Below are 115,343 nucleotides of genomic sequence, written 5' to 3'. Positions count from 1 at the left end.
TATGTTTGATACAAGTATTAAAAACAATATAACTCTTTTTAAGGAGTACGATGAAAAAGTTATTGAAAGGGCAATTTCCTTATCTGGGTTAAAGGAATTTATAGAGAAATTACCGGATAAAGAAAATACAGAAGTGGGAGAAAAGGGCAGTAATTTATCAGGAGGGGAAAGGCAGAGGATAAGCATTGCACGGGCATTAATCAAAGGTACACCTATATTGGTTTCAGATGAGCCTACCTCATCACTGGATAAAAAAACAGCTTTGAGCATAGAAAATTCCATTTTAAGCATAGAAGGATTGACAGCACTGGTAATAACTCATAATACTTCTGAAGAAGTTCTTAAAAAATATGACAAGATAATTTTTGTAGAGGACGGGGAAGTAGTAAAAGTAGGGACTTTCGATGAAATTTTTACTCCAGCAAGTGTAGTTTTATCTGTAGTAGGTTAATGAGTATAAACTAAAAAGAGTTGAGAATCATGGCTATTACGCATTTTTAAACTTAAAAAATCGTTTTAATATGTAATACAATTCTTCAGATAAGGTGTATTATGGAGATTATAACAAAAATAATTTATTTTTTAAGAAAGGATGTTGGAATTGAGAGATAGTGAATTTAATTTATGGGCGAAAGATTATGATATGGATGTAAAAAAATCAGAAAGGGAGAATAGATATCCCTTTGCAGCTTATAGGGATGTTTTGAATACAATTTATAAAAAAATCCCAATAAATGAGAAAAAAGTAATCTTAGACATTGGTTTTGGAACAGGGGTATTGACAAAAAGATTATATGATGATGGGCATAAAATATATGGAGTAGATTTTTCAGAGGAAATGCTAAAGATATCAAAAAGCAAAATGCCAGATGCAGTATTGGTACAATTTGATTTTTCAAAAGGACTTCCTGAAGAGTTTAGTAATATAATTTTTGATTATGTTATAAGTACCTATGCAATTCATCATTTGACAGATGAGCAGAAAATAGAATTAATAACTAAAATGTTAAAAAATTTAAAAGACGATGGTGCTATAATATTTGGAGACGTATCTTTTAAAAATACTGAAGAAATGCTGCAGGCAAAAGAAAAAGACAAAGACATATGGGATGATGAGGAACATTATATTATAGCTGATAAAATGGCTAAGTTATTGCCATATTTAAAAGTAAATTTTGAAAAGCTTTCTTATTGTTCAGGAGTTTTGACTATAAGAAAAAGTGATTGATAAATTATTGAACGTTGATAATAACTATACCTGGTGAAAAATGGTATTTTAATAATTAGGGATTGAAACAATGAATAATAGAGAGGACTTACTAAAAAAATACAAACATAAAATTACGCCTGGTGAAAAAAGTATTGAAGAATTAATTGATTTCTTGAAACAGAAAGTGGATATTAAAGAAATTTCCACAACAGATTTGCCAGAGTCTATTATGAAGCACATTATATTAAATGCCGTTCATTGTTTGCGAAATCAGCGATTAAATCTTACTGCTAGAGAATTTAATTTCATTGCATACAAGCTTTTCAAAAATGATAAAAGTAATTTGTACTATCAGTCAAATTATGCACACATATCCAATAATGAAAAGGAAGATATCATTTATGTTGTTTTTGAAACAAAAACAGGATGCATCCATTCAAATTGTAACAGATTGCTTTTAGAATTATTCATTGAACAAGGAATTAGTGAGTTTGATTATAAAAATGAAACACCTATGTTTTATGCTTACCTGGGTTATTTGGATGCCTATAATAATGGAGAATATTGATTAAAAAGTTTTTCAAATTCTTTCATTCTCAAAATTCAAACAAAAAGAACCGTCCCTCTTGTTTGCTCTTGTTTGAGAATACCAGCTATTCATTAAAGCACCTGCTAAGGCTGAACAAAATTGTAATTTAGGTATTCACGTAATATATCCATATGTAATATCAACAAGAACTCTCTATTGAGATATCTATATTGTAAAACTTCTTACAACTTTCTATGGCCATCTCTTTTAATTTTTCCTGTCCCAATATATCGAACAAATGCATTGCCTTAACAAGAGAATCTTTGTAATTTTCTCTTTTAAGGTGATATTCCGCAATTCCTTTTCTAAAGTATAAAAGGCTCAAGCCATTTAAAGTTTTGGCTTCTATACAGGTTTTTATACCCAAGTCAGCGTAGTACAGTGCTTTTTCATGGTTAGAAAGCAAATGATAAGAATATGAAAGGTTATAATAAAGCCTTATCTTCTCCTTTATATCTTTCGGCTCTAATTGGGACAGACAAAAAAGGAGAATTTCTATAGATTTTTCTACAGATTCCTGTTTTTCTAATATAAAGGCTATGTTTATTAGGATTCTAATTTCAATGCTATTGTATACAAAAGCGGTGTAATCAGAGAGAGAAAACTCTGGTATGGTTATTTTCATAGCTTCTATTAATTTTTCTAAAGATATTTCATAATTATTATTGATAGTTTTTTCAATAACAGACTCAACTAGATATAAAAGTTGTTTTAATAATCGTTCATAATAAAGGCTCATTTTACCTTCTTGAATTATTTTTTTAAGCTTTAAAGCTTCTTTTTTCAGATCTTTAAATTCGCCGTTTTCAAGCTTAGTTTCAATAGAATTTTTTATTTTATAAAAAGCAGGGTAATCTTTTAATCTATATTTAAGCAATATGTCATTTAAGTTTCTTTTAAAGACAACAGACAACAAATCAAGAGTTTCCTGTTTAGGGATAACCTTGCCATTTTCAATTTTTTGACACCTCACCCCGATTCAAATCGGGTTGAAATTATTTACTTTACCATATATTATATAGTTAAGGAAAAGATATGTAAAGGGGCGATGTAGAAGAAAATTTAATAAGATGGCACTCTGTAATGCCTGGGAGGTGATGCTGTTATATTAAGAAAAATGTTTAAATTATTTTTTGTGGAGGTGGTGATAAGGGAACCTTAATTTAGCAAAAGGTAAAATTTTAAAACTTGGATGAGTCAAATTGTAGAATATATTGTAAAAAATATTATGATAGGGGGAGAGAAAATGAAAAAATTAACACCTGTTGTATTTCTTTTACTATTTTTATTTACGACAATTTCTTATGCCTCCTATAAACATCCCTTTGATGCTAGTGCTCAAGGTGGTAGCATTGTACCTAACTATTATATAGATTGTTATTGTAAGGAAATATTAATACCGGATATTGATGGGGTTGTCACCATGCATTGTGAATGCTGTGATAAATATGACCCATACGGGAATTATATAACAACAGAATGTTCCACATGTAGTTGGGGTTCATGTTCTTACTAAAAAGAAACAAAAAATCTTGGACATAAGGAGGTAGCATTTTGAGTAATTTTAATTTGCTACCAGCTGTTAAAATCAAAGATGTCACAAAAATATATAAAAATCAAAAAGAAGAGGAAGCTGCTTTAAAAAGCGTATATCTTGAGATATGGCCTGGAGAATTTGTGACAGTACAGGGGCCTTCGGGGGCTGGTAAAACGACACTTCTTAATATAATTGCAGGTTTTGAAAGGCCTACAAGAGGAGAAGTTGAAGTATTTGGAATAAATGTTTCTTCACTTAAAGGTAAGAAGTTAGCTGATTTTAGATATTCATATATCGGTTTTGTCTTCCAACAGTTTCACTTGATTCCTTCGCTTACCGTTATAGAAAATGTAATCATACCTGTACTGCCAAGGCGGACAGAGTTTAATAAATATGAAAAAGCACGGCTTCTTTTAAAAGAAGTGGGGCTTTTAAGCAAAGAGAATAGTTTGCCAGGGGAGCTTTCAGGAGGAGAGCAGCAAAGAGTGGCGATAGCAAGGGCTTTAATTTCTAATCCGCGCATAATTTTAGCAGATGAACCAACAGGCAACCTTGATACATCGACAGGTGAAAAAATAATAGAAATTTTAAAATTTATAAATAGGGAGTACAAAACCACCATTATAATCGTTACTCACAATGAGGAAATAGCCAAAAAGTCTCCTACCAAAGTCTTTATGAAAGACGGACGCATTTTGGAGGTTTTGAGAAATGCTTAAGTATATATACAGAAATTTTATCTACAGGAGAAATCGTTTGATTGTAATGCTTTTAGGAGCAGCGATTTTAGCTAGTGGTTTGTCGTACTTGGTAGGTATAAGTCATGATTCAAGAATAACGGTACAAGAAGAATTAGAAAAAAGGTGGAAAAGCTCCTATGACATTTTAGTGCTTCCAAAAGATAAAAGTTTCCCTCTGGAAAATCTCAACATAATGGAATCCAATCAGATTTCTAATTTTTCTGGAGGGATAAGCATAAAGGACTGGGAAGAGATAAAAAAAATTGAAGGGATAGAAGTAGCAGCACCAGTTTCTATAATAGGATGGAAACCTATATGGTTGTCTTTTACATCTTTTGATTTTGAAGACCCTGGTATATACAGAGTGATTTTAAAGACTAAAACTACGGATGGACTTAAAAACTATAGATCTACTTTTGTTTATTATCTGATGCAACCCTCTTCTTTAGAGACAGTAAAGAGTCTTTATCCTTTGTTACCTGATGAACTTGATAAGTTTAAAGAAAAATATGGCATTAACTTTCCACTTAAAAGTGTTCTTAAAGCTTACGATATTTCATTTCCCAATGTAGATTTTTACAAACAAGTTTTTCTTATTGGAGCTATAGATCCGGAAGAAGAAGCTAAACTTGTGGGACTTGATAAAAGCGTAATAAAGGGGAGGTATTTTTCATCAGGAGATGTTCCTAAAATAAAAGAAACGCAAAGTGGCATTAAAGAAGTAAAAGTTCCAGTGTTGGTTATGAATTGGCCTTTTACAGATATATTTTTTGAACAGCAAATTGAAAAATTAAAAATTCCAAAAATTGACGATACAGAATTGTTAGATATTTTAAAAGAAAATGGTGGGAAAAAGTATTTAGATAAAATTCCATCAGAAAAGACTGTGTTTAATATCAAGTTAAATCCAGAAGAAATACACGAAATGTTAAAAGAACAACTTCTTCAGGGGACACAGGGACAAGAACTTGTCCCTGCGGGTAATTATTATTTTTTGCCTACAAGAGTAACATATAGTCAAATAGAATCTCCTTACAAAGACAGATGGCCCATAGCTCTAGAAGCCAAGCCTGAAGAGGTAAAAATTGATGAAAAAGATGAATGGGTAAATTTGTATTTATCAGGTGTTCCCTCTTTCAGACCTTTGAAGGTAGTTTCGGGGAAAGAGGTTTATTTAAAACCCATAGGTTTTTACGACGTACAAAAACTTAAAATTTCAAAAGACCCATTATCTGAACTGCCAATGGAGCAGTATAGGCCTGCTCAGGCACAGGTGGTGCTTGACGACAATAAAGCGCCAAAAAATCCAGTGGTTACTTTAAAGCCGACAGGGAGCCCTTTAGAGATTATAACAAGTCCGCCTACTATACTTACAACGATTGAATCGGCAGAAGCTATAATAGGGGATAAGCCTATTTCAGCAATCAGAATAAAAATAAAAGGGGCAGAGCATCTTTCTTTAGAAGCTCAAAAAAAAGCTGAAGAAATAGCAAGAGAGATAACTTTCCGCACTGGGCACAAAGCTTACATAACACTTGGATCTTCTCCCCGTAACATACTTATTCATGCAAGGGATATAGGTTATTTGCAGGAGTTATGGATTCAACTGGGTGCTGCTATGACAATTGTAAGAGAGAGTACAGTAGCCTTTTGGGTTTTTATATTGATTTTGGTTATTGAAGCATTGCTTTTTGTGCTGGCAACCTCAATTGTGAGTATTTTATCTCGCATGGAGGAGTTTGCTATTTTATCTGCTGTAGGCTGGAGAAATAGCCACATAAGAGGTCTAATTGTAAAAGAAGGAATTTTCATAGGAACAATTGTTGGCATAATAGCTTCCATTCTCACAATAATAGGTGGAGATATTTTAAATAAGCCGGTTGAAATCTCAAGGCTTTTGTCTATATTTTTTATCTCTTTATTTGCTTATGTCTCCGGAACAGGGCTCTCTGCCTTCATTCAAAAAGAAGAAAACCTGACTTCCATTTTAAAATCAGGTGAGGTACAAAAGCAAAGGGTTTCAAGGTATAGTCAAAATCCAATTTTCAATTTAATTTTGAGCAATGTATTTAACAGGCCATGGAGAGCGCTTTTATCTATATCTTCAGCATCTGTACCAGTGTTTTTGCTAAGTATACTATTTTATATAAAAGTGCACTTTGAAAGTGTACTAAACTTAACTTTGTTAGGAGAATACATTTCACTAAAAATTGAGCCGCAGCATTACTTAATAGGCATAATCTCGGCAATTTTAGCTTTTGTAACTATTTCTGACCTAATAAGCCTTAATATATTGGACAGAAAATTTGAACTTTCACTTCTTTTGGCTTTGGGCTGGAGGAAAAGCTGGGTAAGAAATTTAGTAATAGCTGAGGGAGCTATATATGGGTTTATAGCAGGGATGTTGGGCTTAATAGGGGCGAATGGGCTCTTACTTTTGATTTATAAAGGTGTAAACTTGGATGTGAAATTAGCATTTTTAGTGATAATTATTTCTACCGTTATAGGTGGATTAAGCGCTTTGGTGCCTTTTGAGATAAAAATAAAACAAGGTCGTATTGTTTTAAACTGAAAGGCAAGTTGCTGCTATTTTGCAAATTTAACCTAATTATAATTTAAAGGTGTAAAATTAAAAATCTTTATTAGTGATATACAAAAAAGAAAAAGGAAGGAAAATAGAGAAAAAGAAAGAAAAAAGCAGGTAATTTCGCTAAAACGAAAATGAATAGAGTTTATTGATGTTTTTTTCTATTTTAATGGTAAAAATAATAATGGTAAAATGAAATTAAAAGAAAATTTTGGATAAGGATTTGAGGAAACGTTATATTTATAAGCAATTATTTTACCTTAAAATATTTGCACAAAAAATGAATTTCGCATTTAGAAATTTTATTTTAATTTTTAATTTGCAACTAGTGATTTTGGTGTTGTTTATAGTAGAAGTATAACTTAAAATGGTACTAATTAAAAGATAAACGGAGAAGCCACTAATTATAAAACATAAGGAGGTATTTAATATCATGAAGGTAAGTAAAATAATAGTTATTGCATTTGTTTTCTTGTTGTTTGCTACATTTATCTTATCTACTATTGCATTTGCGTTTGACAATATAAAACCTGACAATGTATGTGGTTATTGGAGAGAATGTAACCATTATTATATATGTGTTAATGGAGACACTTATTTGGTTATTCAATATTGCCGACCATGTTGGGACGAAATAGGAAGATTGACCTGGGAAATGAGAGAGGTCCGTATGCTTTATGAACGAGGAATTTGTTCCTATAGTGTTCCTGTTCTTTCTTATTAGTTAACTTTATGATAATTTGATAACAGGACAAGACAGTGGCTTCTCCGCCTTTTTAGATAAACATACCAAGGGGGGGATAGGCTATATTTACATATCTAAAAATATCTATTAGGCAAAGATGGCCAGTATTTCTATTTATTTTAATAACCTTGTTTATTTTAAGTTTAGGATATTCTGGAATTAAGAAACTAACAGAGACTGTGAGCATTAAAGCGAGGGAGGACTTACAGCATCACTGGCGCTGGCAGTATGACATACTGGTTTATCCTAAGGACAGCCAGACCTATCAGGCACTGGGAGATGGTTGGGTTGCGCCTCAGACTCCACTGGCAAGCTATGGAGGGATATCTTTTGAAGATTTAGAGACTATACGCAGTATCCCTGGGGTTGAAGTGGCTGCTCCTATTTCTATTTTGGGATATTTTAGATATGACTTTGTTCCTGTATCTTACGAAGATGCCAAAAAAGGGGAAATTTATGAGGTTAAATATCAGATGAAAGCCTTTGATGGACTTAAAAAAGTTTTGCTGAAAAATTACTTGGGATATGACCAATATGAGTCCATGGAAGGTGTAAAAGATTCAAGAGAAATTCTTTCAAATATTAAAACGATAATGAAGGATTATATAATCTTTCAGAATATCTTTGTTCCGCCATCTATGGAGTTTAGAAGTGACAATGAATTACTTCTTGTAGCTGTAGACCCAGAAAGTGAAGACAAGCTTTATAACTTGTCTCAAGCGGTTGTCGAAGGGGATGACTTGCGCTTTGCAGATTTAAAAATTGATAAAGGAATAGGGGAGCCCGTGTTACCTATATTAGTCTTAAAAGATCAGGGATTGGATGTGGAGGAGTCTATGGAAGTATCTTTAGTATCTGTTCCTAGTAGTATTAATTTATGGGACATGGGTAGTAATGCAATTGATTATTTAAAGGAAAGTTCCAAAAAAATTGTCTCAAGTTATAAGTTAAATGCCTATTCTCCTGAATGGAGGTACAAACTGGCTCATATTGAGCTTAAAAATGATAAAGTAGAAGTTAAATCGTATATTATGGGAGCTTTTGGGTCACGCGATTTGGTTAGATATTCGCCCCTTCATTTTAAATTTTTAGGATATGAAGAAGGTGGCATACCTCTTCTTTATGTGGAAGGTCACCCGAGAGAAAAGAACCCCTTTTTTGGCAATGCAGATGAGACACAGGTTTACAGAGAAACACTTGAAAAAGATGAAAAGATAGTTTTTGCTGTTGATGTAATTGGGGTTTACGATGCCCGTAAGATTAAGCCTAATTACGCCTCAAGCTGGAAGGAAGGTGATCCTGTAGATATATACACACCCCACCACAGTATGATTATTGCAGATGGAGAAGGTAATCCTGTAAAGCCGCGTCCACAAATACCTTTGCCCATGAAAGACTCTTATTATACTGGCGGACCAGAAGCAATAACTGTACTTACTAAAGATGTGGCAAAGCTTTTTTACAAAGATAACCCACCTATTTCTGCGGTAAGAGTCGTTGTAAAAGGGGTGGAAGAAAGAAGTCCAATAAGTCAGAAAAAGATTGAGCAAGTAGCCAAGGAGATCATGGATAAAACTGGTCATAAGGTTGAAATTATGCTAGGGGCTTCTCCTACAAAGGTTCACGTGAAATTAGGAGGGGCGCAAAAAGACGATATAGGAATGGTGGAAGAAGGTTGGATCAAAGAAGGTGTCAGCTGGGCTATAGAAGAGAAAGTTTCTAATGCAAACAAGTGGCTTTTTACCTATTTACTTGTTGTAGTATTCTTTTTGCTGTATACGGTAATAACTCACAGTTTGATAAATAGGTCAATGGAATTTGCACAGCTTCGCACTATTGGTTGGTCCAGGAAAAGGATAATTTATGGGTTGTCTTCAGAAGTTATCAGCTTAACTATTTTTTCACTTATTCCAGTGTTATTCTTCAAGGCGTCTTATGGCAGTTTTACATGGAAAGACATTGCTTTTATCGGCACATTAAATGGAGCAATTATTGCTACTGGATATTTTTCTGGCAGTTACCGCAGTTTATTGCTTTCGCCGCGAATGGGGCTTTCTGGTGAGGGAACTTCTGATGGTAGAAGGCTTATCTCTGTAAGAGGATTTTTTACCTTCATCTTCCACCAGATGATGCGAAGGCCTTTGCGCTTTGGGCTACTGGTTTTATCAGTGCTACTTAGCACTTTGATGGTAATACTTTTTGTTTCAACTCAGTACAGTCTTTCAGAGTTTTTATATCTCTCGTTTTTAGGAGAGGTAGTTGATTTACATCTTTTGCCTTATCAAAAGGCGTTGTTAGGATTGGGTGTAGGTTTGACAATTGCGGTAGTTGTTGTGCTTTTGTGGCTTAATTTGTGGGAAAGGCAGGAGGAATTTGGACTGCTCTGGGCAATTGGATGGCCTAGGGGAAGGCTTACGCTATATACTCTTATTGAGGCAGGTACTATTGGAAGCTTAGGCGGTATTTTAGGTTCTTTGTCTGCTTTGATCATACTAAAACTTTTTTCTACACTTTGGCTGCCTCCGTGGGTGGTGGTAGTTGCTGTGCTGCTACCTATGGCTTTAATGATGGCGGTTACAGCGATTGTAATGCATTTTATTAGGCTTGCCTCTGGCATTAAGAGAGGAGGGAAATAATGAGAAAGCTTTTAAGACCTATTTTTGTTACGATTTTGACTCTGGTGTTGCTTTTTTTGGCCTCGTGTAATCCAAAGCCTGAAATTGAGAAAAAAGAACAAACTCCAAAAAATTTATATACAATTCCTAAGGCAGAAAAATTAGTAGAAATTACACCTATTTTTAAAGAGGCTGACCCTTTTATTCAAGGGGTAGAACGTTTGAGCGCTTTTTTGGGGCATCCTTTGACAAAAGAGATGGCAGAAAGGGTTTATAGTACTCCAAAGCAGGATTATGTGGCTTTGACTGATATACTTCACTTTCTTTCTGAAGACGGGCTTTTTCTTATTTACAAACCAATTGGAGTTGATGAGTTAAAGGAGGATATTTTAAAAGGAAGCCCTGTTTTAATTGAATTTTCTTTTAGCGGTACAAGTAAAGATGCTGGAATTGTTTATGGTTTAGATGACGACAATCTGCATTACTACCTTCTGCCGGACATGAAAGAAAGAACTTATCCCATTGAAAAAGTGAAAGAGAAGATAGAAGAAGGACAGCCTTTAATTGCTGTGTTTAAAGCAGAGGATAAATCTAAATGGGCAGAAGAAATGGAAAAATCAGATATATACCTTAGGCGCTGGGGACAGGACGTCTATCAAAAGAAAGACCCTGACGCTTATAAAGAGTATATAAAGACTATTGAAAGGCTAAAATGGAGGATAGAAGATGAGGACAGAAATCAAATTTATGCGTATTATTACATCTTTTACGATAGAAAGCCTGAAAAGGTTAAAAATATTATTTTGAAATCCTATGAGGAGAGTGAATATTTGCCCTCATCACAAGAACTTGCTTTTATGTTATACCGCCTGTTAGGGGATAAAGAAAAAGCAGATCATATTGCTTCTCATATGAATATATCTTCCGAACAGCTTTCCTTTTATCAGGATGAGACATTGCTTCAATTGGGATATTATTACTTAGAAGAAGGGGATATTAAAACGGCAAAGTCAATTTTGGAGTTTTTAAAGGAGAGAAATCCAGATTATCCTGGACTTAAAGAGGCTTTGAAAGAAGTTTCTAAAAAAGAAAGGTAGAGTAAAAATTGAATATGGAAAATGTGTAAGGTGGTGAATATTGGTGATTCGGTTAAAAAATGTGGTAAAAATATATAAAGTAGGTGAAGCGGAGATTCGAGCGCTAAATTCAGTTTCTCTGGAGATTAAAAAAGGGGAATACGTTTCAATTGTTGGGCCTTCAGGGTCTGGCAAGACAACCCTTTTTAATGTAATAGGCGGCCTTGAACCTGTTGATGAGGGAGAAATATGGGTAGATGATAAGCCTGTTCACAAACTTAAAGAGGAAGAACTGGCGCGTCTGAGAAGAGAAAAATTAGGGTTTATTTTTCAGGACTTTTATCTTTTGCCTACTGCTACAGCTTTAGAAAATGTCATGATGCCTCAAATAGGCTTTAAGCCGACAAAAGAAATCAGGGAAAGAGCTAAGATGCTTTTAGAAAAAGTAGGGTTAAAGGATAGGCTTCACCATCTCCCTTCCCGCCTTTCAGGGGGAGAGAGGCAGAGAGTAGCCATCGCCCGCGCTTTTGTTACCGAACCGGAAGTTATTTTGGCTGACGAACCAACGGGAAATCTGGATAGTGAAAATAGTATAATGGTGATTGAACTACTGGAAGCCTTTCACCGTGAGAAAGGGACTACAATATTATTTATTACACATAATCTTGATCTTGCAAATAGAGCAAAAAGGCAAATTAATATAAGGGATGGGAAAATAGTGAGGGATGAAGTTAGATAGCGTGTAAAAGGTTTTAAAGGAGTGTAAAAGCTAAGCTTGTAGCTCAGCTTTTACACTCCTTTTATAAAACCTCCATCAATTGGCACGACTATGCCTGTTATGTAGGAGGCTTTTTCTGATGCTAAAAACAAAACAGTTGATGCAAATTCTTCAACAGTACCCAAGCGCTTCATGGGGATGTCTGTAATCATTGATTTTTGCGCTTCTTCAAAGGTTATGCCTTCTTTTTCAACTCTTGCTTTAAGGAGATTTTCTATTCTTTCAGTCATTGTGTAGCCGGGGGCTACGGCATTTGCAGTAATTCCAAATGGTGCTAATGCATTTGATATAGACTTTATAAAAGCGACTACCCCCATTCTTGATACATTTGAAAGGATTAAATTATCAAGGGGCTGCTTTACTGATATCGATGTTGAAGCTATTATCCTTCCCCATTTTTGATTTATCATATAATCCTTTACTGCATATACTGCATATATTGTGCTCATTAAATTTAATTCAACTGCTTTTAAGTAATCTTCAGGCTTTACATCAAAAAACCCACCAGCAGGAGGACCTCCTGCATTTGCAAAGAGGATGTGGATTGTGCCGAACTTACTTACTGTTTCTTTTACAGCCTTTTCAATATCTTCTTTGCGAGCTACATCTCCTTCAACTATAAGTACTTCTTTTCCTGTTATTGATTTAATTTCTTCTTGGGCCTTTTTTAAATTTTCTCTGCTTCTTGAAATAATAGAAACATTGGCTCCCTCTTTTGCAAGTTCTAAAGCGACTGCTTTTCCAAGGCCTTTACTTCCAGCCATTACAAATGCTACCTTATCTTTAAGACCAAGATCCATATAAATCTCTCCTTATAGAAATATTTGTTTAATACATATTTTATCATTTTTTTTAAAAGTTTTAAAGTTTATGCACCCAGAAGATAGTGTCAAGATACTGTAGGATTTTTTTAAGACAACCCCTGAAACTTAGTTAATTTCAGCCTTCAACTTATCATGCTTTTTTATATAACTTGTGCATATTTTAATGCTCTTAAAACCCTATATATTGGCGTTACTTTCCCTATATTCAAAACTGTAATATTGTTTATCTTTTCATTTGTAGACGTTTTAACTCTCCTTACCGCTTCTTTTATTTGCTTCTTCGTTAATTTGTAACTTCCTGCATTTATATTCTTTTTCTTGCCCCATTCTACTTCTCTTAAGTCTCCTCCATTCTTGCTAAATACCCTTAATTTCGCCATTAGTTTTAATCCTTCTCTGCTCCACCCTAATGGATTCCTGCTTAGTCTTGCTGAAAATACATGGCTTATATGTCCTTCTGCACTGCACCCTATTACATCTTCGTCTTCGTTGTATATTTTTATCCCTTCCCAATTGTTTAGTATGTATTTCTTTGCTTCTTTTATCTTCTCTTTCTCTCTCTCTTCCTCTGCTGCCTTTATTAACTCATCAAATACCTTCTTTACTCTTTCTTTATCCCCTTCATTTATTGCTCTCCATATCTTATCCCTATACTTTGGCTCTTTTGATGTAGCTTTTAATACGTATTTGTTTAAATGATATCTGTCTAGTACAAACCTTGATTTTAATATCCATTTTAATCCCTCTTTTATCCACGGTGCCCCATCTCCTGCTATGTATATCTTCTCTATCTTCTCTTCTTTGTAATTGTCTTCTATGTAATTTGCTACATCTATCCATATGTCTTCAGGTTTCTCTCCTACATATGCTTTGTAATAGACATTCTTCAGTACGTTCCTTCCGTTTTTCTCTTCTCTACCTTCATGTATGTATACTAATCGTGGAGTTTCATCTCTCCCGTCCTGTAAAGGTACATGGTCCTCGTCTGCCTCTATGTATAAAACCCTTACTTCTTTCTTTTCTTTTATTTCTCTCTTTACTTCTACTTCCCCTATTTCCCTTATTGCATTTAATACCGTCTGTTTACTTAACTCCTCTGGACATGCTTTTTTACTACTTCTCTCATATGATTCTTCTATTGCGTTTTCTACTAACTTTATCTTTACTCCCTTTTCTATCCTATCGTGCCGTCCTATCTCTAATGCATCATCCACCAAATATGTATATCTCCCATCCTCTTTAGATTTGTAATATGTCCTCTCATATTCAATATCCCCAAGGACTGTCGTTAATCTCTTTTTATCTTTCCTCTCTACTACCCATTTTTCTTTCCTTCTCTTGTCTTCTTTTATTATCCTATCTAACTCTTCAATAATTGCTTCTATTGCCCCTCTACCTAGTTTGTCCGTGAGTTCCTTTATCCTTGCTACAAGCTCTGTAATATTCATTCCTTTGTTTAACAAATCACCAAAAATTTCTACTACTTCCTCAGTGAAATTTAGAGCATTTTGTAGTATAATATCCTCAAAGATATGTTTTTTCACAAGAGACACCCCTTTCTGTGATGTTTTGTTTCCAAGTTCTATTTTATCACAGGGGTTGTCTCTTGTTTTTTTCACTCAAAAAATCCTACGATAATTTTACACTATGCACCCAGAATTAATTCGGGTTGAAATTGTTCTTCATATGGTATATTATCTAAGTGTATGGAAATACTTACTATTTATTATGGGTTGGGGGTGAGAAAATTTGTTAAAAGCCATAGGGGTGGCTATTTTAGGGATTGTGATGGCCATAGGTGCTCTTGCTGTTGGAGGACTTGAGAAAACAGTTGTAAAACCAGAGTCTTTTTCTGATTCTTCAGATATACTGGTGATTACAAAAAAATATGCTTTTTCAAAAGAAAAGGGTGATTGGAAAATATTATATATTGATTTGGGTATATATCCTGGAAATATTTCCTCTGACAAAATAGCCTTTAACACCTTTGAAGGGAAACCTGTCAAATATACTGAAAAATTCAATCCACTAATGGGAAATTAGTTATACGTTTGCAAAATTTTTAAGATAATATTATAATTGTAGTAAAGGGTAAATACCAGAATTTGAAAAGGGGGAATTTTTCTTGAGTACACATCTTTTAGAGAGAAAAGATGTCGATGAGAGGCTGACTTGGGATTTATCAGGAATATTTAAGACAGAAGAAGATTACGAGGAGGCTGTAAAAAAAGCAAAAGATTTGGCTGACGAGATAGAGAAGGAATTTAAAGGGCATTTGAATACGCCGGAGAATATAAACAGGTGTCTTGACAAATATAGAAAGCTTGCTGAGATTCTCACTCTTGCAGGAAATTATGCATTTTTATCTGTGGCTGTCGACCAGACAAATACCTATTATTTAGAAAGGCAGTCAAAGTTTAGGAGCATAGCAGCGGAGATTGAGAGCAGGCTAAGTTTTATAGAGTCTGAAATTATACAGCAGGAAGAAGAAGTGATAAATAAGGCTATAGAAGGGTCAAAGGAAAATGCGAATTATTTGAAAGAGATTTTGAGGAAGAAGAAACATGCTCTTCACCCTGAGGTGGAGAAAGCTTTATCTGCTCTGTCGCCAGTACTGGATGTGTTTGATGATATTTACAATATGGCAAAATTGGCGGATATGGACTTTGGAACTTTTAAAGTAGAGGACAAGGAATACCCTTTAAGTTTTTCTCTATTTGAGACTAAGTGGGAGTATGAAAAAGATACAAAAATTAGAAGAGCTGCTTTTGAAGCTTTTTATAAAAAATTAAAGGAATATCAGAATACAATAGCGGCTGTTTATCACGCACAGGTGCAGAAAGAAAAGATTATAGCTAATTTAAGGGGATTTGACTCTGTCTTTGATAGCTTGCTCTTCCCTCAGAAAGTGGAGAGGGAGATGTACGAAAGGCAGATTGACCTCATAATGGAGCATCTGGCCCCTCATATGAGAAAATTTGCCAAACTTCTTCAGAGGATACACGGTTTGGAGGAGATGACTTTTGCAGATTTGAAACTTGAAGTAGACCCTGATTTTGAGCCAGAAGTGACAATTGAAGAGGCAAAAAACTACATACAAGAGGGGCTTTCAGTTCTCGGCGAAGATTACAGAGAAATGCTAAGAAGGGCTTTTGATGAAAGGTGGATAGATTTTGCGGCAAATAAAGGGAAATCTACAGGGGCTTTTTGTGCAACTCCTTATGGTGCCCATCCTTACGTTTTGATAAACTGGGCGGATAAAATGAGAGAAGTTTTTGTGCTGGCTCACGAGCTGGGGCATGCTGGTCATTTTTACTTGGCACATCAGTACCAGAATATTTTTGATTCAAGGCCTTCTCTTTACTTTATAGAAGCTCCTTCTACAATGAATGAACTACTCATGGCGAATTATTTGATGAAGAAAAATAGCAGTGATAAAAGAATGAAGAGATGGGTGCTTTCTACTCTGGTTTCAAGGACTTATTATCACAACTTTGTGACGCACCTTTTAGAGGCAGCTTATCAAAGAGAAGTGTACAGGGTAATTGATAAAGGAGGATCTATTACGGCTCAGACTTTGAACAGGATTAAGAGGGAGGTTCTGGAGAAGTTCTGGGGAGATGTTGTTAAGATAAATGAGGGGGCAGAGCTCACCTGGATGAGGCAGCCTCATTATTACATGGGACTTTACCCATATACTTACAGTGCAGGACTTACTATAGCCACTCAAGTCAATAAGAGATATTTGCAAGAAGGGCAAAAAGCTTTGGAGGATTGGAAAGAAGTATTAAAAGCAGGAGGAACAAAGACTCCTCTTGAGCTTGCTCAAATGGCAGGGGTTGATATGACTACAGAAAAGCCGCTTCTGGATACGATTCAGTATATCGGCGATATGATAGATGAGATTATTCAATTAACGGAGGAATTGGAAGGGTGATTGGGCATTGGCTTATGCCGATGCCTTTTTTAATGGAAAATTGTATTAAAAAGAAAAGCCTTATGGTATAATAAAAGTAAAGATTTAGCAAGGAAAGGCGGGATTTAAGTGGAAAAAGAGACTTTGAAAAGGTATGAGGCGTGGCTAAATGACCCTGCCATATCCTATGAGGATAAAGAGAAATTGAAGAAAATGTCTCCTGAGGAGATAAAAGAGGCCTTTTTTATGGACTTGGAATTTGGGACAGCGGGATTAAGGGGAATTATGGGGCTTGGAGCCAATAGAATGAATTTTTATACGGTAGGCAGGGCAACCCAGGCTCTTGCTAATTACATAAACAAGACGGTAGAGGAAGAAAAAAGTGTGGCAGTTTCTTACGATACCAGGAAATTTTCTAAAGAGTTTGCAGTGGAGTCAGCGCAGATACTGGCCGCAAATGGAATAAAAGTTTATCTTTTTGACGATTTTAGACCCACGCCCCTTTTGTCTTTTGCTGTCAGGTTTTTAAAGGCTACAGCTGGTATAATGATAACAGCGAGTCACAATCCTCCGGAATACAACGGATACAAGGTATATTGGTCAAATGGCGCTCAGATTATTCCACCCCATGATAAAGGCATTATAGAGGAGTACGAGAAACTGTCTTTTGCGGATGTAAAAAGAATGTCCTTTGATGAGGCTAAAGATAAGGGCTTTGTGGTCATGGTGGGGAAAGAGGTGGACTCTGCATATTTTGAAAAAGCCCTTTCTTATTCTTTTGGGATTTCTTCAAAGGATTTAAAGATAGTGTATACTCCTCTCCATGGGACAGGTATTAAAATTGTCCCGCCACTACTTGAGAAAGTTGGGTTTGATGTATATATTCAAAAAGAGCAGCAGATACCGGATGGAAGCTTTCCTACAGTGAGCTATCCTAATCCAGAGTTTGATGAGGCCTTTGAGCTTGCTTTGAAAGATGCAAGAAGTATTGATGCGGATATAGTTGTGGCTTCAGACCCGGACGCAGATAGGATGGGAGTTTTGGTAAAGCATAAAGGGGATTATGTGAGAATAGATGGAAATCAGATGGGCATTTTGCTTTTGAATTTTCTTCTTACGATGTATTTTGAAAAGGGCATGCCAGAAAATCCGGCTGTTATAGAGTCTATTGTGTCTTCTAAGCTTTTTGCTAAAATTGCGAGGGCGCACGGGGTTGAGGTTTCTGAAGTGCTTACAGGTTTTAAGTGGATATGCAATGAAGCTGATAGGTTGAGAAAAGAAGGCAAAACGGTGTTTTTTGCCTATGAAGAAAGCTATGGATACAATGTGGGAGATTTTGTTTACGACAAAGACTCAGGCACTCCTATAATGGTAACCTGTGAAATGGCTGCCTACTACAAAAAGAAGGGCATGACTTTAGTTGATGCTTTAGAAGAGATTTATAAAAAATACGGTTACTACCTTGAAGACCAGCTTTCTCCTGTATATGAAGGGGAAAAAGGGCTTAAGAAAATAAAGGGGATTATGGAAAGGCTAAGAGAAAAGCCAATTGAAAGTTTGGCAGGCCACAGGCTCACGCGTGTTGTAGATTATCTTAAAGGCTATGACAGGATATCGCCTTCAGATGTTTTAAAGATGGAATTTGGGGAGAAGCTCATAGTATACGTTAGGCCCTCAGGCACAGAGCCTAAAATAAAATTCTATTTTATGGCAATGGAGATGGAGAATATAGAGGAGGCTAAAAAGCTTTTAAAAAGAGCTAAGGAAGAGCTTGTAAAAGTGCTGGATTTGGAAGAATAATAACCCGGTTTGCGAGGGGAAAGAATGGGTAAAAGGATATTTATAAAGGCTTTACTTTTCTTTTTTGCGGTAGTATTTGTAATGGTATTTTTTGAAAATTCAGTTGATAATAGTGCCATGAGAAAAGTTACTGTGGAGAAAGAAGAAAGTCTACTACCAGTTAAAGAGGGGCAAGACACGAAAGATGCAGAAAAAGTGTTAGATTACACTGAAATAGTGGTAAATGCTGTAGGGGACTGCACTCTGGGTTCAGATGAGAAATACTCTAAATATGGCACTTTTGATGAGGAACTGAAAAAGCAGAATTACGACTATTCCTATTTTTTTAGAAATGTAAAAGATACATTTAAAAAGGGCGATTTGACTATAGCAAATTTAGAAGGTCCCTTGACTACTTCTACAAAAAGAGCAGAAAAGGAATACGCCTTTAAAGGACATCCTTCGTATGCGAAGATTTTAAAAGAAGGGGGAGTTGATGCAGTAAATTTGGCTAATAACCACTCCTTTGATTATGGGAAAGAAGGCTTTTATGAGACTGTGAATGCTTTAAAGAAAGAGGGTATAGGTTATTTTGGCTACGGGTACAGGTATATCACTGAGGTAAAGGGTGTGAAGATTGGCGTTTTGGGTTATACAGGTTATGATGATACAGAATGGACAAAACAAGAGATAAAAAAAGACATAGAAAAGCTAAGGCCAGAGGTCAATATATTGATTGTGAGCTTTCACTGGGGAGAAGAGAGTAAGTATTATCCTAATAAAATACAAAGGAATCTGGGGCATTTTGCAATCGATGAGGGAGCAGACCTTGTTATAGGACACCATCCCCATGTGCTTCAGGGAATAGAAAAGTACAAAGCTAGATATATTGCATATTCTCTGGGTAATTTTGTGTTTGGAGGAAATAGAAATCCTAAGGACAAGGATTCGATGATTTTCCAGCAAATTTTCTTTGTAGATAAAGAGGGGAAAGTGGCAGAGACTAAGGCGAATATAATACCTGTGTCTATATCTTCTCAAAAGGATAGAAATGACTACAGCCCTCGCCTTTTAGAAGGGGAAGAGAGGGAGAAGGTTTTAGAAAAGATTGAAAAGCTATCTCAATGGGATAAAATTACTCTAGAATGACTTGTTTGAAAAATTAAACAGGAAAAGGTATAATGTAGATGTGGACATAAGTACAAAAAGGAGGAAGAAAAATGCCTAAGCGCTATGTTATTATAGGTGGAGATGCGGCTGGGATGAGCGCAGCTTCCCAAATAAGGAGGATGGATAAAGAGGGGGAAGTTCTGGTCTTTGAAAAGGAGGGAGTAATTTCTTATGCCCAGTGTGGCCTACCCTACTGGGTGGGAGGGGTTGTGTCTGAGAAAAAAAAGCTTATTGCGCGCACAGCGGAAGAGTTCTTAAATCGCTACAATATTGACGTAAAGCTTTATCACGAAGTTGTGAAAATAGATCCTTCCAAAAAAGAAATCAAGGTTTTTCGCAGGGAAGAAAAAGACGAAATCGCTGTCCCTTATGATGTGCTTTTGATTGGGACAGGGAGTACTGCAATAGTACCTCCATGGGAGGGCAGGAATTTGCCGGGAGTGTTTACATTAAAGACCATGGGTGATGCGGAAAAACTTCTTGACTGGTTGAGCTCCCATACTCCCACTAAGGCGGTGGTTATAGGCGGAGGTTATATAGGGCTTGAAACTGCCGAAGCGCTTCACAGCAGGGGCTTTAAGGTTACGGTTTTGGATTTAGCACCGCAGTTAATACCTACTTTTGATAAGGAGATTGCCGAAATAGCTCAGGATGCTCTTACAAGACATGGAGTGGAAGTACATTTAAACGAAGAAGTCGTCGGTTTGGAAGGGGATGAAAAAGGAGTAAAAGCCGTTGTAACGAAAAATGGCAAATTTGAAGCCGATTTAGTTATAATATCTATAGGAGTAAGGCCTGTGAGCGAGCTGGCAAAGGAAGCGGGAATAGAGTTAGGGCCGAAGAATGCTATTTTAGTAAATGAAAGGCTTGAAACGAGTATTCCTGACATATACGCTGCTGGGGATTGCGCTACGCACTTTAACAGGATAAAAAATGCACCGGATTACATACCACTGGGGACCACTGCTAATAAACAGGGAAGAATTGCAGGAATAAATATGGCAGGCGGAGATGCGAAATTTGCAGGAGTGGTAGGAACGGCTATTGTCAAGGTTTTTGACAGGACTATAGCGAGAAGTGGTCTTGGAGAAAGAGACTGCGAAGCTTTAGGCATACCTTATCAGGTAGTTTTAATAAAAGCAAGGCCTGTAAGCCATTACTATCCATGGGAAGACGAAATTCTTACGATAAAGCTCTGCTACCACAAGGATAACAGAAAACTTCTGGGAGGACAAATAGCAGGGGGACTAGGAGGAGTTGACAAGAGAATAGACGTTTTGGCTACTGCTTTGTTCCATGAAATGACTATTGACGAGTTGCAAGCTTTGGACCTTGCGTATGCTCCTCCATACAATTCTGTGTGGGATCCGTTGCAACAGGCATCAACTGTAGCGCAGAGGGGATAAAAGAAAAGGTCTTACCGCTTTGGTAAGGCCTTTTTTGATAATAGGGTTAATTGAGGAGGTGTAGCTATGAAGTGGATAGAGAAATATGTCTTTTTGACAATCGGAGCTTTTTTAGCTGCTATTGCTCTTGAGATTTTTCTGGTGCCAAACAATATAATAGATGGAGGAATAACAGGGATTTCCATAATGTTGAGTTACTTAACTAAGATCCCTTTGGGAGCTTATATTTTCGTGCTGAATTTGCCCTTTTTGCTTTTTGGCTATAGGCAGATAGGGAAGAGTTTTGTACTATCTACTTTTTACGCTGTTTCTGTATTATCTCTCTCCGTCACAATTTTAGAAAAGCTTCCTCCACTAACATATGACACTCTTTTGGCTTCCGTTTTTGGAGGGATTATTTTAGGCATAGGCGTGGGACTGGTGATAAGGCATGGAGGTTCTATGGATGGCACAGAGATTGTGGCTGTAGTATTTTCAGAAATTTCAGGCTTTTCTGTAGGAGAGATAGTCCTTTTTATTAATGTATTCGTTTTGGGAAGTGCAGGGATAGTATTTACTTGGGACAGGGCTATGTATTCTCTTATTACCTATTTTATAGCTTTTAAGGTGATAGATTTGACTATAGAAGGTTTAGATGAAGAAAAAGCTGTGATGATAATTACAGAAAAGCCAGAAGAAATTGTAGAGACTATAACAGCGAGGTTAGGCAGGAGTGTTACCTTTTGGGAAGGGAAAGGAGGGTATACAAGGGAGAAAAAAGGGATTTTATATGCAGTGGTGAGCCGCCTGGAGATTGCCAAATTAAAGAGCATAGTAAAAGAACACGATGAAGGGGCTTTTGTTACAATTCACGATGTGTATGACATACTGGGAGGGCAGTTTAGGAAAAGGTCTATTCATTAGCTTTCTTCTCTCACTAGAAAGCCGATGAAAAAAGAAGTAAAGAGGGAGCAGAATAGGAATGAGTCCAGAGGCTACTGTTCCGAGGATGCCATAGGACACTTATTCGTTCTTGAGGCAGGCCTTTACAAGTTGTTTAAATATCTCCAGCATTTTTTCATTTCCTTTGTAAGCCATAAGCTCCGGATGCCACTGAACTCCCACCACAAAATAGTCCTCTTTTTCAAGCTCAATTGCTTCTATAACTCCATCTTTGGATTGGGCTACTATTTTGAAGCCCTCTGCCACCTCTTTTACTGCCTGATGGTGAAAGCTGTTCACTGCAATGGTTTTGCCCAAGATATTATACAGCCTGCTTCCTTCTTTTATTTCTACCGTATGGGTGGGTAAATCGGGCTTTGCTCTTTGAGAATGCTTTATGTAAGCTGTAGGGATTTGAGATATGTCTTGATATAAAGTCCCTCCTAAAGCTACGTTCATCACTTGAATGCCTCTGCATATTCCCAGAATGGGTTTTTTAAGTGAATAAGCGTACTTTATGACTTCAATATCGTACCAGTCCCTGTCAGGAGTAATTCCACCCTGTTTTTCAATGGGTTCTTCGTTGTAAAGTAGGGGATTTACATCTTGTCCTCCAGTTATTAAAATTCCATCTACTTTTTCCACCTGTTTTTTTAGTGTGTCTTTGTCCAAGACTATAGGTAAAACTACAGGCACGCCCCCGGCTTTTAGAACTGATTCTACATAAGGTCTCATTACATAAATTCTTTCTTCTCCGATCATCACTCCCTCAGTCTCATAGCTTATGTTTCCCACAATACCTATGATAGGTTTATTCATGTTTCTCCCCCTGTTCTTTATTGGTCAGTTATTATTATACCATATTTTGTACTTTAAAAAATTAATAAGAGATGGTTAGATGTCTGACAACAAGTTAAAATTGTGGTATAATTATATGAGGATTAAAAGGGTTTTATCTGGAAATAATAAAAGTAAAAGAGGGGTGTTAGTGTGAAGGAGACATTGCTCGCTTTAGTTACGGGAATGGCTGTAGGTCTTATATTTTCATTTTTCAGGTTGCCCATTCCGGCTCCCAGTGTTTTGCCGGGAATTGCTGGGGTGATAGGCATTTACCTGGGAGGGCGGTTGATGGAATATATAATCAAATTGATTGGCAGGTGATGATTTGCAATTTAAGGCAGGTTATGAACCTGTCTTTTAGTTTTTTCCAAAATAATCACGAACTTTTATTTGAAATTTCCTATAAAAATTCGCATTTTTAATTGATTTACAGCATAATTTTTGATAATATAGATTACGGGTTTCTTTGAGAATTTGCAAGAAAGAGGTAGATAAGATGAAAAGATACGATGTGATAATTGTAGGAGGCGGACCTGCAGGACTTTTTACTGCACTTGAGCTCGTTAATAAAAAAGAAAATTTAAATATATTGCTGCTTGAGAAAGGGAAAGATATACACAAAAGAGTGTGCCCTATGAATACCTATGGGACAAAATGCCTTGACTGCAAACCCTGCGCTATAACGTCTGGAATAGGAGGAGCGGGGGCTTTTAGTGATGGAAAGCTGACTCTTACTTCTGAATTTGGTGGAGTTTTGGATGAATACATGCCAAAATCGAAGCTTAACGAGCTTATAAACTATGTGGACAGCATATACGTGAGATTTGGTGCTACTACTGAAGTCCACGGCACCGATAGAGAGAAGATAAGAGAGATAGAAAAGAGGGCTCAGGCAGCAGATTTGAAGTTAATTCCTGCTGTGATAAAGCATTTAGGCACAGATAAAAGTTTTGAGATAATAAAGAACATGAGAGACTATCTGGTTGAGAGAATAGATATAATGACAGATACCATAGTAGAAGAGATAATTGTAAAGGACGGCCAGGCTGTTGGGGTTGTGACAGAGAAAGGTGAGGAATACTATGGAGAGTATATAGTGGTGGCGCCTGGGAGAGAAGGAGCTAAATGGTTTAAGAAAGAAGCCGATAGGCTGGGAATCAAGACGAAAAATAATGCAGTGGACATTGGAGTGAGAGTGGAAATCCCGGCTGTGGTGATGGAAGATATAACCGATGTGGTTTACGAATCCAAATTTATTTACCATTCTAAATCTTTTGACGATAGAGTGAGAACTTTTTGCATGAATCCTTACGGGATGGTAGTTGTAGAAAATCACGACGGGATAAAGACAGTGAATGGACATAGCTATAAAGACATAAAAACAGAAAATACTAATTTTGCCATACTTGTAAGCAAAGAATTTACAGAGCCTTTCAACAGGCCCATAGAATACGGAAGGTACATTGCGGAACTTGCCAATATGCTGGGAGATGGAGTTATAATCCAGAGGCTTGGAGATTTGCTGTCAGGAAGGCGTTCTACTCCTAAAAGGATAAAAAGAGGACTCGTGGAACCTACCTTAAAAGATGCTACTCCAGGGGATTTGAGCCTTGTACTTCCTTATAGATTTTTACAGTCAATAATTGAAATGCTTCAAGCCCTTGATAAAGTTTCGCCAGGAGTTTATTCAAAGCATACGCTTTTGTACGGCGTTGAAGTGAAGTTTTATTCTTCCAGAGTAGAGCTTACAGATAAATTAGAGACACAGATACGCAATTTATTCGCTGCAGGGGATGGAGCTGGCATAACGAGAGGCTTAGCTCAGGCTTCAGTTTCAGGGGTTGTTGTGGCAAGGGAAATCTTGGAGAGAGTCAAATAAAGGAAGGTGAAATAAATATGTCTGTTACTGTGATTGTGGGCGCTCAATGGGGCGATGAAGGAAAAGGGAAGATAACGGATTATCTTGCAGAGAGGTCAGAAGTGGTGGTGAGGTACCAAGGAGGCAATAATGCAGGGCATACTGTAGAAAAAGATGGTGTTCAGTATAAGCTTCATCTCATTCCTTCTGGAATACTATACCCTGACAAAATATGTGTAATTGGCAATGGGGTAGTAGTTGATCCTTCGGCTCTTTTGAAGGAGATTGAGGATTTAAAAGCTAAAGGAGTGGAAGTGAAAGAGGATAATTTAAAAATCAGCGATAGAGCCCATGTAGTTTTTCCCTATCACATAAAAGAAGATGAACTAGAAGAAAAAGGAAAGGGCGATGAGGACTTAGGGACTACAAAAAAAGGAATAGGGCCTTGCTATAGGGATAAGACAGAGAGAATAGGCATAAGAATGTGTGACCTTATGAATGCCGAGGTTTTCAGGGAGAAGCTTAAAAAGAATCTAGAGAGAAAAAATAAAATTTTTAAAGATATTTACGGTGAAGATGGATTTGATTTCGAGCAAATCTTTGAAACTTACAGGGAGTATGCAGAAAGGCTGAGACCTTATGTGACTGATACTTCTGTTCTGCTTTACAATTTAGCAAAGGAAGGTAAAAAAATCTTGTTTGAAGGGGCTCAAGGAACTCTTCTAGACTTGGATTTTGGTACTTATCCCTATGTTACGGCTTCTCATCCTGTGGCTGGAGGAGCTACTATAGGAGCGGGTATAGGGCCTACGATGATTGACAATGTGATAGGTGTTGTCAAAGCGTATACTACGAGGGTAGGAAAGGGACCTTTTCCTACAGAACTTAAAGATGAAATTGGAGATTTTTTGAGAGAAAAAGGCTATGAATATGGGACAACTACTGGAAGGCCTAGAAGGTGCGGATGGATAGATATTGTAATGCTAAGATATGCTGTCAGAGTCTCTGGCATAACGAGCCTTGCTCTCACAAAGCTAGATACTCTGACAGGACTTGAAAAAATAAAAATATGCACAGGGTACAAAATTAACGGAAAGATTATTGAGGATTTCCCGGCAAGCCTCGAAGAATTGAAAATGTGTGAACCCATATACGAAGAAATGGAGGGCTGGAGTGAGAATATACAGGATGTGAGAAGCTTTGAAGACTTACCTTTGAATGCGAAAAAATATGTAAAAAGGTTGGAAGAACTCGTAGGAGTGGAATTTAGCATAATTTCTGTAGGTCCCGAAAGAGAAGAGACTATCGTTTTGAGGAATTTTTGATAAAAAGCTTGACATTATACCCTCGGGTAAGTATAATATATAACTGTCAGGAGAATTTAATAGGTAAAAAGGTGCTGGCGTAGCTCAATAGGTAGAGCAGCTGACTTGTAATCAGCAGGTTGAAGGTTCGAGTCCTTTCGCCAGCTCCATTTTTTTATTATTTTCAAAGCTTTTGAAGGCTCAATATTGCAAGACTTAAGGCGGCGGTTGACACTTTGGTTGACAATTTAAGACCGCTGCCTTTTTGTTTTATTTGCAAACATTTTGCAAACGTCATATATTTCCTTAACTTTATTGTTTCACATTTATAAAGCGATATGTTAAAATAAAAATAAATTAAATAGAAAGGATGGGAAAAGTGGCTGTAGTGCGACCTTTTATGGCATTGAGGCCTTTGCCGGAGTTGGCAGAAAGAGTTTCTTCGCCGCCTTATGACGTTTTATCAAGAGAAGAAGCAGAAAAGTTGGCTAAAGATAATCCATATTCTTTCTTGCATGTGGAAAGAGCAGAAATAGACTTAGAAGAAAACATAGACCCTTACAACGAGGCGGTTTATCAGAAAGCTAGAGAAAACTTTATGAAAATGAAAGAGAAGAAAATTTTGATAAAGGACGGAAAAGAGTGCTATTACATATATCGAGAGAGAATGGGTGATAGAGTACAGACAGGACTTGTCGCCCTTGTGTCTATTGACGATTATTTGAATGGAGTTGTGAAAAGGCACGAACACACTCTTTCAGAAAAAGAAGAGGACAGGGTAAAGCATATGGATTATTGCGATGCGCACACAAGTCCTGTGTTTTTGGCATATAAGGCAGATGAAAGATTAAAAAATTTGCTAAAAATGTGGATTGAAAGAAAAACGCCTGTTTATGACTTTACCTCTGAAGATGGTGTGAGTCACTCTGTGTGGGTAATTGAGGATGTGGAAGTGATGAAAGAAATTACAGAAATTTTTAAAGAAATACCCGCTCTCTACATAGCTGATGGGCACCACAGAGCAGCGGCATCTGTTGCACTGGGATTGAGAAGAAGAGAGAGTCTTAAGAATTACTCTGGAAAAGAGGGATTTAACTATTTTCTAGCTGTAATTGTCCCTCACGATGAACTCTACATAATGCCTTATAACAGAGTAGTAAGAGATTTAAACGGGTATTCTGAAGAGGGGTTTATACAAAAAGTTAAAGAAAAATTTACATTAGAAGAAGTAGGGGTAACTCCATTTGAACCAAAAGAAAAGCATACTTTTGGAATGTATTTAAAGGGAAAATGGTATAAGATTAAAGCAAAGGAAGGAACTTTTGACTCTTCAGACCCTATTGGATGTCTAGATGTTTCAATTTTACAGGATAACTTGTTAAAGCCCATTTTAGGGATAGAAAATCCCAGGACAGATAAGAGGATAGAGTTTGTTGGTGGTATAAGAGGGACAAAAGAGTTAGAAGAAAAAGTAAATAAAGGGATGGCAGTAGCTTTTTCTCTGTACCCCACTTCTATTGAAGAAATTTTTGCTGTAGCGGACTTTGGCGGAATAATGCCTCCAAAATCCACCTGGTTTGAACCCAAATTGAGAAGCGGTATTTTTGTCCATGAAATTGACTGAGTGCTTTTTGGCACTTTATTTTTTTATTAAAGTTGTTCTAATGTGGGCTTCCCTTAACTAATATATAATGTGAGGATAATTTAGGGGAGCTGGTATTATGGATGTCAAGAAAAAATTGCTTTTGGGGCTTTTAGCAGTAGTTATAGCTGTTTTATTTGTGTATTTTGCGCTTCCTGATAAGGGAATGACTACATATCTCATTGAGGCAAAATATGACGATGGAAGCAAAACAGTAGAAGCTGTTCAAACAGTCAGATATGTAAACACAACTGGTGCTTCCCTTAAAGAGATTTGCTTTCACCTCTATCCCAACGCTTTCAAGTCTGAAGAAAATCTCCCATTTACAAAGGAAGAACTTCCTTTTGTTTATCCTGAAGGCTTTGCTCCCGGTTTCATTGAGATTGAAAAGGTCACGATAAACGGCCTTCCTGCTGTATACACTCTGGAAGAGCCCAATGATGAGATTTTGAGATTGACATTGCCTAGAGAGATTAAAAAAGGAGAATCTGTCAATATAAAGATGCAGTATAAGGTGAAGCTTCCTCCCGCAAGGAGCAGATTTGGGTACGGCAAAAATACTGTTCAATTGGGAAACTGGTATCCCATTCTCTCAGTTTACGACAAGAACGGATGGAATAACGACCCGTATTATATTTTCGGCGACCCATTTTACAGTGACATAGCCGATTACAAGGTAGAGTTGACTGTTCCAGAAAAGTTTGTAGTTGCTTGTACAGGGGAAGAGAAAGAGCAAAAAGTGGAAAAGGGTTCTAAAAAACTGGTGATTGAGGCTCATAAGGTGAGAGATTTCGCAATTGTCATGAGCGATAAGTTCAAAGTGATAGAGCAAGTGGTGGACGGGATAAAGGTGAAGTCTTACTATTTTACAGAAGGGTATGGAGATAAGGTTTTGAAGTTCGCCTCTGATGCCATTAAGTTTTACAATGACTACATTGGCAAATATCCTTACAAAGAATATTCTGTGGTAGAGACTGATTTTTACATGGGAGGAATGGAATATCCGCAGCTTGTGATGATATCTAAAGATTTGTACAATAAGGCTAATCTTTTCAACCTCGAATATGTTATCGCTCACGAAACAGCTCATCAGTGGTGGTATGCATTAGTTGGAAACAACCAGATAAGGGAATCGTGGCTGGATGAAGGGCTCACAGAATACACCACTCTCCTTTACATAGAGAGATACTACGGAAAGGCTACAGCAGAGGAGATATACAGGCTTGTAATTGAGGGAGGGTTTAATAAGTTTGTAAATAACAGCGCGGATACTTCTTTTGCAAAAACTCTGGCTGATTTTAAAGAATGGAAAGAATATACAAATATAGCTTACAACAAAGGAGCAATGGTTTTTTACAATTTAAGAAAATTAATAGGTGATGAAGACTTCAAGAAAGTGTTACAGACCTACTACGAAAAGTACAAATACAAAATTGCCACTACGCAAGATCTGATTGACGTAGTGGACAGCGTAACAGGAAAAGATACAGGGGGATTTTTCCAGTCATGGTTTTATTAGATTATCATCTTTTTCTTTAACCTTATGTCCTCTCCGTAAAAGTTGAGGAGCTTGAAATGACCAAAGATGCGCGAATAAATTCTTTCCGGGTATATAGCCATTATTTCTGATAAAGGCAGATTAGTAGAGATTATAAATTTTTTTCCTAGCAGAAGTCTTGTGTTTAAGATGTTGAAAAATTCTTGAAGGCTGAAAGCCGTTATTGGCTCTGTTCCCAAATCGTCTATTATTAAAAGGTCACACTCCTTCAGAAGTTCCAGATATTCATTGTAAATTTCACTATCGGGGTTTAATTTGTTTATCCTCAAGCCTTCAATTAAGTCGGGAGCAGTTCTGTAAATTACGCTTTTTCCTCTGTCTAGAAGCTCTTTTGCTATACAGTTGGCGAGAAAAGTTTTGCCCAATCCTGAATTGCCGTAGAAAAAGAGGCTTTCTTCAATGGTGTCAAAGTGTTTGATGAAGTTTAAGGCAAATTCCACTATGGTTCTCATATTGGCGCGGGGAGAGGGCTTGTCCCCGTAGGGTTTATCTGAATAATATTCAAAGTTAAAGTTGGAGAAGTTTTCTTTCTGGAGAATTTCTGCTATGCTGGACTGCTTGTAGTAGATATTTATGAGCTTTTGATTAAAACATTTGCAGCGCTTTCCATTTACATAGCCTGTGTCTTTGCATATGTTGCACTCGTATTTTGGCTCCAAATAGTCTTCAGGATACCCATGAGATTTTAGTATTTCTGTTTTCTTTTTTTTTAAAAAATTTAATTTTTCTCTCAGGGAGTTCAACAATTCTTTGCCTTTTTCTGGTTCTTTGAATATTGCCTGAGTTATTTGAATGCCTATCTCTTTTATCTTGTCATCTATTTTTTCAAGTTCGGGTATTTCTTTGTACAGTCGGTTTCTTCTTAGAAGGGCTTCTCTCTCTGCCTTATCTCTTTTCATTTCATACTCTTTAAGTATCTCATGAATTATATTTTCATTCATTTAATTCACCTCTAGAGTGGGCTAAAAGCTTTTTTTCCAAATCCTCTATGTCATAAGTCCTCTGGGAATAGCTGTTAAAGTAATTCTTTGGGGCTTTAAAGGCAGAAGTAGCAGCTGTTTTCTTTTTAGAAGAAGACTTTTTGCTTTCTAGGTCTTCTACACTTCTTATTCCTTCATTGAACCAGTTTATCAAAATCCTATTTATATATGGAAAGCTTGGCTCATTTAGCTTCGCGATACATTCTTCGCCAGCTTTTATTATCATATCCACATCAAATCCTAGCTCATCCATCCACCTGTCCATCATTTCTCTCTGTACTTCTGTTGGCTCTTCTTCCTTCATGCCCAGTGCTTTTAATATCCTTCTGTAATCCTGCCATCTCCTGCTTTCTGCTTTAAGGTATTCTTCTACATCTAAAGCAGTTTTAAGACCAGCGTCATGCCATGCTATAGCGACTTTTTCCATGTATTTTAAAGAGGTTTTGTTTTTTGAAGCGCAGTAGCTTACAAGCATTGTTATGACTTCCAGTGAAAAGCCGTATTCGTCTACCCAGCTTAAATAAGTTTCCATTTCTGTTGGAGTTAAAGGCCTTCCAAGTGTAAGCTCTATTGCTTCAAAAGCCTGCTTTACTTGAGGGTCGTAAAGGGAGAGAGAATGGCCGTTAGAAGATGGGGGAACTACAGGGAGATACTCTACTGTGTATTCTCCATCTATGTATTTTAACTTCACAAGGCCAGACTTTTCCCAGTATTTTAAAGCTTTATCAATTTCTAAGTCTGACATGAAGAGCTTGTCTGCTAGTTCTTTCAAGGGAATTTGATTGCCGTAGAAGCAATACTTCAAGCCCAATATGTATACCTTCACGTATTCGCCCGGAGCATCCAACATGAAATGGTTTATGAAGTAGTTGCTAAGAGGAGTGCTTCCCCAATCGTCATTTTCACCCAAAAATTTAAAAACGCTCATTCTCCCCACCTCGAATATATTATAGCATAGGGGGATGTCCTCTTCAATTGAAAAGAATTTAACATATTTATCGGCATGTTCGAGAAAGAATATTAGTCTAAACTACAGCATAAAATATAAAGAAGGAAATAAAATTTTGCTTTTTGGAAAAAGTGTGGTATAATTAAAACGATTAGATGAAGAAAGGATGGGGAAAGTGGGGAGCGAAAGCTATAAGTTTTTGCTCTTTTTAAAAGAGTACCAGAAAAACCTTATAGCTTTTTTATTTGCCCTTTTTTTAGGACTGGCTTTTGTGGTATATGAAAATGGATTTGCCTATAACGTGCTGGTAGATGGAGTAAGTATTGGCGTCACAAGAGATGTTGAAGGGGTAAAAAGGGTAGTAGAAGAAATCAAAAAAGAAGAGATGCAAAAATGGGGCGATGTGGTCTTTGACCAAGAGATAAGCTTTGAAAGGATTAGGGTTTCAGGTGAAAGAGTCAAAGATGCTAGGGAAATAGAGGCTAGCTTGAAAAAGATTCTGAGCCTTACCTGCAAGGCTTATGCCATAGAGGTCAATGGAAAGCCGGTTGCATTTTTAAAATCAAAAGAAGAAGCTTACAAAACTCTAGAGGATTTAAAGAGCGAGTATAAAAAAGATGCAGACAAAATCTATTTTAAGGAAGAAATAAAGATAAAAAGTAAGTACATATCTCCTACAAAGTTGGTTGAGGAAAAAGAGGCTTTAGAAATATTGAGAAAGCCTCTGAAAGAGGCAGTTACATATGAGGTAAAAGAAAATGACAGCCTCTGGAGTATAGCGAGAGAGCATGACATGTACATACAGGACATATTGAAGCTGAATCCTGGGCTTACTGAGAATTTAAAGCCTGGGCAGATTATATATCTTTCAAAAGAAGTCCCCTTGGTCACAGTTGTTACAGAAAAAGAGGTAACTTACAAAGAAGAAATTCCTTTTAATACTAAATTTACAAAAGATGATAAACTTTTTGTTAACCAATCAAAGGTTCTAGTGGAAGGGGAAAAGGGGTTAAAAGAGATAAAAGCGGTAGTGATAAGTCACAATGGAGTTGAAGTAAAGAGGGATATAAAAGAAGAAAGAGTGCTAAAAGAGCCCATTTCTAAAATAGTAGCAGTTGGTTCAAGGAGAGTCTCTTACGTAGCTACGGGCTATTTTAGCTATCCAGCGAGGGGTACTATAACCTCGAGATTTGGCCCTAGGTGGGGAGGTTTTCACACAGGGGTTGATATAGCAGCACGATATGGGAGCCCGATTTATGCTTCAGATGGCGGAACAGTGATTTTTGCCGGTTGGGAGAGCGGTTACGGATATCTTGTTAAGATTGACCATCACAATGGGTATGTGACCTATTACGGGCATGCCAGTAAGCTTTTGGTGAAAGTGGGAGACAAAGTTGAAAAAGGGCAAAAAATCGCACTGGTAGGAGCGACAGGCCATGCTACAGGGCCTCATGTGCATTTTGAGGTGAGAAAAAATGGCGTGCCAATTGACCCGATGCGCTTTTTAGGAAGATAAGCCCGAATTGGGCTTTTTTCTTTTTGAATGAACTTGCCCCCTTTGGATATGAATGCTATAATACAAAATGAAAGGTATAAATATGGGCTGTATCACTCACCAAGTGTAGTACATATTTTAATTTTTTGGGGTGATACAGCATGAATAAAAAGATTTTAGTCTCTATAATAGGAATCATTTTTGTTTTTTCAGTGCTATTTTTCAACAGTGTAAATGCTACTTTTTACCCTTATGTGAAGGATGTGGGTAAAGCTAAGCTCGTCAGAAGTGTAAAAGATTTCAAAACTGCAGAGAGTGAGCATTTCATCTTAAAATACACTCCTCAGGATGAAAAATACACTTCTCTTGTGCTTGACATAGCAGAAAGACATTTTAAAGGCGTAACAGAAGACTTGGGCTACGTTCCCCGTGAAAAAGTGCTAATTGTGATGTACAGTGATGCCAATAAAATGAATAGGGATTTTTCGCTGGCAAAGGGCACTAACGCAATGGGGCTTTATCTTAATGGAGTAATAAGCATACAATCTCCCTCTTTATGGATTGGAAATGAAGATAATCTTCCAGAAATTTTTGAAAAAGAAGGACCTATAGTGCACGAATTTGCACATTTTATAGTAGATGAGGTAGCAAAAGGTAACTACCCTGTGTGGTTTACAGAAGGTATTGCTCTTTTGGAGGAGTATCGAGAAAATGGAGTTTCATGGGGGGAAGGGCTTAAAGGGAAGCCTTACTCTTTAGAAGAGTTGAACTATAAATTCAATGAACTAGATGAAGTTTTGGCGTATAAAAGGTCTTTTGAGATTGTAAAAGCCATGTCTTACAAGTATGGTATGGAAAGTATAAGAGAAATTATTAAATATTTGGGGGAAGGCTTAAGCCTTGAGGAAAGTTTTTACAAAGTCACAGGAGATACTCTTAAAAGTTTTGTAGATTCTATAAAATAAAAGCAAGAAGAGTATTCTCTTCTTGCTTTAGCTCTATAAAATAAGGGGGCATAGAAAATGAGCAGCAAGATTTTGATTGTGGACGATGAAAAACCGCTTGTGGACATAATAAAGTATAATTTAGAAAAAGAAGGTTACATAACTTTTGAAGCCTATGACGGCGAAGAAGCCGTAAAGATGGCAAAAGAACAAAACCCTGACCTCATAATATTGGATGTGATGCTTCCTAAAATGGACGGTTTTACCGTTTTAAAGACTTTGCGGCAGTCCATGACAGTTCCAATTTTGATGCTCACTGCAAAAGAGGAGGAAGTAGATAAAGTATTGGGACTGGAATTGGGAGCTGATGATTATATCACAAAGCCTTTTTCAATGAGGGAGCTCGTAGCTCGCGTTAAAGCGAATTTGAGGCGGGTAAGTTTCAATGGCAGCGAGCAGAATCACATTATACGGATAAAGAATTTGAAGATCGACATCTTAAAGTACAAAGTGGAGAAGAACAACAAAGAGATAGAGTTAACCTCCCGAGAATTCGAGCTTTTGAGATTTCTCGTTTTAAACAAAGGGCTGGTCTTTTCAAGAGAGGCTCTTTTAGAAAAAGTGTGGGGTTACGAATATTTTGGCGATATTAGAACGGTGGACGTCACCATAAGGCGATTGAGAGAAAAAATAGAAGATGACCCGAGCAACCCAAAATTCATACACACAAAAAGAGGGGTTGGTTACTATTTTAGCGATGAAAAGCCGATTTAAGAGCATCCAGTGGAAGATAATATTATTATACAGTTTGCTGATCTTGGTTGCAATGGAAATTATATGGATTTATCTCTATAAATCCCTGGAAAACTATCATTTAAACAATTTTGACAACTACCTTGAGGCGCAGGCGAAGGGTATTTCTTTTACTTTAAAGGACAACATGGACATAAAGAGCTTGAAAAGTGTAATAAACATGTACATGGGGCCTAATTCCAACATAAAGTACGTTTACATCTTGGACAGCCACGGGAATATCCTGGCAAGCTCCACAGGAGATACAGGGAAGATGATGACACCCGCTATTGCAAAAGCTCTTTCGGGTGAGATGGGAAGTGAGCTCACAAAGGACTATTACTCTAATAGCACTATTAAAAGCTTTGCTATGCCAATTTACAACAGTGAGGGAAAAGTAAGTGGAGTTGTGTATTTAATCGGCTCTTTAAAAGGCATATATGATACTTTATGGGATGTCAACTTGATTTTAGCAAGTGCTACTTTGTTTGCACTTATAATTACTATGATATTAGGCTATATTCTTTCAAAAACCATAGCAGACCCTATAAAAGAAGTGACAAAGTATGCTCAAAGGATGGCAGAAGGGGATTTTGACATAAAAATAAATGTAAAGTCCGACGATGAAATAGGAAAATTGGGAGAGATGTTTAATTTCCTCTCTTCTCGTTTGAAGGAAACTTTAAATGACATACAAGGGGAAAAGAATAAAATAGAAGCTATCATCAAATTCATGAAAGACGGGGTTGTGGCGGCTGACGCAAATGGCAATATAATCCACTACAATGAAGCAGCTGAGAAGATGCTAAATAAAAAGTTGAGTTTAGGTATGCCTGTAGAAGAAGTGCTTCCTTTAAAAGAAGCAGAAAATCCCATCCCTATGACCTGCGACAACAGGGTGTTAATGATTAATGCGGCTTCTGTTAAAATTAACAATCAAGTAGAAGGCTATGTGTATGTAATGCACGATATTACAGAGCAGCACAAATTAGACCAGATGAGGAAAGAATTTGTAGCGAACGTCTCCCATGAGTTGAGGACTCCTCTTGCTACTATAAAAAGTTATGTAGAAACTCTTCTTTACAACGATGTGGACACGGAATATTCAAAGAAGTTTTTACGAATAATAGAAACAGAGACAGATAGAATGACTCGCCTAGTAAAGGACCTTTTGCTTCTGTCAAAGATGGATTCGGAAGAGAACAGTTTGAAACTGGAACCTTGTGATTTTAACGAAATAGTAAAAAATGTGGTAAACAGCCTATCTATTGAAGCTACCAAAAAAGGACATAATGTCATACTAAATTTGAGCGAGACGCTACAAAAGGTAAATGTGGATAAGGATAAGGTTGAGCAGATGGCAATGAACATAATAAACAATGCTATAAAATATACTCCTGAGGGGGGAGTCATAGAAATCTCTACGGCTTACGATGAAGAAGGAGTTACTTTCACTGTGAAAGATAACGGAATAGGCATTCCAAAAGAGGACCTTCCGCGCATATTCGAGAGATTTTACAGAGTGGACAAAGCGAGGTCTAGAGAATTGGGAGGAACGGGATTGGGGCTTTCAATTGTGAAACAGATAGTAGAGCTTCACAAGGGGAAAGTGAAGATAGAGAGCGAGCTGGGAAAAGGCACAGTAGTGACAGTACAGTTACCTTATTCTAAAAATTCGTAATCGTAATTTAATATTGCTGTAACATTGCTGTAATAATAGTGGTATATAATCGTACATGTAGAGGAAAAGGAGGGATATCCTTGAAAAAAGTAATCGCATTTGCTGTAGCAGTTTTGCTTATGCTTGCCTTATCTGTTTCATCAGCCTATGCAGCAAACCTCATAGTATTAAAGACAGATATTGACAATGTAAAGACGAATAACAAGTACTTTATAGTCTCAGGAAATGGACAACCTAACACCACTGTAGAGCTTATTTTAAATGACAATTTAAATGACAAATGGGTAATAGATGAGTCAGCAGTTTTTGCGAGGCTTGTCATTTTGAATCCGGGGGAAAATACGCTCTTATTAAAGGCTTACAAAGGGGACCAGGTGCAAATAATAAAAGGCAAAGTCATATTGACCAAGAAAGACGGCATATGGCAGATCACCATAACAGCTATTGAAGAACTGATAAAGTCATTATTGAAATAAGAGGGCTTAACTTATGAGGGAGAAAATAAAGTCTATAGTGCTTTTGTGCCTTGTCGGAGTGAGCGTTTATTTGACCTACACCTTATGGATATCCTTCCCTCAGAAAGAAATGTCTCTTGAAAGTAAAAAGTCCACGAATTCAGAAGTGGACCTTTTTCGTATAATAAGGCCTCAATACGCATTTTTAATTGAAGGTGGAAAAACTTATTTAGCCAGTGTAGATAATCTGTGGAGGCAGGTTGTGGAGTTTTTAAACAAAGAGAAGGAAATAAAGTTCACTTTAGAAGGAAAAAAGGATTCTGGAAACTCTTTAACTTTTGAGGGAATTAAATTTGTAATAGAAAAGGGATGGAATAAGGGTGTCCTAAAACAGATTCTCACTAGAGAAAGTGTAATTAGAAAGCTTGATGACAACGCCAGAATAAATCAGGTTTTGGTTGATTTTAAGCAAAATCAGGTAGTTTTTGAAGATGTGTACAGTAACAAAAGGTATGTATTTTCCTATGAAAGCATAAAAGATTTAAAGCCCCTTTCAACTGAGGACGCGACAGTATGTGATTCTGTATATGGCATACCTTTGACTGCGGTTTTTATGCCTAATATACACAATAAAACTATGATTAAAGAACTGGACCAGATTTTGTTGGATAAAATTTTTACTAATATCTCTATAGTGAGAAAAGTTACGGAAGACAATGGCAAGACTGTCTACACGGATGGGATGAAGAGTTTAAAAATTTTTGAAGACGGGTGCATTGAATTTTACAGCACATCTATAGAATCCTCTTCTGATGGTAAACTCGATTTTGTAAAATCTGCGGAGTTTTTAGAAAGACTGGGGCTAAACTGGAGAAATTTTTATTTGGCAGATGTAAAAGAAGACAATGGCCAGGTTTCCTTTTTCTTTGGGTACTCTTTCGACTTTCCTATCTGGTTTGATAAGCGCGATTTCCATCCAATAGAAGTGACTGTCTCAAATGGAAGTGTGAAATCAGCGCGAATTTTATACCTTAACGTGGAAGAGAAAGGCAAGATAACTTTTTCCCCTGAGAAAATGAGGAATCTTTTCAATGCTGGGCTAAAAATTTCTAAAAACAAAGGGGCGTTTCAAGCCTTTAGGATTGGATATATATACATGAATGGCCATTTCATACCTTCAATAAAGATGGAGTTCGAAAAAGGGAGTGTCTTCATAAACATGTTGAACGGAAAATTACTTAGCATTGGGGAATGAATATGAATTGGTCTAAAGCAAAGACGATAATGATAGTGACTTTTATATTTTTAAACCTTCTTCTTTACGCTGTAGTCGTGAAAACCCATGAACCTCAGATGTCAAAGCTTTCTTCTAAAGATTTCGCTGCTATAGAGAGGGTGCTTGAGGAAAATAATATTTTTTTGTCTACATCTCTTCCTAAAGAAGCTCCTCCTATGTCTCTTGTAAAGGTAAAAAGAGAAATTTTTGACGATAAGTTCGTATTGGACCATTTTATAAAAAGTAAGGATTACAGGAAATATGAGGATAATGGAGAGACTGTTTTTGAATTTGATAGTACTACAATAAAAATAGGGCATTTTAGCTTTTTCTTTCAAGAGAAAAGTGATAAATTTTTAAACATGACTTCTTCTGATAAAGAGAGATACATTGAAGATTTTTTAAAACAGCATTTTTTGAAGGAAAAAGACGGACAGATAGTGAAAATAGAGAGGAAAAGCAAAGGAGTCACTATAGAGTACAGGCAGTTTTACAATGGATATTTTGTTGACGACAGTTTCATCAAAGCAGATATTTCTGGTGATGAGTTCACAGTTTATAAAAAATGGTTTGATTCTGTGATTCCTGAGAAGGACAAGAAGGAAATAGTAGATGCAATCTTTGCTGTTTTAAAGCTTGTGGAGATAAAACCAGAAAAAGCTGTTGTCAAAATAGAGGATGTAAAGCTGGGATATTATTTTAACTGGCCTAATGCCTCAAAAGGAGAAGCTGTGCCCGTGTGGAAAATAGTATCTAATGAGGGTATTTACTATATAAACGCCTATACAGGCAATTTGGAAAGAGGGGAATAATCCCCTTTTTTATTTTGAAGATTTTTCTATGGGCTTTTATCACACAAACACTTGTAAAATATTATGAATTGTATTAAAGTATATAGTGTGGCAGTATCTGATTTTTAGATGATTTTTTGGTTGAAAGGAAGATGTGTATGGAAAAGTTTGTTATAAGAGGAGGGAAGCCTCTTCGTGGCACTGTCCAGATAAGCGGTGCTAAAAATTCTGCTGTTGCGGTTTTACCTGCGGCTCTACTGGCAGATAGTCCAAGTGTCATAGACAATCTGCCTGATATAAAGGACATAGAAACTTTGGCAGAAATAATAAAAAGATTAGGGGGCAAGGTAGAAAAAGGCAAACACGAAATAAAAATAGACCCCACAGGGCTTAATTCTTTCCATCCTCCCAGGGAATTGGCGAGCAGGATGAGGGCCTCATATTATCTCATAGGTGCGCTTTTGAGTAAGTTTAACGAAGCCATAATACCGATGCCGGGAGGGTGTAACATAGGAGTAAGGCCAATTGACCAGCACATCAAGGGTTTTGAAGCATTAGGGGCTGAGACTACTATAGAGCACGGTTTTATAAGGATTAAGGCAGAGAAATTAAGAGGAGCTCACATATATTTTGACGTTGTAAGTGTGGGGGCAACAATAAATTTGATGCTGGCAGCTGTCAAAGCAGAAGGGGTTACTATTTTAGAAAACTGTGCGAAAGAGCCTCATGTAGTTGATGTAGCAAACTTTTTAAATGCAATGGGAGCAAATATAAAAGGTGCTGGGACTGACACTATAAAGATTACAGGAGTGGACAAACTAGAGGGCTGCCATTACACAATCATCCCTGACCAGATTGAGGCTGGAACCTATATGGTGGCAGCGGCGGCAACGGGAGGAGACGTATATGTAAAAGGCGTAATTCCGACCCACTTAGAGTCGATAATTGCAAAGCTTGTGGAAATGGGAGTAATTGTGGAAGAGTATGACGATGTCATAAGAGTTAGAAGAGAAGGGCCTTTAAAAAGGGTTGATATAAAGACTTTGCCGTATCCAGGCTTCCCGACGGACATGCAGCAGCCTTTTGCGGTGCTTTTAGCCTTAGCTGATGGGATAAGTGTCATTACAGAAAATATATATGAGAACAGGTTTAGATATTTAGAAGAATTAAAGAAAATGGGAATGAAAGTGAGAGTGGAGGGAAGAAGCGCTATCATAGAAGGAGTGGGCAAACTGACAGGTGCACCAGTTTACGCGACAGATCTAAGAGGTGGAGCTGCAATGGTGATAGCAGGACTTGCAGCAGAGGGCATTACAGAAGTTTTGGACATTTACCACATTGACAGGGGATACGAAGCAATGGAAGTAAAGCTTCAGGCTTTAGGAGCTGACATAATAAGAATAAGAGAATGAGAGTAAAAATTCGTGTATAATGAACTGCATAACATCTAATCCTATTAATGGGGTGATGTTATGCAGTATAATTTTAATAAGTTAGTTGCTACTGCAATAATTTCGTCCTTTATCACTTCTTTAATTTTTATATACATTGCGCCTAATTTTTTATGGGGCAAAATTATTCCTATACCATATCCCCCTGAGTCGGGCTTAAAAAAAGAAATAGTGATTCCCGAGAGAGAGCCTCCTACTGTAGCAGAAGCGGTGGCAAAAAAAGCGACACCGGCTGTAGTTGGCATAACAACGCTGGAATTTGAGAGAAAGTATTATTTTTTAGAAAGGGCTGTTGAAGGAGTCGGTTCGGGATTTATAGTGCACCCCGACGGTTACATAATAACAAATAATCATGTGGTTAACGAAAATTCCAGAAATATAAAGGTTTATTTGAGCAATGGAAATATATTGCCGGGGAAAGTAATGTGGACTGACCCGGTTTTAGACCTCACTATACTTAAGGTAGATGCGAAGAATCTGCCAGTGATTGAGCTGGGGGACTCTGATAGGCTTTCTGTAGGTCAAACGGCTATCGCTATAGGAAATCCTTTGGGGTTAAGATTTCAGAGAACGGTGACTTTAGGAATAATAAGTGCACTCAACAGAAGCCTTCCCATAACTGAAGACAGTAAGCCCAAAATCATGGAAGACCTCATACAGACAGACGCTTCTATAAATCCGGGTAATAGCGGCGGACCTCTGATGGACTCTCAAGGGTACGCCATTGGGATAAATACTGCTAAAGTCACTACTGCAGAGGGTTTAGGCTTTGCAATTCCTATAAACATTGTAAAGCCTATTCTTAAAAAGGTCATTGAAACAGGGACTTTCAAACCGCCTTACTTAGGAATAGTGGCGTATGACAGAGAGATTGCGAGTTACATAACTGCAGATGTGTATATTTACGAAGGGATATACGTGGCGGATATAGACCCTACAGGGCCCGCCTATAAAGCTGGAATAAGGAAAGGTTATATCATACTGGAGGTAGATGGGAAACCAGTAAATACGATGACAGGTCTAAAGTGCATCATATACGAAAAAAAGCCGGGAGAAAGCATAAAAGTTAAGTATAAGACGTTGACTGGGAAGGAAGGTTATGTTACTATTGTCCTTGGAAAGTAAAAAGCTTCTTGTAATCTTAAGGTCAAAGTTGGCGCTACCATGTTTTTTGGAACAGGAGAGAGTTTGATGTATGTAGTGTGTGAAAAGCATTTAGAGGACGCTATTGAGGAGTTTGTGGAAGTGTACGAGCAGCCTCCTGACATCTACAAACTAGATGAGGTTTCTTTTACCGATTGGCTTGCTCCCCACAAATGTGATTTTTGCGATGAACCTCCTAAATATCTGGTGGTCTAAAGTGGGGCAAGAGGATGAAAATACAAATAATAGCTGTTGGAACTATTAAGGAAAATTATATAAAAGATGGAATAAAATTTTATCTGGACAAGCTGAAGAAAATATATGATATTGAAATTGTTGAAATAAAAGAAGAAGAGGACCCTGGTACTCCAGCAAGTAGAGAAAAGGTATTAGAGACAGAAGGAGAAAGGATTTTATACAAAATTGACAGGGAAAGCTTTGTGATAGCTCTTGCCATAGAAGGGAAAGAAGTTTCAACCGAAGAATTTGCAAGCCTTGTAAAAAAAGCTTTTGGTATGGGATACAAAAAAGTAGTCTTTGTAATAGGCGGTTCACTGGGCATATGGGGAAAAGTCAAAGAAAGGGCTGATGTAAACATCTCTTTTTCTAAGATGACTTTTCCTCATCAGCTCACAAGGCTTTTGCTTTTAGAGCAAATTTATTATGCTCTTTTGTAGTTTATTTGTGGTATGGTTCATTCCTCAATATTTTATAAGCGCGGTAGAGCTGTTCTGCGAGGAGCGTAGCAATTAATCCCTTTGACATTTTCATTTGCGAAATTGTAAATATTTCATCAAAAATCTCGATTCCTTCTCCTATTAAAAAAGTTATATCTGTTATGGATTTCATTTCTAGGTCCTTTATCTTTAAAGCAAATTTTTCGGAAGAGATGGTTTTCCCTTGAGGTGTAATCAATATTTTATAAGATTTTTCCAAATCTTTTACAGGAAGTTTTTTTGAATTTTTACAGATTGAAAGAGAAATGCTGCAAAACCTCTGCAATCTCTTAAAATATTCCTCTATGGCTTCTTGGTAAAAGGGTTCTATTTTTTTGGCTATGATAAAAAACTTGTAGTTCATTTTTTCACCTGCTTTTTCATTATATCCTTATTATATCAAAAAAACATTTGAAAATATTTTTTCACTTTGATACAATAATACAAAAACCAACTGATGGGGGTATAAACGTGTCGGTGCTAGAGGTTTTAAAAGAAAGAGGATATATCGCTCAAATGACCCATGAAGAAGAGATAGAGAAGCTTTTAGAAAAAGAAAAGATAACTTTTTACATAGGTTTTGACCCCACTGCTGACAGCCTGCACGTAGGTCATTTGATTCAGATAATGACAATGGCTCACATGCAGAGAGCCGGCCACAGGCCAATTGTGCTTTTGGGAGGCGGAACTGCCCTTATAGGAGATCCGAGCGGTAGAACTGACATGAGAAAAATGCTCACTAAAGAGGAAATAGATAGAAATGCTGAAGCCTTCAAAAAGCAGATGGAGAGATTCATCGATTTTTCTGAGGGCAAAGCTATAATGGAAAACAATGCTAAATGGCTCCTTGGCTTGAATTACATAGAATTTTTGAGAGATATAGGTGTTCACTTTACTGTAAATCGAATGCTTGAGGCGGAAGCTTTTAAGACTCGCATGGAAAGAGGCCTTACTTTCCTTGAGTTTAATTACATGCTAATGCAGGCTTATGACTTTTTAGAGCTTTACAGGCGCTATGGCTGTGTAATGCAGATGGGAGGAAATGATCAGTGGTCTAATATAATCGCTGGAGTAGAGCTTATACGCAAAAAAGAAGGCAAGCAGGCTTATGGAATGACTTTTGTGCTCCTTACAACAAGCGAAGGAAAGAAGATGGGCAAAACTGAAAAAGGCGCTATATGGCTGGATCCTAAAAAGACTTCTCCTTATGAATTTTATCAGTACTGGAGAAATATAGGAGACGCAGATGTGGAAAAGGCTTTGGCTCTTTTGACTTTCCTTCCTATGGACGAAGTGAGAAGGCTTGGGAGACTAAGGGATAAGGAGATAAACGAAGCTAAAAAGGTACTGGCTTTTGAGGTTACAAAGCTTGTACACGGTGAAGAAGAAGCCCTAAAGGCTCAGAAGGCGGCCGAAGCTCTGTTTGAAGGCGGCGGTGAAATGGAACACGTGCCCAGCATTGAAGTCTCTCAGGACATAATCGGAAGGAAAATAGTTGATGTGCTTTTTGAAGCTAAAGTCATACCTTCAAAGAGCGAGGGAAGAAGGCTTATTCAGCAGGGAGGCCTTTACATCAACGACAAGAGGGTAGAAAACGTGGATGAATGCATAAAAGAAGAGATGGTAAAAGAAAATGCCATTCTTGTAAGAAAAGGGAAAAAGGAATATCACAGGTTATTGGTAAAGGAATGAATGCAATATGATTTTCCTTTTTACTGCTCTTTATGCTGAAGCTTACCCTTTTATAAACTATTTTAAACTAAAAAGAGACCTTCAAAACAATTATTTTCAAGTTTTTTCAAATGACGAGGCCCTGCTAACTGTGACAGGAGTTGGCAAGATAAATAGTGCTATAGCAGTAGCCTACACTTTGGGAAGATATGGGATTTACAGGGATAGCTTTGCATTAAATTTTGGAATTGCCGGATCGAAGTTTCCACAAATGAAAGGGCATCTTTATTTAATCAACAAAGTGATAGACAGTGAAACTAAAAAGGTTTTTGTACCTGATGTTTTAGTTGACCATTCCTTTGAGGAAAGCGACCTTGAGACTTTTAACCATCCTGTAAAGGATGCTTATAGAATGGAAGCAAATTTGTGCGACATGGAAGGAAGCGGTTTTTACCAAGCCGCTTCAAAGTTTTTTGATGCCCATCAGATTTACCTTTTGAAGCTGGTGTCTGATTCCTTGGATTTTGAAGGGATTTCTCGAGACTTTGTGATTCAGCTTGTTGAAGAGAAATTAAAAGAAATAGGTGAATTCATCAAAATGATAAAAGAAAGTTTTAAAACCGAGGAAGTTTTTTCAGAAGAAGAAAAGAAGATTATTAAGACTTTGTCAGACAAGTTGAAGTTGACAGCAAGTCAGAGGCAGATTTTGTACAAAGCTTGCCTTCACTATAAAGTGCGGGAAAATAAAGGCGTTGATTTTTTAAAAGGTTTTTTTGGGATGGAGGTTACAAACAAAAAAGAGAGGGAGAAGGCCTTTGAAGAAGTTCTCTCACATTTACGTTGAAGAGGATGTAAAAAACCATCCTTTGACGATAAAAATATTGAATAAGTTTCCTAAGAGCAAAATTGTATATATTAACAGATACAGTGAAGTTTTTAACAGGCCCAATCAAAATTATTTGGTTCAGAAAAAGGGGCAGAACCTGATAATTGCTAAGAAAAGGCATGAGTTTGTGTATAAAGGGTCAGAACTTTGTGAAGATTTTGGAAATATACATTTTTTCCATACATCGAATATATACAATTGCGTCTATGAGTGTGAATACTGCTATCTGCAAGGGTTGTACCCTTCTGCTCACTTGGTGATATTTGTAAATCTGGAAGATTATTTCAGAGAAATAGACAAGCTCATAGAAAGAAAAAAGATATATTTGAGCATTTCCTATGAGACGGATTTGCTGGCATTAGAATATTTAACGGGTTTTACCAGAGAGTGGATTGAATACGCTTCTTCTAGGGACCTCCTTTTGGAGATTAGGACGAAGAGTGCTAACTTTTCTGCTCTAGAAGATTTGGAAATTCCACCAAATGTCATTTTTGCTTGGACTTTATTGCCCCAACCTGTAATTGATAGATATGAGAAATTTACTCCTTCTCTTGAGATGAGATTAAAAAGCATCAAAAAAGCCATTTCAAGAGGGCTTAGAATCAGAATATCCATTGAGCCTGTGATGTACTTGGAAAACTTTGAAGAAGTGTACAGCCAATTTGTTAAAGAAGTTTTCTCCTGCATTCCTGAAAAGAGCGTAAGAGATGTGAATATTGGCGCTTTTAGGCTGCCAAAAGAACAGGCAAAAAGGATAGAAAAGTTAAACGAGGCCTCCCTTATATTTTGCTATGACACTGTTGTGAAAGATGAGGTTTTTACGTACAGGAACGCTTCAGATTATGAGAATTTTGTTGCAGAAGAAGTAAAGAAATATGTCCCTTCAGAGAAAGTGTATGTCTTCAATAAAAAAGAAAAAAGCTCCCTTTTTTGAGGTTTTCCTTTACATCAATAAACTATGTACCTCCTTCGCTTTTTTCCATCTCTATTTCCTGCTTTTTATTATCTTTTAAGAGGCACAAATACACTTTCTCTGCGGAGGGGGGCCAGAGACGGAATTTTGAAGAAGAAAAGGTTCTTGTATAGGCAATTGGGGAAGATTGTTAAAAAATATCTTGATTTCTGCCCTTCTTTTACTTATAATATAAATCGGACCCAATACTTATGGGGGGGTAGGAGTAAGAGAGGTGATTCGATGCTGGAATATGTAAAAAGTTTGGAGCATTTCGAGGAAATAAGAAGTAAAGAAGATGACATTTTTATGCTTATGTTTTACTCAAATTCTTCTCAGAAAAGCTTGGAAGCTTTAGAAGTGATGAAGAAGTTTAGTGAGGACAATCCCAAAGTACCAGTGTACGTCGTCAATGCTTCAGAAGTAAAGGACATTCACCCGCAGTTTGGTATAAAAGTGGTGCCTTCTGTGATTTTGTTTAAAGAAAAAGAGCCGTGGCAGTTTGTGTTTGGACTTCAGAGCAAGGAATATTACGAAAAATTATTGGTAGTATCTCCAACAAAGTCATCAGATGGGAAAGAGCGAAAGCCCCTTAGAGTGACGGTTTATGTAAGTCCTTCTTGCCCGTGGTGCAATGCCACAAAGGCTTACTTGAGGCAGCACAATATACCTTTCAGAGAAATAGACGTGACCAAAAATCCGGCTGCAGCCGCTGAACTGGTAAGGCGAACAGGTCAGAGAGGTGTGCCCCAGACGGATATCAACGGTACAATAGTGGTAGGTTTTGACAAAGCAAAATTAAATCAATTGTTGGGAATTACAGAGCAATAAATTTTGGTATAATAAATATGGCGTTTCAAAAAATATATAGAAAGGGGAAGGTGTATGACAAAGATACAGCCGGTAAACGGGCATGCTCTCATCAAACTTGAAAAAGAGCCGGAGAAAAAAGTGGGCGGAGTTATAATACCCAAGTCTGCAGAAGAAAAATTGAATCAAGGGGTAATTGAAGCTATTGCAGCCGGTGCAACTGAAGAGCTGGCAGTGGGAGACAGAGTGATTTACAAGGAATTTTCTGGGACAAAGATAAAGCATGAGGGAGAGGAATATCTCATAATTCCTGTGGACGATATATTGGCAAAGTTTGTAGAGGTGGATGAGATATAAGAAGTCGGGGAAATTCGTTCCCGGCTTCTTATATTTTTACGTACAGTTTTTGACATATGTTTATTAAAAGAAAATAATTATCAACTTTATCCCTTCTTTTATTGATTTAAGAATTTTTGTGGTGTATAATAATATTGTTCGAGTATTCCTATAAAAATAGTCGGAATTAAAAAGGAGTTGTAAGAGATGAAAGAGGCTTTGCTTGAAATAAAGGATTTACATGTAGAAGTAGAGGATAAACACATTTTAAAAGGGCTTAATTTGACCATAAAAAAGGGAGAGATACATGCAATCATGGGGCCTAATGGCAGTGGCAAGAGCACATTGTGCCATGCCATAATGGGCAACCCTAGATATAGAATCACTGGCGGAGAAATTTTGTTTGAAGGAGAAAATATTACGAATTTAAAAGTAAATGAAAGGGCAAAGAAGGGTATATTTTTGTCATTCCAGTCGCCGGAAGAGATTCCCGGTATTACGGTCGATAACTTTATAAGGACTTCTTCCACTATCGTCACAGGGCAGAACATGTCAATGCTTCAGTTTGCGAAGGAAATGCAAAAAATGCTGGAACTTTTGGACATGAGCGCCGAATACAGGACGAGATATCTCAATGTAGGATTTTCTGGCGGTGAAAAGAAAAAGACAGAAGTGCTTCAGATGGCTTTTTTAAAGCCAAAGCTTGTGATGCTGGATGAAATAGATTCAGGGCTTGATATAGATGCGCTGAAAGTTGTTGCTGAAACTATAAAAAAATTAAAAACCGAGGATATGGCGATTCTGGTAGTCACTCACTATAACAGAATATTAAATTATTTAGAACCTGATGTTATATCTGTCTTGATGGATGGAAAGATTGTCAAAGAGGGAGATAAAGAGCTTGCTAGAATATTAGAAGAAAAGGGCTATGACTTTGTGAGAAATGGCGCATAGCCCTTGAGGAGGAATGAGCATGAGAAAGGAAGAGATTAGGGAGATAGATTTTAGCATATACAATATAAAGGACGAGGTTGAATACGAGTTTCAGACAGGTAAAGGGCTTTCCAAAGAAGTAGTGCTGGAGATATCTGAACAAAAGGGTGAACCTTCATGGATGAGAGAATTTAGGCTTAAAGCCTTAGAAATATATGAAAAAATGCCAATGCCTACATGGGGTGTAGATTTGAGTCAATTGGATATAAATTCTATTGTAGCTTATATAAGGCCAAGTGCAAGGAAAAAGACCTCATGGGAGGAAGTACCGGAAGAGATAAGGCGAACTTTTGAAAGATTGGGTATTCCTGAGGCAGAAAAAAAAGCTCTGGCTGGAGTAGGGGCCCAATACGATTCTGAAGTGATATACCACAACATGAAGGAAAGCCTTGCAAGACAGGGCGTAATCTTTGAAGATATGGACACGGCCTTAAAAAAATACCCTGACATCATAAGGGAATATTTTATGACAAAAAATGTACTTCCGACAGACCACAAATTTGCCGCTCTTCATGCGGCAGTGTGGAGCGGCGGAACATTTGTGTATGTGCCTGAAGGTGTAAAAGTGGAAGTTCCTTTGCAGGCGTATTTCAGGATGAATGCACCTGGTAGCGGACAGTTTGAACACACCCTGATAATTGCCGACAGAGGAAGCGAAGTTCACTTCATAGAAGGTTGTTCAGCGCCTCTTTACTCTGTCTCTAACCTGCACGCCGGATGTGTAGAACTTTTTGTAAAAGAAGGAGCTAGGATTATATACTCCACCATAGAAAACTGGAGTAAAAACACTTATAATTTAAACACAAAAAGAGCGATTGTGGAAAGAGACGGAATGGTAGAGTGGATTTCCGGTTCTTTTGGCAGTAAAAAGACAATGTTATATCCTGCTTCTGTCCTTGTGGGGAAAGGAGCAAAAGCGGAGTATACCAGTATCACTTTTGCAGCAAAAGGCCAGCATTTGGATACAGGGGCAAAAATGATACATTTAGCTCCTTATACTTCCTCAAAAATTTTGGCCAAGAGCATTTCAAAGGATGGAGGAATATCAACCTATAGGGGACTTTTAAAGGTAGGACCTGAGGCAGAAGGGGTAAAAGCTTCTGTCACCTGTGAAGGATTGATGCTGGACGACATTTCTAAATCTGATACTATACCGGTCATTGATATAGAAAATGACAATGTAGACATCGGCCACGAGGCAAAAGTTGGGAGAATAAGCGAAGAGCAGATATACTATCTCATGTCAAGGGGCCTTAATGAGGAAGACGCAAGGGCTATGATTGTGAGAGGTTTTGTAGAGCCCATCGCTAAAGCTCTGCCTTTAGAGTACGCAGTGGAAATGAACAGGTTGATAAAACTTGAGCTGGAAGGTGCAATTGGATAGGAGTGAAGCAAATGTTAAAAAGAATACCATGGGAGGAAATACAAAAACCAGCATACAAAGAGTACAATGCTTCTAAGATAAAAGATGTAGAACAGGAAGGAATATCTGTAGAGAGAATAGATGCGAATATTTTAAAAAATTTTACGACGGATAAAGCTTATGGGATAGATCCAAAGCTTACAGAAGAGGTGGAAAAGCATTATAATGCTGGATTTTACATTAAAATTTCCTCTGGCAAAGAAATTAAAAAGCCAGTGGTCTTTGATTACATTGCAAATTTACAAAATGACCTTTTGCTTGATTACAATGTAATTGAAGTTGAGCCATACTCTAAAGTTACGGTTGTCTTTGATTACAATTCAGGGGAGAAAGGTTTTAAAAATGGCATAACCAGGTTGATTGCAAAAGAGGGTTCAACTGTAAATATTGTAAAGATACAGAGATTGGGAGATGACTTTAGCGATTTTGATAACTGCTTGGTAGAGGTTGGGGAAAAAGCTACAGTCAACTGGTCAAATGTGGTCATAGGAGCTCATATTAGCGCTTTTGACGTATCAGTTTACCTCAGTGAAGAAGGCGGAAGTTTCACGGCAAAGTCTGTTTTTTTGGGTGTGGACAGTCAGAAGTACGACATGTCTTATAAAGTGTATCACTATGCTCCTAAGACTACTAGCAGTGTGGATTTAAAAGGTGCTTTAAAGGGGAGTGCAAAAGCTACTTTTATAGGAAATATTGATATTAAAAAAGGCGCTAAGAAAGCAAAAGCTGAAGAAAATGAGACAGTGCTCTTGCTTGACAAAACTGTCAGGTCAATTGCTATTCCTGCTCTTTACTGTGCAGAAGAGGATGTACAGGCAAATCACTCTGCCAGTGCAGGTCAGCTGGATGAAAACAAGCTCTATTATGTGATGAGCAGAGGTTTTAGCCTTGAAGAAGCAAGACTTCTTATGGTGCAGGCAGTGTTAAATCCTGTCATAGATTTGATTCCGTATGACCCCATAAGAGAGATAATCTTAAGGGGTCATATAGGGAGGAGGATTATAAAGTAATGATGGATGTGAAGAAAATAAGAGAAGATTTTCCGATATTTAATGTAAAGCCTCATGGAAAGAGGCTTGTATACCTTGATAATGCTGCTACCACCCAGAAGCCTGAGTCGGTTATAAAAGCCATGGAAGAATATTATGAGAAAATGAATGCAAATGTGTACAGAAGCCCTCATTATTTAAGCGTTCTATCTACAGAGGCTTATGAAAAGGCGAGAGACAAAGTGAAAAAGTTTGTAAATGCAAAGAGTGAGGAGTCCATTATTTTTACAAGAAATACTACAGAATCAATAAATTTTATTGCCTACACATGGGGAATGAAGCACATAAAAGAGGGGGACGAGATAGTTCTGACAATAGCGGAACATCACAGCAACATTCTTCCATGGCAGATGGTAGCAGAAGCAAAAGGAGCAAAATTAAAATATGTGTATCTTGATGAAAATTTCAGACTTTCAATGAAAGATTTTGAAGAAAAAATGTCTGATAGAGTAAAATTGGTGGCTGTACAGCACATGTCAAATGTCTTAGGGATAATAAATCCTGTGGAAGAAATTACACAAATTGCTCATAAGTATGGGGCAAAAGTGCTGGTGGATGGGGCTCAGAGCGTACCTCATATGAAAGTGGACCTTAAGAAAATAAATTGCGACTTTTTCGCTTTTTCTGGCCACAAGATGTTGGGCCCTATGGGAATTGGAGTTTTGTATATAAAAGAAGACTTATTAGATGAAGTGCCTCCTTTTTTGAGGGGAGGAGAAATGATAGACGAGGTTTATGAAGAATATTCCACCTTTGCACCTCCTCCTTTAAAATTTGAAGCAGGGACTCCCAATGTAGAGGGAGCTTATGTACTAATTTCTGCGATAGATTATCTTGAAAGGATTGGACTTGAGAATATATATGAACATGAAGCTAAACTTTTGGAGTATGGACTTGAAAAAATTAATGCCCTCGAATATGTAAAAACTTATGGGCCTATGGATTCAAAAGACAGAGGAGGAATAATTTCTTTCAATGTGGAAGGAGTTCACCCACACGATGTTGCGACAATACTGGATGAAGAAGGAATTGCAGTAAGAAGCGGTCACCACTGCTGTCAGCCTCTGATGAGATATTTAGGGGTTCCTGCCACTGTGAGAGCCAGCTTTTACCTTTACAATGACTTTGATGACATAGATGCCCTTGTGGAAGCACTTAAAAAAGTCAGGAAGTGGTTTAAATGAGCGATTTAAATCAACTTTATTCAGAGATAATAATGGAACATTATGAAAATTCTCCTCACAGAAGAGAGTTGAAGGAAGCAACCCTCAAGGAAAGGGGACACAATCCCCTTTGTGGAGATGATATTACAATATACCTTAAAATAAATGGGGACGTAATAGAAGATGCCTCTTTTACAGGTCACGGCTGTGCCATAAGTCAGGCTTCTACTTCCATGATGATTGACCTCATAAAAGGGAAGGATAAAAAAGAGGCTTTAAGGCTTGTACAGAAATTTATAGACATGATACACAAAAAAGACGTGGATTTAGAAGAATTGGGAGATGCTCAAGTACTGCAGGGTGTTTCAGACTTTCCTGCCCGTGTAAAATGCGCTTTACTGGCCTGGAAAACTCTTCAAGATACACTTAAGTAAACATTCAGACAGAGGGGACGGTTCCTTTTGTCCGGATTTTCAGACACAGGGAACCGTCCCTTTTGTCTGGTTTTATGGTTTTGCTGGAATAATCGAAGTTTTCAGTACTTTCCACATCTCGTCATTTATCAAACCCAGTCTCCAGAGTGCTATTCCATTTAAGCCGTATCTTTTCGCAAGACCTACCTTTATTGCAAAACTTTCAGGAGTTTCGCTGGGTATAGAAATTCCTAAAATCACTTTTTCTTTTGGTACTTCCTTTAAAGTTTCTTCAATTGCCTGTATCACTAGTTTTTCAGGTTCGGGTTTTTGACCGTAATCATAAGCCATCACAATGATTTTATCAGCTACCTGCCCCAGCAGTTTATAGTCATACCCTTTGTAAGCGCTATTTGGAGCATGAAGAGTTAAAGTAATTGTCTTAGATGAGCCTATTTTTTCACGGAGTAGTTCCACAAACTCTGTAAATTTTTCTTTTATTTTAGCTATATCTTCTTCTTTTTCGGTAAGTCCCAGACCTTCAAAGTCTAGATTTATTCCATCGTATAGCTTTGCCTCTTCAGAAATGGCAGAAATAGCTTTCCTTACGGCTTCATCTGAAAAAAGTAAATTAGAAAGAGTGCCGTCCCCATCTGTTACATGTACTACCATTTCTGATTTTAATTTGTACTTTGATAAAGCTTCTAAAACGTTTTCCCACCCCTCTGGCCTTTGCCATCCTGTAGAACTTTTTGTCAAGAGATTGCCTGAACTGTCTAAGCTGTACCATCCAAGAGCTATGGAGGTAAAATGCTGCGTATTGCCAGTATCGTATTCGGGATATTTCTTCCCAAATAAATTTGTCCAGCTGCTGGTTTTTTCATCGCCTAAGGCGTAAAAGCCTATTACTGACATTTCTCTAGCTGGAGAATTTATTTTTACTGTATAAGTTTCCTGTTCCCACTTAACGTCAAAACCGAAAGCTTCACTGAAAAAGCGAAGAGGTATGAGGACTCTATTGTTCACAATTTTAGGTGCTACAAGGAGCTTAAAAGGGGTATTGTTTTTATAGGCAATTTTATTTCCTACTTGAAGTTTGACGATAGAGTTTTTATAGGTAGCTGTCACTGTCTGGGAAGTATCATTCCAGTCTACGTTTACATTTAAAGCTTCAGCAATAGCGCGGAAAGGAACTAATGTGGTTCCTTCTTCTAATAAGGGCTTTGTGTCAAATTCTATTGGATATCCATCTAGGATTACAGTTATTTCTTTTTCCTGACCATACCCTTCAATAGGGGGTGTAAGTAGGACAAAGAGGATAAAAGAAAAGAAAAATATGAAAAACCTTTTTACATTTTCCATCATTTTCCCTCCCTTAATACTGATTATACGACAAAAAGGATTTAGAGACAAATAAAAAATTTTTAAAAATTAAGAAGGAAAATGGAAATTGGTGTAGAATATTATACATACAAAACCAATATAACCATATCTTCACTGGAAATTGTGCATGAGGTGTTGAAGATGAGAATAACTCTGGAATTTACAGGAGAAAAAAATTTAATACTGCCCATTCATTACAATTACATAGTACAAGGGCTTTTGTACGATTTGATGGGCGATACAGATTTTGCTGCTTTTCTCCACGATGTTGGCTTTCAGTATGAGAAAAGGCGGTTTAAATTGTTTACATTTTCTAGAATTGAAGGGGAATTTCAAATTGTAGAAAAGCCAAACGGACAAAAGAAGATAATAATAAAGCCTCCATTTAAATTCACTGTTGCATCTCCTTTGGAAGAAGTGATAATTGATATTTCAAAAAATATTTTAAAGCGAGAATATTGTCATTTTAATGGACAAAAGTTTACATTAAATTCTTTAAATATAGAAAATCCTCCAATTTTTAAAGAAAAGGCCAGGATAAAGTTTATCTCTCCAGTTGTGATGTATACTACCTTAAGAAATGGAGAGAAGAAATACACTTATTATTATTCGCCCTGGGATGAAAAATTTTCTCCCTTGCTTTTAAATAATCTTGTAAAAAAGTATGAATTGGTGTACAAGATAAAACCTAAAAATCCCCATTTTAAGCTTATACCTTTGACGGAAAAAGAAGACAGAAGATATTCTAAGGTGATTAAATACAAAAATGTCTATGTAAAAGGGTGGATGGGTATATACGATGTAGAAACAACGCCTGAACTTCTGGAGCTTGCCTATTACACGGGCTTAGGGGCTAAAAATTCCCAAGGGTTCGGGTGTTTTGAGATAATAGGGTGAAGGAATTACTATTTAAAATAGTAACATATTACATAGAAAAATTTGAGCAATTTGGATAAAATAATTGACAAGGTGGAAGAGGGCGGAATTATCATGAAAAATCCAAACAAAAAGGAAAGGCTAAAAAAACAAAAAGAAGTTTTAATAGCAACTTTAGGAAGTGAACCACAGGTCGTCACTATTGCTTTAGATGAGTTGTTAAAAAAAGGGTATCCACTTAGTAAGGTAATTGTGATATATACCAAGAGCCCCAAAGTACTTGATGCACTAAGAATTTTAAATGATGAGTTTTTAAAGGAATTCTATAAGATGGAATTTACTAAAGTACCTGTAAAACTTTATTCCCGTGATGAGGTGATAGAGGATTTTCTCACAGAAGAAAGTATAAAGGCTTTGCTAAGTACTATTTATAAAGAGGTTCGAGAACTTAAACAAAATGGTTTCACAATCCATTTTCTTATTTCAGGCGGACGAAAAATAATGGGCATAATAGGAATGCTGGTAGCTCAGCTTTTGTTTGGGGATGAAGATCGTTTATGGTATCTTATTACAGAAGGTTGGGAACCGGGGAATGAGCGCAAACTTCATCTTTCAAGTGAGGAAAAAGTCTGGTTAGTGCAAATACCTGTAATACGTTGGTCAGAAGCTTCTACTTTAATGCGCACAGTAGCGGAGATAGGGGACCCTAGTGAAGTTGAGGCTTGGTATAAAAAATTGACTAAAAAAGCGGAGATGAAGAGGAGGAAGGAGTTTTTAGATCATTGGCTTACCCCTGCAGAAAGAGAGGTCGTTGAGCTTGTGTGTAGAGGTTATGACAATGCATCTATATCTCAAATTCTTCATAAAAAAGAGCAGACAATAGCAAACCAGTTGCAAAGTATTTATGAAAAATTAAAGGAGTGGATGGATTATCCCTCTATGAAAGTAGATCGCAATCTTCTCATTGCAGAATTTGCACCCTATTTTGCCTTAAAAGATCTATAAGAATAACTACATATGGAGGGTTTTTGCAATGTTTCTCATAAATTTTTCACATCCTCTAACAGAGGACCAAATTCAAAAACTAGAAGAAAAATTGGGGCAAAAAATAGAACGCGTTATGGAAATAGATGCTTATATAGACCAGCAGAAACCCTTAATTCCTCAAATTGCTGAATTAGTAGATAGAGTAGGGTTTACATCTCATGAATGGCAAACAGTACCTTTTATACTAAATCCACCATCTCTCAGCATAAGCGCAGTAACTCTTTTAGCAGAGGTACACGGAAGGTGTGGTTATTTTCCTCCAGTATTACGCCTTCGCCCAGTAGAAGGAAGCCTTCCCCTCCAGTTTGAAGTTGCAGAGATTATTAACTTACACCAAGTGAGGGAGGAGGCAAGGAGGAGAAGGTAAAAAAGAATAAATTGATGAAACATTGGAGAGTGGAATCATGCAGCTTATTGTTACTTTTACTGCTTCTGGACCCATATTCCTACCGGTCCATTACGGGCATTTATTGCAAGCCCTTATTTACAATCAGATGGACAACCCCACTATACGCCACTACCTTCATGAACACGGCTTTCCTTTAGGGAAAAGGCATTTTAAACTTTTTACCTTTTCACGCCTTCAAGGGAGAGAGCTTACATACGAAAAAGAAAGTAAAAGGTTAATCTTTACCCCACCTTTGAGGCTAGTAATTTGCTCTCCTCTTGATTTTCTCTTGCAAGAACTGGGGACAGGTTTTTTGCGTCAGGGTAAGGTGCGCATAGGGGAAGCAGTGCTGGAAGTTCAAAATATGTCTGTAGGTGCACAACAGGTTTTATCTACTTCTATAAGAGTGCGTATGTTATCACCTTTGGTAGTTTACAGCACACTAGAAAAGGAGGGAGGGGATAGATACGTCTATTATTATACTCCTTTTGAAGAGCGTTTCAGCCAGTTAGTGGGAGATAATTTGAAGAAAAAATATCTTATAGTTCATGGTAACTTTCCTTATTCATTGAATTTTAATATACGCCCTTTAAGGGTCAGAGAGAAGGACTTCAAAGTTACTTATTTTAAAAACACAATAGTCAAGGGATGGATGGGAGACTATGAGCTAGAAGGTGAACCTAAGCTTCTACAACTAGCTTTGGATGCAGGTTTAGGGTCGAAAAACTCACAGGGGTACGGGTGTTGCAGATTGCTAGAGGAAGGGAAAACATATAAAGGAGGTGAAAAGAGTGGCTAAACAAGAAAATAAAGCTAAAATTTCTATTGAGTTAGATTTGGACCATCCAACAGGTAATTTTTGGATAGACAATGGCTTAGTTTATTTAGTAAACCAGTTTGGCAAGGGAGTTTTCGGTAGTGAGGAAATTCTAAATCATTTGGTTGGCAAACTCCTTCAGGAGACGGGGAATAAGGGAGAATACTACGATGAGGTCACAGGAGAGGTGAAAGAATATGATAAGGTAAATTGGGTTTATCCGACTAATTATTTTATTAAATCCGTAGATAGCCCTCCAAAAGTAAAAATAAAAATTGAAGGAAAGGAAAGGGAATTCCCCACATCCCCTCCCAGGCCCACTTTGAAGTTCGAGCTCACAAAGTCCCAGAATTATTGTCATTTTTGCGGTGAAAAAAGTAGAGTGGCCAAAATAAAAATGTGGATGTTTCCTTTTGTTGTAACCCAGGATAAATTCAGTAATTTTTATTCTCAGGGGAAAGGCGATATTTTCCTTTGTCCTCGTTGTGCTTTAGCTGGATTGGCGGGATATTTAACTTGGTTATGGATAGCTCAAGGTAAAACAGTGCATTTCTTTCTCTTCTACAGTAATTTAAAAGAGTTACAAGTCTTTCATAAAGAGGTCATAGAACCCAGCCAAATAAGTGGAGGAAAAGGGGGGAATGTAAAATTACCTTTCTACGGTCCTTACCTCCATGAGACTACCATAGCTTTACTTTTGAAATTATTCAATTATGTGGAAGGCCAGGAGGAGGAAGACCAAATAAGCCCAGAAGGCAGGGATCTTTTAGCTAGACTTTTGGGTGCAGAAGAAGTAGTGCCTGCTGCTCCTTTAACTTTATATGCAGTAAGTGGTGTTGTAGGACAAGCCTTTGACATGAAATCTTTTCAAGAATTTTCTAGACTGCATTTGCTCTATAGACTTTATAAAGCCTGGAAAGAGAAATTGGTAAAAGCACCCAACCCTCACCAAACTGTTGTAAACATTTTTAGACAATTTCAAGTCAGAGAAGGCAATCAATACAATACCTTGTGGCGGGAGAAGGTATGCTGGGCAGTGCTGGAATTTACCGATCCTTTTCCTCACATTGAGTCTTTTCTTTTCGAAGGCAGGGCTAAGGAAAAATCCCCCTCTCCTTTGGTCTGGGGGACAGAAGAAGTTTTTCAATACTATGCGAAGGAGGTATTAAGTGTGGATGAGAATTTATTAAAAATTTTAAGGGGGTTTGGCTACTCGTTAGGCACAAAAGCAGAAGAAAAGAAAGATATGGGGCTCTTATACGCTTTGCGCAATGCTAAAAACGTGGAGGAATTTCTAAAAATACTCAATGATATCCAGTTTCGTCTGGAGATTACTATACCAGAAAAGCTTTTAGAATTGGGCCAAGGAGAGAGGATTGCCGGTACTCCTTGGCTTAGAGTTAAAACCCTTCTTTCTATATTTGCCATGAATAGTTATCTAAGGGCTTCATCAGGAAATAAAAAAGAAGGAGGAGAAGAATATGAACAATCAGCAGAGTAAAGCCTTGGCTTTGGGTTATCTTATAAAAGTATCTACAGGAAATATAAACGCTTCCCATACTGAAGGGAATGTAGTCATAGCTAAAAAAGTTACCTTGCCCGACGGAAGTTCTGTACCCTATTTTTCAGGTCAAGCCAAGAGGAGAATGCTAAGGGATAGGTTGGAAGATTTGGGCTTTGCCTTATCGGAAGTGGCTGCTAAGGTGAGCGGTCAGGAGGTCACCCCTCCAGTACAGCCTTGGCGGTACATAGATGAAGACTTATTTGGCTATATGGATCCCAGCGGATCCCGCCGTCGCACTTCCCCTGTACGGGTTTCTGCAGGCATAGGGATGTTTCCTTTCCAAGGTGACAGGGACTTAGGTACCCGCTCCTTTGAACGCTTTGGACAGGCTGTGTCTGCTGGCGGCAATATGTTTGAAACAGAGCTTTATGCCAATCTTTTTAAAGGTAATATGCTGGTAGAACTGGATCGTGTAGGTGTGTTTTCTGATCTAGAATTAGGAGATAAACCTAAAGATATACCTGCCCATTTAGAGAAAATAGAGAAAAATGGTAGAGTTTTTTATGTGTTACCTTTAGAAGAGAGAAAAAAGCGGTTGAAAGCTCTTCTTGAAGCTTTGGGGTTACTGTGGGGTGGAGGCCGTACTGCCCGCATGCTCTCAGACCTTTCCCCTCGCTTTGTAGCTTATTCTCGTCTGACTATAAAGCACCCAGTGTTTCTAGAAGCTTTACAGGTTAGTTACTCCGAGGGGAGATACGAACTAATTTTAGAACCCTTAATATCTGCTTTGCAGAAATTCAGTAATTACCGCCAGAACACCCTGTTCGGGTTAGAAAAAGGCTTTTTCTCAAATGAAGAAGAGATAAGGCAGAATCTTGAACCTTACGGAAAAGTAATGGATCTTTACGAAGCCATCCAAGAAGCCCAAAAGGATGTAGAGAGCCTATGAAAGCGTTATGGTTAAAAGTAACAGTACCGGTGGCCTCTTTTAGGAGGCCACTGGACCATAATTATCAGCGGACTCTCCCCCATCCTCCTCCCACAACTTTGCTGGGTTTGGCTGGCGCAGCCCTGGGATTGTCTGATTTTGAAATGTGGTCTTCTTTTTCGCCTTTAAGAGGGATAAAAGTATCAGTAGTGGCTTTAAATAAACCAGGCTTGGCACGGGATATGTGGACTTTGAGGAAAATTAAAGGGAATAAAATCGTGGAACTATCACCTTACTTCCGAGAACTCCTCTTTTACGCTCGTTATATCTTGCTGTACGGGGGTGAAGAAGAGCTACTTCAAAAGCTTAAAAAAGCTTTTATGGATCCTGTCTATCCCCTTTCTTTAGGGAGGGAAGATGAACTCTTACTTTTAGAAGATATGGGAATTAGTGAAATCCTGAATGGAAAGGCGGTTTTTTCAGGGACTATTTTACCTGGCGAATTGAAACGCCTGAATTTCAAGTGGATACCTGTACCTGGAATAGAAGTGGAGCCACCTGTAGTGGAAAATTTACCCTTGGGGTTTAACGTAGATAAAAAAGGTGTCCGTAGTCCTTTAAATATACAGCCATTCACTTTTCTTCCTTACGGGGTAGAAATAGAAACAAAAGATATAGAGGCTTTTACTGCTCCTATTCTAGAAGGGAGGAATTTCACATGGATGCCAGGGGTCTTCTAGCTAAACCTGATGAAACACTGCTGGAACATCTTAAAAAAGTGGTAGAAGAAGGGAGAAAAATAGCCCACTTTTTAGGACTTTCTCCCGAGATGCGTGAAAAAGCCCTTTTAGCCTGCCTATTTCACGATTTGGGTAAAGCAACGGAGAGTTTTCAAGCTAAAATGAGAGGGGAAAGAGGCAGGGCTTATCCCCATCCCCTTGCCTCTTTGCCCTTCATAATAGTAACGGGTAATTTATCCGATCCTTTGAGCCTTGCCGCTGCGGCTGCTGTGCTTACCCATCATTCCCCTTTGAATAAAGATCTTTATAGGGAATTTAAAGATAAATCTGCTGATTATGTGAGCGAAGAGACTTTAAAGGACTTACTTCAGGGGTTATCAGATCTACTTGATAAATACGAGCTGGGGGACCATTTTCCCCTTTATGAATCTCTTAAACTCATCAGATTGTATAACAAAAGGTCGGCTTTACTCTTAGAACAAAACCTCAGGTTTGGAGGAGAAACTAAAACCTTAAGGCTTATTTTCAAAGAATTACCTTCACAAGAATATGCAGCAATAAAGACCGTTCTGATGCTTGCCGATTGGTTGATTTCCTCTAGAAAATTTTCTGCTGAAGATCTATTTCTCTTTGAAGGGGGAAACAAGCTAAAAGCCTATTTAAGTCAGAAAAATTGGGTGCTTAGAGAATTTCAACGTAAGATTTCTCAACTTCCAGAAAAAAGGGTGTGGCTAAGGGCTCCCACAGGCACGGGTAAAACAGAGGCTCTCCTCCTCTGGGCCAACGATGCCGAGCGTATAATCTATCTCCTGCCTACCCAGGCCACAGCCAATGCCATGTGGAAGAGGCTTAGAGCTATTTACGGAGAAGATAAAGTGGGATTGGCCCATGGAAGAGCAGGATACATTTTGAGAAAGGAAATAGAAGAAGAGCCTTTAGACTTTAAACTTTGGGCTTCAGTTTTTGCTAAACCTGTAGTGGTAGCCACCGTGGACCAATATTTATTGGCCCATCTTCAAGGTAGACATTGGGAAATACGCCGGACTCTGGCTAAAAATTCTGCTTTAATAATGGACGAAATTCACAGTTACGACCCCTATACTTTAGGTCTCCTCAAAGCAGCTTTAGAAAAAGAACCTCCCTACAAATTAGCTTTAGCTAGTGCCACTTTACCAGAATTTTTAATTTCTTTGCTGGGGGAAGGTCCTCTGGTGGAAGCGGAAAAAAACCTGTGGAAAAGAAAGAGGCATAAAATTATCTTGCATTCTGATTATTTAGATCATTATATTTCTCAAATTATTGAAGAAGCCCGTAAGGGACATAAGGTTTTAGTCATTGTTAATACAGTGGCCAAGGCCCAAGAAATATATCAGCTTTTATATGGACTTTTAAAAAATAAAATTTCATATTTAGACGAATCACTTCTACAGCTTTTACATGCTCGTTTTGCCTTTAAAGATCGTTGGGAAAAGGAAGAAAAATTGCAAAACCCCCCTCCCGCAACCATATTGATATCCACCCAAATAGTAGAAGTGAGTTTAGATATTTCTTTTGATGTGCTTTTTACAGAAATAGCACCAATTGATGCTTTGGTCCAAAGATTAGGCAGGGTTAACCGAAGAGGAGATAACCCTCCTGCTCCTGTACATGTGTTTTTGGAATGGTATCCCGGGTCAGAAAAGATTTATGGCAAAAATATTTTGGAGATAAGTACGGAAATTTTAAGAGACATACAATCTGAACCTAGTGATGGAGAGTGGGTGCAGGCTACCAATGAACTTTATAGAAAGCTGGTTTTCAGTCCAGCTTATCAAAAAGACCTTCAAGAGGGAGAAAAAACATTGAAGGAAATACAGCACATTTTAGGTTGCTACACTATAGACCTTTCCGATGAAGAACTACAGAAAAAATTTACTACTCGGAAAGGTCAGCTTTCAGTGGAAGTTTTGCCTTACATTTTTAAAGACCAGGTCTATACCTTAAAAGAACAAGGAGAATTGTGGCGTTTGGTGGAATTTTTGGTTCCTGTGCCCTTGTGGTGGCTGGGGACGTATCCTCAGTGGTTTTCTAAAGACGAGGACCTGGCTGTATATTGGACGGATTTACCTTATGATGAAAAAGTGGGTCTGAGATTGCCGGGAGAAGAAGAAAGTCCTTCAGGTGCGGAGATATGTTAAAAAGGATATGCTGGAAAGAAAATCTGCAAGGGAATTTTAAATAATATTAAAAGGTGAATGAAGTTAAATTTAAGGAGTGTCTGTATGAGCATGCCTTTTTTAACTCCCCGTGTTGTAGGGAGCATAGTCAATGCTTACATTATATGTCCTCGTAAAGCTTGGCTCATGTCCAGACAAATTTTTCCTGATGAAGATTATGTTTATCTTCACTTAGGGCGCTTAATCCAAGAACAGAGTTATAGTCGAGAGAAAAAAGAAATTCACTTAGAGCATCTTCGCATAGATTTGGTACGAAAAGAAGGAGAAACATTGGTAATAGCTGAGGTAAAAAAATCTTCACGGGGCAAAGAAGCAGCTAGAATGCAATTAGCCTTTTATCTTTATGAATTAAAAACCATGAGTATAGAGGCAAAAGGAGAACTTCTTTTTCCTGAAGAGAGGAGGCGGGAGGAGATGATTTTAGATGAAAAATGGATGAAAAAGATAGAAGAGACAAAGGAGAAAATAGAAAATTTAATCCAACATGAATTACCTCCTCCTCCCAAATATTCTTCCTATTGTAACAAGTGTGCCTACGGAGAGTTTTGTTGGGCATAAAATGTATAGAATGACAAAGAGAGAGGTGGGAATATTTGCAGAAGACCCTTTACCTTTTTGCTAATGGTAAGTTGTATCGAAAAGATAACACTATCTGTGTAGAGGGAGAAAAAGAGAAAAAATATTTTCCTGTGGAAAGTGTTAGAGATATATATGTTTTTGGAGAAGTAGATTTAAACAAAAAATTTATAGAATTCGCTGAAGAGAAGGAAATAATCTTGCATTTTTTCGGTTATTATGGAAATTACGTAGGTTCTTTTTATCCTAGGGAACATTACAATTCAGGTTATATAATTTTAAAGCAAGCAGAGCATTACTTAGATTCTGCTCGACGCCTGGATTTGGCTCGAAGATTTGTCCAAGGTGCAGTAGCCAATATGACCCAGGTGTTAAAGTATTATCAGAATCGTGGGAGAGATTTAGAAGACTACTTACACGCTATTTCTGCTTTGGAAGCTAGTTTGCTTTCAGTTTCCTCAATAGAAGAACTAATGGCTTTGGAAGGTAACATTCGACGCTATTATTATGAAAGCTTTAACACGATACTTGATGATACGCCTTTTGTTTTGAAAAATAGAAACAAACGACCACCCACAGATCCGCTGAATGCCCTTATCAGTTTTGGCAATTCATTAGTTTATACTAAGATTTTGACTGAAATTTATAAGACACATTTAGATCCGCGAATAGGTTATCTCCATACTACTAATTTCAGACGGTTTACGCTAAATCTAGACGTAGCAGAAATTTTTAAACCTATTTACGCAGATAGAGTACTTTTTACTCTTTTAAAGAAAAATATCATAAAAGAGGATGATTTTGAAACACAAGGAGAAATTTCCTTACTAAAAGAACGAGGCAGACGTCTTTATGTGCAAGAATTTGAGGGAAAACTTCAAACTACATTCTATCATCGCCGTCTCAAGCGTAATGTTAGCTACCAAACTTTAATGCGTTTAGAACTATATAAGCTAGAAAAACATCTTATTGGAGAAGAACTATATGAACCTTTTGTAAGTAGATGGTGAAATTAAAACTATACGAAGTTTTACTCGAATGTTTTTACCTCTTTTATGCAGGAGTGGAAAAATTATGTATGTGATTTTGGTGTATGACGTAAATGTAAATAGAGTGAATAAAGTTTTAAAAACCGCTCGTCGTTATCTCACTTGGGTGCAGAATTCTGTATTGGAAGGAGAACTCACAGAGGCCACTTATCGAGCTTTACGAAATGAACTTGCTCGCATTATTGACCCTGAAGAAGATTCGGTGCTCTTTTATATTTTAGGTAATACTAAATATACTAAAAGAGAGCTTTTAGGGATAAAAAAGGGAGGAGAAGAATGGATATATTAAATACTCCAAGATCTCTTTCGATAAACTATAAAGAATTCTGAAACTGGTGGGTAATTTCAAATTTTTTGATTTTCTCTTGGAGTTGTTTTTACAAAAACTTTAGGAACTTCATCAGGAATATTTTTCAAAAATGAATTCTATAAGTTTTTCTAAATTCACTATTATCTGCCTATAAATCCTGGTACTTTCCCATAGTTATCTTTAAACAATTCTATTTTTTCATAGGGGCAACTTTGATTTGAATGATTTCTCTATTTTGCTGTGCTTTTTTAAATACTTTATTGATACCAAATTTTATTAAGCGTATTTGAATAACAAAATATTTGTCGTCGATCCCTGATAATGCAAAAATCCCTGGAGATCGACGACAATTTTATTTTTTGTTTTCATCAAGGTAATTGATTTTATCGAATAATGTGATATAATAAAGGCAAGATACTTGACAAAGTCATTATTAGAGACAAAATTTTCATCCGCTTTTTATAGGAATTTGAACGTGTTTTTAGCCTACCTAAGAGGGATTGAAACATCTTTACCTTGTATATATCTTAATCGCATAAGTAGCGTTTTTAGCCTACCTAAGAGGGATTGAAACTCTTTAATTCTCTAATTTTTCTCTTTACGTATGTCTTGTTTTTAGCCTACCTAAGAGGGATTGAAACGAACACCGCTGGCTTTTCATTTTCTTTTGCATCTCTTAGTTTTTAGCCTACCTAAGAGGGATTGAAACCTTAAATGGATATGATACTACGCTAATCGGTGCTGTAGTTTTTAGCCTACCTAAGAGGGATTGAAACTTGTATCAGCTACTCAAACAAAACCGTAGGATAAGGGTTTTTAGCCTACCTAAGAGGGATTGAAACTTTTGAAATGGTGCTTGACGAATACATCGGTAAAGAGTGTTTTTAGCCTACCTAAGAGGGATTGAAACCTATTTGTAATAGCTGTGTTTAATATCGGTGTACCAAGTTTTTAGCCTACCTAAGAGGGATTGAAACAATGGTATGAAAAAAATAAAGATAAGGAAGGCTTTCAAGTTTTTAGCCTACCTAAGAGGGATTGAAACGACTTAGAAACTTTGCAAAAGATAGCCGATTTCTTGTTTTTAGCCTACCTAAGAGGGATTGAAACTCGAGCCTCTAGGGTTTTTACTTTACAGTAACGCAACGTTTTTAGCCTACCTAAGAGGGATTGAAACAACACTGAAGAAGGAAGGTTAAAAATTATGTGCAAGTTTTTAGCCTACCTAAGAGGGATTGAAACCATCAGCGATTCTGATTTTTCCTTTTTGCAAGCACCGTTTTTAGCCTACCTAAGAGGGATTGAAACCTTCATTCGCTCATCCTCTCATTTAGAATTTGTGCTATGTTTTTAGCCTACCTAAGAGGGATTGAAACACTAGCTCCTCATATTCTTTTGTTTTACGTGGAGTGTGTTTTTAGCCTACCTAAGAGGGATTGAAACCTTGTAGCTGGAGTTTGCGCTTTGATAAGCAATCTATGTTTTTAGCCTACCTAAGAGGGATTGAAACTAGGAACATTCACAACTGCATTATGCACACCAGAGCTGGTTTTTAGCCTACCTAAGAGGGATTGAAACTGTCCCGTGTGGGCTTTCGGGTTTTTCCAAAACTTGTGTTTTTAGCCTACCTAAGAGGGATTGAAACAGCATGAGAAAAAATGGTGGAGAAAGAATAAAGGGCGTTTTTAGCCTACCTAAGAGGGATTGAAACACGACTATGAAATTTCTTATACCTGCTTTCACTTGCGTTTTTAGCCTACCTAAGAGGGATTGAAACAAAGAACTGCAGGTTGTTACATCTATATCAGAGTTAGTTTTTAGCCTACCTAAGAGGGATTGAAACCTATAAAGGGAGTGATAAAATATGGCAGTTGAAATTGGTTTTTAGCCTACCTAAGAGGGATTGAAACTCTGAGCTTGACCCTATTGTGAAAACTTTCACAATCCCGTTTTTAGCCTACCTAAGAGGGATTGAAACCTCCTATATCATTTGGAGTGATTTGTTCGATAATTTGGTTTTTAGCCTACCTAAGAGGGATTGAAACTTTACAAAACCCCCTTTATCATGAGTTGATATATTACCGTTTTTAGCCTACCTAAGAGGGATTGAAACAATACTGCAAGGAAAATAAGAACGATTATTAATACGTTTTTAGCCTACCTAAGAGGGATTGAAACGAAGCTGGAAAAACGCTTTACAGAAGCTTCCAACAGGTTTTTAGCCTACCTAAGAGGGATTGAAACCTGTTGCCATACTTTGCCAGTATGGTTGGCAGTATGGTTTTTAGCCTACCTAAGAGGGATTGAAACTGTATGACGTGTAGGGTCGGTGTGAGTAATAAATGAAGTTTTTAGCCTACCTAAGAGGGATTGAAACGGTCGATTACACCGGTCGTGTCAGATGTGCTTTCCAGGTTTTTAGCCTACCTAAGAGGGATTGAAACCGTTTTTTGATAATATTTAGCTATTCCCATGATTTTGAGTTTTTAGCCTACCTAAGAGGGATTGAAACGATGTGTCATCATATATTCAATATCTTCTTCAGTTAGTTTTTAGCCTACCTAAGAGGGATTGAAACTTCGGTGTTTCGACTGTTAAAATGTACTCATCGGCAAGTTTTTAGCCTACCTAAGAGGGATTGAAACGATGGCAATATTGCTCGCTGGTAATTGAGGTGTTAGCGTTTTTAGCCTACCTAAGAGGGATTGAAACTTGAAATTAGAATGTATAAGGCTTAGAAGGTGTAAGTTTTTAGCCTACCTAAGAGGGATTGAAACCTTAAACGACTAAAATTGACTCAGAATCGTTTCTGAGTTTTTAGCCTACCTAAGAGGGATTGAAACCCCCTTGACCTTTTTTTGATTTTAATCTTCTATTTCTAGTTTTTAGCCTACCTAAGAGGGATTGAAACACTTTCACGGGCTGTACCTTGCCCTGCTAGCGGTTAGTTTTTAGCCTACCTAAGAGGGATTGAAACGGTTGAGCGTAGCAGCCTTTCGGCTGGCCCGACTTTCACGTTTTTAGCCTACCTAAGAGGGATTGAAACCAGTGGAAGTCAGAAATGGTTATCTCGTACTATATTTGTTTTTAGCCTACCTAAGAGGGATTGAAACCATGGGAGGGGAGAAAAGAGGGCAGGACCCTCAAAAACGTTTTTAGCCTACCTAAGAGGGATTGAAACACCTCTAATCAAGTGGTATCAGGCAAAACAGGTTATTGTTTTTAGCCTACCTAAGAGGGATTGAAACATAGTTATGCGGAATGGCAAGAAAAAGGGTATGTTGAGTTTTTAGCCTACCTAAGAGGGATTGAAACTTTTAAAACTTCATCAGGAAGTAAAAGAGGCCTTCCGTTTTTAGCCTACCTAAGAGGGATTGAAACAATTCTTTCTGAAAAGAAAAAACAGCATCCGGGATGCGTTTTTAGCCTACCTAAGAGGGATTGAAACATGAAATATTCTTCCTGCTCTTCTTTCCCGTTTCTTAGTTTTTAGCCTACCTAAGAGGGATTGAAACCTTAAAGCGCAGTATCTGAGCTACAAACCAGCATGTTTTTAGCCTACCTAAGAGGGATTGAAACCCTGCAAGCTCTACTTTGTGATATTCACCATCTAATGTTTTTAGCCTACCTAAGAGGGATTGAAACTTTTAACTGCTCTGCAGTAATAAGTGGAACCTTCTCAAGTTTTTAGCCTACCTAAGAGGGATTGAAACCTTAAAGCGCAGTATCTGAGCTACAAACCAGCATTGTTTTTAGCCTACCTAAGAGGGATTGAAACTCTAATACGAGAAGTGCAAATTCCACAAAAACACCGTTTTTAGCCTACCTAAGAGGGATTGAAACATTTTAAACATTAGCCATCTCCTCCTCATGTATAAGTTTTTAGCCTACCTAAGAGGGATTGAAACGTTTGTATTTTATAGTACCTTTTGTTATTTTCCTTATGTTTTTAGCCTACCTAAGAGGGATTGAAACCATCTTGAATTTCTTCTTCAACAGCATCCTCAAATGGTTTTTAGCCTACCTAAGAGGGATTGAAACTGGGAGGCAGAAGATAATGTGGATTGAATTTAAACCCAGTTTTTAGCCTACCTAAGAGGGATTGAAACCTGATGACCTTGTCAGGGATGAGCAGGGAAGAACCTGTTTTTAGCCTACCTAAGAGGGATTGAAACGCTCCCACCAGAGCATTCTCAAGAGAGAACGCTCTAGAGTTTTTAGCCTACCTAAGAGGGATTGAAACCACCTTGTCAAGGAGCTGTCCAGCTTTTCCTACAAAGTTTTTAGCCTACCTAAGAGGGATTGAAACCTGGTGGGTGGCGATATTTTCCATGATAACCACACTGGGTTTTTAGCCTACCTAAGAGGGATTGAAACGACTCATTTCATTAGCACTCCAGTACGGCATATCAGCGTTTTTAGCCTACCTAAGAGGGATTGAAACTACTGGCAGTATGACGGCAGTACTGGTAGCCTCTGCGTTTTTAGCCTACCTAAGAGGGATTGAAACACGCAAAGTTGAGGAAATAAGGAAAGGATGGTCAAGGTTTTTAGCCTACCTAAGAGGGATTGAAACACTAAAGTGCAATTTTTCAGACATGTCCCAATTTTCGAAAGTTTTTAGCCTACCTAAGAGGGATTGAAACCGGGGTCTGCCCTATACCAGGAATCCTCGAAGGATGACGTTTTTAGCCTACCTAAGAGGGATTGAAACATCATAACAGGACCCTGTTCAACTATAGCACGCTTGAGTTTTTAGCCTACCTAAGAGGGATTGAAACGTTTTTCTATGATTGACGCAAATTCATCGTTTGCTAGTTTTTAGCCTACCTAAGAGGGATTGCAACATTTTCGAAAAATTTTTAAGATTTTGAAATTGCGAATGTTTTTAGCCTACCTAAGAGGGATTGAAACTTAGGAAATTCATTGAGCAGTTCAGAACAAAGAGAAGCGTTTTTAGCCTACCTAAGAGGGATTGAAACCATATTAAATGATATGACTAAAACAAGTTACTTTATAGTTTTTAGCCTACCTAAGAGGGATTGAAACTTTTGTGAATTTGAAATTCACGAGTTAAGGGATTAGCGTTTTTAGCCTACCTAAGAGGGATTGAAACTCTATTTTGCCCCCTTCTTTTAGTATTTTTAACATTATGTTTTTAGCCTACCTAAGAGGGATTGAAACTTTTCTTTTCTGTTATATGTGGATTTTCCTATTCCTAGTTTTTAGCCTACCTAAGAGGGATTGAAACTCTCAGATAAGCCCACAAGGTGCAGGTTCAGGGCTGGTTTTTAGCCTACCTAAGAGGGATTGAAACGCAGGGAGTCAAGACACAACAGTCAATTTCATAGTGTTTTTAGCCTACCTAAGAGGGATTGAAACTTATTTCTGTTATAAGCGGTATGCGGTATTCACTTTTGGTTTTTAGCCTACCTAAGAGGGATTGAAACTAATATTTTTCTAGTTATCCACAAACTTATCCACAGGTTTTTAGCCTACCTAAGAGGGATTGAAACAACAGAGTGCTATCATTTGTTAGAATCAGTTTTACTTGTTTTTAGCCTACCTAAGAGGGATTGAAACATGTGTTGCATAGAACTTTGTCGTAAAGCCTTCGTCATTCGTTTTTAGCCTACCTAAGAGGGATTGAAACGCGGTAGCCTGCTACTTCTCACTCCTTTTAATCAATAGTTTTTAGCCTACCTAAGAGGGATTGAAACTTTCTAATTTAATAAGTCTTTCTAATTCGTATTTTTGTTTTTAGCCTACCTAAGAGGGATTGAAACCACAAAAGTTTTTAAAGGGAGACGGAATTAATCCGCGTTTTTAGCCTACCTAAGAGGGATTGAAACGATTTGGAAGAGTTCAAAAAAGACGTTGCAGGAGGAGTGTTTTTAGCCTACCTAAGAGGGATTGAAACGGGAATTCGAGGTAGTTATTTTCTGGCCCTATTGCGAGTTTTTAGCCTACCTAAGAGGGATTGAAACCATCCAGCAGTTCGGGGTACTCAAACGGTGTCCTAGTTTTTAGCCTACCTAAGAGGGATTGAAACTAGTAGCTCTGCGGCTTTCACTCTTTCTTTTGCAGCTAGTTTTTAGCCTACCTAAGAGGGATTGAAACATAAATTCTTTATATGCTATGCATTGCCCATTTTCGGTTTTTAGCCTACCTAAGAGGGATTGAAACTCAGCACTGCATAATTCGCTTTTCTCATGCCTCTATGTTTTTAGCCTACCTAAGAGGGATTGAAACTCTATTTTCTTATCTACTTTGTAGATGACTTCGTGACGTGTTTTTAGCCTACCTAAGAGGGATTGAAACAGAGGATATAAATCTTACATTAGAGAGGAGGTTGGGTTTTTAGCCTACCTAAGAGGGATTGAAACTCCTAAGCTTTTTGACTATTTCCTTAAACCATTCTTCAGTTTTTAGCCTACCTAAGAGGGATTGAAACGTGATAAGGGCTGTCGGGATTTGTCGTGGCAAATATTTGTTTTTAGCCTACCTAAGAGGGATTGAAACCTTGTAAAATAGTCCTGTGTAAGTTTTCTTGATGAATGTTTTTAGCCTACCTAAGAGGGATTGAAACGTCTAAAATATCTTTTACTGTCAACATTTTTTACTCCGTTTTTAGCCTACCTAAGAGGGATTGAAACTGAATTTGATGCTTTTCTGGACTTGCCTGACCGGGCAAGTTTTTAGCCTACCTAAGAGGGATTGAAACCATGGTGGAGCCATTATTTTCCAGCAGGGCCACACTGGCAGGTTTTTAGCCTACCTAAGAGGGATTGAAACATTCTTTCTAGTGCTGTATTGTACGCACGTGCAGTACAGTTTTTAGCCTACCTAAGAGGGATTGAAACTGTATTAACTAAATGCCCAAACTCATGTGTTAAAATGTTTTTAGCCTACCTAAGAGGGATTGAAACGGAGGCATGTACTTGCGGAGGTCTTGCTCAAGAGAGTTTTTAGCCTACCTAAGAGGGATTGAAACTTCCCTGGGGAAATCCTTGTTCATGGGGTTATAGCTCGTTTTTAGCCTACCTAAGAGGGATTGAAACCTTATCATGCGGGCGCACGACGGCCCCGACTATGGAAAGTTTTTAGCCTACCTAAGAGGGATTGAAACCTTTATGTCTTCTGGTTTTCTGTAAAAGGGTGTTCCTCCAGTTTTTAGCCTACCTAAGAGGGATTGAAACTATGTTCGACCCATAGTTTGTTCAACAATAACATTAAGTTTTTAGCCTACCTAAGAGGGATTGAAACGGTGTAAAATGGAGGCAGAAAAAGCGAGAAAGGGAGGTTTTTAGCCTACCTAAGAGGGATTGAAACAGATTGGCTGTTTCATATCATCTTTAATCTTTGCAAGAGTTTTTAGCCTACCTAAGAGGGATTGAAACTGCGCAGGCAAAAAGAATGTTTGCAATAGCGCAAGGTGAGTTTTTAGCCTACCTAAGAGGGATTGAAACAGTTCTAACTCTGTTTGCAATATGAGATAAAAGATGGTTTTTAGCCTACCTAAGAGGGATTGAAACTACTTTATACCTCCTCTATTTTTAATACTTGATAAGTGTTTTTAGCCTACCTAAGAGGGATTGAAACCCTGTACAGGTTTTTCCTGAGCTGACATAAATAGTGTTTTTAGCCTACCTAAGAGGGATTGAAACTGTTGCAGCATACTCGATACCTTTGGGCTTAGATACACGTTTTTAGCCTACCTAAGAGGGATTGAAACCTTTTGTCGGAGCTAAAAAGGCTACGCTTTTTAGGGGTTTTTAGCCTACCTAAGAGGGATTGAAACTGGGCAATGGTAGGTATGTCATTTTTACCTGCTTTAGTTTTTAGCCTACCTAAGAGGGATTGAAACCCTGTACAGGTTTTTCCTGAGCTGACATAAATAGTGTTTTTAGCCTACCTAAGAGGGATTGAAACTGTTGCAGCATACTCGATACCTTTGGGCTTAGATACACGTTTTTAGCCTACCTAAGAGGGATTGAAACCTTTTGTCGGAGCTAAAAAGGCTACGCTTTTTAGGGGTTTTTAGCCTACCTAAGAGGGATTGAAACTGGGCAATGGTAGGTATGTCATTTTTACCTGCTTTAGTTTTTAGCCTACCTAAGAGGGATTGAAACCTATTTTGAATTGCGATTGCTATTGCATTAGCTAAGTTTTTAGCCTACCTAAGAGGGATTGAAACTAGAGAGGCCACAAGTTTTGATGTAATAAACTTCGAAGTTTTTAGCCTACCTAAGAGGGATTGAAACTGTAGAAGCAATTGTCTTCTACAGGGATATTGAGGGGCGTTTTTAGCCTACCTAAGAGGGATTGAAACTCCATTATCTTTTCTCCAGAAAAAGCTGTATCAGATGTTTTTAGCCTACCTAAGAGGGATTGAAACATTAAGGCATAGCCTTTTTTTTATTCCTTCTTTATAAAGGTTTTTAGCCTACCTAAGAGGGATTGAAACTGTTCTTTTAAAATACTAATTATCTTCTCATTTACTGTTTTTAGCCTACCTAAGAGGGATTGAAACTGGGAGGAAGAAGAGGATGGCAATTGAGATTATTAAACGGTTTTTAGCCTACCTAAGAGGGATTGAAACAAGTCTAATAGGTGGCGTCTCTTTATCTCTTGCAATGTTTTTAGCCTACCTAAGAGGGATTGAAACCCAGCTTGTACAGGTTGTTCTTGCGCTGATGTTAATGTTTTTAGCCTACCTAAGAGGGATTGAAACCGGTAAATTTTCTGCTGCCCATTCTAGTATAGAAGGTTTTTAGCCTACCTAAGAGGGATTGAAACCTGTTAGATTGATAGGCGTAAGTGTATCCCATGTTACGTTTTTAGCCTACCTAAGAGGGATTGAAACATTTGGGCAAATTTATAATTTCTACAATTGTGAATTTGTTTTTAGCCTACCTAAGAGGGATTGAAACCTCAGTAAGGCATCTCGATTAGTCCTCGCAAGTTGTTGTTTTTAGCCTACCTAAGAGGGATTGAAACGCCCTTTCTTATGGCCTTCACGCAGAAGCCTCCACAAAGTTTTTAGCCTACCTAAGAGGGATTGAAACAACCCCAGAACTCCGCTTATACTAGCTCTGTGGGTGAGTTTTTAGCCTACCTAAGAGGGATTGAAACAACAGAGTGCTATCATTTGTCAGAACGAGCTTTGCTTCGTTTTTAGCCTACCTAAGAGGGATTGAAACTACTTTTTCTTGTATAAGCTTTTAAAGACATTTTCGTTTTTAGCCTACCTAAGAGGGATTGAAACGATCTCTCGCACTTGACTTAAATCGTTCGCTCTGAGGTTTTTAGCCTACCTAAGAGGGATTGAAACGTTCCAATTCGCCTCTTTTGCCTTTCTTTTTACTATTGTTTTTAGCCTACCTAAGAGGGATTGAAACTTGTTGGGAGGCAGGAGCTTGATTTTGAGTGTTACCGTGTTTTTAGCCTACCTAAGAGGGATTGAAACTTTTACACCTGCACACACAGTACATCAACCCGCAAAAAAGGTTTTTAGCCTACCTAAGAGGGATTGAAACTTTCTGAGACCACCAAGTTTTCTGTCAAGTTCATCAAGTTTTTAGCCTACCTAAGAGGGATTGAAACAGCTATGCTTATTCGCAATTGAATTATCCTGACTATGAGTTTTTAGCCTACCTAAGAGGGATTGAAACTGCTGTTGCTTGATTTGTCGCTCGAGGATTTTAAGTGCGTTTTTAGCCTACCTAAGAGGGATTGAAACAATAGACCTAACCGCGTTCCCAATGCGCCAGTTTCGGTTTTTAGCCTACCTAAGAGGGATTGAAACCTAAAATTGCTGCTGTTCTTCTGGGATTGCCCTCTCTAGTTTTTAGCCTACCTAAGAGGGATTGAAACGGTGTTGCAGGGTTTACACCTCCAACAGCACCAGTCGTTTTTAGCCTACCTAAGAGGGATTGAAACGTCCAGAGCTTTATATTTGAGTTGTTTGAATTTTTTGGTTTTTAGCCTACCTAAGAGGGATTGAAACGCTTGGGGAACTGTATTTTAAGCCATTCGGCAGTCTTGTTTTTAGCCTACCTAAGAGGGATTGAAACTGGTATAGGCTTTTTCTTTTCCGGTTTCACAGCACTTCCGTTTTTAGCCTACCTAAGAGGGATTGAAACAAGAGTTTCCACAATGCTATGGAAGTCCTCTTTTTTCGTTTTTAGCCTACCTAAGAGGGATTGAAACGCAGGGATATACTCCCTACTTAAAAGACCCTTGCTCAGTTTTTAGCCTACCTAAGAGGGATTGAAACAGCTATTGACAATATGATAACGCATGCGAGTGAGTCTTGTTTTTAGCCTACCTAAGAGGGATTGAAACTTGTAAACACCAGTTAAACCAGCTTCTTTCAAGAGAAAAGTTTTTAGCCTACCTAAGAGGGATTGAAACTAACTCTGCTCTGAACCTACTGCGTATTGACGCTTCGTTTTTAGCCTACCTAAGAGGGATTGAAACTTTTGTCTGTGCGGTTTTGCGAGCGGGGTACCCGAGGTTTTTAGCCTACCTAAGAGGGATTGAAACAGGCCGATTGTGCCATGCTGCCCCGACCAGTTTTATGTTTTTAGCCTACCTAAGAGGGATTGAAACCATCGTCTGAGTGAACCACCGTCGGCGAGAGTACCAAGTTTTTAGCCTACCTAAGAGGGATTGAAACCTTCATGAATCGGGGATATTCTAACTAACCGCATGTATTGTTTTTAGCCTACCTAAGAGGGATTGAAACTCTAACTTTGGGGATGGGCACCTAACTCCTTACATGGTTTTTAGCCTACCTAAGAGGGATTGAAACCAGAGAATGTTCCTTATCAAAAACATAGGCAGATTGAGTTTTTAGCCTACCTAAGAGGGATTGAAACTAGCAGGAAACTGTTGCCAGTTCCTGCGGGCCTCGCCCGTTTTTAGCCTACCTAAGAGGGATTGAAACTCTCTTTCTGTCTTCATTATATACTTGCACACGCAGGTTTTTAGCCTACCTAAGAGGGATTGAAACGCTCCTTCTAGAGTTTTCTGCTACTTAGCAGAAAGCTGTTTTTAGCCTACCTAAGAGGGATTGAAACGCACACGCAGTGCATCAAGACGCAAAAAACGCGATTACGGTTTTTAGCCTACCTAAGAGGGATTGAAACAGAGCAGTGTGGCTGGACTGCCCCGACCAGTTTTATCGTTTTTAGCCTACCTAAGAGGGATTGAAACTCTTTAAAGACGGCCTTTTTAAAGCTCAGGTTTTGAGTTTTTAGCCTACCTAAGAGGGATTGAAACTGGGGATTGTCAGGGTCTCGGGGGAGCGGGTACCGTGTTTTTAGCCTACCTAAGAGGGATTGAAACCCTCCTTCCTTTGTTTATGCAGTCGCTAATACCAGGGTTTTTAGCCTACCTAAGAGGGATTGAAACATTGCTCTATATTTTTTTTAAGCCAGTAGTATCTTGGTTTTTAGCCTACCTAAGAGGGATTGAAACCTATCAGGAGCAATGGGCGGAAGCTGGAGCGGTGATTTAGTTTTTAGCCTACCTAAGAGGGATTGAAACAAAATTACTAACGCTCTATTTTAACACTTGAAAGTATGGTTTTTAGCCTACCTAAGAGGGATTGAAACCAGTAGACACGACAAAAACAGTGTAAAAATAATTTCGTTTTTAGCCTACCTAAGAGGGATTGAAACATTAAGGTAAATTTAGAAATGGACGGACAATTGCGGTTTTTAGCCTACCTAAGAGGGATTGAAACTTTAGCTAGACTGACCCGACCAGTTTCATCCAGAAACGTTTTTAGCCTACCTAAGAGGGATTGAAACCGCCGGAACCAGATACTCGTCTATCTGGGGGGACAGCTCGTTTTTAGCCTACCTAAGAGGGATTGAAACCGTGGCTAGGGGAATCTATCCTAGTCGTGTGGTTTCAGTTTTTAGCCTACCTAAGAGGGATTGAAACAGGTGGGGGATGTCCTCGACCTTGGTGGGGGGTGGAGTTTTTAGCCTACCTAAGAGGGATTGAAACGTAGCAGTAGGAGAGCGTAAGTACGAGGTAGTATTGGCGTTTTTAGCCTACCTAAGAGGGATTGAAACTTTAGGTGCAGATTTGGTAGGATGTTATGTCAAAAAGTTTTTAGCCTACCTAAGAGGGATTGAAACCCTTTTTCTGTAATCCGAAATATTTTGCTATCCCTTGTTTTTAGCCTACCTAAGAGGGATTGAAACGCCCGAATGGAGCCGCAATCGCCTGCCCAAAAGCCAGTTTTTAGCCTACCTAAGAGGGATTGAAACAGGCAATGGTATGTCTTCGTCTATTACTTCAAAGTCTGTTTTTAGCCTACCTAAGAGGGATTGAAACGATAGTGGAGTGGCATTGATATTGGCCGGGATGTTAGGTTTTTAGCCTACCTAAGAGGGATTGAAACTCGTAAAAATATAGGGGTTGTCGCAACAGGCTGCCAGGTTTTTAGCCTACCTAAGAGGGATTGAAACTTGCACTACACCCCCGGCCCCACCCCTGGCCTTTCGGTTTTTAGCCTACCTAAGAGGGATTGAAACATCTTTCGTGTTGAACTATCGCATACGGCAAGTCATAGTTTTTAGCCTACCTAAGAGGGATTGAAACGTAACACAGGACTTTTTAGAACAGATGAAAGCAACAGAGTTTTTAGCCTACCTAAGAGGGATTGAAACGTCGAACTTATGCCCACACGTGGCACAACGTGTGGCAGTTTTTAGCCTACCTAAGAGGGATTGAAACAGTAATGCTGCTATTGCCATCTCAAGGTCGGCAATACGGTTTTTAGCCTACCTAAGAGGGATTGAAACTGTTTCATCACTTATTTGACCTGTCCTTATTTCTTCACCCGTTTTTAGCCTACCTAAGAGGGATTGAAACCTCGGTGTCAGCGTAAGTTTGTATGCAAAAATAAAAGCACGTTTTTAGCCTACCTAAGAGGGATTGAAACACTGCTGCAGCATCTCCAAAACTTGTTTCATCTGCGTTTTTAGCCTACCTAAGAGGGATTGAAACTTTTCTATTGCTGAATAAGTTACAAAACTAATACCAACGTTTTTAGCCTACCTAAGAGGGATTGAAACGATTATGAGACACTTATAAAGCTAGCTGATATTTTTAAGTTTTTAGCCTACCTAAGAGGGATTGAAACGATCTAATCTCATTCTTATTCTGTTTACTTTTGCTGTTTTTAGCCTACCTAAGAGGGATTGAAACATATTCTGCTAATCTGTGCCACTCTAACTTCAAGCTCTTGTTTTTAGCCTACCTAAGAGGGATTGAAACCTCCGACGGCACTCTCGTTAACACCAACCTCCCACGCTAGTTTTTAGCCTACCTAAGAGGGATTGAAACTCGACATTACCAAAGCTCTTATTCAGCTCTGCCAGCGTTTTTAGCCTACCTAAGAGGGATTGAAACTCCATAATACGTGCGTTAATCATACTATCACCTTTGACAGTTTTTAGCCTACCTAAGAGGGATTGAAACCTCCCCACCAATCTCACCAATTTCTAAATTTTTAAAGTTTTTAGCCTACCTAAGAGGGATTGAAACGTAGAACCCCATGCATAAGGAGCATAATCCTCCTCATCGTTTTTAGCCTACCTAAGAGGGATTGAAACCAGATGTGGAAGAATTCTCCATTACATTCAAAAGCTCGTTTTTAGCCTACCTAAGAGGGATTGAAACTTAAAGAATTTGTTAACTGCTTGCTTAACTGTTAAAAGTTTTTAGCCTACCTAAGAGGGATTGAAACGTTGTTTAATTCGTCCCTTATCCAATCCATGAGAGGCGTTTTTAGCCTACCTAAGAGGGATTGAAACAATCTGTTTTTCTTTATCGACTGGCTTAGCACCTAAGTCGTTTTTAGCCTACCTAAGAGGGATTGAAACTTTCTTTTACACTGCGTTGCTCATGATTTCCCCCAGTGTTTTTAGCCTACCTAAGAGGGATTGAAACATCGCCAACAAAATATTGGCGATTACTGGGGGAAATCATGTTTTTAGCCTACCTAAGAGGGATTGAAACTTGGTGGTCCATACATATTCGGGTCTGCGTGCTTGTCCAGTTTTTAGCCTACCTAAGAGGGATTGAAACTTAAGCTTGTACGAGTATGACTTGGGTGATTATGATGGTTTTTAGCCTACCTAAGAGGGATTGAAACCTTTTGATGAGTATTCCTTTTTCTCTAAGAAGCTCAAGTTTTTAGCCTACCTAAGAGGGATTGAAACTCTCTTACCTCTTTTTCTTACGCCACCACGCATTTTATCGTTTTTAGCCTACCTAAGAGGGATTGAAACTTAATAAATTCCTCAAATGATTCTTCAGGAATTTCTATGGGTTTTTAGCCTACCTAAGAGGGATTGAAACTCTACTCTTATCGGTGCGTGGTTTGCTTTTACGACGTTTTTAGCCTACCTAAGAGGGATTGAAACATTATACCTCGCCATCACCTCACCACCTTCACAACTCCACGTTTTTAGCCTACCTAAGAGGGATTGAAACAGCCTTAATCCCGGCAAAGAAAAAATGTTAAAGGAGGTTTTTAGCCTACCTAAGAGGGATTGAAACATTTCAATTTTTCTGAAAATTCTCTTCAAAATAATTTTGTTTTTAGCCTACCTAAGAGGGATTGAAACCTTCAACTGCTATTTTTTTTGCTATCAGTTCGCCTGTTTTTAGCCTACCTAAGAGGGATTGAAACCTAAAAACCGTCCTGAAAAGCGTTTATTTGCGCTTTTGTTTTTAGCCTACCTAAGAGGGATTGAAACTTTATTGCCCCATTGCTTACAAGTGTGTAACCAAGTCGTTTTTAGCCTACCTAAGAGGGATTGAAACTCCCTAAACACCCCTTTCAAACGCCTATATTTGCCCTGTTTTTAGCCTACCTAAGAGGGATTGAAACTCATGAAGCCTGCATCCCAGGCTTCTTGTTTATCACGGAGTTTTTAGCCTACCTAAGAGGGATTGAAACGTTCTTCAAGCTTCTCTCTTGAAAGAGAAGCTTTCAGACTGTTGACAAAATATCGGGAACCCGTTATTATGAGAAGGGTTCCTTGTTTTTTTAACGGTACAAAGCAAAAGAGGAGAGGAGAAGAAAGATGTTATCAAAGAAAGAGGATGCAAGACATCAAATAGAATTTGTAAGCATAGATCAATTAGTACCACAAGACCACCTTTTAAGAAAGATAGAAAAAGTCATAGACTTTAGCTTCATATACGATTTAGTAAAAGACAAATATTCCGAGGGTCACGGCAGACCAAGCATAGACCCAGTAGTACTCATAAAAATACTTTTCATTCAATATCTTTTTGGCATACCATCGATGAGGAGGACAATAGCAGAAATAAAAACAAATGTAGCGTATAGATGGTTTTTAGGGTATGGGCTGACAGAAGAAATACCTCATTTTTCAACATTTAGTCAGAACTACATAAGAAGATTCAAAGGGACAGACATATTTGAGAAAATATTTACGAAGATTTTAGAAGAAGCAATAAAACATGGGCTAGTAAATGCAGAGGAAGTATTCATAGATTCAACCCATGTAAAAGCAAGTGCCAACAAGAAGAAATACACCAAAGAAATAGTAGAACAAGAAGCCAGGACTTATCAAGAAAAACTAGAAGAAGAAATAAACAAAGATAGAGAAGCTCATGGCAAAAAGCCATTAAAGAAAATCAAGAAGATAAAGACGAAAGAAGTGAAAGTAAGCAAAACAGACCCAGATAGCGGAATGTTAAACAAAAACGGAAAAGAAAAAATCTTTGCATATTCTTTTCATACAGCCTGCGATAAAAATGGATTTGTATTAGGAGTAAAAGTAACAGCAGCAAATGTACACGACAGTGTGATGTTTCAAGAAGTATTAGAAGAAGTTGAAAAGAGGGTAAGAAAACCGAAAGCAATAGCAGTAGATGCAGGCTATAAAAATCCGTACATATTAAAGACAATATTTGATAGACAAATAATACCAGCAGTACCATACACAAGGCCAAAAACAAAAGATGGTTTCATGAAAAAACATGAATTTGTTTATGATGAATACTATGACTGTTACATATGCCCGCAGAATGAAATATTAACATATGTTACAACCAACAGAGAAGGATATAGAGAATACAAATCAAACCCAGAAAAATGTAAAAACTGTCCTCTAAGAGAAAAGTGTACCCAAAGTAAAGACTACACAAAGAGGATATTCAGGCACATATGGGAAGGATATGTAGAAGAAGCAGAACACCTAAGGCATACACCTTACTGTAAAGAAGTATATGAGAGAAGGAAAGAGACAATAGAGAGAGTATTTGCAGATTTAAAGGAGAAGCATGGTTTGCGATGGACGACGTTAAGAGGGAAGGAAAAATTGTCCATGCAAGCGATGCTTGTTTTTGCTGCCATGAATTTAAAGAAAATGGCCTTATGGTTATGGAGGAAGGGCAAAGGGCCCTTTGACATTTCAAAACTTTATCCATTATTTGGAGTTTTAAAGAAAATTTTATCCAGATATATACAGCCCCTGCTTTCGGTACTAAGAAAACAGGGGCTAAAATTTTGCTTTGTCAACAAACTGCAAGCTTCTCTCTTGAAAGAGAAGCTTTTAATGTTTTTAGCCTACCTAAGAGGGATTGAAACGAGGATGGGGTATACGCTGCCACAACCGGTAGAGATAGAGTTTTTAGCCTACCTAAGAGGGATTGAAACAGTACAGATTCTACAACTATATTTCAAGTACAAAAGTGTTTTTAGCCTACCTAAGAGGGATTGAAACTCATTCGAGCCCTCTTTAAAAAAGAGGGTTGGAACGGTTTTTAGCCTACCTAAGAGGGATTGAAACCTTCATTTTTGCTATCATTAGTGTATAGTTTCCCATATGTTTTTAGCCTACCTAAGAGGGATTGAAACTATACTATGTTTTTATCATCAATTTCCAGCCTTCATGTTTTTAGCCTACCTAAGAGGGATTGAAACTTAAGCCCCACAATATTAACTTCTTTACCATAGTGACGTTTTTAGCCTACCTAAGAGGGATTGAAACTCGCAAATACAAAATCTTCCATGTTTATGTTGTACTGTAAGTTTTTAGCCTACCTAAGAGGGATTGAAACGCATGTTGGTCCGGCGCAAAACGTAGTAGTTGGCCGTGTGTTTTTAGCCTACCTAAGAGCGATTGAAACATTTACATCCAAGTAACGTATTGTTAATCTCCCATCGCTGGTTTTTAGCCTACCTAAGAGGGATTGAAACGTAAGTCTTCTCTTTCTACCGCTTGTACTTCTTGTCTGCGCGTTTTTAGCCTACCTAAGAGGGATTGAAACTTTGCGGGCACTTTTTATGTTTCCTTTTCTTCGTTTAAAAGTTTTTAGCCTACCTAAGAGGGATTGAAACTCGTTTGTGCATTGTCTGCCGAAAGAAGTAAGTCATAGTTTTTAGCCTACCTAAGAGGGATTGAAACATTGTTATCACACCTAACATGGACTTTATTATCGTCGGTTTTTAGCCTACCTAAGAGGGATTGAAACCGTGATACAATAGGTGCACACGTGCAGGGACATAATTAGTTTTTAGCCTACCTAAGAGGGATTGAAACTCTTCAGCTGGACTATGAAAACCTAAAAATCTTGCGACAGGTTTTTAGCCTACCTAAGAGGGATTGAAACTGCTTCTAACTGTATACGTCTGGGGCAGGCCCCCGCGTTTTTAGCCTACCTAAGAGGGATTGAAACTTCAAAAACGGTTGGGACATGCCAGAATACAGACTACATTGTTTTTAGCCTACCTAAGAGGGATTGAAACCTTCTTCTTCAAGAAAATCTATATTAAGAATTGTTGACGTTTTTAGCCTACCTAAGAGGGATTGAAACCTGGGAGCCTTAATCCCGGCAAATATGGTGGGAGTGGGTTTTTAGCCTACCTAAAAGGGATTGAAACTCTAATCTCTTTAAGAAGTAAAATTCTTACTAGCTGAGTTTTTAGCCTACCTAAGAGGGATTGAAACGTGATAGGATAGATTTTAATCCTCTGAAGCGTTCTATGTTTTTAGCCTACCTAAGAGGGATTGAAACCTCGTTCGTGCTGGTTTTCTTCTGATTTTTGTTATTGTTTTTAGCCTACCTAAGAGGGATTGAAACTGTACATTGCGGCTTGGCTCGCCGAGGAGGGCTATGATGTGTTTTTAGCCTACCTAAGAGGGATTGAAACTTCCTTTCAGATAGGATTTGGGAGAAGTCTGAAAAGGTTTTTAGCCTACCTAAAAGGGATTGAAACTAACGACTCCAATCCTGACCTGCCTCTACATGTTTCGGTTTTTAGCCTACCTAAGAGGGATTGAAATAGGTTGTGCTAGAGAGTTTCCTGAGCTGTAGTGAAGGTTTTTGTGTTTGCTATATTGACATAAATCCATAAAGTGGTTATAAACTGTTTTAATCTTTCTTTCATATTGAAGAAGCTCACGAAACTTTTTATTTACTTTTTGGTAAAAAGTTGCTTTTTAGAAAGGAGGGATGACTGAGAAGAATTTCTTATCAATAAAAGAAGGAATGGAGATTTTTAGTACGGAGCTAAAAGTGTGAGGGAGGTCTATAGAGTTGAGAAAATTAAATAATGTGATTTTTAAGGTATTAGTCTTATTACTTGTTTTTACTTTACTTATGTCTTTGCCCCCAAAACGTAATGCAAAAGTACTAGGGATTGAAATAGTAGAACTCCCGAATGATCCAAAATTTGAAAATAATAATATAATAAAAATGCCAAAGTAGCATTAAAATATATTGAAGGCGTTATGGTAATGCCTGGGCAGATTTTCTCTTTTAACAAAACAGTAGGAAAACGAACGATAGCAAGGGGGTTTTATGAGGGACTTTCTGGTTCAGGAGGTGATTATTATAAAGACGTAGGAGGAGTATGTGTTACAGCAACAGCAATTCATAGGGCGTAGCGAATAGCAAACTATAAGTAGTAGAAAGGCACAAACATTTATATAAAGCGATATATGCACCGAATGGCGATGATGCTGCGGTAGACTGGAATGCAACTTGGGATTATAAATTTAAGAATACAAGCAAGGATATTACCTTTATAAGAACGATAGAGACAGATACTTTTATTGCAGGGTATTTTGAAACTTTAGGAGAAAAAGATTATAACGTAGAGATTTACATAAACGGAAGCTTGCTCGATATTTCTGAAGAATACGGAAAAGCGTACGTAGAAGATGGAAAAATATTCGTGCCATTATGGGCCATTATAGAAAAATTAAATGGAGAGATATATTGGAATGATTTGAAAAAGAGGATTAATATTAGATATAATAACACAGAAATAGAACTACAACTTGGGAAGAATCTTTATACAAAAAATGAGGAAATTTTTTCAATGGAAGTTTTCCCGAGGGCAGAAAATAATCGCACATATGTGCCTTTAGAGTTTTTGATTGAAGGTTTGGGCGTTAAAGTAAATTATACGATAGGAGAGGGAAAAACAGTACTTTCTATTGAAGAGGATTCAGCTGAACAATTATAGATGGCCTTGTAGAAAAGCAAGGCTATTTTTTATTGTTGTGAACTACTTTAAAGTTGAAATTTTTATAATTTCAAGAAGGAAATTGGCAATTGATGTAGAATTATACATAGTAAAAAGCAGAACTGTTAGATGATAATTATACAAAATTTTCTTTTTTGAAGTTTAGAAAAAGTGAGGGAGAAAAAGATGGAAAAAGTATGGCTTCTGAAACTTAAAGCTTTTCTTCATGACCCTCCTCATAAGCATTGGATAATTTCTATGGACAATGAAGAATGTATAAAAAAGTTCCAGCTTCAGGAAAAAGGTCGATGCCATGAGATTTTAATTAAATCTAAAGTAATTGAACCACTTCTTGGAGAAGATTTAACAGAGGAAGAAGAGAAACTTATTGAAAAAGCAGATACACAAGCTTATCCTGTAAATAGAATACTTCCCCCAGTGGCTGTTAAAATAAGAGGAGAAGATGTGATATTTTTTGACATGTTTAATAAAAAAATATATTACGATATACTGGCAGAAACAGATTATGAAACTGAGAATAAGCGTTTTTTAGAATTAGTAGAGAAGCTTGCAAAGAATTATAACCTTTCTAGGATAAAGGAAGAAGAAAAAAAAGAAAAAGCCAAAATCTTGCTTTTATTTCTATGGAGATTCTACCAAGAAATTTTTCACTGGATGAGAATCCATCCTGCAGATACAAGGGCGCCCAATCACTCCATCTATGATCACCTTGTCCAAACTTCTACTCTGGTTTCAGCACTTCCCAAACCAGCATTTTTGCTCTTTACAATTGGCCCTGTTCAGAGCTTTATTGCTACGGCGAGAAAAACTTCTGATTTATGGGCTGGAAGTTATATGCTTTCTTACTTTATATGGAAAATCATGAAGTTTGTAGTTGAACGTTATGGGGCAGATGTGATTGTGTACCCAAATCTTTTAGGTCAACCTCTTGTAGATTTATGGCTTAGTTCGGAGGTATTTGGTAATTCGCTTACTCATTTATCACAAAAGGAATTTGATGAATGGTTTAAAGAGTGGAATAACATTCCAAGGTCTAAGGGTTTGGAAGAAAAGTTGACTATTGCCAATATGCCCAACAGATTTCTTGCAATTGCGCCAATTAATGAAGGTGAAGCTTTAAAACTGGGCGAAGAGTGCGAGAAAAACTTTAAAGAACAACTAAAGAGCCTAGCAAAAAAGACAGTGAAAAGATTAGAAAGTATTTTAAATCTAGAGGGGGATTTAGAGAAAATTCAATTGCAGATTGAAAATCAGCTATTAAATTATTTCCAGGTTTACTGGGCGGTTATGCCATGGTTTGAAGAGAAAGAGTCTCCAAAAGAGGTTTTGGATGATTACAAAGAAATAATAGGAGAGACAGAGCTTTACAAAACGATAAGTGAGTTTATAGAATCTGTTCCTAAGATATGGAGTAAAAATAAAGAAAAAGATGAGGAATACAGAGATTTTAGCATAGCCTATTCATTACTTCTTGAGCTAACTGAAAAATTGCTTGGAGCGAGGAAGAGCATAAGGGAATTTGAACAGTTAGAACAAAAAGGGCGTAAGTGCAGTTTATGTGGAGAGTTTGAAGTTTTGCCATTAGATTGGGAAAAATTGAGGAGTAAGGAAAAAGGCTTGGTAAAAGAAAAAGAGCAACTCTGTGGAGTGTGTCTTGCAAAGCGATTATTCCCAAAGGTAATGAAGGAAGAGCTAAATCTTTCCGAAGAAATGAAATTTCCCTCAACTTCTGAAATGGCAACTATTGGAGAAAAAAGGAGAATTGCTGACAACAAAGAGTTTATTGCAGAGTTCAAGGAATTATTTGGAGAATTTAAACAGAAGCTTTTGCTTCCCAATACTGTTTCTGTTCCGAAATTAAAAGATAACCAACTTTTTGAAATAGATGGACAGTGGTTGATGAGGGAGAGTTATAGAGAAGAATATATTAAAAGTGAGCATACAGAGAACTTCAAAGTAGAGGAATTTCAGAAGATGTCTCAGAAAATAACAAAGCTTTTAGAAAAACACAGGGTCAACCCTTCCAGATATTATGCTATTCTTCAAATGGATGGGGACCACATGGGGAAGTGGTTAAAAGGAGAGAATAATCCACCTATAATGGAAACTTTACACCCCAAAGTGGGAGAACATATAAAACAACATGCAAAAGATAACCTATCTTCGATACTTTGTAAGAAACACCCTACTACTCCTTCTCTTCACCAGACCTTGAGTAGGAAAATTTCCACGTTTGCTCTTCAAGAAGTGCGAAGAATTGTAGAAGAAACACATTACGGGAAATTGGTTTATGCAGGAGGAGATGACGTTCTAGCATTACTTCCTGTAGAAGAGGTGTTGGAATGTGCTTATGAATTGCAGAACGCTTTTAAAGAAGTTTTAAGTTCTGAAGCCTCCATGAGTGCAGGCATTGTAATAGTTCATCACAAATATCCTCTTTACCTTGCCTTGAAAGAGGTTCAATTGGCTCAGAAGAAAGCAAAAGACGAAAGACAGTATAATAGAAATGCTTTTTGCCTTAAGTTTATAAAAGGAAGTGGAGCACTAAAAGAATGCGGGGGCAAATGGGCGTTGATGGATTTTTTGAGAGAACTCATAGAGCATTTCAAGAAAGGAGAATTTTCATCCACTTTTCCCTATCAATTTTTTGAGGTAGTAGACAGATTGTATGATGACGAAAATAAAGAACAAATTATTGGGATTTTGAGAAATGAATTAAAGAGAATATTTCTTCGTCAGAGTGGAAACAGAGATATTTTAGAAAAATATGCTAGTGAGATATTGCTCCCAAAGTTTGATGAGATAGTTAAAGAAACGCCAGATAGAGTGATAGATTTTGCTAATATGTTGATTATAGCAAGGTCAATTGCAATGGAGCATTCCTGTAATGAATAAAAAATAAGGGAGAATGGACTTTGAAAAAATAAGTACCTCCTGATAAAATACAGAGTGTAAGTTTAAGAACTTACCTCGAATTATCAAAATAAACAGGAGGTACCTAAAATGAAGTATAAACAAAATGAAAAGATTTTGCAAGTAACGGGAGACACATTAATTGCGGGAGTAGACATAGCAAAAGAAAGCCATTATGCCAGAGCATTTGACTACAGAGGAGTAGAATATGGGAAATACCTGAGATTTGAAAACAATAGAGAAGGTATGACAAAATTTCTTAACTGGGCAAAAGACTTGATGGAGAGACATAAGAAAAACAAACTAATAGTAGGGATAGAACCGACAGGGCAATATTGGCTGTGTTTTGCCCAATACCTTAAAGACAATAACATAAAGGTAGTATTGGTTAATCCATTTCATGTAAAGATGAGCAAAGAATTAGATGACAATTCTCCCACAAAAAGCGATAAGAAAGACCCAAAAACAATAGCAATGCTAGTAAAAGACGGGAGATATGTAGAGCCGATAATACCTGAAGGAGTATATGCAGAATTAAGGGTAGCGATGGGCATAAAAGACAGGTTGAACAAACAAATAGGGATGACAAAAAATCAAATAACAAGATGGTTGGACATATACTTTCCAGAGTTTAACACCGTATTTTCAGACTGGGAAGGGAAAGCAGCACTTATCACATTAAGAGAATTTCCAACGCCTGAGAAGATAGCAAAAAAGAGTGCTGAAGAAATAATATCGATATGGAAGAAAGAAGTACAAAGAGGGGTAGGAGAAAAAAGGGCTATAAAGCTGATAGAAACTGCTAAGGAGAGCATAGGGAAGAAGCAGGGCATAAAGATGGCGGAATACGAGATAAAGACTCTCATTGAACAATACGAATTTTTAAAAAAACAAATTGAAGAAATAGAGAAGAAGATGGAAGAATTAATAGTTGAGATACCAGGGGTTAAAGAACTACTAGAAATCAAAGGGATAGGAGTAAACACAGTAGCAGGTTTTATTGCAGAAGTAGGAGATATTGAAAAATATGAACATCCAAAACAGATACAAAAACTAGGGGGATTAAACCTAATAGAAAATAGCTCTGGTAAGCATAAAGGAGAAACGACAATAAGTAAAAGAGGGAGGAAGCGATTGAGGAGTGTGCTATTTAATGCAGTAATGGCCTTGGTCGCAAAAAACGAAGAATTTCGTGAACTACACAAATATTACACCACCAGAGCGCAAAACCCGCTAAAAAAGAAGCAATCACTAATAGTATTGTGCAACAAACTGATAAGGATATTTTATGTCATATTAAAGAAAGGAGTAAAATATGACCCAATCAAGATGATGAAGGACATAAAGAGGCCAGGCTTACAGGAAGCTGCATAAAAAGTGCCAACATACTATCAAATCAATTAAGGGTTAATCATCTTCTCTTCAGCTTTAACTTAGTCACATCTAAAGAGCTGACCCTTAAGAAGAAATTGATTTTTATGAAAAGCGAAAGTGTGAACGATGTGACATAAAAGGTAAAAGAAGGAATAAGACAAAAACAACCAATCAAGAGATGGGATATTGACAACAAGAGCGGGAATTGTCATAAAAATAATCACCATACGGGCAAAGACCCTGCAATGGAGCAGAAATGACATCCACCTCATGGCAGGTAGAACGAAGGAATTAAGGACTAAGATCCAGTGAGACATGGGAGGGTAAACCCCATGAGATAAGTGGAGCTATCCCGCCATAATATGGAAATAGGATATGAGGTTTATTAAGCTTACCCATTTAATGGTTAGATAAGTAAGAAATGGTAATATAAGCCATGAGATGCTCTTGTTGTGATGAGAAAATTAAAGAAAAACTAAGATATTAAGAGAAAATAAAAGATAATGGTAGCGTCAAGTAAGAACATGAGGATTCCCTAAAAAATAGAAATTGTAGGTAGTAGTTAGCAAAGAAATCAGTGATTATTAAATCAATAACTTAAAATGACACCTAGGGAAAAACTATAAGTAAATAAAATCTAAGCTTTTATGGGCAAAGAAGGCAAATATCACCCTATGGTAAGCTAGACTATTTCAAATACAGTCTAACTTACCACATAAAAGTTGTCAAGATTATAGAGTTTAATTAAGCTCAACAAACCATTGAATCAGTTTAGCCCAATTATCCACTTGGTGGCCATGTTTATCTTTAAGGGGTGCAAGTACTTTGCCATCGGAAGCCTCATGAGGTTTCAAGTGATTGTAGTACAGCTGATATAGCAATGCATGAGCGATAGCACCTTCAAAAGAACTAAAAGACTTATGGCGCTTGTAATGAGCCTTGTAAGAGCCAAATAAGCGTTCTAAACGGTTTTTATACGGTCTGTAAGTATGACTGTCACCACCGGGTGGAGGAGAGATTCCCAACACAGGTCGATGACGGATATTGGCTCCAAAGAAAACCGAAGCGAAATGGACTGCCACATCATAAATAGGCGCTTTATCTGTGACTAAAATGAATTCTCGGTTGTTGTAACGGTCAATGACCTCTTTAAGGATTGTCAAAGCAGCTAAAGCATCCCTATGAGGAGAAAGGTGCTGTGAGATAATAAAACCTCTCAAGCCATCACAGGCAGTAAAAAGGTAATGCCACTTACCTTTGACCTTTATGTAAGTCTCATCAATAACAACAAGGCCTGACAAAGGGAGGTTGATAGACTTAACAAGCGGAGCGAGTTTAGAGGCCAAGGAAACCACCCAGTTTTGTATAGTCTGATGAGAGAGTTGAACTTGCCATATATGCTGTAGTGCAGAGACAGTTTGCCTTAAAGAAAGACCGAGACCTACGTATAAATTAACAGTTTGTGCTATCAAGAATGGGCTAAAATGGCTTTTTGCGAGGTTAACAGGGGCAGCATTTGGAGAAGAAGAAGAGAGTTCATCAAAATCAACATCAAAAGCTCTGAAGCGATATCTTTTACGGTGGTTAAGCCACTTAGGGCAATTATCATTGCGACACTTAAACACAGTAAAATTCTTTCTAGTTTTATCCTGAATAAGTGCAGACCCGCAGAAAGGGCAGCGGTAAGTAGGGCGAGACTTTTTAGGAGCAGGTTTACCAGGAGCCCATTGATGTTTACACACTTTACACTGTAGTTTTTGAAAGCCGTCAGGGTCTTTACCAAAACTGTACAAATAATCAGGAGGGGCACCGCAAACAGGGCACTTATCAACATCAACACAAAGGGGTTTAATACGTCTAACATGAGAGATAGGCTTACCTTGAGCTTCAGCTTCGGCAAGGATTTTCTTGTAATCTTTTTTCTCAACAACTTTTTCAACAAGTGGCAAAGGATCCTCTAAAGGTGACAAAACTTTGTAGCCTGAAGGTTGGAGGTCAACAGGCGGCTGAATATCTACTTTAAAGTGTTTGAGAGCGAATAGAGAAATTTTAAGCAAAAAATTTAATAAATGAGTAAGAAGGAAAACGGGTAGTAGTTGTCGAAACATAAATTAGGATTCCCTCCTTTGGGTTGATGGTGTTTGTTTTTGCTACAACTACTACCTACGACACCAAGGGGAGGGAATCCTCCTTTTTCTCGAAAAAATTTTTATTCCAATGTTTTGGAGACTATAGATACGCGAATTTAAGGCTTTAATTTGACGTTACAAAGATAATAGAGGGAGGCGAGGATATGAAAGTTATATATCAAATTGGAAGATTTGATAAGGGTTTTATGAAAACTCAAGAATTTACTTTTCGGCAAGAAAAATATACAGAAGTTCTTACAAGTTTTGTTATGAAAAAATTTTTTCAAAAGAAAAATCCTCAAGAAAAAAGTATGGTAGTGTTGATTTTTCCTGTGAGTTTAATTTTAAATGAAAGTGCTATTAAGGAAGTGATTGAAAGCAACGACGAGGCAATAGAGAAATTTAAAGAAAAACTTGAAAGATTTAAAGATATGGTTCCAAATACACTGCAGGAGTACTCTACCGATCCTTACGCGTTTTATAGTTTTCACCCACACTGCAAAATTGCGGATGATTTCTTTGTTATCCATTCGTTAGGAGGATATAAAATTTTTGGCGAATATATAGAATTTAATTCTGACTACAATGATATAGTTTTACAAATTTTTAGTGACATGGCTATAAGGTATTTAAATGAATACAACAGAGATAATGAAACAATGGAGTTTTACATTGATATTTCTAGCGGACACAATATTTATATTTCAGCTTTGTTGGAAGCAGCAAGATATTTTTCTGTGTTTTCTGGTCTTTTAAATTGGCTTAAAAAAGAAAAGAGGCCAAAAATATTTTTAGCATTTTCAGATCCTATTTTGCCAGGAACGACAGGAATGAAAGAATATGAAATACACATTGAAGAACTACGCTTTAAAACCTTCTTTTCTTCTCCTATAGGGGAAGAAGAACTAGATAATTTCAATTTAGCTCGAAGAATAGCAGGAAAAGAAAAGGAGTTAAAAAATGTTCTCCAAAAGCTATTTGAAAATTTCCTCATCTGTTTTTCTGCTATTAAAAATAATACGCCACTTGTTTTGTATCATTTCAATTTTGATGCTTGGGAAGATGTAATTTCATTTTTAAAAGATTTTTTAGAAATGCTCAAACGAAAACTCTCAGGTACATGGGAAAGTTCACCAGTGCTTTTCAAATCTGATTATTTAAACACTATTTTATCTTTAGGATTTTATGCAGGAATTTTAGAAGTTTTAGAGACTAAGGGTATATCAAAATATGACTATGAAAATGGAATTGCACTCGAAGAGATAAAGCAACTCTTTGCCTCTGAAGAGAATTCTATTTATAAGTTATTCGGACTGGAAACTCATATTCCAATTTTGGGGAGGGAAGTTCATAATTTATGTCATGGAGGGAAAAAGAAAGAAAAATCTATTTTAAATCAAGCTACGGAAGAGTGGAGTAAGGTTTATAACTTTATAGATGAAGGAAAATCCAGCTCTTTTGAGAACAGAAATTTTTTAGCTCATAGTGGTTTTGAGAGAAATGTCACGGAAGTGAGAAAAGAAGAAGGGAAATTGTATTTAAGATATGACAAGAGTTTTGAAAAAAAGATTTTAAAGTGTTTAAAAAAGTATGTGTGAGTTTCAATAAGAAGGTGAGAATAATGAGAAATTACGAGTGTAAATTGCAAATAGTGACTCCAATAATAATGAGTGGTGCAAGAAAAAATTTGCTTGAATTAAGAGAGCAATCTATTAACGGTATTCTGAGATGGTGGTTTAGATTTTATGGAAGTTTGAAATATCAAAGTCTTCAGGAACTGCGAAAAAGAGAAAGTGAAATTTTTGGTTCCACGACCAAAGCCAAAAGATTTTATATAAAGATCCTTCAAGAACCACAAAGTAGAGGAAAAGCATACTTGTGCATGAATGACAGGAGAAAAAAAGGAGAAAAGGGTGCTGCAGTGAATTACAGTGAAAGGGTAAGGACTTCTTACGCACCTAATCAAGAGTTTATTTTAAATTTCAAATTTATGCCTCATTTTCCAAAAGAACATGAAAAAGAGCTTAAAAATTCGCTGATGTGTTTAAGTTTATTTGGTGGTATTGGTGCTAGATGGAGGAGAGGTTTTGGAAGTATAATTGTAAAAGAATTTGCTTTTTATGGTGAGGAATTAGAAGGGATTGGAAAAGAAATAAATAAGAGATTAGAAGAATTAAATATAAAAAACAGCTTAAAAATTAAACCTTTTGAAGAATTTATTAATTTTAGAAATACAAACATATTCTTAATCAAACCTAAAAATAGTTTTTGGGATTCTTATGAAAGTGCGATGAATGATTTGCGTGATAATTTCTATAGAGCTCTAAAACATGAGCTAAAAATTTCAGAGCTTTCTTATTCTCCTAGAGAAAGCAGAAGAAAAGCTTCTCCTTTAATAATACAAATAAAGAAAAATGTAAAAAATCATTACTTTGGAGTGATTTTAATATGGCAAGAGTGGCCTCAAAAAAAAGCAGCTGAAGATTTTTTAACAAAATTAGAAAAGTACGAATTTATAGGGATTAATCTTCCAGGAGAGTGAAAGGTCATGATAAGGTTTAAAATTACCCCTTACGATGTGTTTTTCTTTGGCTCGGGAAGGCCTTTTAATGTAGGTGATGTAGTATATTCCATTTTTCCTCATCCTCACACACTTGCAGGGGCTATTTGTACAAAAATTCATGCGCATACAAAAATTGACACATCGAGGATTTTGAAAAATGTTTATGGCCCTTTTATTGAAAGAAACGGGAAACTTTATTTTCCTAAGCCCAGTAATATTTTGGGGGAGAGAAAAAAAGAAGAAATTGAAAATATATTTCATGCTCGCCATTATGAATTAAATACTAAGCTTTTTAAGAAAGAAAATACTAATGCTGATTCTAACATTAAAACATTTCCGCTGTATATGGGTAAAGAGGATATAGGAACTTTTCCGGCTTTTATTTCTATAGAAGGGCTGAGAAAGTGGCTCAAAGGGGAGAAAATAGAAATACATGAAATACTTCAGTATAAAGAAATTTTCACAAAAGAAGAAAGACTTGGAATTAAAATGGATAGCACAGTGAATGCAGTAGGGGGAGAAGAAGACGCACTTTATAGAATAGAATTTATGAGATTAAAGGAAGATGTAAATCTCATTGTGTGGGTAGAATTTGATTTTGAAGCTGAAGAGATTAAAAAAGCAGGTTTTTCAGATGAAAGCAAATTGAGGGGATTTTTTAATCAACCGCCAAGAGCTTTAAAAATAGGAGGTGAGATGAAAAACGCCTTCTATGAAGTGGAGGAAGAAAATTTTGTGGAATTTTTGAGAGAAAATTTGGGAGTTTCACAAATGGTAGAAGTAAAATGTGGAGATATTGTAAAAGTTTTATTTCTGACCCCTGGAGTTTTTCCTGATTTTAAATTTTCCGTGGAAGGATTTGAAGTGTTTTCACTGGCTCTAGATAAATACACAATTGTAGGGAGGTACTCACCCAAATTAAAAATAACGAAGACTGTGAGGGCTTTTCCAAGTGGCACAGTGATGTGGTTTAAAGCGAAAGAGGACATGCTTTTAATGAATCCGGCTTTCATTGTACCTGAGGGCAATTATCATTCTTTTAAAATTCCAAGTGGTGAGCAAGAATTTATTGGCTCTAATCTAATTCTCATTGGCAAGGAGGAGGTAAAAGATGTATAAAGAAGCTGCTTTGATTACATTTTATGCTGAAACTCCTGTTCATATGGGCGCAGGGCAGAGCGTATCTTATGTGGACCTGCCAATCCAGAGGGAAAGACATACTGCTTTCCCAATTTTCTGGTCTAGCGGAATCAAAGGAGTTATAAGGGATACTTGCTACAGAATTTGGAAAGACAAAGATAAAGTGAATCTTATATTTGGTCCAGAGGAAGATTCTGACTTTGCTAGCTGTATAAGCATTACAGATGCAAAGATTTTGCTGTATCCGGTTCGTTCTGTTAGAGGCGTGTGTGCATGGATTACCTGTCCTTTTGTATTGAAGAGATTTAAAGAAGAATTGGAAAGTGCAGGAATAAATGAAGTTAATAAAAATTTCGAAGTGATTGATAATTTACACTTAAAAGATGGAGAGGCAGTGATTCCAAAAGAAAGTATTTCAGTTTTAGGGATAAATGATAAACAAGTGGCTTTTGAAGAGTTTGTATTTTCTATGAAAAACACGTCGGAGAATATTTCAGAAGTTGTCAAGTTTATAAAAAACTTGCTTCCTGATACTTCCCTTACAACAGATATTGAAAAACATTTTGCCATTGTATCAGATGACACGTTTAGAGATTTTGTAAATTATGCTGTTGAAGTGAGGACAAGAGTGAGAATTGACCAAAAGACAGGGACAGTGAAGGAGGGAGCATTGTTTACTGAGGAACTCATACCCTCTGAGAGCGTATTTTATTCACTTTTATTTATTAGTGACCCTTATTTTGGAATAGATGATGAATTTTATAGCTGCCTTCTTGAAGTGAAAGAAAAGACCCAGGGAAAACTTAACTGGGAAGAAGCAAAGAATAAGATTGAGAAAAAAGAATGGCTGGAAAAGGTAAAAAATAAAGAATTTTATCTTAAAAAAGCTTGGGAAGGGAATTATTTTAACTCTGCAGAAGTTTTAAATAATTTGCATGAAATATTAAATGGAACTATTCTTCAGCTTGGAGGAGATGAAACTACAGGGAAAGGGTTTATGAGGGTGAAAATTTCTCTTTAATCTCTAAAAAGGAGGACGAGAAAGGTGGTTGAAGGTTTAAAAGTTAAAACACTTGAGCAAGAAAGAGCAAGTTTTTGCCTTAAAGAAATAGAAGAATTGCCTAAAGGAAAAGACAAAAGGGACAAATATAAAACAAATGCTAGAAGACTGCCAGCTTTTATTGTTTCAAATGGTTTAATTCCTACCCTGGCTTTTTACAAATCCAAAGAGGAGACCAAGCCGGTATATGACACATTGAACAAATGGTTACAAAAAAGAGGATACATATCAGAGAATAAAGACGCTCTTGATGAACTTGTGGACAAAGATTTTCAAATTCTGCGGTTAGCTACCACAGAAATTTTAGCCCTGGCAAATTGGCTGAAGAGAACGGTTGAAATTGAAATAAAGGAAGAAAAAGATGATTTGTCTGGGGAGAGGGAAGAACAATGATAAAAAATTTTTCAAATTTAATAGAAACAGTGTACAAAAATGATTCAGAGATTACCTGGGAGAAGTGTGAAAATTTTTCTCTAGCATTTTCAAAATTAATAAGGAGAGAATTAATTGAAGGTACAGAAGGGAAGAGAAAAAACATATTCCTAAACAGTCTTACCAGATACTCCATAAAGGGAATAGATATTGTTAATCTTTTTTCTCGAGTTAATCTTCAAATTGAAGACCTTTCTAAGCAAGGCTACCAACCAATTTTAAGACAATACAAGATTACAACTGCTTCCAGATTGGTAATAGGTTTAGGTGCAGAACATCCTCTAGAAACTTCTCTTACAATACACCACATATTTGGAATACCTTATATTCCTGGTACTGCTTTAAAAGGTGTTTGTAGGATGGTAAGTTTTTGGGATATAGCAATAGAAGAAGCGAGGGGTGAAGAGATAGAAGAAGGGGAAATTGAGAATTTACAAAAGGAGCTTTATGAAGGTTTGATTTTTGATAGATCTTCTTCTGATAAAGGGAAAGAAGATTCGCCAAAAAGAGTTTTACATAAATTGCTTTTTGGTACACAGGATTTTAAAGGATTGCTTCTTTTCCTTGATGCCTTTCCGGTTATCAATAACAATGTTTCGCTTTTCGATGTGGATATAATAAATGTACATTATAAAAGTTATTACGGCGATGATACAGGGAAAACGGCACCAGGCGATTGGGAAAACCCTATTCCTATACCTTTTCTGACCGTGAAGGAGAATACTAGTTTTCAGTTTAGTGTGCTTTTTGACAGAGTCCGTTTTGAAGAACTCATAAAAGAAAAAATTCCACCGGAAGTGAAAGGGGCAATAGATTTTTTGAACGATTGCACCCGCTTACAAAAGTTGGTAGAAAACTGGATAAAGAAAGCTCTTACTGAATTTGGTATAGGTGCAAAGACAAGATTAGGATATGGATATTTCAAAATCCTCTGAAATATGCTAAATTATAAATAAAGGTGTCTTGTGTGAAAGGGCATACTAAGCTACTTTCAAACACACCTTTATACGCTGTAAATTATCTTTTAAAAACATAAAATTTCACACAAGGCAGGGAGATCTTTATGCAATCTAACAGAATAATAGTTTTAGAAGATAGGCTAAAAAGATTTTATGAAGTCTTACAGAAAAGGCAAAAAGACCTTGTCGTTTTTGTGGATGATGTGACGAACGAGCACAATTTTTCGGCGATATTAAGGACATGCGATGCTGTTGGAGTGATGAGAGTATACTATTTTTCTGAAGCAAAAAAGGGCATAGAGATAAATGAAGCGGTGTCAATGGCAGCAAATAGGTGGCTCTTTATTGAAAGGGTTTATGACAGAGAAAAGGCGATAAAGGAGATAAAAGAAAGAGAAAATTTGCAGGTTGTTGTCACTTGGCTAGATGAGTCATCAAAAGATTTCCGGGAAATAAATTATACAAAGCCTACTTTATTGGTGGTTGGGAATGAACTAAAAGGCGTGTCGGAGGATATATTAAATCTTGCGGATGAAAGAATTGTTATACCTATGATGGGTATGGTGCAAAGCCTGAATGTATCTGTGGCGACAGGCATAATACTTTATGAGGCTTTAAGGCAGAGGCTTGATAAAGGCATGTATTTAAAGCCAACCCTTTCAGAAAAGGAAATTGAAGAAATTATAATGAAGTGGAATAATGACATAATCGCTAGGAGAAAAGAAAGGAGAAAATAAGAGTGCGAAGAGGGGAAGTGCTTGCTCTTTCCGCAGGTGCCCTGTGGGGAACGACAGGTCTTTTTGTCAGGATGATAGTTAAATTGGGTTTTACTACCGCTGATGTGGCTTTTCTGCGCATGTTTTTTGGGGCCTTACTTGCTTTTTCTATTATTGCAGTATTGAGGCAATCTTTTTCATTACCTCTGTGGTCGTGGAAGTATTTGCTTGGGACGGGCATTTTGAGCCTTACTCTCTTTAACTGGTCTTATTTTCAAGCAATTAAGCTTACTACACTTCCTATAGCTGTAGCTCTTCTTTACACTGCTCCCGCTTTTGTAGTGGTCCTTGCGCGAATTTTTTACGGAGAAAGGATAACTTTAAGAAAAAGTATAGCCCTAATCCTTACTCTTACAGGAGTTTTACTGGTTTCAGGCGCTTTAAGGTCTTTCATTACCGGTGAAGAAATATCGTGGCTTGGCGTTTTGTACGGGCTTTTATCAGCAGTTGGCTATGGTTTGTACACTATTTTTGCAAAGCCACTTTCAGGGCATATACCACCAGAGAGGATTGCAGCCTTTACCTTTTTGATTGCAACTATCGCTCTTGTCCCGATTTCTTCTGTATTAGCAAAGCCTTCCATCTTTTTTAATACCCATGTGATTCTTCTAGGGTTTTTATTTGGTGCCTTTTCTACTGCACTTCCGTATTTTCTTTACACTCGAGCTCTTACTTTTATGGAGGCAGGAAGAGCAGCGATATTTACCACTATGGAGCCTGTTGTGGCAACTTTAATTGGAGTTTTTGTATTAAAAGAGCCTTTTAATTTATTTGAATTTTTAGGGATAACTTGTATTATAAGTGCTGTTATTTTGCTAAGTTTAAGTGATAAAGTCTCTACCCCAAACATTGATAATTAATCGCAAAAAGTAGTTGTTTAATTTTTTTAATATGCTATACTGAAGTCAAAGTAATCAAAACAAGGGGGAAGTGCCGTGAGGATGATAGACCTTTCCCACTTCATCGAAGAGGGTATGCCTCAATACCCTGGTCAGCCGGAAATTAAGGTAGAAAGACTTGTTGAAGTAGAAAAGGACGGGTACCAACTTACAGAGCTGAAATATGTCGTACATTTAGGAACTCATTGCGATGCGCCGGCTCACTTCATAGAAAAAGGAGACACAATTGAAAAACTTCCTGTTGACTTTTATTCAGGAGAAGCTGTTATAGTAGATGTGCCTCATTTGCCAGATAGATTGATGAGGCCAGAACTTTTGGAAGGTGTAGATTTAAAAGAGGGAGATATAGTCATTTTCCGCACAGGAATGAGCAAATACTGGAGAGAAGAGGCTTATATAAAAGAATTTCCATACCTCACAGAAGAGCTCGCCCATTTTTTGGTAGACAAAAAGGTAAAGGCAATAGGGCTAGATACTATATCTCCTGACCCTGTGGAAACAGAAGATTTCCCTGTTCACCACGTTCTATTAGGGAACAAAGTGGGAATAATAGAAAATCTGACAAATTTAGAAGCTATAGATAAAAAGAGATTTTTATTCATAGCGCTGCCTCTTAAAATAAAGGGTTCTGACGGTAGCCCTGTAAGGGCTGTAGCTATACTCGAATGAGCATTGGAGGGAATTAAATGGGGAAAGTGAAAGAAGTGATGCCTGTAAAACTTTTTTGCGGCTTTATATACAAAGAAGAGGAAGTAGTAAAGGAAGCGATAAAAAAGTTAAAAGAAAAATGGGGAGAAATAGACCTTGAGGCTGGTCCTTTTCCCTTTGACTTTACGGATTACTATGAAGAAGAGATGGGAAAAGATTTAAAAAAGCGCTTTGTATCCTTTGAAAAGCTTCTTAGTCCAGATGAATCGTATGAATGGAAGCTATTCACAAATTCTGTAGAAGAAATTTTTTCTGAAGGAGGAAAAAGAAAAGTCAATATAGACCCTGGTTACATAGACATGGCGAAAGTGGTATTATTCTCAACCAAGAATTTTTACCACAGGATATACCTTGGGAAAGGCATCTTTGCAGAGGTGACCCTTTACTATACAAAAGGCAAATATGAATTTCTTCCTTGGACCTATCCAGATTACAAGACAAAAGAGTATACAGAATTTTTTGTAAAATTAAGAGAAGTGTATTCCCTCCAAATAGAAAAACTGAGGAGAGATAAAAATGCGCGATAAGGAGCTTTTTGTAAGGTATGAGAAAAACCCCATACTCACAAGGGATGATATTCCCTATGATGCAAATGCAGTGTTTAATCCAGGAGTAATAGAATTTGACGGCTATGTCTATCTTTTATGCCGAGTAGAGGCCAAAGACGGATTTTCTCATCTTACACTTTGCAAAAGCAGGGACGGCCTTACAAATTGGGAGATACCAGATAAGCCCACTCTCTTGCCAGACGTAAATTACAGTGAGGAGATGTGGGGGCTTGAGGACCCTAGGATTGTGTACTTAGAGGACATGGGAAAGTACGCCATAACTTATGTTTCTTTTTCTCCAGGTGGTCCTGTAATATCATTAATGCTTACAGAGGACTTTAAAAGATTTGAAAGGAAAGGAGTTTTGGTGCCGCCAGAAGACAAAGACGGCTGCCTTTTCCCCAAAAAATTTAAAGATGGATATGCCCTTATACATAGGCCAATAATTAGAGGAGAAGGACACATCTGGATTTCCTTTTCACATGACCTCACCTACTGGGGCAAGCACCAGATTTTGCTGCCAGCAAGGCCGGGAATGTGGGACTGCCACAGAGTGGGATTAGGAGCACCTCCTATTGAAACTGAAGAAGGATGGCTTATAATTTATCACGGTATTCGCTACACTGCTTCTACAGCTGTTTACAGAGTGGGACTTGCACTTTTGGACTTAGAAGAGCCACAGAAAGTGATAAGGAGAAGCAGAGAGTGGGTGTTTGCACCGCAGGAAGAATATGAAAGGATTGGCAATGCAGTGAATATAGTGTTTCCAACAGGGGCAATATACAGAAAAGAAGAAGATAAGCTTATAATTTACTATGGTGCTGCAGATACAAGCATTGGAGTAGCTTTTGCAAGCTTAAAAGATATTTTAGATTATCTGAAAAGTGAGAAAAACGCTTAAAAATGTATACCCCTCCCTTTGATAGAGAAAAAAACAAGAAGGAATTGTCTTTTTTGTGTCGAATAAATAAATTATGAACATTATTTTAAAACTCATAGCAGAGAAGGAGTGAGAATATGGAGCTTACAAAACCCATAAAACTCGGGGGGATAGAGCTTAAAAACCGCCTTGTAATGGCTCCTGTTAAAACAGGGTATGCTACAGTAGAGGGGCAGGTTACGGAAGAATTGATAGGATATTATCTTAATAGAGCAAAGGGAGGGGTGGGTTTAATTGTTTTAGAATCCGCATACGTGGATCCATCCGGCAAAGAAATTCCGCGCCAGTTAGGGATTTACGATGATTCGCTGGTAGATGGATTAAAACGCCTTGTTACCCCCCTACAGGAGGCTGGTAGCAAAGTCGCAGTATATATCAACCATGCTGGAAGAGTTGCAAATCCCATGGCGACGAAAATGCCTCTTATTGCGCCTTCTGCTGTAATGTGCCCGAGCATTGGCGTAGAGCCTAAAGCAATAGAAAAAGAAGAAATAAAAAAATGGCAGAAGGCCTATGTGGATGCTGCGATAAGGGCTTATAAAGCAGGGGCAGACTTTTTGGAGATACAGTTTGGACATGGTTATCTTATTCACCAATTTTTATCTCCTCATGCCAACAAAAGGCAGGACGAATACGGTGGGAGTTTTGAGAATAGAATAAGATTTGGGATAGAAATTTTAGAAGAAATTAGAAGTGAATTACCCGGTTTTCCTGTAATTGTTAGAATAAGTGCAGAGGAATTTGTAGAAGATGGATGGAAATTAGAAGATACAATAAAGCTTGTCAAGATATTAGAGGGAAAAGGAGTAGCAGCTATTGATGTATCTTTAGGCACTATGTGTGAGGCTGCACCTATCACCATGCAGACATTGGGCACTAAAAAGGGCCTTTCATGGGATTATGCTGAAAAGATAAAGAGAGAAGTAAATATACCTGTAATAGCTGTTGGAAGGATAAATAGCCCTGATATTGCAGAAGAGATACTTTCAAAAGGTAAGGCTGACCTTGTGGCTTTAGGCAGGCCTTTAGTTGCTGACCCTCTATTCCTTGACAAGGCCGTTTCAGGGAGATTTAAGGAGATACGCCGCTGCCTTGCGTGCCATCAGGGTTGTTTTGACGAGCTAAGAGGAGGAAGAAGGTTTGGCTGCAACATAAACCCGGCTGTTGGAAGGAGCGACGAGATTGAGATACCTAAGGCTGAAAATCCTGGCAAGAAGGTTTTCATAATAGGTGCTGGGCCTGCTGGGCTTGAAGCAGCTTATACTGCTGCTGTAAGAGGGCATAAAGTAACTATTTATGACGAAAATGAAGAATTAGGCGGGCAACTCATCGCAGCTTCAATGCCACCTTATAAGGAAGAACTCATGGGAATTGTAGAGTACTACAAGGAAGTGCTCCCTAAATTAGGAGTTGAGATAAAGCTAAATCACAGAGTGACTGCTGAAGAAGTAGCTCAGTGGGAAGCAGACGCAATAATATTTGCAACAGGAGGAGAGCCTATAGTTCTTTCAATACCTGGGCTTAAAGAGTATGGATACATGACTGCTGCAGAAGTGCTTAAGGAAGGAAAAGAGACGGGGCAGACTGTCGTTATAATCGGTGGCGGCTTGATAGGTATGGAGACAGCGGACTACCTTTCCGAAAAAGGCAAAAAAGTCATGGTGATAGAGCTTTTAGATGAAGTAGCAAGAGATATGGGGGTATTTGAGAAAAATCTTTTGATGAAGAGGTTAAAGGAAAGAGATGTAGAAATTTACGTAAAGACTAAGCTCAAGGAAGTGAACAAGTCACTTGTAACAGAGACACTGGAAGGAGAAAGGAATCTTCCTCTTCCTGATACAATAGTTTTATCAGTCGGTATGAGGCCCAACAGGACTCTTTATGAGGAAGTAAAAAAGTTTGTGCCTGAGGAGAAGCTCTATTTGATAGGGGATGCAAAAGAAGTGAGAAAAATTGTTCACGCTATCTCTGAAGGCCGGAATGTTGCGCTCACAATATGAGGGGATTTTCCCCTCTTTTTCAATTAAGGAGTTATCCACAGGGTGTTGTGAATATGTTAATAACTTGCTGTTAGAAATCTAAAGATTGTAGTAAGTGAGGCATGATTTTGCTGAAACAATTTACACACAAAAGCCATGTGGATAATTTTGTGGTATAATTGAATCGTGATATAGACGAAAGGGGGAGCGCCTCTTTTTTAGGGCAGCTATATGAAGTTTTGTTCGCTGAGGTCGGGAAGCAGTGGCAACGCTATTTACATAGGCTACAAAGATGTTCACCTTCTTGTAGATGCAGGACTTACAGGCAGGACTATAGAAAAGGCTCTTTTAAATATTGGAGTACATCCAGAGCAAATTTCTGCGATACTCATAACTCACGAGCACAAAGACCACATTTTAGGAGCGGGAGTGCTCTCCAGAAGGTATGATATTCCTATTTATGCTAACAAAGCTACTTGGGAAGCAATGGAAAGAGACGTAAAAGAAATTAAGGAAGAAAATAGATTGTATTTTGTTACGGGAGAAGAATTTGAAATAGGGGAGATAAAGATAAAGCCATTTAAAAAACCTCATGACGCTGCAGAACCTGTGGGCTTTTCTTTTAAGGCAGGAGGTAAAAAGATCTCTATCGCTACAGATTTAGGTTACATGACGAGAGGAGTTGCCTATAATCTCATGGAATCGGATCTTATCCTTTTAGAAGCCAATCACGATGTAAAAATGCTGACGACGGGACCTTATCCTTGGCCATTAAAAAAGAGGATTTTATCAGATGTAGGGCATCTTTCCAATGAAGCGGCAGGGGAGACTTTAGTCAAGCTTTTTAAAATGAAAATGATAGGGATGGCTTTTTTGGGTCATTTAAGTCAGGTTAACAATACACCTGAGCTTGCTTTTTTTACTGTAACCAACATGCTAAAGAAATGGGGTATAAAATCTAAAATAGGGATGGCTTTAAGAAATATTGAAAGCGAATTAATTGAAATATAGAAAGCAGAAATAAAAAGGCGGCAAAATCGCCGCCTTTTTATTTCTTTAATGCTGGGTCTGCTGTTTAGCAAGTATGCTGTTGTGTCTACCATATCCAAAGTAGATGAAGAGCCCTATTACGAACCATACAATAAGTCTTACCCATGTCTCCCATGGCAGAGATACCATAAGTGAAAGTACAAAAGCTATTGCCAAAATACCAGTCCATGGCATGCCAGGAGCTCTGAATTTTCTCGGCAAGTCAGGTTGTGTGTATCTTAATACTATTGTAGCGATAGAAGTTAATACAAATGCCAACATAGTTCCTATATTTACAAGTTCTGCGATTACGCCAATTGGGAAAAATCCAGCTACTAAAGTTGTTGCAATCGTTATGAGATATATAGCGAGAGTAGGTGTTCTATATTTTGGATGAACTTTTGAGAAAATAGGTGGGAGTAATCCATCACGAGACATAGCAAAGATAATTCTTGTGGAGCCGTAGAACATAACAAGCAAAACTGTTGTAATACCTACAATGGCACCTAGTGAAACAAGTCCTCTTGCCCAGTTTAGACCTATTAAGTTGAGAGCCTTTGCAACAGGGGCTGGGTCGTTCAACTCGGTGTATGAAACAACACCTGTCAAAATCGCTGAAACAGCGATGTACAAAAGGGTACTAATTCCAAGAGATCCTAAAATTCCTATGGGCATATCTTTTGCTGGATTCTTTGTCTCTTCAGCTGCTGTTGAAACAGCGTCAAATCCTATATATGCAAAGAAGATGATTGCTGCGCCGTGGAATACGCCTGCCCATCCGTATGGCAAGAAAGGAGACCAGTTAGCTGGCTTTACATACCAAACTGCTGTGAATATGAAGAAAAGTACCACAAATACCTTGAAAGCAACACCAATGTTGTTAACAGTAGCAGTTTCTCTTACCCCGATGTAGTTTAAAATTGCGATGGCAAGAAGGATTCCTATTGCTGGAAGATTGATAAGACCGCCAGTACCGGGTGCTTGCCATGCAGAGTTAGCTGCCCATGCAGGAATGTTTATTCCTATACTTCCAAGGAGGTTGGTGAAATAACCAGACCAACCCAATGAAATTGCAGGAAGAGCAAATACGTACTCAAGTATTAAGTCCCATCCAATTATCCAGGCCAAAAATTCACCCATTGCTATATATGCGTAGTTATACGTAGAACCTGCTATGGGGAACATGGATGCAAGTTCTGCGTAAGAAATTGCTGCGAAAGCACAAGCCAATCCTGCCAAAATAAATGAGAGCACGATTGCGGGACCAGCTTTTTCAGCGGCGGCAACACCAGTAATAACAAATATACCAGTACCTATGATTGCGCCTATACCTAATGCAATTAAGTCAATAGCTGTTAATGTTTTCTTTAATTTGAATTGTTCAGCTTCGGTTTCAGAAAGCACCATCTCAAGCGTCTTTTTACGCCACAAATAAGAAGACGTTGAATTTGCCATTAAGATGTAACCCCCTTTTTAAAAAATTGTTTGTATACTTACAAAATTTTAACATATCCCAAATCCAACACATCCCCCCCTCTTTCAAAAATACCACATTCCACAAGTTCATTGCTTGAAAGAAAAGAACGTATTAATGCAAAAACTGAGGGTTTAAAACCTTTTGATATGGTTTTACAAATAATATATTCGACGCATTTTAAAAAAATCCTTCTTTTTTTTAAAAAAATTGCACTATTTTTTGGGTAAAAGTCATACTTATCCGCATATTTATTCGAAAGGTTTTGATTAAAAGCCTCGAATTTTCCAGAATTCTGAGCAAAGTAAGGCATATTTCATATTTTGAAAGAATAAATAAAAATTTTTCACCATAAAAATATCTTTTAATTACAAAAATAAACAGCAAATTTCCTTGTTTAGTAAACGTAAACCGCTCTTGATTTTTTGAATTTAATGTGATAAAATGTATTCCATACATGGATTGATGTCCATAAAACAAAGACATGGAGGTGGGATGATGGGAGAGGACGGGAAGCTCTACATAGTAAGGGAGGAAATTCTTTCTGATTCAATCAAAAAAACCATAAAGGTGAAAGAACTTTTGGAGTCAGGGAAAGCCAAGACAATAAATGAAGCGGTAAAACAGGTGGGCATATCGAGAAGTGCTTTTTACAAGTACAGGGATTATGTATTTCCCTTTTCTAAGTTCAGCAAAGGGAAAATTATAACTTTTTCCATGGTCTTGGAGCACATGCCTGGGGTGCTCTCTTCCATTCTCGATGTGGTTGCCAAAGAAAGGGGAAATGTGGTCACAATAAATCAGAGCATTCCTTCTATGGGAGTGGCGAGTGTCACAATTTCCATTGATACGCAGTATATGGAGATAAGCATTGAAGATTTTATAGAGGAACTTTCGAAACAGCCTGGAGTTAGAAAAATAGAAGTTTTGGGAGAATAAGGAGGAAGAATATGAAAATTGGACTGATGGGACTAGGTACTGTAGGAACAGGTGTAGTTCACTTGATAGATCAGAATGGAAGAAATATTGAAAAAAAGATAGGCGAAAAAATTGAGATAAAGAAAATACTTGTAAAAGACCCCAATAAAAAAAGAACTCCTCTTGCAGAAGGGAAGATAACTTTTAATGCAGAAGATATTTTGGAAGACGAGGAAATAGACGTTGTGGTAGAAGTGATGGGGAAAGAGCATCCCGCTTTAGAATATATAACAAAAGCATTACAAAAAGGCAAACATGTGGTAACTGCCAATAAAGAAGTTATAGCAAAGCACGGAAAAGAACTTATAAAGCTTGCGACAGAAAAGAAGGTACATCTTCTTTATGAAGCCTCAGTAGGGGGCGGTATCCCCATCATAAGGCCTTTGAAGCAGTGCCTTGCTGCGAACAAAATATACGAGATAAAAGGAATTTTAAACGGTACGACTAATTATATCCTTACAGAAATGAAGGAGAAAGGCCTTGACTTCGATGATGTTTTAAAAGATGCGCAGCAAAAAGGGTATGCAGAGGCAGATCCCACAGACGATATAGAAGGCTTTGATGCAGCAAGGAAGCTTGCCATTTTGTGCATGCTGGCTTTTAACAAATTTGTTCTTCCAGAGAAAATCTACACAAAAGGGATAAGTTTTATTTCTAAATCAGATATACAGTATGCAGAAGAGATGGGTTATACCATAAAGCTTCTGGCCTATGCCAGAATTGACGAGAAAGAACGCTTAGAAGCCTGGGTTCATCCCGTCATGATAAGAAAGACCAACCCTTTAAACGGAGTCAATGGCGTTTTTAATGCAATACTTGTGGATGGAAATGCGGTAGGAGAAGTTATGTTTTACGGGCAGGGCGCCGGCATGATGCCTACTGCCAGCGCAGTGGTTGCCGACATAATGGATGTGAAAAATCACATAGTAATACAAAATGGCTGTGAAGAGGTAGACTTAATACCTATTGAAGATACTTTTTCCAAATACTATATAAGGCTTATCGCTTTTGACAGGCCTGGTGTCATGAGCAAAATCACAGGAGTTTTGGGAAATAAAGGAATAAGCCTTCTTTCAGTAGTTCAAAAAGGGTCTTTGGGAGAGACAGCGGAAATTGTATTGGTGACTCACATTGCAAATACAGGTAAGGTTTTGGAAGCTTTAAAGGAGATAGAGGAGCTAAAGGAAGTAGAAAAAATAGAAAGTGTGATAAAAGTGAGGGAAGATTAAAATGGCGTACGAAGGAATTATAAAAGCTTATAGAGAGTTTTTGCCTCCTATAAGAGATGAAAATATTGTCACGTTAAAAGAGGGCAACACACCTTTAATTGAAGCTTTTAACCTCCAAAGAAAATATTTGCCGGGTATAAGGGTGTATCTAAAATACGAAGGGCTAAATCCCACAGGTTCTTTTAAGGACAGGGGGATGACGGTAGCGGTATCTCAAGCAAAGCAAGAAGGGTCTAATGCCGTCGTATGCGCCTCAACAGGCAACACTTCTGCTTCTGCAGCAGCCTATGCAGCAAAAGCAGGCCTTAAAAGTGTGGTATTAATTCCTGGCGGTAAAATTGCTCTGGGGAAACTCGCACAGGCAATTGCTTATGGGGCAGAGGTTATTGCGGTAGATGGCAATTTTGATGACGCTTTAAGGCTTGTGAGAGAAATTTCGCAGAAATTCCCGATTACTTTGGTAAATTCTATAAACCCCTATCGCCTGGAAGGCCAAAAAACGGCAGCTTTTGAAATATGTGATGCTTTGGGAGAAGTACCAGACTATGTCTCTCTTCCTGTGGGCAATGCAGGAAATATAACTGCTTACTGGATGGGATTTAAAGAATACTACCGGAAGGGGAAGATAAAAAAGCTTCCCAAAATGCTTGGCTTTCAGGCGGCAGGAGCGGCTCCTATTGTGGAAGGAAGAGTAATAGAAAATCCCGAGACGATTGCCACGGCTATAAGAATTGGCAACCCTGCCAGCTGGCAGAAGGCAGTGGCTGCAAGAGATGAGTCGGGGGGGATAATTGACAAAGTTACGGATGAGGAAATACTGGAGGCTTATTCAATTTTGGCAAAAACAGAGGGGATTTTTGCAGAGCCAGCCTCTGCAGCCTCCATAGCGGGTGTGATAAAGAAGTACAAAGAAGGATTTTTTAAAGAAGGAGATTCTGTGGTGTGTATCCTTACGGGGAATGGTTTAAAAGACCCTGATACTGCTGTTAAACTAGGGGGAGAGGTAAAGAGAATACAGCCAAATCTAAAGGAATTGGAGGAAGTTTTGTATGGATAGTGACATGTCAGGCGGAATGGTAAAAGTGATGGTGCCGGCATCTACGGCTAATTTGGGCCCGGGTTTTGATGTGCTGGGTGTGGCTTTGAACCTTTATACAGAGATTTCGATGGAGTTCATAAAAGATGGTCTGGAGATTTTTGTAGAAGGGGAAGGGGTAGAAGATATAGAAAATGACCAAAATAATCTGATCTATAAATCGGCAGAAGTGATTTTTAAAAAAATAGGGGTTTTTAATAAAGGGTTGAGGATAAAAATAAAAAATGAAATTCCACTGGGAAGGGGATTAGGGAGCAGTGCAGCAGCCATTGTAGGCGGGCTACTAGCTGCAAACGAATTGACAGGAAGAGTATTGAAAAGAGAAGAAATACTCAATTTGGCGGCTTTAATAGAAGGACATGCGGACAATGTCACAGCCGCTTTAAATGGAGGGTTGAATGTATCTATTTTTGATAAAAATAAAGTTTATTATGCAAGAAAAGCCTTGGAGGATGACATAGATTTTTTAGCCTTTGTACCTCAGGAAATGGTAAGGACAGAAATTGCAAGAAAAGTCTTGCCTGAAAAAGTGGACTTTAATGATGCTGTATTTAACACGGGAAGGACGGCTTTTTTAGTGAGCGTATTGATTGAGAAAAAGTATGAACTTTTAAAAATTGCCACCCAAGACATGCTTCACCAAAAGTATAGAGCTAAGCTCGTTCCTTTCATGGAGGAATGCTTTGAAAAAGCATTGTTGGCAGGTGCTTATGCTGCTTTTTTAAGCGGTGCAGGTCCGACCATTATGGCCATCTCTTCCCCGGAAAACTCTGAGAGGGTTTTAAAGGAAGTTGGAAAAGTATATGAAGAAAGAGGGCTGTCATACAGGGCCTACAGGTTAAAATGTGAAAACAATGGAGCACAAGTTTTAAAAACGCCTTCATTCGTTTGAGGCGCTTATTTTTATATAGTGTGCTATAATAAACTGAGAAGAATTTTGTTGAGAAATGGAGGTTTTGAAGGAATGAGAAAATTTTCTATTAGAATTTTTACACTTCTGCTGGTATTCTTCTTGGCATTTACATCCTACACTTATGCCGAAGTATCTACGCAAGACCAGGACTTGTACAACGAATTAGCAGATATTGGAGCTATAATGAAATACATCACTGATAACTACATTGACAATGTCACATATGAGCAACTAAAAGAGGCCGCCTTAAAGGGGATTTTTAGTAGCCTTGACGAATACAGTACATACTTTACAAAAGAAGAATTTTCTCAATTTGAAAGGGGCACTTCTGGAACTTTTAGCGGCACAGGGATGGTGCTTATTGAAAAAGATGGGAAAATTGTTGTAGATTCAGTGATTGAAGATTCTCCTGCTGCAAAGGCTGGTGTGAAGAGCGGTTACATCATAAAAACAGTTGACGGCAAAAGCGTGGAAGGCATGAAATTGACAGATGTAGTAAACATGATACTGGGAGACCCCGGCACAAAGGTGAAAATCACTTTTGACGTAGGAGGTACTCTTAAAGAAATCGAACTTGTAAGACAGGTCATTCACATAAACCCTGTCTCTTACAAACTCCTTGAAGAGGGAATCGGGTACATAAAAATAACAGAATTTAATGAAAATACTACAGCCAATTTGACAAAAGCCTTACTTTTTATGGATAAAAACAACGTTAAAAAGCTTATTCTCGATTTAAGAAACAATCCTGGAGGGCTTCTCACTGAAGTGGTGAGTGCTGCAAACTTTTTTGTGCCACAGGGCATTGTTGTCACAATAGAAAGAAGAAATGGAGAAAAAGAGGATTATTACTCATACCTGACTAAGCCTAAATATAAACTAGCTGTTCTTGTCAATAAAGGCACTGCCTCTGCTGCGGAAATACTGGCGGGAGCAATACAGGACACAAAAGTAGGATTTTTGGTGGGAGAAAATACGTACGGCAAGGGAACTGTTCAATCTGTAGTGCCTTTGGAGGATGGAAGCGGCTTTAAACTTACAATTGCCCGCTACAAACTTCCATCAGGAAGGTATATTGGAAAAGAAGGTTTAACTCCTGATGTCTATGTGAAAAATGTGCAGTACACTGCTGATATAAAATTTGGCGGAGAATTGAAGATTGGATCAAGGGGAAATGAAGTTAAAATATTGCAAAAATATCTCAATTTGCTCAAATTTAATGCCGGACCGGAAGATGGCATATTTGGACCTAAAACAGCCAATGCTGTAAAAGAACTTCAGAAAAAAGCAGGGCTTTCCCCAACAGGTGTATTTGACAAGAACACGTACAATGCCCTTTTAAAAATGATAGACAGCTTAAATAACAAAGATGCTGTCCTTGAAAAAGCTTTGGAGCTTTTGAGAAACATGTAGGAGTGATGCGCATTTGAAAATACTGCTTGCACCGGATTCTTTCAAAGGAAGTTTATCTTCAAAAGAAGTATGCCATGCTATGGAAAATGGCATAAAAAGAGTTATTGACGCAGAAATAATATCTATTCCAATTGCAGATGGAGGAGAAGGAACAGTTGAAGCATTAGTTTACGCTGTGGGAGGAGAGATAATAAAATCAGATGTCACTGGCCCTTTAGGGGAAAAGGTTGAGGCTTTTTACGGGATTTTGAAAGATGGCACAGCTGTCATTGAAATGGCTGCCTGTGCCGGTTTATACCTTATTCCTGAAGAAAAGAGAAACCCCCTAAAGACGACAACTTACGGAGTGGGAGAGCTTATAAAACTGGCTTTGGACAGAGGGTGTCGCAAGTTCATAATAGGAATAGGCGGGAGTGCCACAAATGACGGCGGAGTTGGGATGGCTCAGGCTCTGGGAGCAAGATTTTTAGATAAAGATGGCAATGAAATAGGCTTTGGAGGAGGAGAGCTATATAAAATTGAAAAGATAGACATAAGCTCTATTGATAAAAGAATATATGAAAGTGAATTTATTGTGGCATCAGATGTTGACAATCCTTTATGCGGTGAAAAAGGGGCATCTTATGTTTATGGTCCTCAAAAAGGCGCAACGCCTGAGATGATAAAAATACTAGATGAAAACTTAAGGCATTTAGCTTATGAGGCTAAAAAAGTTATTGAAAAGGACTACTCAGAAGTGCCCGGAGCAGGAGCTGCAGGAGGGTTAGGTTTTGGTTTAATGGCTTTCTTAGGTGCCAAATTAAAAAGAGGGATTGACATAATAATAGAAACTACTCGATTGGAAGAAAAAATAAAAGAAGTAGACTTAGTCATAACAGGAGAAGGCAATACAGACTTTCAGACAGCCTTTGGGAAGGCTCCAGCAGGCATTGCCAAACTTGCAAAAAAATATAATAAGCCTGTGATTATCCTCTCGGGCGGTTTAGGGAAAGACTATAAAAGTTTGTATGACATAGGTGTAACTGCTCTTTTTAGTATAACTAATAAACCTATGTCTTTAGAAGAAGCTATGAAAAACGCTTATCAGCTTGTGTCAGACAGAATAGAAGACATTATGAGAGTTTTTGCTATCTCAATAAAGAGGTAAATTATTTCACTAAAATTTAATTTTAATTCAATTTCTAAAAAGTCACAGATAATGTCTGTGACTTTTTTAATTTTTGTAAAATGAAGGAAATCCTGCACGCCAAAAAATTAATAAATAAAAAATTTTAATTTTCCAAAGAAGGAAAATCATGATTTGTGTAGAATAATATTGAATATAAGCGCGAGAAATTTTATACTTATATGGCGCATTAACCCATGTAATTCCAAAATAGGCGAGGTAGTTTATTAGTATTTAATTATTGTGCCACATAAAACAATAAATAACAAAATGTTACTTTTTAAAATTAGTCATATTTACTACTATCTTGCATCACTTGAAAAAGACGCTTTTGGGGAAGGGGGGATGTGAAGGAAAAGAGGGGAAGTTTTTGTCGAAAAGTTATAGATATGGTAATACAGGTGAGGGGGTTAAGGGTTTTATGTGGAAAAGGCTGCTGGTATTTTTAGTGGCTTTTACTTTAGTGTTTAGTGTTTTTGGAACTTTTGGGTATTCACAATCTTTTACGACACAGGCTAGTAAAAATGTTTCTGTTGATTCTTTAAAAATAGATGAAGCTGCGTTAAAACAAATTGCTAAAAGTAAATTTGTTGAAAAACTTCAACCCTATCAGCCGAAATCTAAGGCTTCAGATAAAGCAGGGAATCAAATAGAATATTTAGGAGATGGAACTCAACAGGAAATTGAAAAATACAGTCCTGAGCAATATGTCAGAGTTATTATAGAGTTGAAAGAAGACAGCCTTGCGTCTTATGCAGTAAAGGCGGACAAGACATTAAAGACATTAAAAGAGGCTGAAAAACAGGCAGTATTGGCAAAAATAGATGAGACTCAAGCGGCAGTGAAAAACACTTTAATACAAAAATTTGGATTTATTCCACGGCATACCTATAAAACTGTGCTTAATGGGCTAAGTGGTCAGATCAAAGTAAAAGATATTGAAAAAATAAAACTTTTACCGCAAGTGAAGGATGTAAGAATAGCCCACGAGTACTTTTTAGATATGACATCAGCAGTATGGTCCACTAATGCGCCTACTGTATGGGAGGAATTAGGCTATAAGGGAGAGGGAATGGTTGTAGCTATAGTTGACACAGGGATAGACTACAGGCATCAAGACATGAAAATTACAGATCCCTCAAAGGCGAAATTGACTAAAGAAAAAGTTCAAGAGATTGCTTCCAAAATGGGATTACCTTACAAATATTTCACAGATAAAGTACCAGTGGGGTGGAACTGGGCAGACAATAATGATGAAATTTTAGATATAGGTGCAACTGCTTCAATGCACGGTCAACACGTTGCAGGAATTGTTGCTGCAAATGGACAGATTAAAGGTGTTGCTCCAGAGGCACAGCTAATTGCAGAAAAAGTATTTTCAAATAATCCATATTTTGCATCTGCATTTTCTGATGACATAGTGGCAGGCATTGATCATGCTGTAGCTTTTGGCGCAGATGTTATAAATATGAGCTTGGGTGCCACTGCAGGTTTTGTAAGGGAGGATGACCCTGAAAACTTAGCAATTAAAAGAGCCGTAGAAAATGGCGTAATAGTTGTAGTTTCTGCAGGTAACTCAGCTTATTCCACAAAAGCAGAATTTTATCCTTATGCAATCGATCCAGACATAGGGACAGTTGGTTCTCCTGGGCTTTTCCTTGATACAATTCAAGTAGCTGCTTCTGTAAATCCAGGGCTTACAGGAAAAAGCTTCTTGGTTACTCCTGCACCAAAAGACTTTGACAGAGTAGTTTATCTTGTGGGATCGCCTTCAGACCATGCGCCAATTGACCCTGCAGACGTGTTGAAAGATGAATACGAAGTAGTGTACTGCGGTTTAGGTAGGCCAGAAGATTTTCAGGGTAAAGATTTAACTGGTAAAGTTGCACTTATTTCAAGAGGTGCTATTACTTTCAATGCAAAAACCATAAATGCGCAAAATGCTGGAGCGGTTGCTGCGATAATTTTCAACAATACTTCAGGTACAATTTCAATGGCATTGGGAGAAGGCACAAAAATTCCTGCTGTTTCTATTTTGCAGTCAGCAGGCCTTGCTATAAAAGCCTTGCTTGACCAGGGACAAACTGTAAAAGTAAAATTTGATGGCAAAGTAGCTACAAATAACTTAGGGACACCTCCTGGGGATACTGTTACAGACTTCTCTTCATGGGGAGTTACGCCAAGTTTTGACTTTAAACCAGAAATAATGGCTCCTGGCGGTGGAATATATTCAACAGTTAATAAAGACTCCTATGAAGTTATGAGCGGTACCTCTATGTCAGCACCTCACGTATCAGGTGCCATGGCATTAATTGCTCAAGCCTTGAAAGAAAAAGTCGCAAAAGGAGAACTGAATTTAAAAGGGCGAGATTTTGTTGAAATGGCTAAAGTTATGGCAATGAATACAGCAAAAGTTATAATTGACCCCACAACAAGTTATGGAAGAATTCCTATGTATCCTTATTCTCCAAGACAACAAGGGGCAGGTATGATACAGATAGATAAAGCAATAAAAACACCTGTAGTAGTTACAGATGTAAAAGGTAAAGCAGGAATTGCACTTGGAAGCATAAGCAATTCAGTGACATTTACTTTAGTACTTAGGAACTTTGGAAATAGTGACGTTACTTATAATTTAAAAGATAAATACGGTGTTTTAACGGATCAAGTGCTAGCTGGATATAACCTCACCCATACTGCACCACTCACAGGGGCTGTAGTTACTTTTGACAAAGATACTGTAACAGTTCCTGCAAATGGGCAAGAGACTGTAAATGTCACATTAATAATTCCACAAAATGCACCTCGCAACATATTTGCTGAAGGTTATATAAGCTTTGTACCTCAGGGGTCTGATGTGCCAGAATTGACCGTGCCATACACTGCTTTCTATGGCAATTGGGATGAACCGAGAGTAATAGATTCTCCAATGTGGGATGAAGACACTTATTATGGATATACTGGCATGGCTGGAGAGATGAATGGGGAACTTTATTTCTTAGGCAATATTGCAAGCGAAAATCCAGATCCTGGTACAATCGCTATATCTCCTAATGGTGATGGGATATTTGATTATGTACAGCCTGTACTTTCATTCTTGAGAAATGCTAGAGAATTAAGAATAAATGTTGTAGATAGCAATGGCAATGTAGTGAGAGAGATAAGCCAGGAAGAGTATATTAGAAAGAACGTAGCTGAGACTTCTAAAGCTAGAATTTCTGACTCTTGGATATGGGATGGAAAAGTATATGATGCTATTAATGGGAAATTTGAAGTAGCTCCTGATGGGCAGTACTACATGCGATTTGAATCAAAAATAGATTATCCAAATGCCAGGACACAAGTACTTGAGATGCCTGTAAAAGTTGATACAATACCGCCTGAAGTTTATATTAACCCTGACTATATAGATGAAGATGGTTACTTGAAAGATATTTACATTGCTGATGGGAAAGCTACAGTCAAATGGGGAGGAAAAGATGAAGGTTCTGGTATAAATTCTTATGTACTCATTACAGGCAAAATAGATCCAGTAACATTTGAAGTAACTAATATTGATGGAGAACTATTACCTAATGATGTAAATGAAGCTGTAATAGAACTTCCATATAGATACACCTTTATTGCAATACTTGGAATAGATTATGCTGGCAATGTATCAGATGGGATTCCAGGACAAAATGTCTGCATTGGATTCAACGCTGATATAAAGGATAACTTCGGTCCTGTGATTAATGTTATAAGACCACAGCCTGCAGAAATATTCAATACAAGAGAGATTGTAGTTGAAGGTATAATTGAAAGTGGCTATACCTTTGGTGGTCTTTACATTAATGGAGAAAGAGTAAGGGTTGACGCAAACAATCATTTTATGACAATACTGCATTTTGACACTGATGGAAGACATAAGATTGAATTTCTGGCATATGATGATTTATATAATGAAAATGATCCTTCCACATATGAACACAAAACAGAATTTGCAATACCAATTTATATAGATACTACAATACCAGAAATTACCCTCAACATAGATAATTTCAAAGGCTACATGTCACCGGAGGGGAAAGTAAGCCTTACAGTAGCAGGAAGTGTGTATGATACAGGCTTTGGATATAAATTGTATGTGAATGGAAACATCGTATTAAATAAAGAAGCTGATGAATATACGACTTTGGAAGATCCATTTGAGGTAAGAGTGCCTCTCAATGTTGGACCAAACAATATCCTTGTAAAAGCGATAGATGTAGCTACAAATAAGTCAGAAGTTACAGTATCTGCAGATGTATATACTTCAGATACAGAAAACTATGTCAAAGTAAGTTATGGAGACAAACAAATTACAATACCTCTTGAAAAAGTGACATTAGCTTCACTTAAAGCCACACCGAATCCAGTTTATATACCAGTAGGAAGAGAAGCTTCAGTTAAAGTTGATGCAGTGTATACAGATGGCTCTACAAAGGATGTAACTGATAAAGCAGTGTTTGAAGTTGTATACGGAGAAAGCGCTGTGCTTGATAAGGATGTAAAAGGTGTAATAATTGGAGTAAATGAAGGGGAGACTACAATAAAAGCAACTTATGAGGATAAATCTGTTGAAATAAAGGTAGTAGTGTCAGAAGCTGTAACATTAGGAATAAGTGTTTATCCATCATTTATACAGGTTCCAGCAGGAAGATCAGTGCCAATTATAGTTTATAAACACTTATCAGATGGCACAAAAGTAGAAGTAACTAACGAAGCAAAAATTATAATTGATAATCCTAA

Annotated in this window: 86 protein-coding genes, 1 tRNA gene, 3 pseudogenes and 2 CRISPR repeat arrays (2 of these 92 running past the window's edge); of the genes and pseudogenes, 79 read left to right on the top strand and 11 right to left on the bottom strand. The window is 37.6% G+C overall.

The window, feature by feature from the left end; translation table 11 throughout:
• The 3 genes from TTE_RS12930 to TTE_RS12920 form a co-directional block, all read left to right on the top strand.
• Window positions 1-451: the 3' end of an ABC transporter ATP-binding protein gene (locus TTE_RS12930; RefSeq protein WP_011026702.1), read on the top strand. It extends 1,103 nt beyond the left edge of the window; 451 of the gene's 1,554 nt are visible here — the last part of the coding sequence; its start codon lies off the left edge, out of view; it ends in the stop codon at window positions 449-451.
• Between the two features lie 141 nt (window positions 452-592).
• The gene (locus TTE_RS12925) at window positions 593-1,228 is read left to right on the top strand and encodes a class I SAM-dependent methyltransferase (RefSeq protein WP_009610294.1); all 636 of its coding nucleotides are present in this window, start codon (window positions 593-595) and stop codon (window positions 1,226-1,228) included.
• Between the two features lie 70 nt (window positions 1,229-1,298).
• The gene (locus TTE_RS12920; RefSeq protein ID WP_009610288.1) at window positions 1,299-1,778 is read left to right on the top strand and encodes a hypothetical protein; all 480 of its coding nucleotides are present in this window, start codon (window positions 1,299-1,301) and stop codon (window positions 1,776-1,778) included.
• A 160-nt stretch (window positions 1,779-1,938) separates the two neighbouring features.
• Here the strand turns inward: TTE_RS12920 and TTE_RS12915 are convergent, their stop codons facing one another.
• Entirely contained in the window at window positions 1,939-2,772 is an 834-nt protein-coding gene (locus TTE_RS12915; RefSeq protein ID WP_226990142.1) for a transcriptional regulator, read from the bottom strand.
• Window positions 2,773-3,045: 273 nt separating this feature from the next.
• Here TTE_RS12915 and TTE_RS12910 point away from each other — a divergent pair, with 273 nt between their 5' ends.
• The 6 genes from TTE_RS12910 (at window position 3,046) to TTE_RS12880 (ending at window position 11,838) form a co-directional block, all read left to right on the top strand.
• Window positions 3,046-3,315 carry a hypothetical protein gene (locus tag TTE_RS12910; protein WP_011026700.1) on the top strand — a complete coding sequence of 90 codons (270 nt, stop codon included), beginning with the start codon at window positions 3,046-3,048 and terminating at the stop codon, window positions 3,313-3,315.
• A 38-nt stretch (window positions 3,316-3,353) separates the two neighbouring features.
• Window positions 3,354-4,055, top strand: coding sequence for an ABC transporter ATP-binding protein (locus tag TTE_RS12905; protein WP_009610296.1), 702 nt, complete (start codon window positions 3,354-3,356; stop codon window positions 4,053-4,055).
• Window positions 4,048-6,648, top strand: a complete 2,601-nt coding sequence (locus tag TTE_RS12900) for an ABC transporter permease (RefSeq protein ID WP_009610290.1) — start codon at window positions 4,048-4,050, stop codon at window positions 6,646-6,648. The genes TTE_RS12905 and TTE_RS12900 overlap by 8 nt, the downstream gene beginning before the upstream one ends.
• Before the next feature lie 939 nt (window positions 6,649-7,587).
• Window positions 7,588-10,044, top strand: a complete 2,457-nt coding sequence (locus TTE_RS12890) for an ABC transporter permease (protein ID WP_226990141.1) — start codon at window positions 7,588-7,590, stop codon at window positions 10,042-10,044.
• Window positions 10,044-11,120, top strand: coding sequence for a hypothetical protein (locus TTE_RS12885; RefSeq protein WP_011026698.1), 1,077 nt, complete (start codon window positions 10,044-10,046; stop codon window positions 11,118-11,120). Before TTE_RS12890 ends, TTE_RS12885 begins: the two co-directional genes overlap by 1 nt.
• 40 nt (window positions 11,121-11,160) lie before the next feature.
• Entirely contained in the window at window positions 11,161-11,838 is a 678-nt protein-coding gene (locus TTE_RS12880; RefSeq protein WP_011026697.1) for an ABC transporter ATP-binding protein, read from the top strand.
• A 50-nt stretch (window positions 11,839-11,888) separates the two neighbouring features.
• Here the strand turns inward: TTE_RS12880 and TTE_RS12875 are convergent, their stop codons facing one another.
• A complete protein-coding gene (locus TTE_RS12875; protein ID WP_011026696.1) occupies window positions 11,889-12,677 on the bottom strand; it encodes an SDR family oxidoreductase in 789 nt (262 codons plus the stop codon).
• 164 nt (window positions 12,678-12,841) lie between these two features.
• Window positions 12,842-14,245 (bottom strand): ISLre2 family transposase, encoded by a 1,404-nt coding sequence (locus tag TTE_RS12870; protein ID WP_011025025.1) that lies wholly within the window; start codon window positions 14,243-14,245, stop codon window positions 12,842-12,844.
• A gap of 205 nt (window positions 14,246-14,450) precedes the next feature.
• Here TTE_RS12870 and TTE_RS12865 point away from each other — a divergent pair, with 205 nt between their 5' ends.
• The 6 genes from TTE_RS12865 to TTE_RS12840 all read left to right on the top strand — a co-directional run bounded on the left by TTE_RS12865 (window position 14,451) and on the right by TTE_RS12840 (window position 21,875).
• Entirely contained in the window at window positions 14,451-14,744 is a 294-nt protein-coding gene (locus tag TTE_RS12865) for a hypothetical protein (protein ID WP_011026695.1), read from the top strand.
• Window positions 14,745-14,826: 82 nt separating this feature from the next.
• Window positions 14,827-16,638, top strand: a complete 1,812-nt coding sequence (gene pepF, locus TTE_RS12860) for an oligoendopeptidase F (protein ID WP_009610279.1) — start codon at window positions 14,827-14,829, stop codon at window positions 16,636-16,638.
• A gap of 108 nt (window positions 16,639-16,746) precedes the next feature.
• On the top strand, window positions 16,747-18,417 hold the full coding sequence (locus TTE_RS12855) for a phospho-sugar mutase (RefSeq protein WP_009610298.1): 1,671 nt from the start codon (window positions 16,747-16,749) through the stop codon (window positions 18,415-18,417).
• Window positions 18,418-18,441: 24 nt separating this feature from the next.
• A complete protein-coding gene (locus TTE_RS12850) occupies window positions 18,442-19,545 on the top strand; it encodes a CapA family protein (protein WP_011026694.1) in 1,104 nt (367 codons plus the stop codon).
• Between the two features lie 71 nt (window positions 19,546-19,616).
• The gene (locus TTE_RS12845; RefSeq protein ID WP_011026693.1) at window positions 19,617-20,972 is read left to right on the top strand and encodes a CoA-disulfide reductase; all 1,356 of its coding nucleotides are present in this window, start codon (window positions 19,617-19,619) and stop codon (window positions 20,970-20,972) included.
• Between the two features lie 66 nt (window positions 20,973-21,038).
• Window positions 21,039-21,875 (top strand): YitT family protein, encoded by an 837-nt coding sequence (locus tag TTE_RS12840; RefSeq protein WP_011026692.1) that lies wholly within the window; start codon window positions 21,039-21,041, stop codon window positions 21,873-21,875.
• Between the two features lie 99 nt (window positions 21,876-21,974).
• On the opposite strand, the gene TTE_RS12835 is transcribed toward TTE_RS12840, so the two are convergent.
• Window positions 21,975-22,712 (bottom strand): gamma-glutamyl-gamma-aminobutyrate hydrolase family protein, encoded by a 738-nt coding sequence (locus TTE_RS12835; RefSeq protein ID WP_011026691.1) that lies wholly within the window; start codon window positions 22,710-22,712, stop codon window positions 21,975-21,977.
• A gap of 171 nt (window positions 22,713-22,883) precedes the next feature.
• Between TTE_RS12835 and TTE_RS12830 the strand changes: the two genes are divergently transcribed.
• From TTE_RS12830 to TTE_RS12805, 6 genes are all read left to right on the top strand, one after another.
• Window positions 22,884-23,054, top strand: a complete 171-nt coding sequence (locus TTE_RS12830) for a XapX domain-containing protein (RefSeq protein ID WP_011026690.1) — start codon at window positions 22,884-22,886, stop codon at window positions 23,052-23,054.
• 175 nt (window positions 23,055-23,229) lie between these two features.
• Complete coding sequence (locus TTE_RS12825; RefSeq protein WP_041587243.1) at window positions 23,230-24,612, top strand: NAD(P)/FAD-dependent oxidoreductase; 1,383 nt, start codon at window positions 23,230-23,232, stop codon at window positions 24,610-24,612.
• Window positions 24,613-24,629: 17 nt separating this feature from the next.
• On the top strand, window positions 24,630-25,916 hold the full coding sequence (locus TTE_RS12820) for an adenylosuccinate synthase (protein WP_011026688.1): 1,287 nt from the start codon (window positions 24,630-24,632) through the stop codon (window positions 25,914-25,916).
• Between the two features lie 73 nt (window positions 25,917-25,989).
• Window positions 25,990-26,065, top strand: a tRNA-Thr gene (locus tag TTE_RS12815).
• A 209-nt stretch (window positions 26,066-26,274) separates the two neighbouring features.
• A complete protein-coding gene (locus tag TTE_RS12810) occupies window positions 26,275-27,519 on the top strand; it encodes a DUF1015 domain-containing protein (protein ID WP_011026687.1) in 1,245 nt (414 codons plus the stop codon).
• A 97-nt stretch (window positions 27,520-27,616) separates the two neighbouring features.
• The gene (locus TTE_RS12805) at window positions 27,617-29,056 is read left to right on the top strand and encodes a M1 family metallopeptidase (protein WP_011026686.1); all 1,440 of its coding nucleotides are present in this window, start codon (window positions 27,617-27,619) and stop codon (window positions 29,054-29,056) included.
• On the opposite strand, the gene TTE_RS12800 is transcribed toward TTE_RS12805, so the two are convergent.
• Complete coding sequence (locus tag TTE_RS12800; RefSeq protein ID WP_011026685.1) at window positions 29,053-30,036, bottom strand: ATP-binding protein; 984 nt, start codon at window positions 30,034-30,036, stop codon at window positions 29,053-29,055. The genes TTE_RS12805 and TTE_RS12800 overlap by 4 nt on opposite strands.
• Window positions 30,029-31,003 (bottom strand): DnaD domain protein, encoded by a 975-nt coding sequence (locus tag TTE_RS12795; RefSeq protein WP_011026684.1) that lies wholly within the window; start codon window positions 31,001-31,003, stop codon window positions 30,029-30,031. The genes TTE_RS12800 and TTE_RS12795 overlap by 8 nt, the downstream gene beginning before the upstream one ends.
• 187 nt (window positions 31,004-31,190) lie before the next feature.
• Between TTE_RS12795 and TTE_RS12790 the strand changes: the two genes are divergently transcribed.
• The 11 genes from TTE_RS12790 to rlmH all read left to right on the top strand — a co-directional run bounded on the left by TTE_RS12790 (window position 31,191) and on the right by rlmH (window position 41,729).
• Window positions 31,191-32,540, top strand: a complete 1,350-nt coding sequence (locus TTE_RS12790; protein ID WP_011026683.1) for a M23 family metallopeptidase — start codon at window positions 31,191-31,193, stop codon at window positions 32,538-32,540.
• Window positions 32,541-32,680: 140 nt separating this feature from the next.
• A complete protein-coding gene (locus TTE_RS12785) occupies window positions 32,681-33,484 on the top strand; it encodes a hypothetical protein (protein ID WP_011026682.1) in 804 nt (267 codons plus the stop codon).
• Between the two features lie 57 nt (window positions 33,485-33,541).
• Entirely contained in the window at window positions 33,542-34,237 is a 696-nt protein-coding gene (locus tag TTE_RS12780) for a response regulator (RefSeq protein ID WP_011026681.1), read from the top strand.
• Window positions 34,221-35,936, top strand: coding sequence for an ATP-binding protein (locus tag TTE_RS12775; RefSeq protein WP_031314318.1), 1,716 nt, complete (start codon window positions 34,221-34,223; stop codon window positions 35,934-35,936). The genes TTE_RS12780 and TTE_RS12775 overlap by 17 nt, the downstream gene beginning before the upstream one ends.
• 80 nt (window positions 35,937-36,016) lie before the next feature.
• Complete coding sequence (locus TTE_RS12770) at window positions 36,017-36,412, top strand: hypothetical protein (RefSeq protein WP_011026679.1); 396 nt, start codon at window positions 36,017-36,019, stop codon at window positions 36,410-36,412.
• A gap of 13 nt (window positions 36,413-36,425) precedes the next feature.
• The gene (gene yycH, locus TTE_RS12765) at window positions 36,426-37,646 is read left to right on the top strand and encodes a two-component system activity regulator YycH (protein WP_011026678.1); all 1,221 of its coding nucleotides are present in this window, start codon (window positions 36,426-36,428) and stop codon (window positions 37,644-37,646) included.
• 2 nt (window positions 37,647-37,648) lie between these two features.
• Window positions 37,649-38,479, top strand: coding sequence for a two-component system regulatory protein YycI (locus TTE_RS12760; protein ID WP_041587242.1), 831 nt, complete (start codon window positions 37,649-37,651; stop codon window positions 38,477-38,479).
• A 137-nt stretch (window positions 38,480-38,616) separates the two neighbouring features.
• Complete coding sequence (locus TTE_RS12755) at window positions 38,617-39,870, top strand: UDP-N-acetylglucosamine 1-carboxyvinyltransferase (protein WP_011026676.1); 1,254 nt, start codon at window positions 38,617-38,619, stop codon at window positions 39,868-39,870.
• Between the two features lie 60 nt (window positions 39,871-39,930).
• Window positions 39,931-41,034, top strand: coding sequence for a S1C family serine protease (locus TTE_RS12750; RefSeq protein WP_011026675.1), 1,104 nt, complete (start codon window positions 39,931-39,933; stop codon window positions 41,032-41,034).
• Window positions 41,035-41,100: 66 nt separating this feature from the next.
• The gene (locus TTE_RS13650; RefSeq protein WP_011026674.1) at window positions 41,101-41,268 is read left to right on the top strand and encodes a CxxH/CxxC protein; all 168 of its coding nucleotides are present in this window, start codon (window positions 41,101-41,103) and stop codon (window positions 41,266-41,268) included.
• 14 nt (window positions 41,269-41,282) lie between these two features.
• Complete coding sequence (rlmH, locus tag TTE_RS12745) at window positions 41,283-41,729, top strand: 23S rRNA (pseudouridine(1915)-N(3))-methyltransferase RlmH (RefSeq protein WP_011026673.1); 447 nt, start codon at window positions 41,283-41,285, stop codon at window positions 41,727-41,729.
• Window position 41,730: 1 nt separating this feature from the next.
• Here rlmH and TTE_RS12740 read toward each other — a convergent pair whose 3' ends face one another.
• Window positions 41,731-42,132, bottom strand: coding sequence for a 23S rRNA (pseudouridine(1915)-N(3))-methyltransferase RlmH (locus TTE_RS12740; protein ID WP_011026672.1), 402 nt, complete (start codon window positions 42,130-42,132; stop codon window positions 41,731-41,733).
• A 107-nt stretch (window positions 42,133-42,239) separates the two neighbouring features.
• On the opposite strand from TTE_RS12740, the gene tyrS reads away from it, so the two are divergent.
• The 3 genes from tyrS to TTE_RS12725 are packed head-to-tail and all read left to right on the top strand — an operon-like array spanning window position 42,240 to window position 45,259.
• Window positions 42,240-43,460: a tyrosine--tRNA ligase gene (gene tyrS, locus TTE_RS12735; protein WP_011026671.1), complete on the top strand. Its 1,221-nt coding sequence runs from the start codon at window positions 42,240-42,242 to the stop codon at window positions 43,458-43,460.
• A 7-nt stretch (window positions 43,461-43,467) separates the two neighbouring features.
• Window positions 43,468-44,283, top strand: a complete 816-nt coding sequence (locus TTE_RS12730; protein ID WP_011026670.1) for a hypothetical protein — start codon at window positions 43,468-43,470, stop codon at window positions 44,281-44,283.
• Window positions 44,255-45,259 (top strand): SPL family radical SAM protein, encoded by a 1,005-nt coding sequence (locus TTE_RS12725; RefSeq protein WP_011026669.1) that lies wholly within the window; start codon window positions 44,255-44,257, stop codon window positions 45,257-45,259. Before TTE_RS12730 ends, TTE_RS12725 begins: the two co-directional genes overlap by 29 nt.
• 22 nt (window positions 45,260-45,281) lie before the next feature.
• Here TTE_RS12725 and TTE_RS14675 read toward each other — a convergent pair whose 3' ends face one another.
• The gene (locus TTE_RS14675) at window positions 45,282-45,416 is read right to left on the bottom strand and encodes a hypothetical protein (protein WP_081427449.1); all 135 of its coding nucleotides are present in this window, start codon (window positions 45,414-45,416) and stop codon (window positions 45,282-45,284) included.
• A gap of 104 nt (window positions 45,417-45,520) precedes the next feature.
• Between TTE_RS14675 and TTE_RS12720 the strand changes: the two genes are divergently transcribed.
• From TTE_RS12720 to sufU, 7 genes are all read left to right on the top strand, one after another.
• Window positions 45,521-46,108: a glutaredoxin domain-containing protein gene (locus TTE_RS12720; RefSeq protein WP_022587862.1), complete on the top strand. Its 588-nt coding sequence runs from the start codon at window positions 45,521-45,523 to the stop codon at window positions 46,106-46,108.
• 54 nt (window positions 46,109-46,162) lie between these two features.
• Window positions 46,163-46,444 (top strand): co-chaperone GroES, encoded by a 282-nt coding sequence (locus TTE_RS12715; protein WP_011026666.1) that lies wholly within the window; start codon window positions 46,163-46,165, stop codon window positions 46,442-46,444.
• A gap of 186 nt (window positions 46,445-46,630) precedes the next feature.
• The gene (sufC, locus tag TTE_RS12710) at window positions 46,631-47,377 is read left to right on the top strand and encodes a Fe-S cluster assembly ATPase SufC (RefSeq protein ID WP_011026665.1); all 747 of its coding nucleotides are present in this window, start codon (window positions 46,631-46,633) and stop codon (window positions 47,375-47,377) included.
• A gap of 19 nt (window positions 47,378-47,396) precedes the next feature.
• A complete protein-coding gene (gene sufB, locus TTE_RS12705) occupies window positions 47,397-48,800 on the top strand; it encodes a Fe-S cluster assembly protein SufB (RefSeq protein WP_011026664.1) in 1,404 nt (467 codons plus the stop codon).
• Window positions 48,801-48,811: 11 nt separating this feature from the next.
• Window positions 48,812-49,849 (top strand): Fe-S cluster assembly protein SufD, encoded by a 1,038-nt coding sequence (sufD, locus tag TTE_RS12700; protein WP_011026663.1) that lies wholly within the window; start codon window positions 48,812-48,814, stop codon window positions 49,847-49,849.
• Window positions 49,849-51,072: a cysteine desulfurase gene (locus TTE_RS12695; RefSeq protein WP_011026662.1), complete on the top strand. Its 1,224-nt coding sequence runs from the start codon at window positions 49,849-49,851 to the stop codon at window positions 51,070-51,072. Before sufD ends, TTE_RS12695 begins: the two co-directional genes overlap by 1 nt.
• Window positions 51,069-51,485, top strand: coding sequence for a Fe-S cluster assembly sulfur transfer protein SufU (gene sufU, locus TTE_RS12690; protein ID WP_011026661.1), 417 nt, complete (start codon window positions 51,069-51,071; stop codon window positions 51,483-51,485). Before TTE_RS12695 ends, sufU begins: the two co-directional genes overlap by 4 nt.
• Before the next feature lie 72 nt (window positions 51,486-51,557).
• Here sufU and TTE_RS12685 read toward each other — a convergent pair whose 3' ends face one another.
• Window positions 51,558-52,826, bottom strand: coding sequence for a stalk domain-containing protein (locus TTE_RS12685; protein WP_011026660.1), 1,269 nt, complete (start codon window positions 52,824-52,826; stop codon window positions 51,558-51,560).
• A 162-nt stretch (window positions 52,827-52,988) separates the two neighbouring features.
• On the opposite strand from TTE_RS12685, the gene cas6 (TTE_RS12680) reads away from it, so the two are divergent.
• The 17 genes and pseudogenes from cas6 (TTE_RS12680) (at window position 52,989) to TTE_RS12610 (ending at window position 87,143) form a co-directional block, all read left to right on the top strand.
• Window positions 52,989-53,744 (top strand): CRISPR-associated endoribonuclease Cas6, encoded by a 756-nt coding sequence (cas6, locus tag TTE_RS12680; protein WP_011026659.1) that lies wholly within the window; start codon window positions 52,989-52,991, stop codon window positions 53,742-53,744.
• Between the two features lie 93 nt (window positions 53,745-53,837).
• Window positions 53,838-54,728, top strand: coding sequence for a CRISPR-associated protein Csx14 (locus TTE_RS12675; protein ID WP_011026658.1), 891 nt, complete (start codon window positions 53,838-53,840; stop codon window positions 54,726-54,728).
• Between the two features lie 28 nt (window positions 54,729-54,756).
• On the top strand, window positions 54,757-55,137 hold the full coding sequence (gene csx15, locus TTE_RS12670; protein ID WP_011026657.1) for a CRISPR-associated protein Csx15: 381 nt from the start codon (window positions 54,757-54,759) through the stop codon (window positions 55,135-55,137).
• 37 nt (window positions 55,138-55,174) lie between these two features.
• Window positions 55,175-55,957: a CRISPR-associated endoribonuclease Cas6 gene (gene cas6 / locus TTE_RS12665; RefSeq protein WP_011026656.1), complete on the top strand. Its 783-nt coding sequence runs from the start codon at window positions 55,175-55,177 to the stop codon at window positions 55,955-55,957.
• Window positions 55,950-57,476, top strand: coding sequence for a hypothetical protein (locus TTE_RS12660; RefSeq protein ID WP_011026655.1), 1,527 nt, complete (start codon window positions 55,950-55,952; stop codon window positions 57,474-57,476). The genes cas6 (TTE_RS12665) and TTE_RS12660 overlap by 8 nt, the downstream gene beginning before the upstream one ends.
• A complete protein-coding gene (gene cas7i / locus TTE_RS12655) occupies window positions 57,457-58,428 on the top strand; it encodes a type I-B CRISPR-associated protein Cas7/Cst2/DevR (RefSeq protein ID WP_011026654.1) in 972 nt (323 codons plus the stop codon). Before TTE_RS12660 ends, cas7i begins: the two co-directional genes overlap by 20 nt.
• The gene (gene cas5 / locus TTE_RS12650) at window positions 58,425-59,147 is read left to right on the top strand and encodes a CRISPR-associated protein Cas5 (RefSeq protein WP_011026653.1); all 723 of its coding nucleotides are present in this window, start codon (window positions 58,425-58,427) and stop codon (window positions 59,145-59,147) included. The genes cas7i and cas5 overlap by 4 nt, the downstream gene beginning before the upstream one ends.
• Window positions 59,126-61,324, top strand: a complete 2,199-nt coding sequence (locus TTE_RS12645) for a CRISPR-associated helicase/endonuclease Cas3 (protein WP_011026652.1) — start codon at window positions 59,126-59,128, stop codon at window positions 61,322-61,324. Before cas5 ends, TTE_RS12645 begins: the two co-directional genes overlap by 22 nt.
• Before the next feature lie 84 nt (window positions 61,325-61,408).
• Window positions 61,409-61,921 (top strand): CRISPR-associated protein Cas4, encoded by a 513-nt coding sequence (cas4, locus tag TTE_RS12640; RefSeq protein WP_011026651.1) that lies wholly within the window; start codon window positions 61,409-61,411, stop codon window positions 61,919-61,921.
• 35 nt (window positions 61,922-61,956) lie between these two features.
• Entirely contained in the window at window positions 61,957-62,949 is a 993-nt protein-coding gene (gene cas1b / locus TTE_RS12635) for a type I-B CRISPR-associated endonuclease Cas1b (RefSeq protein ID WP_011026650.1), read from the top strand.
• 64 nt (window positions 62,950-63,013) lie between these two features.
• Window positions 63,014-63,277: a CRISPR-associated endonuclease Cas2 gene (gene cas2, locus TTE_RS12630; protein ID WP_011026649.1), complete on the top strand. Its 264-nt coding sequence runs from the start codon at window positions 63,014-63,016 to the stop codon at window positions 63,275-63,277.
• 498 nt (window positions 63,278-63,775) lie between these two features.
• A CRISPR array of direct repeats spans window positions 63,776-78,287; the repeat unit is 30 nt; unit sequence GTTTTTAGCCTACCTAAGAGGGATTGAAAC.
• Window positions 78,288-78,414: 127 nt separating this feature from the next.
• Window positions 78,415-79,887 (top strand): annotated as a pseudogene (locus tag TTE_RS13365) (IS1182 family transposase); the annotation flags it as partial.
• A gap of 32 nt (window positions 79,888-79,919) precedes the next feature.
• A CRISPR array of direct repeats spans window positions 79,920-81,648; the repeat unit is 30 nt; unit sequence GTTTTTAGCCTACCTAAGAGGGATTGAAAC.
• 417 nt (window positions 81,649-82,065) lie between these two features.
• A pseudogene (locus TTE_RS14670) lies at window positions 82,066-82,251 on the top strand (VanW family protein); the annotation flags it as partial.
• 29 nt (window positions 82,252-82,280) lie between these two features.
• Window positions 82,281-82,403, top strand: a pseudogene (locus tag TTE_RS14665) (hypothetical protein); the annotation flags it as partial.
• A gap of 81 nt (window positions 82,404-82,484) precedes the next feature.
• On the top strand, window positions 82,485-82,835 hold the full coding sequence (locus TTE_RS12620) for a copper amine oxidase N-terminal domain-containing protein (protein WP_011026634.1): 351 nt from the start codon (window positions 82,485-82,487) through the stop codon (window positions 82,833-82,835).
• 186 nt (window positions 82,836-83,021) lie between these two features.
• Window positions 83,022-85,751 (top strand): type III-B CRISPR-associated protein Cas10/Cmr2, encoded by a 2,730-nt coding sequence (cas10, locus tag TTE_RS12615; protein WP_011026632.1) that lies wholly within the window; start codon window positions 83,022-83,024, stop codon window positions 85,749-85,751.
• Window positions 85,752-85,859: 108 nt separating this feature from the next.
• Complete coding sequence (locus TTE_RS12610) at window positions 85,860-87,143, top strand: IS110 family transposase (protein WP_011024548.1); 1,284 nt, start codon at window positions 85,860-85,862, stop codon at window positions 87,141-87,143.
• 740 nt (window positions 87,144-87,883) lie between these two features.
• Here TTE_RS12610 and TTE_RS12605 read toward each other — a convergent pair.
• A complete protein-coding gene (locus tag TTE_RS12605) occupies window positions 87,884-89,251 on the bottom strand; it encodes a DDE-type integrase/transposase/recombinase (RefSeq protein WP_011024557.1) in 1,368 nt (455 codons plus the stop codon).
• Between the two features lie 185 nt (window positions 89,252-89,436).
• Here TTE_RS12605 and csx1 point away from each other — a divergent pair, with 185 nt between their 5' ends.
• From csx1 to TTE_RS12540, 13 genes are all read left to right on the top strand, one after another.
• Window positions 89,437-90,870: a CRISPR-associated CARF protein Csx1 gene (gene csx1, locus TTE_RS12600; RefSeq protein WP_011026631.1), complete on the top strand. Its 1,434-nt coding sequence runs from the start codon at window positions 89,437-89,439 to the stop codon at window positions 90,868-90,870.
• A gap of 53 nt (window positions 90,871-90,923) precedes the next feature.
• On the top strand, window positions 90,924-91,814 hold the full coding sequence (gene cmr1, locus TTE_RS12595; protein ID WP_235619553.1) for a type III-B CRISPR module RAMP protein Cmr1: 891 nt from the start codon (window positions 90,924-90,926) through the stop codon (window positions 91,812-91,814).
• Window positions 91,815-91,820: 6 nt separating this feature from the next.
• Window positions 91,821-92,954, top strand: a complete 1,134-nt coding sequence (cmr3, locus tag TTE_RS12590; RefSeq protein WP_011026629.1) for a type III-B CRISPR module-associated protein Cmr3 — start codon at window positions 91,821-91,823, stop codon at window positions 92,952-92,954.
• Window positions 92,947-93,996, top strand: coding sequence for a type III-B CRISPR module RAMP protein Cmr4 (cmr4, locus tag TTE_RS12585; RefSeq protein ID WP_011026628.1), 1,050 nt, complete (start codon window positions 92,947-92,949; stop codon window positions 93,994-93,996). The genes cmr3 and cmr4 overlap by 8 nt, the downstream gene beginning before the upstream one ends.
• Before the next feature lie 24 nt (window positions 93,997-94,020).
• On the top strand, window positions 94,021-94,428 hold the full coding sequence (gene cmr5 / locus TTE_RS12580; RefSeq protein ID WP_011026627.1) for a type III-B CRISPR module-associated protein Cmr5: 408 nt from the start codon (window positions 94,021-94,023) through the stop codon (window positions 94,426-94,428).
• A complete protein-coding gene (gene cmr6, locus TTE_RS12575) occupies window positions 94,425-95,402 on the top strand; it encodes a type III-B CRISPR module RAMP protein Cmr6 (protein WP_011026626.1) in 978 nt (325 codons plus the stop codon). The genes cmr5 and cmr6 overlap by 4 nt, the downstream gene beginning before the upstream one ends.
• A gap of 128 nt (window positions 95,403-95,530) precedes the next feature.
• Window positions 95,531-96,163, top strand: coding sequence for a TrmH family RNA methyltransferase (locus TTE_RS12570; protein WP_011026625.1), 633 nt, complete (start codon window positions 95,531-95,533; stop codon window positions 96,161-96,163).
• A 2-nt stretch (window positions 96,164-96,165) separates the two neighbouring features.
• Entirely contained in the window at window positions 96,166-97,062 is an 897-nt protein-coding gene (locus tag TTE_RS12565; protein WP_011026624.1) for a DMT family transporter, read from the top strand.
• Between the two features lie 75 nt (window positions 97,063-97,137).
• Complete coding sequence (locus tag TTE_RS12560; RefSeq protein ID WP_011026623.1) at window positions 97,138-97,770, top strand: cyclase family protein; 633 nt, start codon at window positions 97,138-97,140, stop codon at window positions 97,768-97,770.
• A gap of 17 nt (window positions 97,771-97,787) precedes the next feature.
• On the top strand, window positions 97,788-98,336 hold the full coding sequence (locus tag TTE_RS12555; protein WP_011026622.1) for a DUF4416 family protein: 549 nt from the start codon (window positions 97,788-97,790) through the stop codon (window positions 98,334-98,336).
• The gene (locus TTE_RS12550; protein ID WP_011026621.1) at window positions 98,326-99,258 is read left to right on the top strand and encodes a glycosidase; all 933 of its coding nucleotides are present in this window, start codon (window positions 98,326-98,328) and stop codon (window positions 99,256-99,258) included. The genes TTE_RS12555 and TTE_RS12550 overlap by 11 nt, the downstream gene beginning before the upstream one ends.
• 116 nt (window positions 99,259-99,374) lie before the next feature.
• The gene (locus tag TTE_RS12545; protein ID WP_011026620.1) at window positions 99,375-101,297 is read left to right on the top strand and encodes an NAD(P)/FAD-dependent oxidoreductase; all 1,923 of its coding nucleotides are present in this window, start codon (window positions 99,375-99,377) and stop codon (window positions 101,295-101,297) included.
• A gap of 210 nt (window positions 101,298-101,507) precedes the next feature.
• A complete protein-coding gene (locus TTE_RS12540) occupies window positions 101,508-102,287 on the top strand; it encodes an MBL fold metallo-hydrolase (protein ID WP_011026619.1) in 780 nt (259 codons plus the stop codon).
• 45 nt (window positions 102,288-102,332) lie between these two features.
• Here TTE_RS12540 and TTE_RS12535 read toward each other — a convergent pair whose 3' ends face one another.
• A complete protein-coding gene (locus TTE_RS12535) occupies window positions 102,333-103,760 on the bottom strand; it encodes an amino acid permease (protein WP_011026618.1) in 1,428 nt (475 codons plus the stop codon).
• Window positions 103,761-104,277: 517 nt separating this feature from the next.
• Between TTE_RS12535 and TTE_RS12525 the strand changes: the two genes are divergently transcribed.
• The 7 genes from TTE_RS12525 to TTE_RS12495 form a co-directional block, all read left to right on the top strand.
• On the top strand, window positions 104,278-104,718 hold the full coding sequence (locus TTE_RS12525) for an ACT domain-containing protein (RefSeq protein ID WP_011026616.1): 441 nt from the start codon (window positions 104,278-104,280) through the stop codon (window positions 104,716-104,718).
• An 11-nt stretch (window positions 104,719-104,729) separates the two neighbouring features.
• Window positions 104,730-105,986 carry a homoserine dehydrogenase gene (locus TTE_RS12520; protein ID WP_011026615.1) on the top strand — a complete coding sequence of 419 codons (1,257 nt, stop codon included), beginning with the start codon at window positions 104,730-104,732 and terminating at the stop codon, window positions 105,984-105,986.
• Between the two features lies 1 nt (window position 105,987).
• Window positions 105,988-107,043 carry a threonine synthase gene (thrC, locus tag TTE_RS12515; RefSeq protein WP_011026614.1) on the top strand — a complete coding sequence of 352 codons (1,056 nt, stop codon included), beginning with the start codon at window positions 105,988-105,990 and terminating at the stop codon, window positions 107,041-107,043.
• Window positions 107,036-107,974, top strand: a complete 939-nt coding sequence (gene thrB / locus TTE_RS12510; RefSeq protein ID WP_011026613.1) for a homoserine kinase — start codon at window positions 107,036-107,038, stop codon at window positions 107,972-107,974. The genes thrC and thrB overlap by 8 nt, the downstream gene beginning before the upstream one ends.
• A 72-nt stretch (window positions 107,975-108,046) precedes the next feature.
• Window positions 108,047-109,408, top strand: a complete 1,362-nt coding sequence (locus TTE_RS12505; RefSeq protein WP_011026612.1) for a S41 family peptidase — start codon at window positions 108,047-108,049, stop codon at window positions 109,406-109,408.
• 13 nt (window positions 109,409-109,421) lie between these two features.
• Window positions 109,422-110,555, top strand: coding sequence for a glycerate kinase (locus tag TTE_RS12500; protein ID WP_011026611.1), 1,134 nt, complete (start codon window positions 109,422-109,424; stop codon window positions 110,553-110,555).
• A gap of 439 nt (window positions 110,556-110,994) precedes the next feature.
• Window positions 110,995-115,343 carry the 5' portion of a S8 family serine peptidase gene (locus tag TTE_RS12495; protein ID WP_041587241.1) on the top strand. Its footprint extends 1,600 nt past the window's final position, so the window shows 4,349 of its 5,949 coding nt (coding positions 1-4,349); it begins with the start codon at window positions 110,995-110,997; the stop codon falls past the right edge of the window.

Source organism: Caldanaerobacter subterraneus subsp. tengcongensis MB4 (genome assembly GCF_000007085.1).
GTDB classification, from domain to species: domain Bacteria; phylum Bacillota; class Thermoanaerobacteria; order Thermoanaerobacterales; family Thermoanaerobacteraceae; genus Thermoanaerobacter; species Thermoanaerobacter subterraneus.
This window is presented reverse-complemented; position numbering and strand designations above follow the sequence as displayed.

Coding starts and splice junctions, on each gene's coding strand:
- TTE_RS12925 (WP_009610294.1), top strand. CDS start 593: ATGTTGGAATTGAGAGATAGTGAATTTAATTTATGGGCGAAAGATTAT.
- TTE_RS12920 (WP_009610288.1), top strand. CDS start 1,299: ATGAATAATAGAGAGGACTTACTAAAAAAATACAAACATAAAATTACG.
- TTE_RS12910 (WP_011026700.1), top strand. CDS start 3,046: ATGAAAAAATTAACACCTGTTGTATTTCTTTTACTATTTTTATTTACG.
- TTE_RS12900 (WP_009610290.1), top strand. CDS start 4,048: ATGCTTAAGTATATATACAGAAATTTTATCTACAGGAGAAATCGTTTG.
- TTE_RS12885 (WP_011026698.1), top strand. CDS start 10,044: ATGAGAAAGCTTTTAAGACCTATTTTTGTTACGATTTTGACTCTGGTG.
- TTE_RS12875 (WP_011026696.1), bottom strand. CDS start 12,677: ATGGATCTTGGTCTTAAAGATAAGGTAGCATTTGTAATGGCTGGAAGT.
- TTE_RS12850 (WP_011026694.1), top strand. CDS start 18,442: ATGGGTAAAAGGATATTTATAAAGGCTTTACTTTTCTTTTTTGCGGTA.
- TTE_RS12845 (WP_011026693.1), top strand. CDS start 19,617: ATGCCTAAGCGCTATGTTATTATAGGTGGAGATGCGGCTGGGATGAGC.
- TTE_RS12840 (WP_011026692.1), top strand. CDS start 21,039: ATGAAGTGGATAGAGAAATATGTCTTTTTGACAATCGGAGCTTTTTTA.
- TTE_RS12835 (WP_011026691.1), bottom strand. CDS start 22,712: ATGAATAAACCTATCATAGGTATTGTGGGAAACATAAGCTATGAGACT.
- TTE_RS12825 (WP_041587243.1), top strand. CDS start 23,230: ATGAAAAGATACGATGTGATAATTGTAGGAGGCGGACCTGCAGGACTT.
- TTE_RS12820 (WP_011026688.1), top strand. CDS start 24,630: ATGTCTGTTACTGTGATTGTGGGCGCTCAATGGGGCGATGAAGGAAAA.
- TTE_RS12805 (WP_011026686.1), top strand. CDS start 27,617: ATGGATGTCAAGAAAAAATTGCTTTTGGGGCTTTTAGCAGTAGTTATA.
- TTE_RS12800 (WP_011026685.1), bottom strand. CDS start 30,036: ATGAATGAAAATATAATTCATGAGATACTTAAAGAGTATGAAATGAAA.
- TTE_RS12795 (WP_011026684.1), bottom strand. CDS start 31,003: ATGAGCGTTTTTAAATTTTTGGGTGAAAATGACGATTGGGGAAGCACT.
- TTE_RS12790 (WP_011026683.1), top strand. CDS start 31,191: ATGGGGAAAGTGGGGAGCGAAAGCTATAAGTTTTTGCTCTTTTTAAAA.
- TTE_RS12785 (WP_011026682.1), top strand. CDS start 32,681: ATGAATAAAAAGATTTTAGTCTCTATAATAGGAATCATTTTTGTTTTT.
- TTE_RS12780 (WP_011026681.1), top strand. CDS start 33,542: ATGAGCAGCAAGATTTTGATTGTGGACGATGAAAAACCGCTTGTGGAC.
- TTE_RS12775 (WP_031314318.1), top strand. CDS start 34,221: ATGAAAAGCCGATTTAAGAGCATCCAGTGGAAGATAATATTATTATAC.
- yycH (WP_011026678.1), top strand. CDS start 36,426: ATGAGGGAGAAAATAAAGTCTATAGTGCTTTTGTGCCTTGTCGGAGTG.
- TTE_RS12760 (WP_041587242.1), top strand. CDS start 37,649: ATGAATTGGTCTAAAGCAAAGACGATAATGATAGTGACTTTTATATTT.
- TTE_RS12755 (WP_011026676.1), top strand. CDS start 38,617: ATGGAAAAGTTTGTTATAAGAGGAGGGAAGCCTCTTCGTGGCACTGTC.
- TTE_RS12750 (WP_011026675.1), top strand. CDS start 39,931: ATGCAGTATAATTTTAATAAGTTAGTTGCTACTGCAATAATTTCGTCC.
- TTE_RS13650 (WP_011026674.1), top strand. CDS start 41,101: ATGTATGTAGTGTGTGAAAAGCATTTAGAGGACGCTATTGAGGAGTTT.
- rlmH (WP_011026673.1), top strand. CDS start 41,283: ATGAAAATACAAATAATAGCTGTTGGAACTATTAAGGAAAATTATATA.
- TTE_RS12740 (WP_011026672.1), bottom strand. CDS start 42,132: ATGAACTACAAGTTTTTTATCATAGCCAAAAAAATAGAACCCTTTTAC.
- TTE_RS12730 (WP_011026670.1), top strand. CDS start 43,468: ATGATTTTCCTTTTTACTGCTCTTTATGCTGAAGCTTACCCTTTTATA.
- TTE_RS12720 (WP_022587862.1), top strand. CDS start 45,521: ATGCTGGAATATGTAAAAAGTTTGGAGCATTTCGAGGAAATAAGAAGT.
- TTE_RS12715 (WP_011026666.1), top strand. CDS start 46,163: ATGACAAAGATACAGCCGGTAAACGGGCATGCTCTCATCAAACTTGAA.
- sufC (WP_011026665.1), top strand. CDS start 46,631: ATGAAAGAGGCTTTGCTTGAAATAAAGGATTTACATGTAGAAGTAGAG.
- sufB (WP_011026664.1), top strand. CDS start 47,397: ATGAGAAAGGAAGAGATTAGGGAGATAGATTTTAGCATATACAATATA.
- sufD (WP_011026663.1), top strand. CDS start 48,812: ATGTTAAAAAGAATACCATGGGAGGAAATACAAAAACCAGCATACAAA.
- TTE_RS12695 (WP_011026662.1), top strand. CDS start 49,849: ATGATGGATGTGAAGAAAATAAGAGAAGATTTTCCGATATTTAATGTA.
- sufU (WP_011026661.1), top strand. CDS start 51,069: ATGAGCGATTTAAATCAACTTTATTCAGAGATAATAATGGAACATTAT.
- TTE_RS12685 (WP_011026660.1), bottom strand. CDS start 52,826: ATGGAAAATGTAAAAAGGTTTTTCATATTTTTCTTTTCTTTTATCCTC.
- cas6 (WP_011026659.1), top strand. CDS start 52,989: ATGAGAATAACTCTGGAATTTACAGGAGAAAAAAATTTAATACTGCCC.
- TTE_RS12675 (WP_011026658.1), top strand. CDS start 53,838: ATGAAAAATCCAAACAAAAAGGAAAGGCTAAAAAAACAAAAAGAAGTT.
- csx15 (WP_011026657.1), top strand. CDS start 54,757: ATGTTTCTCATAAATTTTTCACATCCTCTAACAGAGGACCAAATTCAA.
- cas6 (WP_011026656.1), top strand. CDS start 55,175: ATGCAGCTTATTGTTACTTTTACTGCTTCTGGACCCATATTCCTACCG.
- cas7i (WP_011026654.1), top strand. CDS start 57,457: ATGAACAATCAGCAGAGTAAAGCCTTGGCTTTGGGTTATCTTATAAAA.
- cas5 (WP_011026653.1), top strand. CDS start 58,425: ATGAAAGCGTTATGGTTAAAAGTAACAGTACCGGTGGCCTCTTTTAGG.
- TTE_RS12645 (WP_011026652.1), top strand. CDS start 59,126: ATGGATGCCAGGGGTCTTCTAGCTAAACCTGATGAAACACTGCTGGAA.
- cas4 (WP_011026651.1), top strand. CDS start 61,409: ATGAGCATGCCTTTTTTAACTCCCCGTGTTGTAGGGAGCATAGTCAAT.
- cas2 (WP_011026649.1), top strand. CDS start 63,014: ATGTATGTGATTTTGGTGTATGACGTAAATGTAAATAGAGTGAATAAA.
- cas10 (WP_011026632.1), top strand. CDS start 83,022: ATGGAAAAAGTATGGCTTCTGAAACTTAAAGCTTTTCTTCATGACCCT.
- TTE_RS12610 (WP_011024548.1), top strand. CDS start 85,860: ATGAAGTATAAACAAAATGAAAAGATTTTGCAAGTAACGGGAGACACA.
- TTE_RS12605 (WP_011024557.1), bottom strand. CDS start 89,251: ATGTTTCGACAACTACTACCCGTTTTCCTTCTTACTCATTTATTAAAT.
- csx1 (WP_011026631.1), top strand. CDS start 89,437: ATGAAAGTTATATATCAAATTGGAAGATTTGATAAGGGTTTTATGAAA.
- cmr3 (WP_011026629.1), top strand. CDS start 91,821: ATGATAAGGTTTAAAATTACCCCTTACGATGTGTTTTTCTTTGGCTCG.
- cmr4 (WP_011026628.1), top strand. CDS start 92,947: ATGTATAAAGAAGCTGCTTTGATTACATTTTATGCTGAAACTCCTGTT.
- cmr6 (WP_011026626.1), top strand. CDS start 94,425: ATGATAAAAAATTTTTCAAATTTAATAGAAACAGTGTACAAAAATGAT.
- TTE_RS12570 (WP_011026625.1), top strand. CDS start 95,531: ATGCAATCTAACAGAATAATAGTTTTAGAAGATAGGCTAAAAAGATTT.
- TTE_RS12555 (WP_011026622.1), top strand. CDS start 97,788: ATGGGGAAAGTGAAAGAAGTGATGCCTGTAAAACTTTTTTGCGGCTTT.
- TTE_RS12550 (WP_011026621.1), top strand. CDS start 98,326: ATGCGCGATAAGGAGCTTTTTGTAAGGTATGAGAAAAACCCCATACTC.
- TTE_RS12545 (WP_011026620.1), top strand. CDS start 99,375: ATGGAGCTTACAAAACCCATAAAACTCGGGGGGATAGAGCTTAAAAAC.
- TTE_RS12540 (WP_011026619.1), top strand. CDS start 101,508: ATGAAGTTTTGTTCGCTGAGGTCGGGAAGCAGTGGCAACGCTATTTAC.
- TTE_RS12535 (WP_011026618.1), bottom strand. CDS start 103,760: ATGGCAAATTCAACGTCTTCTTATTTGTGGCGTAAAAAGACGCTTGAG.
- TTE_RS12525 (WP_011026616.1), top strand. CDS start 104,278: ATGGGAGAGGACGGGAAGCTCTACATAGTAAGGGAGGAAATTCTTTCT.
- TTE_RS12520 (WP_011026615.1), top strand. CDS start 104,730: ATGAAAATTGGACTGATGGGACTAGGTACTGTAGGAACAGGTGTAGTT.
- thrC (WP_011026614.1), top strand. CDS start 105,988: ATGGCGTACGAAGGAATTATAAAAGCTTATAGAGAGTTTTTGCCTCCT.
- thrB (WP_011026613.1), top strand. CDS start 107,036: ATGGATAGTGACATGTCAGGCGGAATGGTAAAAGTGATGGTGCCGGCA.
- TTE_RS12505 (WP_011026612.1), top strand. CDS start 108,047: ATGAGAAAATTTTCTATTAGAATTTTTACACTTCTGCTGGTATTCTTC.